Here is a 115,343-nt window from a genome sequence, read left to right as displayed (position 1 = left end):
GGCGTAGCCGTCGACGGTGTCGCCGTTGCCCTGCACAACGGTGGCGGGGCGATGGGGCGTCCAGAGGCCCGCCTCGCGGGCCCAGTTCGTCTTGACGACGTTCGGCACGACCGCGAGCAGCGGATAAGCGCCTGCCGCCTCCGCGGCGAGCAGCGCCTGGGCCGTCTTGCCCAGGCCCGGCTCGTCAGCGAGCAGGAAGGTCCGGTGACCGGCGGCGGCCGCAGCGACCACCTGTGCCTGGTGCGCCATGAGCTTCGGGTACCGCGCTGAGAGCACTGACGGCGCGGGCAACTCCATACACGCGGAATCGCCACTCCCGGCGCGCTCGAACGAGCTGAGCAGCGGGCCGAGCAGCTCCCAGCTGGCCAGGCGGCGCGGGCGGGCGGTGGGGCGCTGCGCGAAGGCGGAGTAGTCCGGGGCCAGGAACGGAGCGGCCAGCTGCCGGGTGGCCACTGACTGTGGCACCACGCGGCGGACGGGGGTGGCCGGGGTCTCGGGCGGCGGCGGCGCTTCCTCGGGGGCGGGCTCGATCCCGGCGGAAATGAGCATTTCGCGTTTGAGTGACCGGACGGCGTCGGCGACCACGGCGTCCTCGCCGAGGAGCGCCATCAACTCGACGTCGCGGACCGCCGTCGTCGCGAGGATCTGCGCGATGCCGTCCAGGCGCTTGAGCTGCTCGGCGCGGTGACTCTCGGAGCCGGCGGCCCCGGAGTCTCCAGCGCGGAGGCGGGCGCGCTCTTCCCTGAGCAGCAGGGCGACGGCATGGAACTTCGTACGGACGGCGGGCGTCACGCGGCCCTGCTGGGCGGCCGCCTCGACTTCACGGGCGGTGCCTGCGAGCAGCGCGATGACGTCGCCGCGATGGCGGCCTCGCTGGTTGCGCGGGGCGGAACGGCGAGCACCCGTTCGGCGCTGGCCTGGTCGAGCCATAAAACTCTCCTTCGAGTGCGGGCACGGCTGTGGGGGCCTCGGTGGGCGTCCTCCGGGCGCCGGCATCCAGCGAGTACGCGAGCCGGCGAGCGTGCCTCGCTGAGGACAACGTCTGCGAGGAGGCAATGTTCCCGTGGGGTTCTTCACAGCGACGCGAGAATACGTCTAGATCGCCGTCAGTCAGGAGTCGGCCGGGCCTTCCGCCCGGCTGCTGGTAACTCTGGCGAATCTACCGGATGCTAGTCCCAAAATCCTATCGGTAAGATAGGATATCGAGTCATGTTCTCCTTGGAGCGGGACGAGCCTCGCGAGAGCACGCGTCGCGCGGTGAGTTCGGGGCTGGTGCTACGCGCCGTCCTCGACGAGGGACCGTTGGCTCGCAGCCACATCGCGCGCAGGACGGGGCTGTCTCCGGCGTCGGTGACCGATCACTGTTATGCGCTGCTCGGCAGCGGCTTGCTGACCGAGGTGCAGCCCCGTCGTAGCCGCAAGGCGATGGGGCGCCCCACCGTCCCACTGGACCTCAACACCGACGTCGGTGTGGTGGGCGGCATTCACTATGCCGCCGAACACGCCACGGTCGCGCTGGTCGATCTGCGGGGGACCGTGCTCGCGGAGCGGTTGGTCCGGCACGACGGCGCGGATGCGGGCACCATCGTGACGCGGAGCGGGGACGTGCTCGTCGAGCTCCTTCACCGCGAGGCGTCCACGCTGCCGACGCCGTTACTGGGCGTCGGTGTCGCCAGCGGCGGATGGGTCGATCCCGATCGCGGCATGATCGTGGAACACGACGTGCTCGGCTGGCAGCGGATTCCGGTCGCGGAGCTGCTGCAGGATCGGCTCGGCGTCCCGGTCTGTGCCGACTCGCACGTCAGAACTCTTCTCCGGGCGGAGCAACTGTTCGGACGCAGCGAGTCGCGGGCCAGCGTCCTGGGTCTGTTTGTCGGCAACATCGTCGACGCGGGGTTCGCGCTGGGGGAGCGGCCCCACCACGGCGCCCGCTCCCGCGCGGGCGCCGTCGCCCACCGCGCCGTACCGGGGAGCACCGTGCCGTGCGATTGCGGCCGGACCGGATGCCTGCAAGCAACCGTCTCGGAGTGGCGTCTGGTAGCCAGGGCCCGCGAGCTCGGCCTCATCGAGCGGCAACCCGAGCCGGGGCCCGCGGCCAGGCCGGCCATCTTCGATCTGCTCGACGTGCTGCGCGCCGGCGACCCCACCGCACGGAGCTTGTTCGTCGAACGGGCTGAGCTGGTCGGACAAGCGGTGGCACCGCTGATCGACATGTTCAGCCCGGACCTCGTACTCGTCATCGAGCCGGGGATCACCTACCTACCCGAGTGCCGCACCGCGTTGCACCGCCAGATCGCAGCGCACAGTTTCACGGTTGCCGATCCGTCCGGGATCGTCGTCGGATCCAGTTTCATGGAGCACGCGCTCGCGACCGCCGGAGCGACGGCGTTCCTCGACGCGCTCTATCGCGACCCGCTCGGCGCGGTGCCGAGCTCGCGTGCGTCGTGACGTAGGTCGCAGGACTAATTTCAGTACCGCCGTAAATAGACACGGCCTCCGCGCCCTGGCGAGAATCAACAGCGTCTGACCGTCTGACGCCGGGCATCTCGGCGGCACTCCCCGACCCCGTCTTCGGATGGCGTTCCGCACCCCTTTACCTACTTATCCGATCGATAAAGGAGGCATCGCCATGACGACCGCACTCACCGCCGACCTGGATGTCCGCAAGGTGACCAGCCGCATCGGGGCGGAGGTCCGGGGTCTCCGCCTCGACGCCGACCTCGACGAGGCGACGGTGGCGGGCATCCGCGCCGCGCTGAACGAGCACAAAGCGCTGGTCTTCAAAGACGTCACCCTCGACGACGAGGCGCAGCAGCGCTTCGTCCGCTACTTCGGTGACCTGACCACCGCCCACCCGACCGTGCCGGCCGAGCCGGGCGCGCCCCACGTGCTTCCGGTGGACAGCGAGCAGGGCCGCGCGAACCACTGGCACACCGACGTGACGTTCGTGCTCAACCCGCCGCAGCTGAGCACCCTGCGCAGCATCGTGCTACCGCCCTACGGCGGCGAGACGCTCATCGCGAACTCGGCGTCGGCCTACCGCGACCTGCCGGAGCCGCTGCGCGCCTTCGCCGACACGCTGTCGGCGGTGCACACCAACGACTACGACTACGCGGTCCCGCCGGAGACGCTCGATGACGAGGCGCGCAGCCGCCGCGAGCAGTTCACGTCGATCAAGTACGAGACCGTGCACCCGGTCGTCCGCGTGCACCCGGTCACCGGCGAGCGGGGACTGTTCATCGGCGGCTTCGCCCAGCGCATCGTGGGTCTCTCGACTTCCGAGTCGCGGCAGATCCTGAACGTGCTGCAGTCGTACGTGACCCGCCCGGAGAACGTGCTGCGGCACCGCTGGTCGCCCAACGAGCTGGTTCTGTTCGACAACCGCATCACCCAGCACTACGCGATCGACAACTACGACGGCCTGCCCCGCCGGCTCAACCGCGTCACCGCCGCCGGGGACGTCCCGGTCGGGGTCGACGGACGGACGAGCTACTCGCTCCACGGCGACGCGTCGCACTACACGCCCGTTGCCGCGGTCGCAGCCTGATCCCCGACCAAAGGAAACGTCCCCCATGCCTGACCTCATTCAGACCGGGTTGTCGCGCCGCCACTTCTTCGGACTGGTCGGCGGTGCCGCCGCCGCGCTGAGCCTGGCTGCGTGCTCCACTGCGGAGGGCGCGACCGCGGGTGCTCTGAAGACCACCGACCCGCTGCCGACGACGATTCCCGACGGCACAACGCTGGCCATCGCCAACGGTGCCCAGAAGCAGGAGCTGACCTTCCGGTACTCCGGCCTACAGGCGAAGCTGCCGTTCGAGGTGTCGTCGTGGCCGAACTTGAGCGCCGGTCCGGACGTCATCAACGCCTTCCGCGCGCACTCGGTCGACGTCGCCGAGAACGCGGGGATCCCGCCGATCCAGGCCCACTTCCAGGGGGTCGGTGCGCGGATCGTCGCGGTCAACCTCACGCGTGAGCCGATCTATGCCTTCGCCACCAAGCCGCACAGCGACATCACCTCGGTCGCCGACTTCAAGGGTAAGAAGCTCGCCTTCTCCCAGGGCCAGGCGCAAGGCGTCGTACTGCTGCGCGCGCTCAAGAAGGCGGGCCTGGACTACGTGAAGAACAAGGACGTCGAGCTCATCCCGTTGACGAGCAACCAGTTCCTGCCGGCACTGCAGTCGGGCCAGGTCGACATCGCGCCGCTGTACTTCGGCCAGATCCCGACCTACCTGGAGCAGTACGAGAAGGACGGGGCGAAGATCATCGACACCGACGTCATCGACCGGTTGGCCATCCTCTGGGCACCCGACGACGTCCTGTCCCAGCCGGACAAGGTCGCCGCGATCAAGGCGTACGTGCCGCTGTGGGCGCAGGGTCTGGTCTGGGTCTACGAGAACCCGGACCAGTGGATCAGCGACTACTGGGTCAAGAGCCAGAAGCTGACCGCGAAGCAGGCTAAGGACGTGGTCGCACTGACCAGCAAGCCGTTGCTCCCGCCGAAGTGGGACGAGGCGGTGAGCTGGGAGCAGCAGACCGTCGATCTGCTCGCCGAGGGCGGCTTCGTGAAGTCGTTCGACGCGTCGGAGCTGTTCGACCGCCGCTTCGAGGGCCTGACCGCCGCGGCCGTTCCCGAGACCTATCGGAGCTGACCATGACCGAAGCATCCACGCTTCCGCTCGCGGCCACGATTGCTCCGGAATCACCGCCGGTCGTGAGGCGGCCGAAACGGCGACGGCTGAGCGTCCGCAAGAACCTTCCCGGCGCCCGGCTCCTGGGGCCGATCGTGATCGTCGGCATCTGGGCCGTCGCGTCGGCGACGGGTCAGCTGGACCCGCGCACGCTGCCCGCACCATGGACGGTCGCCGAGACCGCCTGGGAGCTGTGGACGACCGGCACGCTCGGAGAGGACATCCTGACGTCGCTTCAGCGCGCGGCGAAAGGCTTCCTGCTCGGGCTGAGCATCGGCGTCGGACTCGCGCTGCTGGCCGGCCTGTCCCGCGTCGGTGACGCGCTCATCGACGGCTCGGTGCAGATCAACCGCGCGATCCCCACGCTCGGGCTGATCCCGCTGTTCATCGTCTGGCTGGGCATCGGCGAGACGTTCAAGGTCGCCATCATCGCGATCATCGTCTACATCCCGATCTACCTGAACCTGCACGCCGCGCTGACCGGCATCGACCTGCGTTTCGTCGAACTGGCGGAAGTCAGCCGGTTGAACAAACTGCAGTTCATCAGGCACGTCGTGCTTCCCGGCGCACTGCCCGGCTTCTTCGTCGGGCTCCGGCTGGGCGTCACCTACTCGTGGCTCGGACTGGTCGTCCTCGAGCAGATCAACGCCACCAGCGGGCTGGGCTTCATGATGTTCCAGGCCACGAACTACGGCCAGACCGCTGTCATCGTCGTCGGACTCGCGGTCTACGGAATCTTCGGATTCGTCTCGGACGCACTCGTACGAATTCTGGAGAGGCGGGTGCTGTCATGGCGACGCACGATCAGCAACTGACGGCGCCGACCGTCCACATCGCCGGGCTCACCCGCGCGTTCGGTGAACGTGCCGTCCTCGACGGTGTCGACCTGGACATCCAGCCCGGCCAGTTCGTGGCGCTGCTCGGCAAGAGCGGTTCCGGGAAGAGCACGCTGCTGCGCGCGCTCGCCGGCCTTGATCACGACGTGACCGGCACCGGTGTGATCCGGACCCCCGAGCGGGTCTCGGTCGTGTTCCAGGACTCGCGTCTGCTGCCGTGGAAACGGATCCTGCCGAACGTCGTCCTCGGGGTCGAAGGGAGGGCGGACGCCAAGGCCAAGGCGCGCGAAGCGCTGGCCGAAGTCGGGCTGGCCGGACGCGAACGGGCCTGGCCCACCGAGCTGTCCGGCGGCGAGGCGCAACGCGCGGCGCTGGCCCGCTCCCTCGTCCGCGAGCCCGAACTGCTGCTCGCCGACGAACCCTTCGGCGCGCTCGACGCGCTCACCCGCATCAAGATGCACGCCCTGCTCCGCGAGCTGTGCGAACGCCACCAGCCTGCCGTCCTCCTGGTCACCCACGACGTCGACGAGGCGATCGTGCTGGCCGACCGGATCCTCGTCCTGCAGGACGGACGCATCGGTGTCGACATCACCGTCGACCTACCGCATCCCCGCGCGTACGGCGACCACAAGCTCGCCGGCTATCGGACGCTGCTGCTCGACGCCCTTGGCGTCGACGCCGGAGCCCAGCAGCGCGCGTCCTAGAAAGGATCCCGAGACCCAGTGTCACGCCAACTGCACCTGAACGCCTTCCTGATGAGCTCCGGGCACCACGAGGCCGCCTGGCGGCTGCCCGAGAGCGACCCCTACGCCGACGTCGACGTCGATCACTGGATCCGGCTCGCGCGCATCGCCGAACGGGGCAAGCTCAACTCCCTCTTCCTCGCTGACGGCCCGGTGCTCTGGCAGGGCGTGGAGTTCCGTCCGGCCGGGCAGCTAGAGCCGACGATCCTGCTGACGATCCTGGCCACCGCCACCACCCACATCGGGCTGATCGCCACCGCGTCCACGACCTACAACGAGCCCTACAACCTGGCCCGGCGGTTCGCCTCGCTGGACCACGCCAGCGGCGGCCGCGCCGGCTGGAACATCGTCACCACGGCCGGGGCCGACGCGGCCCGCAACTTCGGTCTCGAGGACCAGCCCGACCACTCCGACCGGTACCAGCGAGCCGAGGAGTTCGTCGAGGTCTCCCGCAAACTCTGGGACAGCTGGGACGACGACGCCCGCCAGGCGGACAAGGCGACCGGCCGCTACATCGACCCCGCCCGGGTCCACAACCCCGAATACGTCGGCAAGTACTACCGGGTGGCCGGGGCCCTGAACGTGCCACGACCGCCCCAGGGGCACCCGCTGCTCGTCCAGGCCGGCTCGTCCGAAGACGGCAAGGACTTCGCCGCCCGCTACGCCGACGCGGTGTTCACCGCACACCAGACTCTCGCCGACGCGCAGGGCTTCTACGCCGACCTCAAGTCCCGCGCCGTCGCGGCCGGACGCGATCCGGCCTCGGTGATCATCCTGCCGGGCATCGTGCCGATCCTCGCCGCGACCGAAGCGCAAGCGCAGGCCAAGGCGCAGCTGCTGGAGGACCTCATCGTTCCCGAGTACGGCCTGCGACAGCTCGCCGCGGTGCTGGAGGTCCCGCAGGAGATCCTGAAACTCGACGAACAGCTGCCCGACAGCATCCCCGACAGCGACACCATCGAGGGCGCGCAGAGCCGATCGAAACTGGTGGTCGCGCTGGCACGCCGGGAGCGTCTCACCGTGCGCGAGCTGATCGGCAGGCTCGGCGGCGGCCGCGGCCACTTCACCTTCGTCGGCACCTACGAGCAGGCCGCCGACGTGATCCAGGAGTGGTTCGAGAACGGCGCGGCCGACGGTTTCAACATCATGGGTGCCGCGCTCCCCTCCGGCCTGGAGGAGTTCGTCGACCATGTCGTTCCGATCCTGCAGGAGCGGGGCCTGTTCCGCCGCGAGTACGCCGGGCGTACCTTGCGCGAGCACTACGGCCTGCCTCGACCGGCCAACCAGTACGAGAGGGTGACGGCCGGGCAGCCCGGCGCGGGCTGAGCGCGTCGGGGGCCTGCGGAGGTGCCGGTCAAGGCCGGATATCCAGCTGCGTGAGCCGCCGAGGCCCTCTAGCGTGGCGGCGGTGTCCACCGATCAGCTGCTGAACGTCGTTGACATCGAGGCCACGTGCTGGTCGGGGCAACCGCCTGCCGGATCGGTCAGCGAGATCGTGGAGATCGGCTTGGCCGTGGTGGATCTGGAGTCCGCGCAACGCGTGGAACGGCACCGCATCCTCGTTCGGCCGACACGATCGCGGGTCAGCGCGTTCTGCACCGAGCTCACCGGCCTGACCCAGGAGGAAGTCGACACCGGTCTCGATTTCGCTGCGGCCTGCCGCCTGCTGGAGTCCGAGCATCACTCCGGGCGGCGGCCGTGGGCGAGCTGGGGCGACTACGACCGCAACCAGTTCCTCCGCCAGTGCCGGGCCCCCGCGACCCCCTATCCGTTCGGCCGGCACCACATCAACGCCAAAGTCGTCTTCACCGAGGCCTACGGGCTGCGCAAGCGTCCCGGGATGGCCAAGGCATTGGAGATCGCGGGCCTACCGCTCGAAGGCCGGCATCACCGGGGTGAGGACGACGCGTGGAACATCGCGGCGTTGATCCTCAACCTGGCGCGGCGCGACCACTGGCCGGCCGTCGGCGCCGGGCAAGCTGTTTCCGCGACGTCCGAACAGCAATCTGCGGCGCGCGCGGAGCCATGAGAAAGGCGGGCGCCCCCTACCCGGGAGAAGTGGACGCGGTCGCCGACCTCGCATGGCGTCCGGGGGTACGATCGCCGGCAGGAGGACGTCTGCTGTGGTCACCGAACATGACCGGTTCGCTGCGGCACTCGGCGCATGGGCGCTGGGCATTTGCGAACCCGACGAGGCGCGAGCCGTCGAGGTCCATCTCGACGGCTGTGCGGAGTGTCGCAGCGAAGTCGATGAGGTCAGCGCCGTGGTGGCCGCGCTGCCCGCGGGGGCGCCGCGCCCTGCGGTGTCGCCGGCCCTCCGCAGCCGCATCTTCGACGTCGCCCGGATGGTCCGCCCACCGGCGCCGCCCGCCCCGGACGCTGCCGGCTGGTACCGGAGCGAGGTAGTGGCCCTCGAGGCCGTGCTGAGCACGCTCGCGCCGGACGGTTGGCAGCTCCCGACGAGGGCCGGGCTGTCCGTCCGGGACCTCGTCGTGCACCTGACGGCCAACGACGCGCGGCTGGGGACCCAGCTGCATCTGGATACGGACGCCGACCGCAACGACCCCGCGCCGCGGCGCTGGCGCGCTCAGGCCGACGCGTTGCTCGCCGCCCACCCGACCCAGCTCGTCCGGCTGACCGATTCTCGGTTCCCGCGCCGCACCTACGCTGACGCGCTGGTCCAGCGGGCGTTCGAGACGTGGGTGCACGCCGCGGACATCAGCGCGGCACTGGGAACACCGGAGCGAAGCGTGCCGGCGCCGCTCGCCAACCGGATCGCGACGCTCGGCGTCGATCTGCTGCCGTGGGCGTTCGCGCTCGTCGGCGTCGACCGGCCGGGCCGCACCGTCGACCTGCGTTTCACCGACGGCGGCGAGCATCGGGTAGCGATCGTGCCGGCCGGCGGGGCCCGGGGCGGATACTCGGACCGGTCCGGTGCGCCGGACGCCGTCGTGACGATCGAGACCGCGGAGTTCTGCGCGCTGATGGGCAACCGCCGCACGCCCGCGACGCTACGCAGGCAGGTCGAGGGCGATCCGGGGCTCGCGGCGGACCTTCTGCGCGTCGTCTCGACGCTCGGCTGCGAGTGAGTCGCGACGTGCCCCTCGCACCGGAGGGAAACGGGATTCTGGCTGCCGAAACCGATCAGTTGCTCTACGAGCGCGTGCAGGCCGCCGACGAGGCGGCCTTCGCCGAGCTCTACGACCGGTACGCCGAACTGGTCCACGTCGTTGCGGTCAGCCTGTTGCGTGATCGGGCGGCTGCGGAGGAAGTGACGCAGGACGTGTTCGTCTCGATGTGGACGAACCCGGGCGCGTACCAGCCGGAGCGGGGATCGGTACGGACCTGGTTGACGATGCTGGCTCGCCGCCGCGCGATCGACGCGGTCCGCGCGGCCGAGAGTCGGCAGCGGCTGACCACCGCCGCGTACAGCGCCGTCCCGCCGGGTCCCACGCCGCCGGACGAGGCGGTGCTGACGTCGGACCTGGTCGCGACCGTGCGGACGGCCGTCGACACATTGCCCGACGCCCAGCGGACAGCGATCCTGCTCGCCTACCACGACGGGCTGACGGCGGGGGAGATCTCGGCCCGCCTGGGCATCCCGGAGGGCACGGCCAAGTGGCGGCTGCGGGCCGGTTTACAACGGCTGGCGCGCCGGGTCACGGACGACGGCCACCCCGACGCAGATCCGGTCCCCGGCTGAGACAGCCAGGCGCGAGTTCGGACGCCGGGCGCGCACCGAAATTGGGTTGGTGAGCAGCGGCATCGCTCGTACTCTCGGTACCTGTCAGCAGCAGCACGAACCACCGCACGGAAGGAGATCCCGCATGACATCGCCGATCCACTTCCGTCGACAGCAGGGATGATCCGCGGGTAGTACCCCGCCGTCCCTCGCCGCCCTGGTACCGGGCGGTTCTCTCGTCCACGAGCACAGCAGTCGCCGCAGCCGCGCGTCTCGCGCGAACGGCGGCTGCGACCAGCGCTGAGCGACCGGGCTCATCACCCGGGAATGCCGCCGGGGCCGTTGCATCCCCGGCGCGGCCGGCTCGCGCTGGTCCCGGCCGGCGGATCCGCTACCTCCGCCGGCCACCGGCCGTGTTCCCGGAACGGGGCCCCGGGAACACGGCCCGGACGAACGCGGCCCTCGACGAACGCAGATGAACGAACAGTGCGGGCTGGTGCAATCGGCAGCACGACCGGCTCTGGACCGGTTGATGGAGGTTCGAGTCCTCCGCCCGCAGCAAGGCTGGGCCGCCGAATGCGCCCGTCACAACGGCACGGTTGAGAGACTGATCCCGTGACGGACCGAGCGATGCGGATCCTGTTCAGCACCTGGCCGGCGCACGGACACCTCCTTCCGCTGCTGCCGCTGCTCCGGGCCGCCCAGCGCGCCGGGCACGACGTCGTCCTCGCGTCGGGCGCGGAGGGCGCTGCCGAGGCGTCGCGGCGGGGGATCGCGGTCTGGGACGTCGGGCCGAGCCGCGCGGAGGCGGACGCGGCGTTCCGCGCCGACCCGCCCGACCTCGGAGCGCTGCCGCCGGACCAGCGAATGCCGACCGTGATCCGGGGGATGTTCGGTGCCGCCGCGCCGCAGCGGGCCGCGGCCCTGGTGCCGCTGGCCGAGCAGTGGCGGCCGGACCTGGTCATCCACCCGATCACCGAGCTGGCCGGCGCGATCGCGGCGGAGCGCACCGGCGCCCGGCACGCGGTGCACGGCCTGGGTCCGCTGCCCGCCGAGGCGTGGGAGTGGTTCGGCGCCCGCTTCGGTGCGCTCTGCGCCGACTGGGACGTCCCGGGGCTGGAGAAGGCCATCGTCGAGCGTCCGTATCTGGACAACAACCCGCCGTTGCTGCAGTCGGACGCGGTCGCTGCGTTCCGCAACCGGTTGCCGCTCCGGCCAGAGGCCGGAGAACCCGCGGGTCCGGACGAGACGCTGCCGTGGACCGCGGAGCAGTTGGACGCTCTGCCCTACGACCGGACGCTGCACCTGACGCTCGGGACGCTGTTCCACGGGGCGACCGGGGTGTTCGAAACCGCGCTGGCCGGGCTGCGGCGCCTGCCGGTGAACGTCCTGGTCACGGTCGGGCCGGGAACCGATCCGGGCCGTCTCGGCCCGCAGCCGCCACAGGTCCTGGTCGCGGACTTCGCGCCGCACGCGTTGCTGCTGCCGCGCTGCGCCGGGCTGGTCACGCAGGGCGGCGCCGGGACGATCGTCGCGGCGCTCTGCCACGGGCTGCCGCACCTGATCCTGCCGCAGGGCGCCGACCAGTTCGTCAACGGCGCGGCGGCGGAGCGCGCGGGTGTCGCGCTGGTGCTCCCGCCCCCGGAGCTGACCGCGGACGCCGTCGAAGAGGCGGCCCGCCGGCTGCTCGACGATCCGGCGCTCACCGCCGCCGCCCACGAGGCCCGCGACGAGATCGCCGCGCTGCCCGCCCCCGACGCGGTCCTGGAGATGCTGACGCGATGACGCACATCGATCTCAACAGCGACCTGGGCGAGAGCTTCGGCACCTGGCGCCTCGGTGACGACGCCGCGATGCTCGACGTCGTCACCAGCGCGAACGTGGCCTGCGGGTTCCACGCGGGGGATCCGAGAACGCTCCTGGAGACCTGCGCGCGGGCGGTCGCGGCCGGTGTCGTGATCGGCGCCCAGGTCGGTTACCGCGACCTGCCGGGCTTCGGTCGCCGGTTCATCGACTACGCCCACGCGGACCTGGTCGCGGACGTGCTCTACCAGCTCGGGGCGCTGGACGGGCTGGCCAGGGTCGCCGGTGGCGCCATCCGTTACGTGAAGCCGCACGGCGCGCTCTACAACACGATCGTCCACCACGAGGAGCAGGCGGCGGCGGTCGTGGAGGCGGTCGGCCGGTACGACCCGGCGCTGCCCGTGCTCGGCCTGCCCGGTTCGGTGTTCCTGCGGCTGGCGGAGAAGGCGGGGCTGCGCACGGTCAGCGAGGCGTTCGTCGACCGCGGTTACACCCCCGCCGGAACGCTGGTGCCGCGCGGCGAGCCCGGCGCGCTGCTGCAAGACCCCGCCGAGGTCGCCGAGCGGATGGTGCGGCTGGTGGAACGCGGTGAGATCGTCGCGGTGGACGGCACGGTGGTGCCGGTCCGCGCGGATTCGCTGTGCGTCCACGGGGACTCGCCGGGCGCGATCGCGATGGCCGAAGCGGTGCGGGGTGCGCTGGTGCGCGCGGGGGTGACGCTCGCGCCGTTCGCCGGAGCGGAGGAGTGAACACCGCGGCGCTCCGGGAGCAGTTCCGCGCCGGGCTGGTCCGCCCCACCGCCGGTCTCGCGCCGGGCGTCACCCAGGTGAACCTGATCGCGCTGCCCCGTGACTGGGCCTGGGACATGCTGCTCTACGCGCAGCGCAACCCGCAGCCGTGCCCGGTGCTCGACGTCTCCGACCCGGGCGTGCCGTCCACCGTGCTCGCTCCGGACGCCGACCTGCGCACCGACCTGCCGCTCTACCGCGTCTGGCGGGACGGCGCCCTGGTCGAGGAGGCACCGGACGCGACCGCGGCCTGGCGGGACGACCTGGTCGCGTTCCTGATCGGGTGCAGCTTCACGTTCGAGTCGGGCCTGCTCGCGGCCGGCATCGAGGTCCGCCACATCGCCGCGGGGTCCAACGTCCCGATGTACCGGACGAACCGGGAGTGCCGCCCGGCCGGGCGGCTCGGGGGGCCACTCGTCGTCTCGATGCGGCCGATCCCGGCCGACCGGGTGTCCGACGCGGTCCGGATCAGCGGACGCTACCCGGCCGTGCACGGCGCGCCGGTGCACGTCGGTGACCCCGACGCGCTGGGCATCCCGGACCTCGCCCGCCCCGACTACGGCGATCCGGTCGACGTGCGTCCCGGCGAAATCCCGGTGTTCTGGGCCTGCGGGGTCACACCGCAGGCCGCCGTGGTGGCGTCGAAGGTCCCGTACGCGGTGACGCACGCCCCGGGGCACATGTTCGTCACCGACACCCCGGACAGCCGCTACCAGGTCTGATGGTTCACTGACGCCATGACGACCGTTTCGGAGCCGGTGCTCGGCTCGGCTGCCCGCGCGGTGGCCGACCTGCGGGAACGGGTCACCGCCGGGCAGCTCGCGCCGGGCACCCGGCTGTCGGAGACCTCCTGGACCGGGCCGCTCGGCGTGTCCCGCAACACGCTGCGCGAAGCGTTCAGCACGCTGATCGAGGAGGGTCTCCTGGTCCGCGTCCCGCACCGCGGCGTGTTCGTCGCGACGCTGTCGCCCGCGCAGATCGCCGACATCTACCGGGTGCGGGTCCTGCTCGAATGCACCGCGCTGCGGCAGGCGCCGACCGACCCGCCCCGGGTGGCGGGCCTTCGTACCGCTGTGGACGACGCTGAGCGCCACGCCGCCGCAGGCGACTGGAGCGCGGTCGGCACCGCGAACATGCGGTTCCACGAGCAGATCATCGCGCTGGCCGACAGCCCGCGGCTGAACGCCTGGATGAAGCAGCTGACCGCCGAGCTCCGCCTGGCGTTCGTCGCGGCCTCCGACACGGCGGCGCTGCACCGGCCGTTCGTCCCGCTCAACGCCGAGATCGTCGCGCTGTACGAGGCGGGGGACGCCGCCGGCGCCGCGGACCGGCTGCGGGACTACTTGCTGGACTCCGAGCGGGTGGTCCTCGGCGCGCTCGTCAGGTAGCCGCCCATCCGCGTGAAGTACTCGAGGGCGGGCAGCTCCTTGCCCTCGGACGTCCGCACCGTCCGCACCAGCAGCGCCCGGTTGCGTCCCCGGCGGGCGTCGGCGCCGGCCACGATCGCCACCCCGTCGCCCTCGCGGTAGAAGATCCGCCCCGGCGTGCCGCCGTACACCGCGGCCGACACGTCGGCGGCGAGGATCTCCAGCCGCTCGGCGCCGTGGTAGCAGAACGCCGCCGGGTACGGTGCGGACTGCGCGCGCACCAGCCGCTCCAGCTCCTCGGCCGACCAGGTCCAGTCGATCCGGATGTCCTCTTCGGAGCGCTTGTGGAAGAAGCTGGCCTTCGTGCGGTCCTGCGCGGGGAAGTCCGTGCGGCCGCTGCCCAGCTCGGTCAGCGCGTCCAGCAGGATGGGCTCGATCAGGTCGAGCGTCGCGTGGAAGAGGTCGGTCGCGGTGTCCTTCGGACCCACCGGGATCGCCCGCTGCGCCACGATCGGGCCGGCGTCCAGCGTCGCGTCCATCAGGTGGGCAGTGACGCCGACCTCGGTCTCACCGTTGATCAACGCCCAGATCAGCGGGGAGAAGCCGGCGTAGGCCGGCAGCAGTGCATCGTGGATGTTGAGCGTGCCGAGGCGGGGGAGTTCGAAGATGCGCGGGGGAATCCAGGTGCGCCAGTTGTTCGCGACGATGACGTCTGGAGCCAGCGAACGCAGCGTTTCGTACAGCTCGTCGTCGTCCGGACGGTCCCGTAACAGGACCGGCACGCCGGCGGATTCGGCCAGGTCAGCGACCGAATCGGACCACACTCGCTCGTAGACACCGCCGCCCGGGTGATGGGTCACGACTCCGACGACGTCGTGGTCGGAGTCCAGCAGGGCCCGGAGGGTCCGATGCCCCCAGGTTTGGTAGCCGAACATAACGACCCTCATGCGTCCTCCTGGTTACAACCTCGAAACCACACCCTCGGTTGGGCTATCTTAAGCAAGGCTCGCCTAACTGACCGAGGGTAGGCCCGCGCGGAAACTTAGGTTAGGCTGACCTAAGTTGCGGGAGTCACCTGTGGTCCCGCCGTGCGAGGGGAACGGACATGACTGAGCTCGGGCTCGATCTCGTCGGAATCGGCTTCGGCCCTTCCAACCTGGCGATGGCGATCGCGGTAGCGGAGCACAACGCTCGCCCTCACGACCCGGAGCGGGGTCCGCTGGGGACGGTCGCGACAAGATTCCTCGAGCGGCAGCCGGAGTTCGGCTGGCACCGCGGCATGCTGTTGGAAGACGCCACGATGCAGGTGTCCTTTCTCAAGGACCTGGTGACGCTGCGGAACCCGACCAGCGAGTTCAGCTTCCTGCGGTACCTGCACGACCAGGACCGCCTGGTCGACTTCATCAACCACAAGACGCTCTTCCCGCTGCGCGTGGAGTTCCACGACTACTTCAGCTGGGCCGCCGAGCAGGTCTCCGACCAGGTCAGCTACGACACCGAGGTGATCTCGGTGCTCCCGGTGACCGATGAGAACGGCGACGTGAGCGAAGTGGACGTCGTCGCGCGCAGCGCCGGTGCGATCGTCACCCACCGGGCCCGCAACCTCGTCATCGGCACCGGCCTGCGCCCGCGGATGCCCGCGGGCGTGCAGCAGTCGGCCCGGGTCTGGCACTCCAGCGACCTGCTGCGCAACGTCGGCTCGATCCGCGGCACCGATCCGCGCAGGCTCGTCGTCGTCGGCGCCGGTCAGAGCGCCGCCGAGGCCGTCGCGTTCCTGCACGAGCAGTTCCCGGCTGCCGAGGTCTGCGCGGTGATCTCGCGCTACGGCTACTCGCCCGCCGACGACAGCTCGTTCGCCAACCGGATCTTCGACCCGGGCGCGGTCGACGAGTACTTCGACGCTCCGGACGACGTCAAGCAGGCGATGATGGCCTACCACGGCAACACGAACTACTCCGTGGTGGACATCGACCTGATCCAGGAGCTCTACCGCCGGACCTACCGCGAGAAGGTGCTCGGCCGGGAGCGGCTGCGCCTGCTCAACCTCACCCGGACGACGTCGGTCGAGGAGCGCCCGGACGGGCTCGCGGTCACGCTGCAGTCGCTGGTCAGCGGCGAACGCACGGCGCTCGACGCGGACGTCGTCGTGTTCGCGACCGGGTACCACGAGGCCGACCCGTACGCGGTGCTCGGCGAACTCGGTGACCTCTGCCTGCGCGACGCGCAGGGCCGCCCGCAGGTCGGGCGCGACTACCGGGCGGTCACCGACCCCCGGCTGCGCTGCGGCGTCTACCTGCAGGGCGGCACCGAGCACACGCACGGGATCTCGTCCGCGCTGCTGTCGAACACGGCGGTCCGAGTGGGCGAGGTGCTCGACTCGGTGCTCCAACACCGCGCCGCCACAGTACTGATGGCCGCCTGAGCAACGTGGCCACACTGGTCGACCAGCCTCCCCGGGCCACCAGCGCAACCGCCGCGGCGAACCTTCGCCGCGGCGGCGTGCTGCTGGGCGCGCTGTTACTCCTGGTAGTCGTGTGCGCGCTGAGCCTCCTGCTGGGCACCCGCAACGTCAGCCCCGGCACGGTCTGGGACGCGTTGTTCCACTACGCCGGCACCGACGACCAGTCGATCGTCCGGGACCTGCGGGTGCCGCGGACGGTGCTGGGTCTCCTCGTCGGGGTGGCCTTCGCGGTCTGCGGCGCGGTGATCCAGGCGGTGACCCGCAACCCGCTCGCCGACACCCAGATCCTCGGCATCAACTCCGGGGCGGCGCTGTTCGTGGTGATCGCGATCGGGTTCCTGGGCTTCACCAGCTACTGGTCGTACGTGTGGTTCGCGTTCATCGGGGTCGCGGTCGCGCTGATCGGGGTCTACGTGCTCGGGTCGGCCGGGCGGGGCGCCCCCACGCCGATCCAGCTGACGCTGGCCGGGGTGGCGCTCGGGGCGGTGCTGGAAGGCGCGTCGCAAGGCGTCCGGCTGATCAAGCCGCGGGCGTTCGACTACCTGCGATTTTGGGACGTCGGGTCGCTGGCCGGGCGATCGCTGGACGTCGCGGCCGCGGCGGCGCCGTTCATCGTCGTCGGGACGCTGCTCGCGGTCGCGGTCGCGCGGTCGCTGAACGCGGTCTCGCTCGGCGACGACATGGCCAAAGCGCTGGGCGTCAACCTCGCCCGGACGCGGTTCGTCGCGCTACTGGCGATCATGCTGCTGGCCGGTGGCGGGACCGCGGCCGTCGGGCCGATCTGGTTCCTCGGCCTGGTCGTCCCGCACCTGGCCCGCTGGGTCGTCGGCACCGACCAGCGCTGGATCCTCGGCTTCACGGTCCTCGTCGGGCCGATCGTGATCCTCGTCGCCGACATCGTCGGCCGGCTGATCGTCCGCCCCGGCGAGCTACGGGTCGGGATCGTCACCGCGTTCATCGGCGCGCCGGTCCTGATCTGGTGGATCCGGACCCGCAAGGTGGTGAGCGGGCCGTGACGCTGCCGTTCGTCGCCATCCGCCCCGGGCGGTCGTTCTCGCTGCGCTATCGGGTGCGGACCCTCCTCGTCGTCGCCACGCTCGCCGTTCTCGCGTTCGCGGTCGCCGTGGTGTCGCTGGGCACCGGGGACGTCGTGCTCTCGCCGGGTGAGGTGCTGGCGGCGCTGGTGGGGCAGGGCTCGACGATTGCCGAGCTGGTGGTGCTCGACCTGCGGTTGCCGCGGGTGCTGCTCGCGCTGGCGATCGGCGCGGCGCTGGGGTTGTCCGGCGCGATCTTCCAGGCGCTGACCCGCAACCCGCTCGGCAGCCCGGACATCATCGGCTTCACCACCGGTGCGTTCACCGGCGTCCTCGTCGTCACGGTCTTCATCGGCAACGCGTACTTCCTGGTAGCGGCCGGCGCTCTCGTCGGTTGTCTGGCCACCACGCTGACCGTGTACCTGCTCGCCTACCGCCGCGGCGTCCAGGGATTCCGGCTGATCATCGTCGGCATCGCGATCAGCGCGATCCTGACGTCGATCAACCAGTGGTTCATCATCAAGGTCGACCTGCAGGCCGCGTACGCGGCCACGATCTGGGGCCAGGGAAGCCTGAACGGGCTGGACTGGACGCAGGTCCCGCCGGTGCTCGGGCTGCTCGCGCTGCTGGTGACGCTGCTCGCGATCGGCGGTCCGCGGCTCCAGCTCCTGGAGATGGGCGACGAGATCGCCACCGGCCTCGGCGTCCAGGTGGAGCGCGCCCGACTCACCTACCTCGCGCTCGGCGTCGCACTGATCGCGGTCGCGACCGCGGCCGCCGGGCCGATCGCGTTCGTCGCGCTGGCTTCACCCCAGCTGGCCCGCCGCCTGACCGGCTCGGCCGGGATCGCGCTCACGCCCGCCGCCGCGATGGGAGCGCTGCTGCTGATCGTCAGTGACTGGGTGGCACAGCACGTGTTCGCCCCGATCCAACTTCCCGTCGGCGTGGTCACGGTGACCGTCGGCGGGGCGTACTTCGCCTGGATGCTCGCGCGCGCCGCACGCACCCAGTGACCACCGTGGCGGAATTTCCTACCGGGAGGAGATGCATCATCATGTCGAGTAACCCCTTCGACGACGAGAACGGCCGGTTCAGCGTGCTGGTCAACGACGAGGACCAGCACTCGCTCTGGCCGACGTTCGCCGCGGTACCCGCCGGATGGCGGGTCGTGTTCGGTGCGGACGGCGGCGCGAGCCGGGCCGACGCCCTGGCCTACGTCGAGGCCAACTGGACCGACCTGCGGCCGCGCAGCTTGCGGGAGAGCATGTCCCGCGCGTAGCGCGGTCTGTTTCACGCCGGGGTGGACGAAGGGGATGTGATGGGTTCGGCTAGCAGTGGGCCCGGCGGGAGCCGGGTCCTGATTCGCGCGGTGACGCGGAACGGGCGCCGGTTGACGGTCGGGTCGTTGCTGATCGGCGCGCACCAGACGTGCGAGACGCTGGTGCCGATCCTGATCGGCGTCATCATCGACCGCGCGGTGGCCACCGGCGACCGAAGCAGCCTGGGTTTCTGGGTGGCCGTGCTCGCCGGTCTGTTCACGGTGCTGACGCTGGTCTACCGCTTCGGCGCGCGGCAGCTGATGTTGGCGATCGCCTGGGAGGCCCACCAGCTGCGGATGGAGTTGTCGGGCAAGATCCTCGACCCGCGTGGCATCCGGACCGATCTTCCCGCGGGTGAGCTGCTCACGGTCTCCACCTCGGACGCCGACAACACGTCCTACCTGCTCGACTACATCCCCCGGATCTTCGGCTCGATCGTCGCGACGGTCGTGGCCGCGGTCGCGCTGTTCGTGATCGACGTCCCGCTCGGGTTGCTGGTGCTGATCGGGACGCCGATCGTCCTGGTCGGCCTGCAGCTCAGCTCACCGCTGATCACCAAGCGGGTCGCCAGCCAGCAGGAACTCGCCGGCAAGGCGACGTCGCTCGCCACCGACCTGGTCAGCGGCGTCCGCCCGCTGCGGGGCATCGGTGCCGAGCGGGCGGCGTCCGACCGGTACCACCGGGTCAGCCAGCTCTCGCTGCGCGCGCAGCTGCGGGCCGCGCGTACCCAGGGTGGTTACCTGACCGCCTCGACGACGCTGTCGACGCTGCTGGCGTGCGGTGTTGCGATCCTCGCCGGATATTTCGCGCTGACCGGCCAGATCACGGTCGGGCAGCTGATCACGGTGATCGGCCTCGCGCAGTTCCTGATCGAACCGTTCACGCTGCTCGCGATCGTCCCGAGCTGGGTGGCCGAGGCCCGCGCGTCCGCGAACCGGGTCGCGATGGTCCTGGACGCCGAGCCGCTGCTGCCCCCGGCCGACCGTCCGCTGGCCGACGGACCGGTCCGGGTCGAGCTGGCCGGGCTGCGGTTCGGTCCGCTCGACGGGCTGGACCTACGGATCGAACCTGGTGAAGTGGTCGGCATCGTCGCCACCCAGCCCGCCGACGGCGAGGCGCTGGTGAAGATCCTCTCCGGGCGGGTCGCGCCCGAGGAGTACGAGGGTTCGATCCGGGTCGGCGGTCACCCGCTGCACGAGATCGAACGCGACGTCGTCCGGGCCGCGTTGCTGGTCCAGCCGCACAAGTCCGACCTGTTCGGCGGTTCGATCGAGCAGAACGTGCTGGCCGGGGCAGGCGACCACGACCGGGAGCTCTTCGAGGACGTGCTGCGCAGCTCCGCCGCGGACGAGGTCATCTCGGCGCACCCGGAGGGCCTGGAGCACGTCATCGTCGAGCGGGGCGCGAACCTGTCCGGTGGACAGCGGCAGCGGGTCGCGCTGGCCCGGGCGCTGCTGGTGCGGTCACAGATCCTCGTCCTGCACGACCCGACGACCGCGATGGACTCGGTGACCGAACACGTCATCGCGCAAGGCGTCCGGACGCTGCGCCACTCCGGCGGCGACAACTACACCACGGTGCTGGTGGCGAGCAGCCCGGCGCTGATGGCGATCACCGACCGCGTGATCGTGCTGGACGGCGGCCGGATCGTCGGCGAGGGAACCCACGCCGACCTGGGCGCGGACGACGAGATCTACCGGAAGACGGTGTTGCGATGACGGACGCTCGCGAAATTCTCCCGGTCGCCAGCGCTCGGAAGACCGGCGCCTGGCTCTGGAGCGAGCTGCGCGAACGGCGGCTGGACGCGCTCGGGACGCTGGTCGTGGGCTTGGTGGCCGCGGCGTCGTCGGTCGTGCCGGTGTACGTCCTGGGGTACCTCGTCGACCGGGTGCGGGAGGGCGCGGAGACCTCGGTCATCGTCCGGGTGACGATCGTCGTCGTGGTGGCCGCGGTGCTCGGCGGTCTCGCGACCGGCCTCTCGACGCTGCTGATCGCGCGCCTGTGCGGACGGATCCTCGCCGACCTGCGGGAGAAAGTCGTCGGACGGGCGCTGACGCTGCCCACCCCGGTGTTGGAGCGGGCGGGCAAGGGCGACCTGCTCTCCCGGGTCGGTGCCGACGTCGCCTCGATCGGGCAGGCGGTCTCCGAGACCGTGCCGAACATGGTGTCGTCGCTGCTGCTCGGCGTGCTGAGCCTGGCGGCGATGGCCGGGATCGACTGGCGGCTCGGGCTGGCCGGGGCGGTCGCGGTGCCGCTCTACGTGTTCGCGCTGCGCTGGTACCTGCCGCGGTCCGCGCCCGGGTACAAGGCCGAGCGGGAAGCGATCGCCGAACGGGGCCAGCTGCTCGTCGACAGCTCGCAGGGGTTGCCGACCGTGCACGCCTACCGGCTGGAGCAGCGTCACCTGGGGGAGATCGAGACCGCGTCGGCGCGGGCCCGTGACGTCTCGATTTCGGTCTTCACGCTGTTCACCCGCTTCGTCGGCCGGGTCAACCGGGCCGAGTTCTTCGGGCTGGCAGCGATCCTCGTGGTCGGCTTCCTGCTGGTGGAGAATGGCGCGGTGACGGTCGGTCAGACCTCGGCTGCCGCGGTGCTGTTCCACCGGCTGTTCAACCCGATCGGCATGCTGCTATTCAGCTTCGACCAGATCCAGGCCGGCGGCGCGAGCCTCGCCCGGCTGGTCGGCGTCGTGACGATGCGTACCGAGCCCGAGCCGTCCTCCGACCGAGCTCCGGTCGACGCCTCGCTGGAGCTGTCCGGCATCAACTTCAGCTACGACGGCGCCCACCAGGTGCTGTTCGACGTCGGGTTCCGGGTCGAGCCGGGCGAGCGGGTGGCGCTGGTCGGCTCCACCGGCGCCGGGAAGTCGACGCTCGCGCTGATCGCGGCCGGGTCACTGCGTCCGGAGCGCGGAACCGCGCTGGTCGGCGGAGTCCCGGTCACCGAGCTGGCGCCGGACCAGCTGCGGCGGCAGGTGGCGATCATCAGTCAGGAGACCCACGTGTTCGCGGGCACGCTGCTGGAGGACCTGCAGCTTGCCCGGCCGGACGCCACCCGCGACGACGCGGTCGCAGCGCTGCGGACGGTCGGCGCACTGCGGTGGGCGGAGGCGCTCGAGGACGGCCTCGACACCGCGGTGGGGGAGGGCGGACACGAGCTGACGCCCGCACAGGCCCAGCAGCTCGCGCTGGCCCGGCTCGTCCTGCTCGACCCGGCGATCGCGATCCTCGACGAGGCCACCGCGGAGGCCGGCAGCGCCGGCGCCCGCGATCTGGAGGAGTCGGCGGCCGCGGCCACTGCGGGCCGCACCACGCTCGTCGTCGCCCACCGGCTCACCCAGGCCGCGGCTGCGGACCGGATCGTCGTCCTCGAACACGGCCGGACCGTCGAACACGGGACGCACGCCGAACTCGTGGCGGCCGGAGGCCGCTATGCGCAGCTCTGGCAGGCCTGGGAAGGCCGCACCCCCGCACCGGTGCAGTAACCGCACAGTTACCCCGCGATAGGCAGGACAGACACCATGCAGCGCGACCTCGTTACCCTGAGTGATTCGGTGCGTGCCGAGAGGTTACAAAAGCTGGAATCGTGGAACAACGACACGCATCCAGCCGCCACCAGCACGGTGCCTGCGGGCTTCGTCGCGCAGCTCGCGGCCACTCCGGACGCGTTGGCGCTCGTCGCGCCGGGCGGTGTCCGGCTGACCTATCGCGAGCTGGGCGAGCGGGCGTTTCAGCTGGCACGCGAGCTGCAGCAGGCCGGTCTGCGGCCGGAGGAGGTCGTCGGGGTCAGCCTGCCCCGCTCGGCCGAGATGGTCGTGTCGGTGCTGGCGATCCTGCTGGCCGGGGGCGCGTTCGTCCCGGTCGACCCGGGCTGGCCGGAGCAGCGGCGCAAGCAGGTGCTGACCGACGCGCGGGTGCGGTTCGTGGTCGGGGCGGCTGCTTCGGAGGACGTCCGGGCCTTTCCGGTCGACCTCGGCGACTGGGCCTACGGGGGGCAGCCGGGGGAGCCGTTCCTCGTTCCGCTGGAGGGCGCCGGGCTCGCGTACGTGATCTTCACGTCCGGATCGACCGGGACGCCGAAGGGCGCGATGATCCGGCACGAGGCGATCGCCGAGCGCCTGCGCTGGCAGGTCGAGGAGATCCTGCATTTCGGACCGGGTGACGCGTCGCTGTTCAAGGCGCCGCTGGCGTTCGACATCTCGGTCAACGAGATCCTGCTGCCGCTGGTGTCCGGCGGGTACGTGGTGGTCGCCGAGGCGGGCGGTGAGCGCGACCCGCAGTACCTACTCGACCTGATCGCGGGCGAGAAGGTCACGTTCGTCTACCTTGTTTCGTCCATGCTGGACGCGCTGCTGGAGATGGCGCGCGGCACCGACGCGCTGGCCGGGCTGCGGCACGTCTGGTGCGGCGGTGAGGTGCTGACGCCCGATCTGTTCGAGCGGTTCCGGGCGCAGCTGACGACGACGCTCTACCACGGGTACGGGCCCGCTGAGGCGACGATCGGCGTCTCGCACGTGATTTACCGCGACACCGCCGAGCGGATCGCCACCTCGATCGGGCGGCCCAACCCGCACACGCAGCTCTACGTCCTGGACGACGCCCTCCAGCCGGTCGCGGTGGGGGAGACCGGTGAGCTGTACGCGGCCGGGTTCCTGCTCGGCCGGGGCTACATCAACGCGCCGGGGCTGACCGCGTCCCGGTTCGTCGCCAACCCGTTCGGCGCGCCGGGATCGCGGCTCTACCGCACCGGTGACCTGGCACGGTGGACCGGCGACGGGTCGCTGGAGTTCGTCGGCCGCGCCGACAACCAGGTCAAGATCCGCGGCATGCGGCTGGAGCTGGAGGAGGTCGAGGCCGCGCTGTCCGGGCATCCGGACGTCCGGCAGGCCGCGGTGATCGTCGCGAAGGTGCCGACGGACCACCTGGTCGGGTTCGCCGCGGGGCCGTCCACGCTGACGCCGGACGCGTTGCGGGCGTGGTGTGCCGAGCGGCTGCCCGAGTACATGGTGCCGAGCGTGTTCGCCGTGCTGCCGGAGCTGCCGACCACGACGAACGGCAAGGTGGACCGGGCGGCGCTGGCTGACTACTCGGTGGGGCCCTCGGCGGGTTCCCGCGCGCCCCGGACACCGACCGAACAGGCGCTCTGTGACGTGTTCGCGTCCGTCCTCGGAGTCACCACCGTAGGGGCGGACGACGACTTCTTCGCGCTCGGCGGCGACAGCATCGTCGCGATCGCGGTCGTCCGGCAGGCGCGCAAGGCCGGTCTGCGGGTGCGTCCGCGAGACCTGTTCGCGCGGCCGACCCCGGCGGCGCTCGCGACCGTGGTCACCGCCGTCGAGGCGTCCGCCGGCGTGGCCGCCGACCGCACCGGCCTCGTGCCGCCGACGCCGATCACCGAGTGGCTGCAGGACGCCGGGCCGGCGATGGACGGGTTCTTCCAGGGGATCGTGCTGCGCACGCCGGCCGGCCTCACGGCCGAGTCCCTGCATGCGACGGTCGACGCGGTCCTCGCGGCCCACGACGCGTTACGCACCCGAGTCGTGCCCGCGCCCGGCGGCCGGTGGGCGCTCGAGGTGCAGCCTGTCGGCACGCCCTCAGCAGCCGACGTCGTCACGATCGTCGACGGTGCACCCGACGACGCGGCCGCCGTCGATGCGGCGGTCGCCGCACTCACCCCCCACCTCGTCCACTTCTCGTGGCTACCGGGCGCCCCCGAAACAGCAACGTGTGGTCACGAGGGGCGGCTCATCGTCGTCGCGCACCACGTGATCGTCGACGGGGTGTCGCTGCGGGTCCTCGCGGAGGACCTGGCCACCGCCGCGAGCGGCGCCCCGCTGCCGGCGCCCTCGACGTCGATCAAGGACTGGGCCGCGGCCCTCCGCGACCGCACCCGCGCGGGCGCGTTCGCCGACTCCGAGCAGTACTGGCGCAACGCGGTCAACACCCCCGACCCGACGCTCGGGCGGCGCCCGCTCGACCCGGCCCGGGACACCGTCGCCACCGAGCAAGGGCTGCTGGTCTCGCTGCCGCCGGACGTCAGCGCCCGGCTGCTCGGCCCGGTCCCGGCCGCGATCCACGGCGGCGTCAACGACGCGCTGATCGCCGCGCTGGTGCTCGCGATCGGACGGTGGCGCGATTCCTCGGCGCCGGTCCTGCTGGAGCTGGAGGGCCACGGCCGCGAGGAGGACGTGCTCCCGGGCGACCCGCTCGACCTCTCCCGCACGGTCGGCTGGTTCACGACGCTCTACCCGGTGGCACTCCGGGCGGAGGGCACCGACCTCGGCGACGTCGTCAAGGGCATCAAGGAGCAGTTGCGTGCGGTGCCGCACCGGGGCTTGAGCTACGGCGCCCTGCGGTACCTGGACGGGCGTTCCGACCTCACGGTCGCCCCGCAGATCCTGTTCAACTACCTCGGCCGGTTTGCCGCCGACACCCCCGAGCCGTGGTCGCTGGTCGCCGGGGACGACACCGTGCTCGAACGCCGCGACCCCCGGATGCCGCTGCCCCGCGCCCTCGAGATCAACGCGATCGCGGTCGAGGGCCCGCTCGGCCCGGTGCTCGAAGCGCGGCTGACCTGGCCCGACGGCGTCCTGGACGAGTCGGACGTGGAGACGCTCGCCGGCTACTGGGCCGACCTGCTGACCGCGATCGCCACCGCCCCGGACGTCACCGGCTTCACCCCGTCGGACTTCCCGCTGGTGACGCTCTCCCAGGACGACGTCGACACGCTCGCGGCCGAGACGCCGGGCCTGCGTGACGTCCTGCCGCTGGCGCCGCTGCAGGAGGGCCTGTACTTCCACGCCACGTTCACCCCCGACGCCGACCCGTACGTCGTCCAACAAATCATTGAGCTCAGCGGGCCGCTGGACGCCGACCGCCTCCGGCGGGCCGCCGAAGCGCTCTTCGACCGGTACCCGAACCTCGGCGCGGCGTTCCGGCCGGTCGGGGACGGTACGGTCCGCGCGGTCATCGCCGACCGCGCCCCGGTGCCGTGGCGAACCCACGACCTGACCGGCAGCGACGCGGTCGCGGACCGGATCGCGGACATCGCCGCGGTCGAACGCTCCGAGCCGTTCGACCTGGCCCGGCCGCCCGGCATGCGGTACGCGCTGGTCCGGGTGGCGGCCGACCGGCACGTGCTCGTGCAGACCGTCCACCACGTCCTGGCCGACGGCTGGTCGGTGCCGCTCGTCCTCGGAGACCTGGTCGCGCTGCACGAGGGCACACCCCTGCCGCCCGTCACGCCCTACCGGGAGTTCCTCCGGACGCTGGCCGCCACCGAAGCCGACGTCGACGCGATCGCCGACGCGCTGACCGGGATCGACGAACCGACCCGGCTGGCCGCCGTGCTCCCGGCCCCGGCCGAGCCGGTCGACGGCTTCGGGCGGGTTGACCTCGAGCTGCCCGGCGACCGGCTGCAGACCTGGGCCCGCGAGCAGGGCCTGACCGTCAGCAACCTGCTCGCCGCGGCCTGGGGCCTGCTGCTCGGCCGGGCCACCGACCGGTCGGACGTCCTGTTCGGATCGACCGTCTCCGGTCGCTCCGGCGACCTGCCGGGCCTCGACACGATGGTCGGGCTGTTGATCAACACGGTTCCGGCCCGCGTCCGCTGGGGCGCCGACGACACGCTTGCGGACGTCGTCCGCCGCTACGCCGACGCCCAGCGCGGCCTCGTGGAGCACGAGCACGCGGCGCTCGCCGCCGTCCAGCGGCGGGTCGGGCTGCCCGAGCTGTTCGACACGCTGCTGGTGATCGAGAACTACCCGTTCCCCGGTTCGCCCGAGGGTGCAGCGCTGCGCGTCGCCGGGCTGGACGTCGTCGAGGCGCCGCACTACCCGGTGACGCTGATGGCGCGCCCGGGCGAGGTCGTTCGCCTCGCGATCACCCACGACCGGCGACTGCTGGACGCCGCCGGTGCGCGTGCGCTGCTCCAGCGGTACGCCGCCGTGCTCGGCGCGCTGGTCGACACCCCGGACCAGCGCGCCGCCCGGCTCCCCTTGCTCGACGCCGACGAGCGCGACCACCTGCTCGGAGCGGGCGTCGGCGCGGACGCGGGCCCGGTGGACACCGTGCTCGCGATGTTCGCCGCCGCGGTGACCGCCCACCCGGACCACACCGCGGTGGTCGCCGGGGACACCCGGCTCAGCTATGCCGAACTGGACCGGCGCAGCGCCTCGGTGGCCGCGACGCTGAGCGCGGCGGGCGTGCACCGCGGCGACGTGGTTGCGGTGGTGGCTCGGCGGACGGTGGAGCTGCCGGTCGCGGTTCTCGGTGTGCTCCGGGCGGGCGGGGCCTACCTGCCGGTCGACCCGGCGTACCCGGCGGCCCGGATTCGGCTGATGCTCGAGGTCGCGCAGCCCACGCTGGTGCTGACCGACGGGTCGGCCGAGGTCGACGCCCCGATGCTGCGCATCGCGAACTGCAACGCCGAGCCGTCGGACGTCGTGCGAGTCGCGCCGCTGGACCCGGCCACCGTGATCTTCACGTCCGGCTCCACCGGGCGCCCGAAGGCTGTCGTCGGCACCCACGCCGGGCTGGCCAACCGGCTGGCCTGGGCCCGCCGGTCCTGGACCCCGCCCGGCGACGACATCCGGGTCGCACGCAGTTCGCTGAGTTTCGTCGACGGCACGACCGAGCTGCTCGGCGGGCTGGTCGCGGGTGCCACGATGGTGCTGGCCGACGCGGTGACCGGCGCCGACGGCGCGGTGCTCACCCGGTTGGTGCACGATTCCGGCGCCACCCAGCTGCTCGCGGTGCCGAGCCTCGCGGCGGCGCTGGCCGAGACCGCGTCCGAGCGCCTGGGGGCCGTTCGCCGCTGGATCGTGTCCGGCGAGCCGCTGCGCGGCGACACCGTGCGGGCGCTCGCCGCGGCGAGCCCCGGTGCGGAGATCGTCAACTCGTACGGATCGTCCGAGGTGGCTGGTGACGTTCTGGCCGGACCGGTGCGCCCGGACGAGCCGGTGACGCTCGGCGCCCCGGTGCCGGGTGCGTCAGTCTACGTGCTGGACGCTGGCCTGGGCCTGGTGCCGCCGGGCACCGGAGGCGAGATTTACGTCGGCGGGGTGCAGTTGGCGCTCGGCTACCTCGGGCAGGGTCCGGAGACCGCGGCCCGGTTCGTCGCCGACCCGTTCGGCGCGCCGGGGGACCGGCTGTACCGCACCGGCGACCGTGGGCGCTGGACTCCGGACGGCCGGATCGAGTTCCTCGGCCGGGTCGACGACCAGGTCAAGGTGAACGGGCATCGGGTGGAGCTGCCGGAGGTGGAGTCTGCCCTCCGCCGGGTCCCCGGCGTCGCCGACGCGGTCGCCGCCGTCCGCGCCGCTACCGGCGGCGCGCGCTCCCTCCACGCCTACGTGGTCCCCACTGAGTTGGCGGCACTGTCGCCGGAGGTGGTGCTGGCGGCGCTGCGGGCGGAGCTGCCCGCGCACCTCGTGCCCGCGACCGTCACGCTGATCGACGCGATCCCGCTGCTGCCGAACGGCAAGCGCGACCGGTCCGCCCTGCCCGACCCCGCGTCCGTGCTCACGGCCGAGGAGCCGGCGAGCCCGCGCGCAGAGCAGATCGCTACGCACATCGCCGCTGTCCTCGGGCGTCCTCGCGTCGGCGCCCGCGACGACTTCTTCGTGCTCGGCGGCGACAGCATCACCGCGATCCGGCTCGTCCATCGCCTCGCCAAGGAAGGTCTCCCGCTGTCCACCCAGGACGTTTTCCGCGCCCGCACCGCCGCCGCACTCGACGCGCACCTCGGGGAGACCGTCACCACGGACCCCGAAGCGCTCGGCACGGTGCCGCTGCTGCCGACGCCGGAGCGCTGGTCGGAGCTGGATGACCTGGGCGACTACCGGGTGACCAGCCTGGTCACGACCCCGGCCGGGCTCTCGCTCCCGGTGCTGGAGCGCGCCCTTCAGGTCGTGCTCGACCACCACGACGGCCTGCGGCTCCGCCCCGAGCGGCAGTCCGGCGTGTTCCTCACGCTGGAGGTCCCGCCGCCGGGGACCCGCTCCGCCGCCGACGTGCTCCGCCGCATCGAGCTGCCAGACCCAGCCGGCGCGTCCGCCCTGGACGCCGGCGCGTCCGCCCCTGCTGGCGCCCCATCCGTCCCGGCCGCTGCGTCGGCCTCGGCTGCCGTCGCGTCCGGCCCGACCGCGCTCGACCGGGCCGTCGGCACCGAGTCGGCCGCGGCCGGGATCGACCCGGTGGCCGTGTCCGCATCGATTGCCGTCACCGAGGACGCACCGCTGGCCGTGGTCTGGTTCGACGCCGGTGCCGACCGCGACGGCAGCCTGCTGTTCGTCGCGCACCCGCTGCTGCTCGACGACGCCTCCTGGCCGATCATTCACGCCGACCTCGCGGCCGCCTACGCCGCGACAGCGGACGGACGCCGCCCCCAGCTGCGACCGGTGCCCACGTCGCTGCGGCGGCACGCGCGGCAGGTCGTCGAGGACGCCGGGCGCCCGGAGCGGATCGCCGAGTTCGACACCTGGAAGTCCGTGCTGCGCCCGGGCGCCGACCTCGTGCCCGGAGCGATCGGCGAGGGCGCCACCACCACCCACCGCGCGAGCATCGGCGGCACGGTCGCCGCGTGGCTCGCCGCAGCGCCGGGGGCCACGGCCGAACGCTACGCGCTCGCGGCGCTGCGCCGCGCGGTCGACCGGCTACGGGCCGAGGACGTGCTGCCTGCCGTCACCGACCTGCTGGTGGACGTCGAGCGCACGGCCCGCGACCGGGTCGGCGTCGACGCCGGAAGTGACCTCTCGCGCACGGTGGGGCAGCTCGCGCTGACCGTCCCGGTCCGGTTCGGACCGGCGCCCGAGCCGCGGGACACCCTGCTCGCCGACACCGCGGACACCCTCGCCGCGCTGCCCGACTCCGGCGTGGGCTTCGGCGGGCTGCGTTACCTGCACCCGCGCGCCGGTCGTGCGCTCGCGGCGGCGTCCGCGCCGCAGGTGCTGCTGCGGCTGGCCGGCTTCGGGCAGGCGTCGGAGTGGGAGCGCTCGGTGTGGGAGCGCCAGGTGCTGCCGCCGTCCGGCGATCCGTTCCTCGGCGACTGGTACCTCGTCGAGTGCGATCTCGCCGCTGGCCGGACCGCCGACGGCCCGGTGGTCGAGCTGACGCTGCGCCACACCGCTGATGCGCCGGACGAGCCCGCCGGCGCGCGGCTCGCCGTCGAATGGCAGGCCGCCCTGGCCGAGTTCGCCGAAGCCGCTCTCCACGCCGAGCAGAGCACCCAGCACCCCGCCCACGGCGGAGCACCCGCCGCGGCCCAAGGCCGGCCCACCGGCGGCCCCCCGCCTGCTGGCGGTGCCTCGGCCGCCGATGGCGCCCCGCGCGCGGCGGCCACGCCCGCCGGCGAGGCAACGCCTGCCGGGCAGTCGGGCGCCGGGCGGCCGGGCGCGGGCCGGTCGGCAGCGCAGGTGCGGCTCACGCCGGAGCGGCTCTCCACGGTGAAGCTCACGCAGGACGAGATCGACGCCGTCGTCGCGGCCGCTCCCGTGCCGGTCGCCGACCTCTGGGGCCTCTCGCCCCTCCAGCGGGGCGTCTACTTCCAGGCGTCCTACGAGGGCACCACCGGCACCTACGTCGCGCAGAACGTCTTCCACCTCGACCGCCGCCTCGACGTCGACGCGCTCACGCTCGCGTTCCGCGCGCTGCTGCGCCGCCACCCGACGCTGCGCGCCGGGTTCACCGCCACCGGTCTGTCCACTCCCGTCCAGTACATCGCGGCCGACCTCGACGCGAGGGTCACCGAGATCGAGGCACCGGACGAGGAAACCCTGAGCGCCGCGATCGCCGAGGACCGCGACCGCCCGTTCGACCTCACCCGGCCACCGCTGGTCCGCCTCACGGTCGTGCACGGCCCGAGCAACCACGACCTGCTGCTGCTCACCCCGCACTTCCTGCTCTGGGACGGCTGGTCCCGCGAATTGGTGCTCCGCGACCTGTTCGCGCTGTACGACTCGCGCGGCAGCCGGGGCGCGGTGCCGGACGAGGGCGCCGGGTTCCCCGACTACCTGCACTGGATCGCCCGTCAGGACGCCGACGCCTCCCGCCGCGCTTGGTCGACCGCACTGTCCGGACTGGAGCCGACGCTGCTGGTCCCGGCCGCGGTCGGACGCGAGCCGATCCTCTCCGACCGCGTCCTCGCCGCGCTGCCCGCCGACGTCACCGCGCGGCTCGGCGACCGGGCCCGCGCAGCAGGCGCGACGCTGAACTCGGTGCTCACCGCCGCGATGGGCCTGCTGCTCGGCGCCGAGACCGGCAGCGCCGACGCTGTGTTCGGCACCACCGTCGCCGGGCGCCCTGCGGACCTGCGCGGCGCCGAGAACGTCGTCGGCCTGTACTTGAACACGGTGCCGGTGCGGGTCACCGCCCGCCCCGACGCGACCGTCGCCGACCTCGCCCGCCGCGTCCAGGACGACCGCGTCGACCTCACCCCGCACGACTACCTGGGCCTCGGCGACATCCAGCGGGTCACCGGTGCGGAGCAGCTCTTCGACACGCTCTACGTCCTGCAGAACTTCCTCGCCGACGAGACGTTCAGCGACCTGGAAGCCGCCCAGGGCATCACGGCCGTCGACTACCACGACACCACGCACTACCCGCTGACCTGGGTCCTCACCCCGGGGGAGCGGCTCGCGGTGAAGCTGGAGTACCGGCCGGACCTGGTGACGGCCGCCGAGGCGCAGTCCCTGATGGACCGCTTCACCCGCCTGCTCACGACGCTGGCCGACAGCCTCGACCGTCCGGCCGCGAGCCTCGACCTGCTGCTCGACGCCGACCGCGCCGCGCTGGCCGCGGACTGGGCGTCAGGCGCGCACGACATCGGCGACGCGACGATCGCGGACCTCCTCGCCGAGCGCGCCGCCCGGATCCCGACCGAGACCGCGCTGGTGGCAAAGGAAGGCACGGTCACCTACGCGGAACTGGACGCCCGGGTCAGCAAGCTCGCCCGTCTACTGCGCGCGAACGGCGCCGGGCCGGAGCGGATCGTCGCGCTCGCGCTTCCGCGTAGCGTCGATATGGTCGTTGCGTTGTTCGCGGTGCTGCGGTCCGGCGCGGCCTACCTGCCGCTGGAGCTCGACCACCCGACCGAGCGACTCACCGACATCATCGACGACGCCCGCCCGGCGCTGCTGCTGACGACGAACGCCCATCTTGCCCTCGCCGACGCTCAGCACACGTTCGGTGGCCAGGTGCTCGTCCTGGGTACTCCGGCGGTGGAGGCTGCCCGCGCCGCCCAACCCGCGGGCCCGCTGCCCGCCGCGGAGGGGTTCACGCTCGACCACCCCGCGTACGTGATCTACACGTCGGGCTCCACCGGTAAGCCGAAGGGCGTCGTCACGCCGTACCGCGGGCTGACGAACATGCAGCTCAACCACCGCGCGGAGATCTTCGACCCGACCGTGGCCAGGGCCGGCGGCCGTCGCCTGCGGATCGCCCACACTGTGAGCTTCTCGTTCGACATGTCGTGGGAGGAGTTGCTCTGGCTGGTCGAGGGCCACGAGGTCCACGTCTGCGACGAGGAGCTGCGCCGGGACGCCGTCGCGCTGGTCGCGTACTGCCAGGCGAACCGGATCGACGTCATCAACGTGACGCCGACCTACGCCCACCACCTGTTCGACGCCGGGTTGCTCGATCCGGCCGGCTACCCCCCGTGCCTGGTGCTGCTCGGTGGCGAGGCGGTCAGCGACACCGTGTGGGAGCAGCTGTCCGCGCCGGACGGCCCCGCCGGTTACAACCTGTACGGCCCGACCGAGTACACGATCAACACGCTCGGCGGTGGCACCGCCGACTCGGCGACGCCGACCGTCGGCACCCCGATCTGGAACACCCGCGGCTACGTGCTGGACGGGTGGCTCCGGCCGGTGCGGCCGGGCGTCGTCGGTGAGCTGTACATCGCCGGGGCCGGTCTGGCGCGCGGTTACCTCAACGCGTCCGGGCTGACCGCGAGCCGCTTCGTCGCCGACCCGCACATCCCGGGCGGGCGTATGTACCGGACCGGTGACCTGGTGCGGCAGCGGCCCGATGGCAACCTCGATTTCCTCGGCCGCAGCGACGACCAGGTGAAGATCCGGGGGTACCGGATCGAGCTGGGCGAGGTCGAGGCCGCGCTGTCCGCGCTGCCGGAGGTGCGCCAGGCCGCGGCCGTGGCCTGGACCGACCCGGCGACGAACACGAAGCTGCTCGCCGCGTATCTGGTGCCGGCGGGTGACGGCGCGGACCTGCCGCTGAAGGTTCGGGCCACCCTCTCCGGGCGGCTGCCCGACTATCTGGTGCCGACCCGGTACGGCGTGGTCGACGAGTTGCCGCTGACCGTCAACGGCAAGCTCGACGTCAAGGCGCTGCCGGTGCCCACGCCGCCCGGTGGTGGCCGCACCAGGGCACCGCGGGACGCCGCCGAGACCGTGCTCTGCGACATCTACGCCGACGTGCTGGGGCTGCCCGAGGTCGGCATCGACGATGACTTCTTCGCGCTTGGTGGGGACAGCATCTCGTCGATCGCGGTGTCCGGTAAGGCGCGCGCGGCCGGGCTGTCGCTCACCCCGCGCGACATCTTCCGCCGCCGGACCGTGCAGGCGCTGGCGGCGGCACTCCCCACCGGGCCGGTGACGGCGGCGCCGGCCACCGTCGACAGTGGCGTCGGGACGGTCGCGCTGACGCCGATGCTGGCCGAGACCGAGCAGGCCGAGACACCGCTGAGCGGCTTCTACCAGTCGCTCGTGGTGCGCACCCCGGTGACTTTGCAGCGCGATCAGCTCGAACAGCTCCTCCAGGCGCTGGTAGACCGCCACGACCTCCTCCGAGCCCGCCTGACCCACCCCGCCGAGCCCGCGCCCGCGCCCGCCGCGGAGGCCGGCCCTGCCGCGCCCGCCGGGCCCGCGCCCGCCACGCCCGTGCCTGCGGGGGCTGAGTCCGCGGCGGCCGCGGCCGGGGGCTCCGGCGCTGACGCGCCCGGCTGGGCGCTGGAGGTGCCGCCGGTCGGCGCGGTGGATGCGGCGTCGCTGCTCGTCGCGAGCGGCACGCTCGACCCGGAGGCGACGGCGGCGCAGCTCGACCCCGCGGCCGGCGTGATGCTCCGCGCCGTGTGGGATCCCGCCACCCGGCGGCTGCTGCTCGTCGTCCACCACCTCGTCATCGACGGCGTCTCGTGGCGGATCCTCACCGCCGACCTCGCCACCGGCTGGAAGCACCTGCAGGCCGGCGACGCCGTGCACCTGGACCCCGTCCCGACGAGCTTCCGCACCTGGGCGGACCTGGTCCGCGGCGCGGACGTCGAGCCCGACCGCGCGTACTGGCGGGACGTGCTCGCCACGCCCGACCCGCTGCTCGGCAGCCGCGCGGCCGACCCGACCGTCGACACCGGCGCGACCGTGGCGTCGGTGAGCTTCGAACTGCCGCCCGACGTCACCGGCGACCTGCTCGGACGCGTCCCGGCAGCGATCCGCGGGCGAGTCAACGACGTCCTGCTCGCCGGGTTCGCGCTCGCGCTCGCCGAGTGGCGGCGCGGCCGTGCGCCCGAGAACAGTTGGGGTCACGAGACGAGCCCGACGCTGCTCAGCCTGGAGGGCCACGGCCGCGAGGGCGAACTCTTTGACACCGCGCCCGACCTCTCCCAGACCGTCGGCTGGTTCACCGCGATCCACCCGGTCCGGCTCGACCCGGGCACGCTGCGCTGGGACGACGTCGTCAGCGGGGGCCCGGCGCTGGTGGCGGCGGTCAAGGCGGTCAAGGAGCAGCTCCGCACGATCCCGTCCAAGGGCCTGAGCTACGGCGTCCTGCGCTACCTGCGGGGCGGCGACGGCTGGGACACCCGACCGCAGATCCTGTTCAACTACCTCGGCCGCTTCGGCGCCGACCCGGACGAGGACTGGGCAGGCGTCGAAGCGCTCCGCGAGGGCGTCGACCCGAGCAACCCCGCGATGACCCTGGAGGTCAACGCACTCGCCCAGGACGGCCCGGACGGCCCGACGTTCACCGCCACGCTGGCCTACCCGACCGGTATCTTGCGCGCGGACGAGGTCAGCGCGCTCGCCGACCGGTGGTCGGACGCGCTGCGCGCGCTGGCGCGCTGCGCCGACCTGGCCGGCGCCACCCCGTCGGACTTCCCGCTGGTTTCGCTCCTCCAGGCCGATGTGGACGCTTTGGAAGCGCACCCGTCCGGGCTGCGAGACGTCCTTCCGCTGCTGCCGTTGCAGGAAGGCATGTACTTCCAGTCGAGCATCGCCGACGCGGGACGGGACAGTTACGTCGTCCAGCAGGTCGCGCGGCTCACCGGCCGGGTCGATCCAGCCGCGCTGCGGCGGGCGGTCGAGGCGACCGTGGCACGGCACGACGCGCTGCGGGCGAGCTACCGCCCGCTGATCGACGGCCGAGTCGTCCAGGTGATCGCCGACCATGTCGACGTTCCCTGGGCCGAGTTCGATCTCTCCAGGCCCGATCCGGCCGGCGCCGATCCGACCGGCGCTCCCGGCGGCGAGACCGGGACCGTCGGCGGCGACCCTGGGACCGCCGGCAGCGACGCCGGGTTGGCGGGCGCCGAGGCCGGGACGGCGGCGCGCTCGGTCGAGCTGGAGCGCATCTGTGCTGAGCAGCTCGCCGCACCGTTCGACCTGGCCGAGCCGCCGCTGCTGCGGTACGCGCTGGTGTCACTCTCGGAGAACGAGCACCGGCTGGTCGAGACCATGCACCACCTGCTCGCCGACGGCTGGTCCTACCCGCTGGTGTTCAGCGACGTCGTCGAGTCGTACGAGCGCGGCCGGTCTGGTGCCGGGTACGCGCTGGCCGAGCCGCCGGTGACGTTCGCCGATCACGTCGCCGCGGTCGTGGGGCGCGACCGCGACGCCGCGCGGGAAACCTGGGTGCGCGCGCTGACCGGCGTCGAGCCGACCACGCTCGTGCCGGTCGACGCGAGCTACGTCCCGGACCGGCACGACAGCGCGTTCCGAACGCTCACCATGGAGCGCGCTGACGCGCTGACCGCCGCTGCCCGCGCGCACGGCGTCACCGTGAGCACGTTCCTGCACGGTGCCTGGGGGCTGGTCCTCGGCGGACTGCTCGACCGCGACCGGGTGGTGTTCGGCTCCACGGTGTCCGGACGCGGCGGCGAGCTGCCGGGCGTCGAGAACATCGTCGGGCTGCTGATCAACACGATCCCGGTGCCGATGCACTGGACGCCCGCCGAGACGCTCGGCACCGTCCTCACCCGCCTGCACGACCAGCAGACCGACGTCCTCGACGTGCAGCAGGTCGGGTTGGCGGAGCTGGCCCGCGCGGTCGGCGTCCGGGAGTTCTTCGACACGATGGTCGTGGTTGAGAACTTCCCGGCGGTCCGGGGCTCCGACCGGCCGGACGAGCTGACCGTCGAGGGGTTCACCGGCACCGACTCGCCGCACTACCCGCTGGCGCTGGTCGCGTTCCCCGGCGAGGGCCTGACGCTCGAGCTCAAGTACGACGTCGGCCTGGTCGGTGCGGGCGACGCCGAGCGTCTGCTGGCCCGGGTCGAGCACGTGCTCGATCAACTCGTCGCGGGCCTCGACACCCCGGTCGCGCGCCTCGACCTGCTGCTCGCCGACGAACCGCGACCCACGCCCGGTGCCAGCGCGACCGATCGCGGCCAGATCGAGACCGGGGCGCGGCCGGACGCCGCAGCGTCCGTGGCCGGTCTCGGGCTGATCGCGACGCTGGTGGACGCGTTTGCGAGCGCGCCGACGGCGGCCGACGCGGTTGCGGTGAGCTACCGGGACACCGCGTTGACGTACGGGGAGCTGGATGCGCGATCGAACCGGCTCGCCCGGCTCCTGATCGCGCGGGGAGTGGGCCCGGAGGACCGGGTCGCGATCGCCCTGCCCCGCTCCGCCGATCTCGTCGTCGCGCTGCTCGCGGTGCTCAAGGCGGGCGCCGCGTACCTGCCCATCGACATCACCGCGCCGGCCGGCCGCCTGCGGTACATCCTGGCCGACGCCGCCCCGGCCGCCCTGATCGGCGAACCGGCCACGCTCGCCGGCCTGCAGTTGCCGGGAGCGCCGGCCACGCTCGCCGGCCTGGAGTCTGCGGTGCCGACCGCGCTCGCCGGCCCGGAGGCCGGGGAGGCGGCCACGCTCGCCTACCCGGAATCCGCGGTGCCGCTGGTCGCGGTCGATGACCCGGCGCTGCGCGAGTACCCCGCCGGGCCGGTCACCGACGTCGACCGGCGCGCGCCGCTGCACGCCGACAACACCGCGTACGTGATCTACACGTCCGGCTCCACCGGCAAGCCGAAGGGCGTCGCGGTCACCCACCGTAACGTCCTGGCGCTGTTCGCCGCGGCCGACGAGCACTTCACGTTCGGGCCGGACGACGTGTGGACGATGTTCCACTCGTACGCGTTCGACTTCTCGGTCTGGGAACTGTGGGGCGCGCTGCGATACGGCGGCAAGCTCGTCGTCGTCGACCCGGACGTCGCGCGGGACCCGGCGCAGTTCCGGATTCTGCTGCGTGACGAGTCCGTCACCGTCCTCAACCAGACGCCGTCGGCGTTCTACCCGCTGATCGAGGCCGACCGCGAGGCGACCGGCGACCTGGCGCTGCGGTACGTGATCTTCGGCGGCGAGGCGCTCGACCTGGGCCGGTTGGCGCCCTGGTACGCGCGCCACGCCGAGGATGCCCCGCGCCTGGTGAACATGTTCGGCATCACCGAAACCACCGTCCACGTGACGTTCCGCGCGCTGTCGGCGGACGACACCGCAGCCGGATCGGTGATCGGCGACGCGCTGCCCAGCCTACGCGTGTACGTGCTCGACCGGGCGCTGCGGCCGGTGCCACCGGGTGTGGTCGGCGAGATCTACGTCGCGGGGGAGCAGCTCGCCCGCGGGTACCTGGACCGGCCGGGGCTGACCGCGAGCCGGTTCGTCGCGAACCCGTTCGGGCCGGGGCGCCTCTACCGTAGTGGCGACACCGCGCGCTGGACCGCCGACGGGGACCTGGTCTACCTCGGACGGTCGGATCACCAGGTGCAGATCCGGGGGTACCGGGTCGAGCTGGGGGAGATCGAGACCGCGCTGCTCGCGCGGGACGAGATCGCGAACGCGGCCGCGGTGGTTCGCCGCGATGACCAGGGACGCGACCGGCTCGTGGCTTACGTGGTGCCGCGTGCTGAGCTCGAGGTGGACGCCGTGCGCGCGGCGTTGGAGGGCACGCTGCCCGGCTACATGGTGCCGTCCGCGATCGTGCCGCTGGAGGCCCTGCCGCTGACCGTGAACGGCAAGCTCGACCGCGCGGCGCTACCGGCCCCGGAGGCCCTGCGCACACGGCGCGGTCGCGCCACCGGTTCCCACGGACCCGCCCCGGAGCCGGCCCGCGCCGGCGGGCCGACGCTGCGCGGGCCGACGGCTGCGGCGGTGGCATCGAGCGGCGATGCCCCTTCCGGTGGCCACCGTCCGGCGGTGGCGCCGCGGCTCGCGTCGATATCGGAAAGGGAAGCGAGCACGGGCCTGCAGGTGCTGCAGGAGGAGTTCGCGGCGGTGCTGGGGCTCGACGTAGTCGAGCCGGACGAGGACTTTTTCGCGCTCGGCGGGGACAGCATCATCGCGATCCAGCTCGCGAACCGCGTCAAGCGGCGCGGGCTGGCGATCAGCCCGCGGGACGTGTTCGTGCACCGGACCCCGGCCGCGCTCGCGGAGACGGTGGCGCCAGCGCCGGTCGTTGCGGCCCCCAGGCGCTCCGACGGTGTCGGTGAGGTGGCGCTGCTGCCGATCGTGAGCCGGCTCGCCGAGCTGGGTGGGCGGATCGACCGGCACAACCAGTCCGAGCTGCTGCTCGCGCCGCCCGGTCTCGACCGGGCCCGGGTGACCGCGCTGGTGGACGCGTTGGTGGCGCACCATGACGCGCTGCGGCTCCAGCTGCATCGGCCGGTGCCGGTGCTGTGGTCGCTGGAGGTGCGTGCGGCCGCCGAGGCGGCGGTGACCGTGGTGGATGCCGTCGGGATGGACTCCGAGCGGCTGCGGGAGCTGATCGGCGACGAGTCGGATGCCGCGGCGGACCGGCTCGACCCGGAGGCCGGCCGGGTGCTGGAGGTGGTGTTCTTCGACCGCGGCCCGGACGCCCAGGGCAGGCTGCTGCTCGTCGCGCACCACCTGGTCGTCGACGGGGTGTCCTGGCGGATCCTCGTCGAGGACCTGGCGCACGGGGTGTCGGAGCCCGCGCACACGTCGCTGCGGTCGTACGCCCGCACGCTCACCGAAAACGCCGGGCAGACCGCGCGGCTGACCGAGTTCGAGCACTGGACGCGTGTGCTCGCGCCCGGTGGTGAGCTGGATCCGGCGGCCTCGACGGCCGGGCTGACCGTGGGCGGCACCCGGGACCACGTCGTGACGCTGCCGCCCTCGGTGACCGCGCCGCTGCTCACCAGGGTTCCGGCCGACGCCGGTGTGGATGTGACCGAGACGCTGGTCGCCGGGTTGCACCGGGCGGTCGCGGCGTGGCGGGGCGACGACCACCCGCTCGTGCTGGACCTGGAGCGGCACGGTCGGGAGCCGATCGACGGAGCGGACCTGTCCCGGACCGTCGGCTGGTTCACCGCGATCGCACCGGTGCGGCTGCCGTCGCCGGAAGCCGGTTCGACCGCGCTGCTGCACCAGGTGCGCGACGCGCTGCGGGCGGCTCCGGACCGCGGTCTCGGGTACGGGCTGCTGCGGTACACGAACCCGCGGACCGGCCCGGCGCTCGCGCGGCTCGGGACGCCGCAGGTGCTGTTCAACTACCTCGGCCGGTTCCCGGTCGGGCGGACCGGGGACTGGGACACGGCGCCGGAGGTGGATGCGCTGCGGGTGGGGTCCGATCCGGACCTCGGTACGCCGTACCTGCTCGAGGTGAACGTGGAGTGCCACGACACCGCCGCCGGGCCGGAGCTTCGGGCGGTGTTCACGTACCCGTCGGACGGTTTGCCGTTGGACGACGTGCGGGTGATCGCCGACGCGTGGACGGCCGCCCTCACCGAGCTGTCCGGGGTGCGGACGCCGCTGGTCGACGTCGATCCGGACCTGATCCCGGCCGACGCCGAGGACGTGTGGCCGCTCTCGCCGCTGCAGGAGGGCCTGTTCTTCCAGGCTCGCTTCGCCGGTGATTCGGACGTCTACGTCGCGCAGAACGCGTTCGACTTCGCCGGGCGGGTGGACGCCGACGCGCTGGCCAGCGCGTACGCCGCGGTGCTGGAGCGGCACCCGGCGATGCGGCTGGGCTTCCTGGCCGACGGGTTGCCGCGGCCGGTCGCGTTCGTCGGGGCTTCGCTCGACCCCGGCGTCACCGTCGTGGAGGGTTCGGACGTGGACGCGGTGACAGCCGCGGACCGATCCGTGCCGTTCGACCTGGCCGCACCACCGCTCTCCCGGCTCACCATCGTCCGGGGGGCGGACGGCACCGACCGGGTGCTGTTCACCTACCACCTGCTGCTCTGGGACGGCTGGTCCCGGGAACTGGTGCTCCGCGACCTGTTCGCCGCCTACGCCGCGTTCCGCGCGGGGTCACCGTGGCAGCCGGATCCGGTCCCGGCCGGTTTCCCCGACTACCTGCGCTGGCTGGCCCGGCAGGACGCTGCGGCGTCCGCGGACGCCTGGCGGACCGCGCTGGCCGACGCCGAGCCGACCGTGCTGTTCCCGGCGGCGGTCGGGACGGCGCCGGTGCTCGCGGAGAGCCTCGCGCTGGAGCTGTCCGCCTCGCGCACCGACGCGGTGGCAGAGGCGGCGCGGAGCTGCGGCGTCACGCTCAACGCGGTGCTGACCACCGCGCTCGGACTGGTGCTGGCCTACGAGGCCGGCGCGCCGGACGCCGTGTTCGGCACCACCGTCGCCGGGCGCCCCACCGAGCTGGACGGCGTCGACGAGGTCGTCGGCGTGTTCCTCAACACGGTGCCGCAGCGGGTCCGGCTGGGCGCGACCGACGCGGTGCGGGACGTGCTGCGCCGGGTCCAGCTCGACCACGTCGACCTGATGCCGCACCAGTACCTGGGGTTGGGCGACATCCAGCGGGCGGTCGGCCGCGGCACGCTGTTCGACAGCCTCTACGTGCTGCAGAACTTCCTCGACGACGACACGTTCACCGACCTGGAGTCCACGCACGGGTTCGAGACCGCGCAGGCGGTCGACGCCACGCACTATCCGCTGACGTGGGTGGCCACGCCGGGGCGCCGGCTGCGGGTGCGGCTGGAGTACCGGCCGGACGTCGTGGAGCGTTCTCGCGCGGAGGCGCTGCTGGCGCGGTTCGGTGCGGTGCTCGACGCGCTGGTCGGCGATCCGTCCGCCGCGCTGGCCGACGTCCCGCTGGGCCTGCCGTCCGAGGACGCGGCGCGGGTCGCGTCGTGGGCGTCGGCGCAGCACGCGTTCGACGAGACGACGATCGCGGAGCTATTCGCCGAGCGGGCCCGGCTCTCGCCGGATGCTCCGGCGCTGACGTTCGAGGGCACGACGCTCACGTACGCCGAGCTGGACGCACGGATCAACCGGCTGGCGCGTTTCCTGCTCTCCCGCGGTGCCGGGCCGGAGACCGTGGTGGGGCTCGCGCTGCCGCGTTCGCTGGACGTCGTCGTCGCGCTGTTCGCGGTGCTCGCCACCGGCGCGGCCTACTTGCCGCTGGAGCTGGACCTGCCGGACGAGCGGCTGCACACGATGATCGCGGACGCGCAGCCGTTGCTGGTGCTGGCGGCGTCCACGCGCCTCGCCGACGCGAGCGTGGAGCTCTTCCCGGACACGTCCGGGTTCTCCGACGCCGCGCTGACCGCGGAGGAACTGGGCGCCTTCGCTCCCGGGACGCCGGGCCGGCTGGACCACCCGGCGTACGTGATCTACACGTCGGGCTCCACCGGTAAGCCGAAGGGCGTCGTCACGCCGTACCGCGGGCTGACGAACATGCAGCTCAACCACCGCGCGGAGATCTTCGCGCCGGTGGTCGCGGCGACCGGCGGACGGCAGTTGACGATCGCCCACACCGTGTCGTTCTCGTTCGACATGTCGTGGGAGGAGCTGCTCTGGCTGGTCGAGGGGCATCACGTCCTCGTCTGCGACGAGCAGCTGCGGCGGGACGCGACGGAGCTGGTGGCGTACTGCCGGGCGAACCGGGTCGACGTGATCAACGTGACGCCGACCTACGCCCAGCACCTGCTCGACCTCGGGTTGCTCGATCCGTCCGGGCACCCGCCGTGCCTGGTGCTGCTCGGCGGTGAGGCGGTGGCCGAGACGCTGTGGGCCGCGCTGCGCGACGCCGATGGCGTTCTCGGGTACAACCTGTACGGCCCGACCGAGTACACGATCAACACGCTGGGCGGTGGCACCACCGATAGCGCGACGGCCACGGTCGGCCGCCCGATCTGGAACACCCGGGGTTACGTGCTCGACGCGTGGCTGCGGCCGGTGCTGCCGGGCGTCCCGGGTGAGCTGTACATCAGCGGCGCCGGGCTGGCCCGCGGATACCTGGGGCGGCCGGGGCTGACCGCGGAGCGGTTCGTCGCCGATCCGTGGGTGCCCGGTGGGCGGATGTACCGCACCGGTGACCTGGTGCGGGAGCGGGCCGACGGGAACATCGACTTCCTCGGGCGGACCGACGACCAGGTGAAGATCCGGGGGTACCGGGTCGAGCCGGGGGAGATCCGGACCGCGATCGAGGAGCAGCCCGGGATCCGGCAAGCCGCGGTCGTGGCGATGGCCGGTACGGGTGGGGCGAAGCGTCTGGTCGCGTACCTGGTGCCGAGCGCCGACGCGGCCTCGGCGGCCGGTGCGGGCTCGGCGGTTGGCGCGGCCTCGGCGGTCGGTGCCGGCGCGCCCGCGGGTTCGGCCGACGCCGCCGGCGGCGGCCTGGTCGAGGCGGTGCGGGCCGCGCTCGCAGCGCGTCTGCCGGCGCACATGGTCCCGTCCGCGTTCGCGGTGGTGGACGCTCTGCCGCTGACCGTCAACGGCAAGCTCGACACCGCTGCGCTGCCGGTTCCGGCGGCGGCCGCATCGAAGTCCCGCCCGCCGCGCGACGAGCGCGAGGAACGCCTCTGCGCGCTGTTCGCCGACGCGCTGGAGGTCGAATCGGTCGGCCCCGAGGACGACTTCTTCGACCAGGGCGGCCATTCGCTGACCGCGATCCGGCTGCTCGGTGCGGTGCGGTCGGAGTTCGGCGGTGACGTCTCGCTGCGGACGCTGTTCGACACCCGGACGCCGGAGCGGCTGGCGGCGGCGCTGACCGACGCGGGACCGGCCGCGGCGCCGCTGAGCCGCCGCCCGGCGGGCGAGGCGCCGGTGCTGTCGGCAGCGCAGCAGCGGCTCTGGCTTCTCGACCAGCTCGACCCCGGCTCCAGCGCCTACAACTACCCGCTGCTGGTGCGGCTGCACGGCCGGCTCGACCTGGACGCGCTGCGCGCGGCGGTGGACGACGTCGTGGCGCGGCACGAGATCCTGCGGACGCTGCTGCCGGTCGTCGACGGCGCGCCGGTCGCCCGCGTGGTGCCCGATCCCCGGGTTCCCGTGGAGGTCGTGCCGGGCGACGAGGCGCTGATCGCCGCCGCCGTGGCCCGCCCGTTCGACCTCGCGCACGAGCTGCCGCTGCGGGTCCTCGCGGTCTCGTCGGAACACGACACCGTGCTCGCGCTGGTCCTGCACCACATCGCGATGGACGAGTGGTCGGACGGGCCGCTGCTGCGCGACCTCGACGTCGCCTACCGGGCCCGGCTCGCCGGCACCGCACCGGAGTTCGACGCGCTGCCGGTGCAGTACGCCGACTACGCGCGCTGGCAGGACGGCGTCCTGGAGGGCCGGGCGGCGGCCGAGCGCGACTACTGGGTGCGCCGGCTCGACGGCCTGCCCGCGGAGATCGCGCTCCCGGCGACCGGCCCCAGGGGATCCGGGCAACCCGCCGGCCTGGTCTCGCTCACGCTGCCGTCGTCGCTGGTGGAGCCGTTGCGAGCGCTGGCGGCGACCGAACAAGCGAGCCTGTTCATGGTGCTGCACGCCGCGCTGGCGACGCTGTTGCACCGGCACGGCGCGGGCGACGACGTCCCGATCGGCAGCCCGACGTCCGGCCGGGGCGACGAGGCGCTCGCCGAGCTGGTCGGGTTCTTCGTCAACACGGTCGTGCTGCGGGCGGACCTGTCCGGCGCGCCGTCGTTCGCCGAGCTGGTGCGCCGGGTCCGGGACGTCGACCTGGCCGCGTTCGACGCCGCGACGCTGCCGTTCCAGCAGGTCGTCGAGGCGGTGAACCCGCCGCGCGAGCCGGGCCGGAACCCGCTGTTCCAGGTCATGATCGGGTATTTCATGCGCCCGGCTGCGGCGGACAGCCTGCTCGGGCTGCCGGTCGGGGAGGCGCCCGAGTTCGCGGCCGATCCGAAGGTCGACCTGAACGTGACGTTCATCGACGGCGGCGACGGGCTCGAGGTGACGCTGGAGTACGACGCGGGCCGGTTCGACGCGGACACCGCCCAGCGGTTGCTCGACCGGCTCGTCGTCCTGCTGACCGATGTGGGCGCACGGCCGGAGACGCCGGTCGGGACCGCGCGGATGCTCACGCTGTCCGACCGCGCCGAGCAGCGCTCCTGGGGCACCGGTGACCCGCTGCCGCCGACCGAGCGGACCTGGGTGGACGCGTTCGCCGCGCAGGTGGGGCTCGCGCCCGAGGCCACGGCCCTGGTCGCGGGGGAGTCCTGGACCTACGCCGAGCTGGACGCCGCCTCCGCCCGGTACGCGGTGCGGCTGGCCGAGCTCGGCGTCGGGCCGGAGAGCCTGGTCGGGATCTCGCTGCCGCGCACGCCCGACCTGCTGGCCGCGGTGATCGGCGTGCTCCGGGCCGGTGCGGCGTACCTGCCGCTCGACCCGGCGTTCCCGGCCGACCGGCTGGCGTTCATGGTGGACGACGCCCGGCCGGCGGTGGTGCTGGTCGACGGGGCGAGCCGGGAGCTGTTCCCGGCGGGCACCCCGGTCTGGGACATCGCGGCGTCGCCGGCCGTCGGCGGGCCGTGGGTCGACCGGCACGTCTCCCCGGAGGCCGCCGCGTACGTGCTCTACACGTCCGGCTCCACCGGGCGGCCGAAGGGCGTCGTCGTGACCCGCGGCGACCTGGACGCGTTCCTCGCCGCGGTGAGCCAGCCGGTGCCGGTCAGCCGGGACGACCGGCTGCTCGCGGTGACCACGCTGTCGTTCGACATCTCGGTGCTCGAGCTGCTGGCGCCGCTGCGGACCGGTGCCACGATCGTGCTGGCCTCCGGTGACCAGGTGCGCGACCCGCTGCTGCTGGCGGACGTCGTCCGCGGCGAAGGGGTCACCGTGCTGCAGGCGACGCCGTCGCTCTGGGCCGCGCTGCTGGACGCGTCCGACGTGGACCTGAGCGGGGTCAGGGCGCTGGTGGGTGGCGAGGCGCTGCCGCCTGCGCTGGCCTCGCGGCTGCACGAGCGGGCCGCGTCGGTGACGAACCTCTACGGCCCGACCGAGGTGACGGTCTGGGCGACCACCGACGACGTGGACGCCCGTTGGGCGGACCGGCCGTCGATCGGGCGTCCGCTGCCCGGCACGCTCGTCCGGATCCTGGACGACGCGCTCAACCCGGTGCCCGCGGGCGTGGTCGGGGAGCTGTACCTCGGCGGGGCGCAGGTCACCCGGGGGTACCTCGGGCGGCCGGGGCTCACCGCGTCCCGGTTCGTCGCCGGACCGTCCGGGCAGCGGATCTACCGCACCGGCGACCTGGCCCGCTGGGCGCCGGACGGCCGGATCGAGTACCTGGGCCGCTCCGACGACCAGGTGAAGGTCCGGGGCTTCCGGATCGAGCTGGGTGAGATCGAGGCGGTGGCAACGTCCCATCCGGACGTCCGGCGCGCGGTCGTGCTCGCGCGGGGGGACCGGTTGGTCGGCTACCTGGTGGGGCCGTCCGAGGTGCCCGCCGGGCTGACGTCCCTGCTGGCGGCGGCGCTGCCCGCCTACATGGTGCCGTCCACCTGGGTCGTGCTCGACGCGCTGCCGCTGACGCCGAACGGCAAGGTGAACCGGGGCGCGCTGCCGTCCGTCGACGAGCGCCCCACGGTGGGGCGCGAACCGGCGTCCCGGCTGGAAGCGACGCTCTGTGCGCTGCTGGCGCGCGCGCTCGGAGTGACCGAGGTCGGGCCGGACGACGACTTCTTCACCCGGGGCGGGCATTCGCTGCTGTTGGTCCGGCTGGCCACGCTGATCCGCGAGGAACTCGGTGTGCAGATGCCGGTGGCCGAGCTGTTCACGCTGCCGACCGCGGCGGCGCTGGCTCGGCGGATCACCGGCGGCACCCCGGCCGGCGACGCGCTGGCCCCGATCCTGACGCTCCGCGAGGGCACGGGCGCGCCGCTGTTCTGCGTCCACCCGGCGAGCGGGCTCGGCTGGCAGTTCGTCGGCCTCACCCGGTACCTGCCGGACGACGTCCCGCTGGTCGCGCTCCAGTCGCCGCGGTTGAGCGGCGGCGCCGCGCCGGAATCGCTGGCAGACGCGGCGACCTCGTACGCCGACCGGATCGAGCAGCGGGCGCCGGACGGGCCGGTGCGGCTACTCGGCTGGTCGTTCGGCGGGGCGCTCGCGCACCGGACCGCGGTCGAGCTGACCGCGCGCGGCCGGGTCGTCACGTTTCTCGGTCTGCTGGACGCGCGCCTCGACGGGCCGGCGTCGGGCGACGTCGCGACGCTGATGACCGAGCTGGGCTACACGGTGCCTGCCGGGGATCTCACCGTGGAGGGGGCGGTGGCGCTGGTGCGAGCCGCGGAGAGCGGCGTCATCGGCGCGCTGGAGGACGCCCAGATCGCGCGGATCGTCGAGACCTACCTGGCCAGCGACCGGATGATCGCGTCGGCGGAGTACCCGGTGTACGACGGCGACGTGCTGTTCGTCGATGCGATGGTGCCGGAGCAGGGCTTCTCCGGCGCGGCGTCGCCGTCGTGGCGTCCGTACGTGGGCGGGGAGCTGCGCGCGGTTCCGCTCCGGTGTGCACACTCCGAGCTGCTGGACCCGTCCACCCTCACCGAACTCGGACCCCTCATCACCGAAGCCCTCACCCGATGAAAAGCGGATCGGTCCAGCTATGTACCTGGACCGATCCGCTTTCATACCGCTCGAACGCGGGTGAAGCCCGGTGCGCGCTCCAGGTACGTCTTGAATCCAGCCGTCCGGTGTAGGCAGCACCGTCCCGTCGGCCGCGACCAAACTCGGGTTCCACAGCACGGGCGGCAGCACCGTGCTGCGGAGGTCCACCTCGCGAAGTTCCGCCTCCGGCACCGCGCGCACTCCGTCGGCTATTTCTTCGATCACCTGACGCAGCCGTGCACTGCCCACCGTCGGCCCCAGCCGATGCTGCTCCTCCAGCGCCGGAACCGTCGTCATGCGCCGCTGCGCCATCTCGGTCAGGAATCCCCGCACGTCGTTGAGCGAGTAGCCCACGCGGGCGGCGTCCGCGCCGGCCCGTGGGACCGAGCAGATCTCCATCGCGGGCCAGGCCGAACCAAGCCACTGTGGATAAGTCTCGAAGCATGAAAAGCGGATCGGTCCTGGTATAGCAGGACCGATCCGCTTCATCGGGCTGGGGAAACTACGCAGCGTTGGAGAGATCCTTCACCGCGGTCTTCGGGTCACCGTCGGCGGCCTTCGCCAGCTCCGGCACCAGGACGTCGAGCGCGTAGAGCAGCGCGTCCGGGCCGCTGTACGAGAGCGCACCGGCCAGCGGCGTGTCGAAGCTCGTGTAGAGCGTCCGGTCCTCGCTGACGACCTTCAGACGGGCGAACACCGGCCGCTTCAGCATGTCGGCCTTGGTCGCGCCGTTGATGAACAGGATGTCCTTCTCGAGGACGTCCAGCCGCTCCTCGCTCAGCTCGTCCTTCTCCTGCTGCACCTTGAAGCCGAGCGCGTCGAACAGCGCCCGCCGCGGGTCGTTCGCGCCGATCAGCCAGTGCGCACCGTTCTCCGGCCCGTAGTCCACGACGAGCGTCTTCCCGGCGAACTCCGGGTGCTCTTCCTTCGCCTTGGCGATCGCGTCCTGGACTTCCTTCACCCGGTCCTGCGCCTCCTGCTCGAGGCCCAGCGCCTTACCGGTGGTCAGCGTCTGCACGTCCCACGGCGTCTGCTCGTCCGGGTACTCCTTGGACTGGATCACGGTCGGCGCGATCGCGGTGAGCTTGTCGTACGTCTCCTGGTTGATCGTCTCCCAGATCGCCAGGATCAGATCCGGCTTCTGCTTGATGATCGCCTCGTAGTTGATCTCGGCGGAGAACGTCGGCACGGCCTTGCCGTCGGTCTTCGCCTTCACCCACGGGTAGTTCGAGTACTCCTCGAACCACTCCCGGGTCGCGACCGGAACGACGCCCAGCGCCAGTACGAAGTCCTGATCGTTCCACCCGACGGTGACGACCCGGGTCGGCTTCTTCTCGATCTTCGTCGAGCCGAACTTGTGCTCGATCGTCACCGGGAAGGCGGACGACGCCGATGCGGACGACGACGTTTCGGCACCGTCGTCATCGGACGAGCACGCAGCCAGGCCGGTGGCCAGCAGCAGACCGGCGGCGATGCCGGCGGCCGCGCGTAACCAGCGAGGTCTGGGAGGGAACGGGCCAGGGCGAGTCATCTGCGCTCCTTGTCGTGACGGGACCCCGACGTGCACCGCAGCCACGAAGGGGGGTGCGCGGCTGGGAAGCGGACTGAGGTTAGCATTACCTAAATCCGCTGGATACCAGCCGGATACCGGGTTCTCTGCTGCCGAACCGTGATGTTCCGTACGCGTGAAGGTTAGGCTAGGCTAACCTCGCTTCGGCCGGTCATCGGTGCTGCGATGGCCGGCCGCGCTGCCCCGATCCCTACCGGGAGGACGATTCATGCTGCGGACGCTCCTCGGAGGCAAGATTCATCGCGCCACCGTGACCCAGGCGAACCTGCACTACGTCGGCTCGATCACCGTCGACAGAACGCTGATGGACGCCGCCGGGCTGGTCGAGGGGGAGCAAGTCCATGTTGTCGACATCAACAACGGCGCACGGCTGATCACCTACGTCATCGAGGGGCCCGCCGACTCCGGCGTGATCGGCATCAACGGAGCGGCCGCCCGCCTGGTGTCGCCGGGAGATCTGGTGATCATCCTCTCGTTCGTCCAGGTCGACGCATCCGAACTGGAGTCGCACGAGGCCCGCATCGTCCACGTCGACGCCGAGAACCGCATCGTGGCACTCGGCAACGACCCGGCCGAGCCGGTGCCGGGCGCCCCCGACCAGATCGCCGGCACCGAGCTCGCCACCGTGTAGTGAGATTCTCCGCGCACTGATCGTCGTGGGCCGGACACCACACGAGGTGCCATGAAACACTTCCGCCGAGTGACGACGGCCGGGGGTGCGGGTGACCGAACTGCGGATCCGGGTGTTCGGTCGCGTCGATCTGCTGGTGGACGGTCAGCCGCTGCAGATCGCGCGGCAGGAAGCCACGGTGCTGGCGACGCTGGTCGCCGCGGCCGGACCGGTCCGGCGCGACCAACTGGTCGACGCGGTCTGGTCGGACGCCGACGCGCCCCGCGGTGACGGCCTCTCGCCGGTGGTGGCACGGCTCCGGAAGCGGCTGGCGGTCGGCAAGGTCGACATCGCGTTCGCGCGGGACCGGCGGACCTACGAGTTGGTCGGTCCGCTCGGCACTGGTGCGGAGTCGCTGGTGGACGCCGTCCGATTCGGACACCACGCCGCCGAGGGCGACCGGCTGGCCGCGCAGGGCCGTGACCTCGACGCGCGGGACGCCTACCTCGCCGCCACCGCCGAATGGACCGACGTCCCGTTCGCGCTGTTCGGCGACGACCTGCCCGAGCCGTGCCTGCGGCTGGCGCTCACGCTGCGGCGCCGGCGTGCCGATCTGGTCACGCACCTCGGCGAGGTCGGCCTGCGGCTCGGCCGCTACGACGTGCCCGGCGACCATCCGATCGTGGCCGGGGCCGATGACGCCGACGCGCTCTGGATGGTGCGTTTCCTCACCGTGCTCCGCGAAGCCGGTGGACCCGCCGCGGAAGGGCTGATCGACGCCCGGCGAGCCGTCCGCGGTTACGACGACGTCGCCACCCGCGCGTTCGACCTGCTCTCGCTGCACGAGTTCGGCTTCGACGTCCACCGCCCGCTGCGGATCGAGCCACGACCGACCGAGCGCGGCACGCCCGCCCGGCTGGTCGGCCGGGACGCGGAGCTGGCCGCGCTGGACGTCGTCCTGAATGCCGTCACGGCGGGTCGTCCCGCCGCGCTGACCGTGTCCGGGGTCGGTGGCGTCGGCAAGACCCGGTTGCTGGAGGAAGCCGGCAGGCTCGCCGACCGGCGCGGCGCCGCGGCGGTCAGCGTGACCTGCTACCCGTCCGGTGAGCTGCAGCCGTGGCGCCTGCTGGCGGGTGCGCTCTGGGCCCGCACCCGCCGCGACCCCTCGACCGGCCCCAGCCCGCTCGACCGCGGCACGCTCGTGGATTTTCTGTCCGCGATGGCGGGCGGCGAACGTCACCCGAGACAGTTGACTTCGGCGCTCAGCGCGCTGCTCCGGTCGGCCGCCCGGCCCCGCGGGCTGATCGTCGCGTTCGACAACGCCGACCTGCTCGCCCCGCGTGCCCTCGAACTGCTCGACGACGTCCGCGACGCGCTGGGCGACGCCGGCGTCGGGTTCATCCTGTCCGGACGCGACGAGGGCGCCTGGCAGGAGTGGCCCGGCGACGACCGGCGGGGAGCGCTGACCACACTGCGGCTCGGCGTGCTCGGCGCGGACGGCGTCCGGGAGTGGCTGGCCGATGCGCTCGGACGCGAGCCCACCGAGGACGAGGCACTGAACGCCTACCGCGCGACCGGCGGCCTGCCGATCCGGCTCGGTGACCTGGCTCCGTCCGCTCCGGACGACACTCCGCGAGTTACCCGTCGGATCGGGCAGCTCTCGGAGTGGCTGGCGGCGGCCGCGATCACCGGTCTGGACGAGGAGATCGACACCGGGCTCGTCGCCGAGATGCTCGGGCTCGACCCGGACGAGGCGGACCGGCACCAGGCCGCCGCGGTGGAGAGCCGGGCGATCGAGGGCCACGGACCGGTGCGGTTCCGGCACGCACTGTGGCGCGAGGAGGTGCTGACCGAGCTCGAGCAGCATCCCGCGCTGGCGCGGCGGTTACACCGCAGGGCGTTCGAGGTCCTGGACGCCCGGATCAAGTCGGCGCGCGTCCTCGACCAGGTCCTCTCGGTCCGGATCGCCCACCACGCCAGGGCCGCCGCGGTCGAGCTCACCGACGAACAGGTGGCGATCGCCTGCCTGGCCGCCGCCCAGGCCGAACAGCGCTCGTTCGCGCCGAAGGCCGCGATGGTCTGGGCCGAGGAGGGCCTGCGCCGGCGCTGCGCGCCGAAAACCCGCTTCGCGCTGCTGGTGACGCTCGGCGACGCGCGAAACGACACCGGCTATATGGACGAAGCGGGCCGCGACTATCTGGCCGCGTACGAGGTCGCCGACGAGTATCCGCGGCTGCGCGCGGTGGCCGCCGTCAAGATGGCGCGGCGCTGGTCGGATCCCGGCCGGGTCGACGTCCAGCTCACCCAGATCCTGCGCACCTGCCTGGTCGAGCTCGCGTCCGAACCGACCGACGACGAGGTCGCCGCGCTCGTCGGGCAGTTACAGGCGCACCTGGCGCACAAGACGGCGATGGCCGTCCCGGACGGCCGCACCGGTGCGGAGCTGGCCCACACCGCGCTCGACACCCTTTCGCCGGGCTGGGATCCGGCGATCCAGTGCGAGATCCTCACCGAGTGCCGGTGGGGGCTCTACGACACGCTGCCGCCGAGCGAGCTGGCGACGCTGGCCGGGCGGCTCTACGAGGCCGGCCTCCGGGCCAAGTCGTCGCACTTCCGCAGCGAAGGTCTGGTCGCGCTGGCGATCGACCGGATGCGGATGGGGCGGATCGGCGACACGCTCGCGGCCGTGGAGGAGTTCCGGCAGCACGTCCAGTTCAACCGCAGCCCGCTCAACGTCTGGCAGCTGGGTGTTCTGGAGACCGTGCTGGATCTGTGGCGGGGCCGGTTCGACGCAGCGGAAGCGCGCATCCTGGGGGAGTCGCTGCGGACCGTCCAGGAGCTGGAGAGCTCGCAGACGCTGCCGGCCAGCACGCTGCGGCAGACGTGGATGGGCCAGATGTACTGGCTGAGACACGAGCAGGGCCGGATGGAGGAGCTGTTCGGGCTGGGGCTCGCCGACCAGATGGACCAGCACGGCTTCTTCCCGATCTGGCAGGCGGGCCTGGTGCTGGCGCACGCCGAGACCGGACGCCACGACCGCGCGGCCGATCTGCTCACGGCGATGGTCCACGAGACCGATGACCTCCGAGCGTTACCACCGCACGGCTGGGCCGCGCCGACGCTCGGCATCCTCGCGGAGGCCTGCGCACTCCTCGCCGACAGCCCGGCGGCAGGCCCGGAGCTGACCGCGGTCGGCGGCACGCTGCACGCCCTGCTCACCCGTCACCTCGACGAGGTGCTCCTCGCCGGCTGGCCGACGGTGCTGATCGGACCCGCGGCACGCTTCGCCGGGGCGCTCGCACTCGTCGCCGGTAGACCGGACGAGGCACTGGACCAGCTCGGCGTCGCCGCCAGGCTGGTGTCGGCAGCCGCGCCCCAGCTCGCGCGCGTCCGCCTCGACCGGGCGCGGGCGTACCTGCTCCGCGACGGTCCGGGCGATCGCGACGACGCCGCGGCCCTGCTGCGCAAGGTCCTGACCGCTGCGGACGCCCTGGGCATGGCGGACGTGTCCGCGCGCGCCCGAGCGTTGCTCGGCCAGGTGTCGTAGTGCTCTCGTGAGGCAGGCTCCCTTCGCCGAATTTCCCGGCGGGGCCGTACCGGGGTCTACGGCGCCCCCTCCTCCGCCGCGAACCCCGGTACGGAGGCTCTCCGCCGGTGCGCACAGTGTGGTCGTTGAACCTTGCACGACCCTTGCACGCGACCTGCGCCCCGCCTTCAGACCCGGAATCCCCGCACGGAGTCGTTGAGAGCGCCCGCCGTCAGCGCGAGTTCCCGGGCGGCACCGGCGGCCTGAGCAGCGCTCGCGCTGGACTCGCCGGCGGTCGTCGAGACGTCGCCGACCGTCAGCGCGATGTGGTCGACGCCGGTCGCCGCCTGCCCGATGCTGCGGTTGATCTCCTGCGTCGTCGCGGTCTGTTCCTCCACTGCGGACGCCACCGTCGTCTGGTGTTCGTTGATCTGCTCGACGATCGAGCTGATCTGCGCCAGCGCCGCCGCGGCCTCGTCGCTGCTGGCCTGCATCGCGGCGATCTTGCTGCTGATCTCCTCGGTGGCCTTCGCGGTTGCCTGCGCGAGGTCCTTCACCTCGGTCGCGACCACCGCGAAGCCCTTGCCTGCCTCACCGGCGCGCGCGGCCTCGATCGTCGCGTTGAGCGCGAGCAGGTTCGTCTGCTCGGCGATGCTGTTGATCACCTTGACGACGTCGCCGACCTCGACGCTCGCGGCGCCGAGCGCGGCCACCGACGCGTTGGTCTGGGACGCGGTGGTGAGCGCCTGCTGCGCGACGTCGACGGCGCTCGCGGCGCTCCGGGAGATCTCCGCGATCGCCGCGCTCATCTGCTCGCTGGCCGCAGCCACCGTGCTGACGCTGGTCGCGACCTGATTGGCGGCCGCCGACGCGGTCTGCGAGCCGGACGCGGTCGTGGTCGCGCCTGCCTCGATCCGGGCCGCGACGTCGGAGAGTTCGTGCGACGCGGCGGTGACCCGCCCGGCCTGCTGGAGCACCTCGGCGACGCTGGCGCGCATCGACCGCAGCGTGCGCCGCAGTCCCTTGGCCATCATCCCGACCTCGTCGCGGGTGCCCGGGTCGGGGACCTCGGTGGTCAGGTCACCGGCGGCCATCCGGTCCAGCGCGGACCCGACCTCGCGGAGCGGACGGCTGATGCCGCGCGCGACCCAGAGCGCCAGCGCGAGCCCGATCACGATCGCGATGATCATTCCGGCCACCGAGATCGCCACCGCGCTGGCGTACCGGTCGTCGAGCTCGTCCGCCCGGGCCGACGCCTGGGCGCCCTCCGCTTCGCTGATCTTGGCCAGGGCGTCGGACGCCGTCGAGTACGGCTCGGCCGCCGCCCCGGTCTTGACGCTGTTGAACAAAGTCAGGTTGCCGGCCTTGGCCGCCGGAGTCATCTGCGCGTCGGCGACGTCGACGTACGACTGGAACGCGGTGGTGAAGTCGTCGACCAGCGAGGTAGAGGCGGCGTTCGGCCGGTACTCCGCGGCCAGGGACTGGATCTTGGCGACGTCCTCATCGAGTTCTTGGGCCTTCTCGGTGTTCTCGGCGCTGCCGGCCGGGAGCACCGCCATCGAGTTCTGGTCGGCGCGGTACTCGCGGAAGGCCTCGCGGATGTCGCCGACGACCTGCAACGGTAGGACGTTGTTCGTGTAGATGCTCTTGCCGACCGACCGGACCTCTCCGGCCTGCACGAGCGTGACCGCGGTCGCGATCGAGGCGACGGCCAGCGCGACCAGTACCGCGATCGTGATCTTCGCCCCGACCTTCAGGTCACCCCAGATGCGGCGACCACCCGCGGAATCCTCGACGGTTCCCGGCTGTCCCACGTCGTCCCCCAACGCTGGATAGGGATTGCACCTCTTCTCCCGTCGGCGCGGGTATCTGCGGTCTGAGTCGAAAATCGAGAGCGTTCGTCCGATCTAGGGGGCTACACCGGGTCCGGGCCGTTGCCGGTGCGGATCGCCAGCCGATCGAGGTAGCCGACCTGAGCGGTCACGACCACGGCGACCAGGACGAGGAGCACCGGTAGCGGCAGGATCAAGTCGAATCCCGCCACCGACTCCACCTTCTGACCCAGCGCCGCGGTCGTGGCCGCGAGCGTCGGCGCCGTCAGCTGCGTCGCCAGGGCGTCGCCGACCATCGCGGGCCAGAGCAAGTCCTGAGCGCCCAGTACCCAGTGGACCCCGACGGCGATCCCGACCAGCGGCAGCGCCGACCGCACCGGGGACGTTCGGGCACTCCGCCCGGAGAAGAACAGCGTGAACACCACCAGCGCCGGGATCGACAGCCAGACCGGCGGGACCAGGCCGAACCACGTGCCGACCTGGTCGGCGCCCTCGGCCCGGTCCCGGTGCGCGAACACCAGCGGCCCCACGCCGACGAACAGCCACGGCGCGAACAGCAGCAGCAGCCGGGGGCTCCGCTCGCCGATCGGGCGCAGAACGCCGAGCGCGAACCCCCCGACCGCCGCCACCAGCACACTCACCACGGCGGAGAGCAGCGGCGGCAACCAGGTGTTCACGAGGATCTCGGCGGCGGACAAGTTCCCGATGCCCCCGTCCTCGCCCAGCGTTCGCACCCAGGGCAGACCGGTCGCCACGACCACCGCCATCAACACCGGCAGAGTCAACGGCAGCGCGAGCCATCCGTCGGGGCGCGCCGGACCGGGCCGCGACCGCGGGGCGAACTCGATCCGGGTGCGAAATCTGAGCAACAGCCGGGTCGCGAGCACTCCCAGCGTCGTGACCGGGAGCAGTACGAGCAGCGAGACCTTCGGTTGGTTGTGCGGCTCGGCATCGACCGCGCCGCTCAGCAGGCTTGCCGGGCCGATCAACAGGTTTTCCGGGTCAGGTGGCGGGACGGGGGTGACGGCCCAGACCAGGAACGGAGCGTTGAAGCTCTGGATCGCTGCGGCCACCACGGCGAGCGCCAGCACTCCGCCGACGACGTACGCCGGACGGTGCCACCGACGCCGGTGGGCAACGTCCTCCTCGGTCTCCCGGAACGCCGCGAGGTAGAACGTGACCGCGACGGCGAGGACCACCCCCGCCGAGCTCGCTGCGGCCGTGAGGTAGAGCGACGGTTCTCGATCGGTGGCCACGAATGCCCACGCGAGCAGATGCGCGACCGGGGCGTAACCGGCCAGCGGCACCGAGATCAGCACCCGCGTGAGCAGCCGGCCACCCCGCCCGGCTGCCTGCGCCGCGAACGCTAGCAGCGGCGCGACCAGCAAGGCGAGAAAGAGTGGCGTTGCGGCGAGCAGCAGCGCGCGTCCGAGGTTCTCCGAGTAGGACAGGTGGAGGGTGTAGTCGAGGTTGTCCAGTTTCAGCCGATCCGTGGGTGGATCGGGTTCGGTGTAGGGAAAGTCGTCCACGCGCATCGTGAGGTTGCCGATCGTCGTTCCGGTCGGGATGACGTACGTCCAGACCAGCGCGACGAGTGCCGGGGCCAGCAGCAACCAGCCGAGACGCTTGCGGCTCACCGTCCACACGCTAGTACCGGCGCTGGGCGCCGCCGTACCGTGGTGCCGTGACCCTCATCTCCGTGATGCTGGCAGTACCCGACGCCGCCGAGGCATCCGCGTGGTACCAGGAGGCCCTCGGCGCGACCGAGTTGTGGAGTCTCGGCTCGGTCATCGGCCTGGAGATCCACGGCGCCCCATTCTTTCTCGCTCAACCGGAGAACAACCGCTGGGACACCCCGGCCGACCTGCACGGAACGACAACGCGGGTCGAGGTGTTCCTCGACGACCCGGACGCACTGTTGAACGCGGCAGCCGCTGCGGGAGCCGACTACCACGATCCGGTGAGAAACCATCAAACGCTCTGGGGCACACACCGGCAGGGCGGCTTCTTCGATCCGTTCGGCCACCACTGGCTGGTCGGCGACAAGTCCCCACTGCAACGGCACCCCTGAGCCGAACGCTAGACACGTCCGGCGTGAATGCCGTCGAGAAGTACCCGTAGGTATCGATCGAGGCGATCGGTCGGATTCTCACTGATTCTCAGGGCGAACGCGGTGCCGCAGACCAGGCGGTGCAGGTCGTCCTCGGTGAGGTCGGGGCGCAGGGAACCCGCCTGTTGCGCGCGCTCGAGCACCGTGCGAGTCGATGCCCTGAACTGCTCACGATGAGCGGTCGTGCCCGCGGCAGCGTCCTGATCCGGGCTGGTCGAGATCACCTCGGTGAACGCGGGGTCGGTCAATTGGGCCAGGAGTAGAGCGCGCAGCAGAACCTCGACTCCGGTCCAGGCAACGTCGTGCCGGCTCGCGCTGTGAGCCTCTTCGACCAGCGTGGTGAACGAGCTGTCGGCAAGCGCCTCGACGAGGGCCCGGCGGGTGGGGAAATGTCGGTAGACCGTCCCGACGCCCACCCCTGCCCGACGGGCGATGTCGTTGAGCTGCAGAGCCAGGTCGCCCTCGGCCATCGCGCTGCGGGCTGTCGCCAGCACGTGGTCACGGTTGCGGGCGGCGTCGGCGCGAAGGGGCGGGCTCACCGCGCCATCCTACCTAACCGGATTGACAATCCGTTTCGGTTACCATTCAATCGGATAGGTAATCCGTTTAGCCCGGGAGAACTCATGGAACACGCCGCGGACTGGTCCCTCGCCGACCTCACCGACCAGGCCGGCCGCACCTTCGTCGTCACCGGCGCCAGCAGCGGCCTCGGCGCGGCGATCACCCGCCACCTCGCCGCACACGGTGCTCGAGTAATCATGGCGGTCCGGAACACCGCGAAGGCCGGGCAGGTCCGCGACCAACTGATCGCCGATCATCCGGCCGCCGACCTGCAGATCCGTCACCTGGACCTGCTCGACCTCGACACCGTGCACGCGTTCGCCGCCGGCCTGCGCACCGACGCCGTTCCCGTCGACGCGCTGATCAACAACGGCGGCATCGGTAACGTGCCGCGACGGCTCAGCCCGCAAGGCGTCGAAAGCCAGCTGGCGACCAACCACCTCGGCCACTTCACCCTCACCGCCCTGCTGCTGGACCGGCTGAGCGCGGGACGCAACCCCGTCGTGGTGACAGTCGGCTCCGGTCTCTACCGCATCGGCCACCTCGACCTCGACGACCTCGCCGCCGACCGCGGCTACTCACCCGGCCGCGCCTACGCCAGGTCCAAACTCGCCAACGTGCTGTTCGCCCTCGAGCTCGACCGGCGGCTACGCGACGCCGGATCGCCAGTACGCAGCCTGCTGGCCCATCCCGGTATGACCAGGACCCAACTCGACCGCGACGCGCCGCCACTGGACCGCGCCGTCGGCGCGGTACTGGGCATCTTCCTGCGCCGGCCCATCGACGAAGCCGTGGCCCCGATCCTCTACGCCGCCACCGAGACCGCTGCCCCCACCGGTCGCCACATCGGCCCGGGTCGGCCTTTCGGCCCCGCCCGGCCCACCTTCGAGAAACTCTCCGGTTCAGCGACCGACTTGGCTCTCGCGCGAGAGCTGTGGGCACGATCCGCGGCGATCACCGGAATCGACTTCGCGCCCACGATGACAGGAAGGCCGCCGGGCTCATGAGCCGAGCCCGCTCGTCGACGTCACCAGGGCAGGTCCGGATCGGCATGCCCGTCGCGGCGTGTGCGACGTAGGAGCGCCTCGTCCAGCCCGTCGACGATCACTCGGAGTTCTCGGGAAGCTGCCGGCGGCAGAGATCGGAGCGTCACCTCGAGTACGTCCCTCGCCCATTCCGCTCCGCAGCAGGTGCAGGCGAACTCGGCCTCCGACCGTCGCCAGCGCGTCTGGACGCCGTGCACGTGCGCTGTCCAGACGCGTAGGGCGGCGCAGACCTTGCCTGGCAGCCATCGCCGGGCTTCCAGCTGCCGGATCGCCGCGTTGGTCGAGCCGCGTAGACCGTCGATGTCGCGATAGCGAATCCACGGGCTGTCGGAAGGCCGTGGGCTTCGACGTAGCGCACCGGGTCGTTTACGGGGCACAGTCCCTTCGAAGGTTCGTCATGGACCGATTCTGGCAGCCGCGACCTCGCCCGGCCCCAGGGCCCTCCGCGATGCATCCATGCGCGGCGCTCGACGCACCGCGGCAGCAGGCTGACGCAGACGTTTCGTGGTGGGTCGGCGGCGCTTGCGCAGGTCAGCGCGGATGCGCCGGGAGAGTAGCCGGACGAACCAGTCCGGCATCCGTTTCACCCGGGTCTCGGAGACCGGCAGCGTCTGGCCGCGGAGGTAGTCGGCGAGGTCCCGGTGCTCGAAATCCTCCAGCGCAGCGACTGCGTGCTGCAGCCCTTGGTGGACGTACCGGTCGGTGTCGCGGAAGCGGGGCATCTCGGCGGAGAACACCGGAGCGTCTTCCAGCACGAGCCCGGCCGTGTGCTGCGGGACGTTCGCCGCGCACCAGAGGGCGAGGAGTCCGCCGGAGGAGTTGCCCGAGACGATTGAGGGCTCGCCGACCACCTCACGCAGAAACACGGCGACGTCGGCACCGACCGAAGTCCAGCAGTAGTCGCCGGGCGTCCAGGTCGACTTGCCGTGGCCACGAACGTCGACCGCGTAGACCTGATGCCGACGGGCGAGCGTCGGCAGGACCCGGTCGTAACTCTGCCAGGTGCCGGTCTGGGCCGGAAGCAAGACCACAGGCGGCCCGTTGTCCGGCCCCACGACGTAGTTCAGCCGTACGGCCGGCCCCGGTGTCGAAGCGGAGCTCCCGGTAGCCGGCCTTCCGGACTGCCCGCGACTCGATCTCACCCGGCAGGTCCTCATAAGGGTTGCGGTAGGGATACATACGCTGCTCCTCACGACCGCTGCTGCAATGATCGAATCATGGCTGCGCCGGAGGAGTTCTTCAGCGGTTCGCCCGATGGCTTGGCTCTCTACCGGGCGGTCGCCGACATCGTGGACTCGCTGGGGCCTGCGACCGTGGAGGTCGGTAAGTCGCAGATCGCCTTCCGTAGGCATAAGGGGTTCGCCTATGTGTGGCGTCCTGGGCAGTACGTGAAATCCGACGTGCCGGCGGTCCTGTCCTTCGGCCTGCCACACAAGCTCGAGTCGCCTCGGTTCAAGGAAGTCGCGCACCCAGCTCCAAGGGTATGGATGCACCATCTGGAGTTGCGCGACGGCAGCGAACTCGACGCAGAGGTTCGAAGTTGGCTCGCGGCCGCCTACGAGAACGCCGGCAACTAGCGCTCCAGCCATTGACCGGCCAATCGAGGGCTGCCCGCATCCCGTTGGCGTCAGATCGCTGAGAGGCTTCCCTGACACCAGCGAGATCCAGCGGGGCGCACGACTCACCGAGACCGGCCGCCCCACCCGTTACGTCTTCCGACGCGCCGGGAGGGGTCAATCCGGAGCTCGACGACTCCTCGGATGACGGCGCGTTAGGGGCGAACCAGGCCGCGGCCGGTCACAAGTGGCAGATCCAGCGCGGTGAGCAGGCCCGGGGGAGCGGCGATCACTGCCGGTACGGCGTTGACCAGGCGCATGGCGGTGGCTTTGAGCCCGGCGGTGTTGTGGTCGCCGTCGGAGGCGAGCATGGTCATGTCGAGGGTGTAGTTCGGTTCGCCGGTGACGACCACTCGGTAGCCGCCCTGGCCGGGAGGCTGCGGCCAGTCGGGCCCCAGGTCCGGGCGCAGCCGGGTGACGTGCTCCAACACGCAGACCGGCCGGCCACCGCGCATGCCGCGGACTTCGAACCGGAGTGCGGCGGCGGTGCCTTTGCCGATCGGGCCGGACGGGATGTCGAAGTCCTCCGGTGCCGGTAACCGAACGAACGATTCCTCGACGGCGTCCAGCTCGACCCCGAGCCCCGCCGCCAGCTGCCGCACCACCGATCCCCAGGCGATGCTCAGGACGCCTGGCTGCAACAGCATCGGCACGTCGTCCAACGGCTTGCCGAAGCCCATGACGTCGAACAGGATCAGCGGATTGTTGTAGGTGGCGTAATCGAGGATCTCCAGGCAGCGGACCTCGTCGATGCGCTCGCTGAGGCTGGTCAGCGTCAGTGCCATCCAGTCGTTCGCGAAGCCGGGGTCGATGCCGTTGACCCAGAGCGACGCGCCACCCTCGGCCGCCGCGGCCCGGATCGGATCGGACACGTCCGGCGGCACCACGCCGTCCGGGAACTGCAGGAACACCGGTCCGGAGGAGACGACGTCGATGCCTGCCCGGAGGAACCGGGTGAGGTCGGCGATCGCGGCAGGCAGCCGGTCGTCGGCCATCGCGGTGTGGACGATGCAGTCCGGCTTCAGGGCCAGCAGCGCGTCGGCGTCGCTGGTGGCGGTGACGCCGAGCGAGCGGTCGAGACCGGCCAGCTCCCCGGCGTCGCGTCCGACCTTCTCCGGGTTCGACACCCAGACGCCGACCAACTCTAGGTCGGGGCGGGCGTCGATGCCGGCGATCGTGTGCCTGCCGACGTTCCCGGTGCTCCATTGCACTACCCGGTACGGCATGCGGTCTCCTCAGTAGTCGGGCAGTCCGAGGTCGAGGTTGGGGGCGCGGAGGCCGCCGTCGACCTCCAGGATCGCGCCGGTGACGTAGCTCCCGGCCGGGGACGCGAGGTAGACGACCGCGGCGGCGACGTCCTCCGGATCGCCGATCCGGCGCAGCGGCGTGTTGTTCTCCATCGTCGTGCGCAACTCGTCGTTGTCGAGAACGAGTTCTAGCGCAGACGTCGCGACCGAGCCGACCGCGATCGCGTTCACCCGGATGCGCGGCGCCAGGTCGGCGGCGGCGAGCTTCGTGTAGTGCGCCAGCGCGGCCTTGGCAGTGCCGTAGGCGGCGTAACCGCGGGCGGGCAGCCTGCCCATCACCGACGAGATGTTGACGATCGCCCCGCCGCCGTCCAGCAGCGCGGGCACTGCGGCGGTGGTGAGCGCGTGCGCGGTCGAGACGTTGAACCGGAACGCCGACTCCAGCCGCTTGACGCTGGTCTTCAGCAGCGGCCGGGGCATCTCTCCACCGACGTTGTTAACGACGAGGTCGAGCCGTCCGAACGCGTCGACGGCCTGTTCGGCGAGCGCGCCGGCGGCGGTGGGGTCGCCGAAGTCGGCGACCACGACGTGTGCCTTGCGGCCGGTGGCGGCGATGCGGTCGGCCACCGTGCGCAGGTCGTCCTCGGTGCGGGCGGAGATCAGCACGTCGGCGCCCGCTTCGGCCAGCGCGACCGCCGTCGCCGCGCCGATGCCGCGCCCGGCACCGGTCACCACCGCCACCCGGTCATCGAGCCGGAACCGGTCCAGAATCATGCGCGGAACTGTAACACGTTCTACATTCGCAGAACTGCTGCTTGGCCCGGCGGTTGCGCTGCGGCGCGAACAGGATGGTTGAGTGGAGGGACTACCGCACTGAGGGAGAGAACGATGAGCGAGGACGCACCGGCCTGGTTCACCGAGGCGCTCGCGGCCCCCGTCGAACTCGGCGTCGTCGACGTCGACGGCGCGCCGATCCACTACCGCGCCTGGGGCAAGGCCGGGAACGACGGTGGGATCGTCCTGGTGCACGGCGGCGCCGCGCACAGCCGCTGGTGGGACCACATCGCGCCGTTCCTGGCCCGGGACCGGCGGGTCGTCGCGCTCGACCTCTCCGGCCACGGTGACAGCGGCCGCCGCGACGAATACCGGATGGACTGCTGGGCAGACGAGGTGCTCGCCGCGGCCGCGCACGGCGGCGCGGGCCCGGATCCGCTGGTCATCGGCCACAGCATGGGCGGCATGGTGGCGATCACCGCGGCCCGGCTGCGGGGCACCGAGATGGCCGGTGCGGTCGCGATCGACACCCCGTTCTGGGAGGAACAGCCCGAGGAGCAGGCCGCCGGTGCCCAGCAGGCGTTCGGGCCGCTGCGCCGGTACCCGTCCCGGGAGGACGCGCTGCGCCGCTTCAAGCTGATCCCGCCGCAGGACGGGAACGTCCCGGCGGTGTACGCGCACATCGCGGAGACCTCGCTATACGCCCACGACGACACCTGGACGTGGAAGTTCGACCCGAACGTGTTCCGCGGGCGCGCGCGGCCGGTCCCGCTGGAGCTTCCGCAGTGCCGGGTCGCGGTGTTCCGCGCCGAGCACGGCCTGGTCCCGGTCGACATGGGGGAGCGGATCGCCGAGCGGCTGGGGCGTGTGGTGCCGGTGATCGAGATCCCGCTCGCGGCCCACCACGTCATGATCGACCAGCCGCTCTCGCTGATCACCGGCCTGCGCACGCTGCTGGAAGACTGGACGCACTCCGAGCCCCATAAACCTCGCCCGTAGGTGCCCCGGAGAGCTACGGTCGGGTATGGGTACGGACGGCGTCGATCTGGTAGCGGCCCTCGCGCGGGTCGTCGGTGCCGACTGGACCTACACCGACGCGCACGAGCTGCGTACCTACGAGTCCGACGGCCTGCTGCAGTACCGGGCGTTGCCTCGGGTTGCGGTGTTGCCCGGCTCTGCCGACGAGGTCCGGGACGTCGTCCGGCTGTGCGCCGAAGCCGAGGTGCCCTGGGTGGCTCGCGGCGCCGGCTCCGGGCTCTCCGGTGGCGCACTTCCGGTTGCTGACGGCGTCCTCATCGTGTTGACCAGGCTCAACCGCATTCTGGAGATCGACCTCGACAACGCACGGGTCTGCGTGGAACCCGGCGTGACCAACGCCGCGGTCACCGCGGCGGTCGGGCCCGCGTTCTTCTACCCGCCGGACCCCTCCAGCCAGGTCGTGTGCTCGATCGGCGGCAACGTGGCCGAGAACTCCGGCGGCGCGCACTGCTTCAAGTACGGCTTCACGACGAACTACGTCACAGGGCTGGAGGTCGTGCTGACCGACGGTTCGGTGGTGCAGCTGGGTGGTGTCGAGCTGGACGCTCCCGGTTACGACCTGCTCGGTGCGTTCGTCGGGTCGGAGGGGACGCTCGGCGTCGCGACGAAGATCTGGCTGCGGGTGATCCCGGCGCCGGAGGCGGTGCGGACGCTGGTCGCGTTCTTCGACTCTACGCACGCCGCGGGTGAGGCGGTGTCGGAGATCGTCCGGGCCGGGGTGGTGCCCGGCGCGATCGAGATGATGGACGCGGTGACGATCGGCGCCGCCGAGCAGATGGCGCACGCCGGTTACCCGGTCGGGCGGGGCGCGGCGTTGCTGGTCGAGCTGGACGGCGCCGCCGAGGAGTGCGAAGCGCTGTTCGACGAGGTCGTCGCGGTCTGCGAGCGGTGCGGCTCGGACGACGTCCGAGTGAGCAGGGACGAGGCAGAGCGCGCGCTGTTCTGGAAGACGCGGAAGGCCGCGTTCCCGGCCATGGGCCGGGTCTCGCCGAACTACTTCGTGCAGGACGGGGTCATCCCGCGGACCCGGCTGCCCGAGGTACTGACCCGGATCGACGCGTTGGCCGACGAGTACGGGCTGACCGTCGCGAACGTGTTCCACGCCGGTGACGGCAACCTGCACCCGCTGGTCTGTTACGACGGGCGCGTCGAGGGGGAGGCGTCGCGCGCCGAGGAGCTGGCCGGTGCGATCCTCGACGTCTGCCTGGACGCCGGTGGGTCGATCACCGGCGAGCACGGCGTCGGCGTCGACAAGCGCAAGCACATGACGAAGATGTTCGCCGACGCGGATCTGGATGCGTTCCAGCGGTTGCGCTGCGCGTTCGACCCGGCGGGCCTGGCGAACCCGGGCAAGGTCATGCCGACGCCGCGGCTCTGCGGCGAGGTGCCCGGCCCGTATCGGCAGCATCCGATGGAGGCCGCGGGGCTCGCGGAGCGGTTCTGATGCCGCTCGCTCCGGAATCCGTTGCGGACGCCGCCGAGATCCTGCGGGATTTGGGTGAGGCCGGTACCACCGTGCGGCCGGTCGGTAGCGGGAGCCGCGCGGGCTGGGGAGGGCCGGATGACGCCGCCCGTATCCTCACCACCGCAGGGCTGCGCCGGATCATCGAACACAACCCCGGCGACTTCACCGCCGTGCTGGAGGCCGGCGTCCCGCTCGCGGACGCGCAGGCCGAGTTCGCGAGCGCCGGCCAGTGGCTCGCGCTGGACCCGGGTTCCACCGGAACCATCGGCGGCCTGGTCGCCACCGCCGACTCCGGACCGGCCCGGCACCGCTACGGCGGCGTCCGCGACCTGATCATCGGCGTGACGCTGGTGCTCTCCGACGGCACCGTCGCCCGCTCCGGCGGGCGGGTGATCAAGAACGTCGCGGGTTACGACCTCGGCAAGCTGTTCACCGGCTCCTACGGCACGCTCGGGCTGGTCGCGGAGGTCGCGGTCCGGCTGCACCCACTGCCGTCCGGGACCGCGACCGCGGTCGCGTCGTTCACCGACCCGTCCGCGCTGGCCGAGGCCGCGGCCGGGCTGTCCCGCCGTCCACTCGAAGCACTCTGTTTGGACGCCAGATGGCGCGCCGGCGCCGGTCAGCTGCTGACGCGTTTCGGCGGCGTCACCGCATCCGCGCAGGCGGCGGCGCTGGGTGGCCTCCCGGGGGCCGCCGCTGCCGAGGTTGTCGAGGACGACGCGGAGCTCTGGGAGGCCCAGCGCGCCGGGCAGCGCTCGGCGGACGGCGTCGTCCTCAAGGTGTCGGCGCGGCCGACCGACCTCGCGCGCGTGCTGCGGTTGGCCGATGACGTCGGGGCGGCGGTGGTGGCGCGGGCCGCGCTCGGGCTCGCCTGGCTGGTGCTGCCCGCCGAGCGGGCGGGGGAGGTCGGGGCGGTGCGTGCGGCGCTGGCTCCCCGTGCGGTGGTGACGCTTGACGGCGGTGATCGGGTGGAGTCGCCCTGGCCGGAGATCGACCCGGGCGCCGCCGCGGTGATGCAGCGGATCAAGGCGCGCTTCGATCCGGCGCGGATCTTCCGTCCCGGCGCGTTCGTGGGAGGTCTCTAGATGAGCGTGCTTCCGTCCGGCGGTGATCAGCCCGCGCTACGGGGTGCGCCCGGCGCCTGGGACCCCCAGCGGCCACCGGATCCCGACCTGATCAAGGACTGCGTCCACTGCGGGTTCTGCCTGACCACGTGCCCCAGCTACACGGTGTTCGGCAACGAGGCCGACTCGCCGCGCGGCCGGATCGTGCTGATGCGGGTCGGGCACGAGGAGTCCGAGACGCTCAGCCCGACCATGCAGACCCACTTCGACCGGTGCCTGGGATGCATGGCATGTGTAACCGCGTGCCCGTCCGGCGTGCAGTACGACCGGCTGATCGAGCAGGTCCGGCCGCAGCTGGAGCGGAACGTCCCGCGCTCGCGTGGCGACCGCGCGTACCGGGCGCTGATCTACGGGGTGTTCACGCACCCCGGGCGGGTGCGGGCGCTGGTGCCGATGCTCGCCGCGTCGCGCGGCGTGGGCGCGCGGCTGGCGCGCCTCGTCCCCCGGACGCGGATCGGCGCGCTGCTGTCGCTGGCGCCGCCGGTGCGGATCGACGCCGCCGTGCGGCAGCTGCCCCGGGTGACGCCGGCCGCCCCGGACGTCGCGTTCCGCGGCCGGATCGGGTTTCTCCAGGGCTGCATCCAGCGGGCGCTGTTCGGCGACGTCAACGCCTCGACGGTCCGGGTGCTGGCCGCCGAGGGATTCGAGGTGCACGCGCCACGGGTGCCGCGTTGCTGCGGTGCGCTGCAACTGCACGGCGGGGCCGAGGACTCGGCGCTGGTGCAGGCCCGCAAAGTGATCGCCGCCTACGCGGGATTCGACACGATCGCGGTCAACGTCGCCGGCTGCGGGTCGGCGATGAAGGACTACGGGCACCTGCTGGCCGACGACCCGGAGTGGGCAGCCCGGGCGGCCGAGTTCTCCGCGAAGGTGCGGGACGTCCACGAGGTGCTCGCGGCGGTCGAGCCGCAGGCGGTGCGCCACCCGATCCCGCTGCGGATCGCGTACCACGACGCCTGCCACCTCGCGCACGCCCAGGGCGTTCGGCAGGCCCCCCGTGACTTGCTGCGGACGATCCCGGGGCTGGAGCTGGTCGAGCCGGCGGAGTGGGAGCTGTGCTGCGGCTCCGCGGGCATCTACAACCTGACCCAGCCGGCCGCGGCGGCGGAGCTGGGACGCCGCAAGGCGGCGAACCTCGCGGCCACCGGCGCGGACGCGATCGCCGCGGCGAACCCGGGGTGCGCGCTCCAGGTCACCGCCCACCTGGAGAGCCCCATCCCGATCCACCACCCCATGACCCTCCTGGACGACGCGATCCACGCGGCCACCCTGGCGTGAAGACTCATCGGGGCTATACCGCGGGTAGGCCGCACGCCGTTCGGTTCGCGCACCTGAATTCGCCGATCCCATCCACCACCCGATGACGCCGCTCGACGCGTCTCTCCGCGGCGTGCCGCCCGGCCAGTAGCCACCGTCTACCGTGGGCGGACCCCGCAAAACCGTCGAACTGGAGTCGTGCGTGATCGTCATCGCTCTCGGACCCGAGCGCCCCATCGATCCCGAGGTCGACGACCTCGGACGCCGCCGCGTCGGATACAGCCCGTCGATGAGCGAGGCGGCGGTCTACGAGGCCAACCACGGAACCTGGAAACTCGGTCCGCGCGCAGTGGACGAACAGTACGCACTGCTCACGTTCGAGGGCACGGTCGTGCAGGCAATTGAAATCGACCGCGTCGAGCGCGTCGCCGAAACGGTTCCCGGCCGAGAGGGCTCAAGCCGTTCCGTGATCCACGGCAAGGTGCTCCAGCCGGGTGGCCGGGTTTACGACGCTTACGTCGATCAGCCGTCGCCGGTACCGCCGGGACGCAACCCGGTTCGCTACTACGATGAACCATGAGCTGAAGCGTCGCGACAGCACGTCGGCGAAACGCAGCCCGGGGTACACCCACGGACCGGCGGGCAAATCGTTCTAACAATCACGAGCCGCTGCCCGGCCGGTTTCGCAGTTCCTGGACGATGTCGTTCACGATGTCGGCCCAGCTCGCGTCCGCGCGCCGGTATTTCGGATTTCCGAGCAAGTCGAGTCGCACGTTCTCGACCTGAATCGCGAAGACCCGCAGTTGCCAGGAGGCGTGGCGCTCGGCGATGAGCCGTGCCTCCTCGCGGCAGTCCTCGGCGTCCGCATAGGCCCGCGTCAGCAGGGTAATTGCCACGTCGGCCCGGTCGAGGTCGCTGATCGTTCGGGCCCGCTGCCGGAGGGCACCCCTGTCGACGACGTTGAGCACCTCGGTGAAGCGGCTCCGTAGTACGAGCGCCAGCGCCGCGGCGACGTCATGGTCGTCGTCCGCGTAGCTGAGGAACACCGGCATCGGCAGCTGAGCAGCGGCTTCGAAGTAGCCGCGTGCCTTGCTGGTCGTGTCCATCAGCCGGGGTTCGGCGAAGATCCGTTCCGCGCGGTCCAGGACCCGGGCGTGCAACGTCTCCACGTCGTCCCAGTAGACGACGTCTTTGGCGTAGTGCCTAGCCTGGCCGCCGAAGAGCAGCGTGTCTACGGACGCGTCCGGTTCCGGTGTCTCCGGCTCCGGCCCATGGCGGAGCCGGAGCGTGGGAACCGCCTGCCCGCGGAGATATGCCGCGACGACCGGAGCAGCCGGGTGATCCATGCTCAACACGACGGAGTCGCACTCCCGGAGCCGAGCGAGGAATCGGTCGTCCATCGCCGGCGGTATCGGCACCAGAACGGTGTCTCTTCCCCTCGTCTCGATGCTCTCGACGACGATTGCCCCCAGCTCGGCATCGTGTGCGTTCTCCGTCGGGACGAGAATGCCGACGCTTGCGCCGTCGTCGACCGAGATTCGGCGGGGTGCGCCCTCGAAGCGTAAGAGGAAGTCGGCGAACGGCCGCTGTATCGCGCGTTCCACGAGCTGGTCGTTGTCGCTCAGCGCTTCCTGAGCCGAATATTTGACCGCCTGCACGCCGCGCGGTGGGTTCAGCACGCTTTGGTACCGCTGATCGATGAAGGCGATCGCCGGCTTCCGGGCTCTAGCGGCCATCTCCAATTCGAGTTGGAAGTAGGTGGCCGATCGAACCAGGTCGTCGCGTGACATCGTCTCCAGGTCGCCACGGAGCGGGTAGAAGCCGACAAAATAGTCGGTGTTCCGGATCAGGCGCTCCAGCCGGGTCGTGCTGAGCCTCAGCCCCTTGCGGTCGACTTCGAACCGAAGATCGGTCAGCTCGGCGACCTTGTCGAAGAAGCGCAGGTTGATCTCGGGTGACCGGTAGCTGTGGCTCAGGAACACCTTTGCGGTGGGCCGCCGCTGCCGGGTGCCCCGGGCGGCGGGCCTCGTCGTGGTGCGCTCGCGGAGGAGCCGCTCGATCAACGTGCCGAAGTGGCTCCGGAGCTTCTTCGCGAAGTCGTTGTAGCGGAACTGGACGACGGTCAGCTGCCGCTCGTCGGATTCCAGGTCGCGGAGGAGGCGGACGAGCCGCTGGCCGTTCTCGTCCAGCACCGCGAGATCAGAGACCTTCGACGAGAGCGTCCGGTAATCCTGGTAGGTCTTCGCGAAGCAGAAGACGAGGAACGGGCGGCCGCTCTCCAGCGCCGCGTGCAGTTCCTTCTCCCAGGTGACGACCCCGTAACGATCAATGAGGACAAAGACGCAGACGTCCGCCTCCTGAACGGAGGTGATCGAGTTGCGTTCCCAGCTCGCGTTCGCGTCATTCAGATACTGAATCCGGCCCGAAAGGTAGTGCCAGGCCTCACCACCGAAGCCCTCGACGACTTCGGCGAAATCGTCCTGAACATTCTCCGTGTCGGACGCCCCGCAGAGCATCACGCTCAGCGCCACTGGATCACCCCCGGCCCGTTGGGCCGCCAGTATCGCAGCAGCGCAATCGGCCGGTGGCTCGGATGGCGACGCCCTAGGGTCCGCCGTCGAGCGCCGGCCCGGACGCCGCAAGCGCCTGCCGGCCACCGCGACCGGCAGGCGCTCACCCGGTCAGCCGATCAGCGTGCACCAGACGACGCCAGCCGTGAACAGCGCTGGATTCGGTGCCTTGCGGAGTTCCGCAGCGCTTGGCAGCTTGCGCTTCCAGAGCACCTTCGCCAGGCGGCCGGGGCCGGTGAAGTGGCTCTTCACGCCTTGAACGACGCACTTGCCCACCGGCTTACCCATGGAGACCGCGGCTCCGATGTCCCCGGACGACGTTCGGTTGGACACGGTTCCCCCTTCAGCGGTGTCGCCGTTGTCGTCCATCAGCACGAATGTCGTCGGGACGACCGCTGCACAAGAGAATTGTTCTGAGTCGGGCAGTGCGGCGACGAGCTGGTCGCCGGTTGCAGGCCCGACGATGCCGTCCGCGAGAAGGTTGCGGGCGACCTGGAACCGACGAACCGCCGCGTAGGTTTCATCGCCGAACTTCCCGTCCGCGGTGATGCCGAGGGCCCGCTGGACGCACGCGACGCCGCCCGGCGGATTCGCGTATCGGGAGGACGGTCCGATGTAGCGGACGCCCGGGTTCGCGGTCGCAGTGCCTGCCGGCAGGAGAGCGAAGGTGACGGCTGCTCCGACCACGGCGACGAGCGCGCAGAGACGACGTAGCGCGGTCATGGTGAAAGGCATTCGATTCCCGGAGTCGAAGGAGTGGGCGCCACCGTCCGTCGTGCGGAGCAGGACCAGGTGGACCGCCCGTGGTCGCTCGCCAGATTCGGTGACTTGCACCGTTATCGGGCATCGGTCGACCGGGCCGACGCTGTGGTTGGTCGGCGGCATGGGGCGATCCGATCGAGGCGACCACCACGACGATGCGCCGATTCAGCGCGGTGAACCCTGAATCAGCGTTGGGCGTCCTGACCCCTGGGGGAACAGGCTCAGCTACGGGGGTAGCCGGACCGGTCCTCGGGCGGACCCACTCGCGGGTGCCCGGTGGCTCGTCGGACTACCGCGGGGCACTCTCCCCGACGGGGGCAGCACCGTGAGCTGCGAGAGCCTTGGCCTTCAGCGTCTCGAACTCAGCCGCGTTGATCGCGCCGGAGTCCAGCAGTTCCTTCGCCGAGGCGATCTCGCCGGCCGGGCCCGACGTGCCGCTGTTCGACCCCGCGACCGACCTGATGTAGGCGTCCTGCCGCTTCTGGGACGCAGCTTGGGCATCGAGCGCGCGTTCGGTCATGCCGTGGCCGCGGGCGATCAGGTACACCAGCATGCCGATGACCGGCAGGATGATGAGGAACAGGGCCCACAGCGTCTTGGCGACTCCGCCTAGGTCCCTGCTCCGGAAGAGATCCCCGAAGATCCAGAACAGCGACATGAACCATGCGAAGAAGATGAAGAACTCGAAAAGCGCCAGTAGGAACGACCCGTTGTCATCGAACACCGCGGTACCCCTTCCGGGATCGCCGCCGAACGCGTCGGCGGGGCCTGGGAGTCATCTCCCATCTCCCAGTGCAACTGACCCGGATCGTCTCCGCCTCATCCGCCGCGAATAGTTCCGTGCCCGCAGAGCGGGTTACACGACGTGCGGGGAGCGGACGTGTTCGTAGATCACGCTCGTGTTGACGTCGGCGACCTCGCGCCGCTCGGTGAGCCGGTCGATGACGAACGCGTACAGCCCGTCGTTGTCCGGCACCGCGACGTGGATCAGGAAGTCCCAGCCGCCCGCGGTGACGAAGAGCCCGATCGTCTCGGGGAGCGCCGCTACCCACTCCCGGAACGCGCTGATCACCGGCCGGGACGGCGGGCGGATGCGCACCGAGATCAGCGCCTGCACCGGCCGTCCGACCGCGGCCAGGTCGATCTCCGCGCGGTAGCCCGCGATCACGCCGCGCTCACGGAGCGCCCGGATCCGCAGCAGCGACGTGGACGGCACCACCCCGACCGCGGCCGCCAGTTCGCGGTTCGTCGCCCGCGCATCGTTTTCCAGCTCCCGCAGAAGAGCCCGGTCGATCGCATCAAGCACTGGTGTTTCCCCGATTCATCGAACGTCGTTCATCGCTTGCGCCATAGTCCGCAACGGAAGCTTAGTGTTCCGGCGGAACGCAGCACATCGAAGGAGTGATCGATGACTCTGGTGTCGGAATCGCAGGACGAACTGCTCGCGCTGACCACCCGTCAGCAGCGGACGAAGTGGGTCGTGGTGGTCGACCGGGACCTGCCGATCGGGCTGATCGCGAACGCAGCCGCCTGCCTCTCGGCGACGATCGGCCAGCAGCGGCCGGACCTGCTGGGGCCGGTCACCACCGACGGCTCCGGGCTGGCGCACCAGCCGCTGCCGTTCATCGGCTGCGCGATCCTCGGCGCGGACACCGCGACCGTGCACCGCGTCCGGACGAAGGCCGCCGCCCGGCCCAGCTTGCTCGTCGTCGACATGCCGCAGGCCGCGCAGCGCGCCACCGCCTACACCGAGTACCAGGCCGCGATGGCCGCGACGCCGCACGAGGAGATGGCGTACTACGCGGTCGGCCTCGTCGGCCCGCGCAACCAGATCGACAAGGTCGTCGGCGGCCTCACCCTGCTGCGCTGAGCGTTAGCGGGGCGCCGCGGCGAGTTTGAGGCCGAAGCCGATCAGGGCGGTGCCGGTGACGCGGTCGATCGCACGGTGGACGACCGGGCGCCGGAGCCATCCGCGGACGGCGTGGGCACCGAGGATCAGCGCGGTGAACCAGAGCATCCCCTCGGCGTTGTGCACCAGCGCCAGTGCCAGCCCCATCAGCAGGTGCGGGGCGTGCTCGGGGAGGAACTGCGGGATCACCGCGAGGTAGAACGCGCCGACCTTGGGGTTGAGCAGGTTGGTCAGGACGCCGCGTCGCCACGCCCGCCAGGCGCCGTCGCTGTCCGTGGGCTCCGGTGCCGCCGCGGTCGCCCCGCGCCGGCCGAGCGTCTCCCGGATCAGCTGGACGCCGAGCCAGACCAGGTAGGCGGCGCCGGTGATCCGGAGCGCGGTGTAAGCCAGCGTCGATGCGGTGAGCAGCGCGGACACGCCGACCGCGGCCGCCGCACCCCAGGCCAGCGACCCGGTACCGATCCCCGCTGCGGCGGCGAAGGCCGGGCGGCGTCCACCGACGATCGCGGTGCGTAACACGTAGGCGGTGTCCAGCCCCGGGACGATCGTGAGTAGCGCCGCCACCACCGCGAACGAAACCAGTGCCGACGTGACTGACACCGAGCCTCCTGTGACCTGCGTCACGCGCCTTCACGTCCCGAGGGTCGCGCCCCGTCTAGGTGCTCGTCAGTCCCACGACGAGGAAGGACGGAAACGATGCGCGAGATCGTGGTACTCGGAGCAGGGTACGCGGGCATGGCGGCGGCGACGAGCCTGGCCGGGCGCACCAAGAAGCGGGACGACGTCCGGATCACGGTCGTCAACGCGAGCGAGCGGTTCACCGAGCGGCTGCGGCTGCACCAGGTGGCCTCCGGCCAGCAGCTGGCCGACCTGCGCCTGACCGACCTGCTGAAGCCCATCGGCGTGCGGCTGGTGACCGGCTGGATCACCGGCATGGACGCCGCCGCGCGGACGGTCCGGATCGACGACGAGCGAGACCTTCCGTACGACACGCTGGTGTACGCGCTGGGTGCGGTCGCGGACACGACTGCGGTGCCGGGCGCCGAGGCGAACGCCGCCACGCTCGACAGCGCGGCCGACGCCGAGCTGTTCGCCCGCCGCCTGTCCACCCTCGCCACCGACCCGGCGGCCGCCACCGACCCGGCGGCCGCCACCGACCCGGCCGCCGTCGCCGCGCCGGGCGCCGCTGCCGGGCCGTACGCGGCCGGGCCGCGTGTGACCGGGCCGCGTGTGACTGGGCCGCTTGTGACCGCGCCGCGCCCGGTCGGGCCGGGCCGCGCGACGGTCGCGGTGTGTGGCAGTGGGCTCACCGGCGTCGAGGCCGCCGCCGAGATCGCCGAGCAGTACCCGTCTCTCCGCGTCGTGCTGATCGGCCGGAGCGAACCGGGAGCCACGTTCGCACCGAAGGCCAAGTCCTATCTGGATGGCGCCCTGCGCCGGCTGGGTGTCGAGGTGCGGCCCGGCGTCGAGATCGCCGCGATCGAACCGGACGCGGTGCGGCTCGCCGACGGCGAAACGATCAGTGCCGACGCGGTGCTCTGGACCAGCGGTGTCCGGGTGTCACCGCTGCCCGCCAAGGCCGGGCTCGACGTCGACGACCGGGGCCGGATCGTCACCGACAGCACGCTGCGGTCGATCTCCCACCCGGAGATCTACGCGGTCGGAGACGCGGCCGCGATCCGGCAGGGATACGGGGTGATGCACGGAACCTGCCAGAGCGGCATGCCGACCGGTGCGCACACCGCGGCGTCGATCGCCCGGGAACTGGACGGCAAGGCACCCGAGCCCTTCCGGTTCGGCTACTACCACGCGCCGATCAGCCTCGGCCGGAACGACGGAATCGTCCAGTTCACCCACCCCAACGACACCCCGCGCTCCCTCTGCCTGACCGGCCGACGGGCCCGCTGGTACAAGGAGACCGTGACTTCCTCGCCCTGGTCGACGTTCGGCCGGATGACCACCAGCCCGGGTATGACCGCGATCTGGCCCCGTGGCGGCCGGTACACCCGATGACCGAGAGTGTTTTCGCCGACCACCGCTCCCTGCTGTTCTCGGTCGCCTACCGCATCCTCGGCAGCGCCGCCGACGCCGAGGACGCCGTGCAGGACGCCTGGGTGCGGTGGTCGGCGGCCGACCGCTCGCGGGTCGCCGACCCCAAGGCGTACCTGGTGCGGATCGTGTCGAACGTGGCCATGGACCGGCTGCGTTCGGCCAGCGTCCGCCGCGAGACCTACATCGGGCCCTGGCTCCCCGAACCGATCCTCACCACCAGCGACGCCGCGGACGACGTCGCGGTCGCTGACAGCGTCTCGACGGCGCTGCTGGTGGTGCTCGAGAGCCTCAGCCCGCTGGAGCGGGTGGTGTTCGTCCTCCGCGAGGCGTTCGGCTTCACCTACCGCGAGATCGGCCACGCCGTCGAGCGGTCCGAGGACACCGTGCGCCAGGCCGCGGCCCGGGCCCGGGCGCACGTCCAGGCGCGGCGACCGCGGTTCCCGGCGACGCGCGCCCGGCACCGCGCGGTGACCGAGCGTTTTGTCGCCGCGGCGAGCGGGGGAGACCTCAACACGCTGATGGAGCTGCTCGCCCCCGACGTGGCGCTCTGGACCGACGGCGGCGGCAAGGTCCGGCAGGCGATGCGTCCGGTGATCGGTGCCGAGCGGGTGGCCGCCTGGTTCGCCGGGGTCGCCTCCCGTCCCTACGAGGGCGTCGATCCCGCCGACATGGTCATCGAGGTGGTGGAGCTCAACGGTGCGACCGGGGTCGTGTTCTCCGGCGCGGGCCGGGTGTTCGCGACGCTCACCGTCGACCTGGACGATGAGGGACGGGTCGCCACGATCCACAACGTCGCCAACCCGGACAAACTCCACGACGTCGCCGCCGGCACCGTCCACCCACTGCCCTCCTAGAGTCACCTGACCGATGCGGTTGCCCGTGTTCGCGGCAGGATAGGGTCGGTTGGCTGGTGAACGGAGGGGTAAAGCACGATGGTCAAGCCGGTGGAGTCACAACCGGTACTCACCCCGCTCACCGAGGCGGCGATCTTCCTCGTCGTGGTGATCCGCGAGAACGGTGAAGATCCTGTCCGCGACCTGATCCCGGACGTGGCGGGGATCGCCCGCTCGGTCGGGTTCCGCGCTCCGGAGGGCGACCTCAGCGTCGTCGTCGGATTCGGCTCGGACGCCTGGGATCGGCTGTTCGGCGGTCCGCGCCCGGCGGAGCTGCACCCATTCCGCGAACTGACCGGCCCCCGGCACAAGGCCCCTTCGACCCCCGGTGACCTGCTGTTCCACATCCGCGCCCGGCGGATGGACCTCTGCTTCGAGCTGGCCACCCACCTGCGGCGACGCCTCGGGGACGCCGCCGAGGTCGTCGACGAGACCGTCGGGTTCCGGTACTTCGACCAGCGTGACCTGATGGGCTTCGTCGACGGCACCGAGAACCCGACCGGCGCGTCCGCGATCGAGGTGGCGACGATCGGCGACGAGGACCCGGACTTCGTCGGCGGCAGCTACGTGATCGTGCAGAAGTACCTGCACGACATCGAGGCCTGGAACCGGCTGCCGGTGGAGACCCAGGAGCGGGTGATCGGCCGCACGAAGCTCGACGACATGGAGCTTCCCGACGACGTCAAGCCGGCCGACTCGCACGTGGCGCTGAACACGATCGTGGACGAGGACGGAACCGAGCGGCAGATCGTCCGCGACAACATGCCGTTCGGGTCGGTGGCCGCCGGCGAGTTCGGCACGTACTTCATCGGGTACGCGGCGACCCCGTCGGTGACCGAGCAGATGCTCGTCAACATGTTCATCGGGCGTCCGCCGGGCGTCACCGACCGGATCCTCGACTTCTCCACGGCGGTCACCGGCAGCCTGTTCTTCGTGCCCAGCGCGGACCTGCTGGACGATCCGCCCGGTCCCCCCGAGAAGCTTCAGGCCACACCCGAAACCCCCGACGACGGGTCGCTGCGCATCGGCAGCCTCAAGAGGAGCACCGCACCGTGAACAATCTCTACCGCGAGCTCGCGCCGATCTCGGACGCCGCCTGGGCCGACATCGAGACCGAGGCCCGCCGGACGTTCACCCGGCACGTCGCCGCGCGTCGTGTCATCGACGTGATCGGCCCCTCCGGCGAGGAGCTCTCCGCCGTCGGCACCGGGCACCTGAGCGACCTGGCTCCGCCCGCCGAGGGTGTCCGGGTGCGCAGCCGCATCGTGCAGCCGATCGTGGAGTTCCGGATCCCGTTCGTCGTCGACCGCCAGGCCGTGGACGACGTCGAGCGCGGCGCGAAGAACTCGGACTGGCAGCCGGTCAAGGACGCGGCCAAGGCACTGGCGTTCGCCGAGGACCGCGCGATCCTCGACGGGTACGCCGCAGCAGGCATCGTCGGCCTGCGGCCGGGCAGCACCAACACGAAGATCGCGCTGCCGGACGACGTCCGGGAGTACCCGAACGCGGTGGCGCAGGCGATCACGTCGCTCCGGCTGGCCGGCGTCGACGGCCCCTACAGCCTGCTGCTGTCCGCCGAGGCCTACACCGCGGTCGCCGAGACCAGCGATCACGGCTACCCGATCCACGAGCACATTGCCCGGGTGCTGCGGGACGGCGAGATCATCTGGGCACCGGCGATCGACGGTGCGGTGGTGCTGTCCACCCGCGGTGGCGACTACGAGCTGTACCTGGGCCAGGACGTCTCGATCGGTTATCTGTCGCACGACGCGACGTCGATCGAGCTGTACTTCCAGGAGTCGCTGACGTTCGTCGTCCAGACCGGCGAAGCCTCGGTGAACCTGACCGCCTGACCTCCGAGAAACCTGTCCAGTTATCGACGTATCACCCGCGGGTGATACGTCGACAACTGGACGATTTTCTAGCGAGCCGTGGCGTACTGCTCGCGCAGTTTGCCCTTCACCAGCTTGCCGGTCGGCGTCCGGGGCAGTGCGTCGGTGAATTCGAACTGGCGGGGCACCTTGAACCCGGCCAGCCGCGCCCGCGCGAACTCGGTCAGCGAGGTCCGCGTCTCGTCGGTCGGCGAAGCCGATGCCACGAGCTGCACGACCGCGAGCACCGCCTCGCCGAACTCCTGGTCGGGCACCCCGATCACCGCGACGTCCAACACCGAGGGGTGCTGCAGCAGCACGTCCTCGATCTCCTGCGGGTAGATGTTCACGCCGCCCGAGATGATCGTGAACGCCTTCCGGTCGCTCAGGTACAGGTACCCCTCGTCGTCCAGCCGCCCCACGTCGCCGACCGTCGTCCAGGTCGGATGGTCGCGGTGTTGAGCGCTCCGGGTCTTCTCCGGGTCGTTGTGGTAGCTGAACGGAAGGTCGTCGCGTTCGAAGTAGATCAGGCCGGTCTCGCCGGTCGGCAGGACGTTGCCCTGGTCGTCGCAGATCCGCGGGATGCCGATCATCGGTTTGCCGACCGAGCCGGGGTGCTTCAGCCAGTCCTCGGAGCCGATGAACGTGCCGCCCGCGCCCTCGGTGGAGGCGTAGTACTCCTCGAGGATCGGACCCCACCACTCGATCATCTGCCGCTTCACCTCGACGGGGCAGGGCGCGGCGGCGTGGATCGCGACCTTGTGCGAGCTCAGGTCGTAGCCACCGCGCACCGAGACCGGCAGCCGCAGCATCCGGACGAAGTGCGTCGGCACCCACTGGCTGTGCGTCACCCGGTAGCGCGCGATCGCCCGCACGGCCCGCTCGGCGTCGAAGCTCGGCATCACCACGACCGTGCCGCCGAGGCTGGTCACGACCATGCTGAAGCGCAACGGTGCCGCGTGGTAGAGCGGCGCGGGGGAGAGGTAGACCGTGTTCGCGTCGATCCCGTAGATCGGGCCGAACACCGCCACGTACGGGTCACCCGGCTCGTGAACCTGCCGCTCCGGCAGGACCGGCTTGATGCCCTTCGGGCGCCCGGTCGTGCCCGACGAGTACAGCATGTCGCCGCCGCGCGGCTGGTCGGCCGCGGGCTCCGGGGACGCGCCGGCGAGGAACTCTTCGTAGTCGGTGTAGCCGGAGTGCGGTTCGCCGCCGATCAGGACCCGGGTGCGCAGGGCCGGGAAGTCACCCTCGACGAGCGGCCGCAGCCCCGCGGAGACGACCAGCGCGGACGCACCGCAGTCCCGCAGGATGTACTCGACCTCGGGCTTGGCGAGGTGCCAGTTCACCGCGGTGAGATAGAGCCCGGCCCGCAGGCACGCCCAGTACACCTCGTGGACGCGCGGGCTGTTCTCGGTGAGCAGCGCGACGACGTCGCCCGGGCGCAACCCGGCCGCGGTGAACGCGTTCGCGAGCCGCGTGGACCGCTCTTCCAGCTGGGCGTAGGTGAGAACCTCGCTGTCGTCTTCCATGATGACGGCGGGCTTGTCGGGGGTGGAGGCGACGTAGGCTCCTGGGTACACGGGCAACACCTCACGCGCTCGGAGGAGTCCGAGGCTTGCGCCGTGGGCGCGACACCGGCCTCGGGAACCTGGCCCAGGCATCGTGACTCCGACCCCACCCCCGTGTCGAGAGTCGCGGTTAACTTAATCCGGTCTTCCGGGCACGAAAACGGTAACTCCCGCCCGCGCTGGAAACGGTCGGATCGGTGAATCCGGCTCGACGCAGCCGATCGGGGAGGGCGTCGGGGTCCACGACGACCATCGTGTCCCCGAGGTGCAGGAGCCGGAACCGGTGGCTGTACCGGCTGTCCGAGCCCGCGAACGTGCCGCCCGGACGCAGCACCCGGCAGGCCTCGGCGAACAGCCGGTCCTGAGCGGCGGGCGACGGTACGTGGTGCAGCATCGTGAAGCACACGACCGCGTCGAAGGACTCGTCCGGGAACTGCAGGTCGGTCGCGTCACCGGTCACGATCGTCGCCCGGTCACCGAGTTCCCGGTCGAGCAGCGCGGCGGACGCCGGGTCGACCTCCACCGCGGTGAGGCGCGGAACGGTGCCGGCCAGCACCTTCGTCGTCGCCCCGAAACCGGGTCCGATCTCCAGCACCTCCTCGCCGAGGGTCACGCCGGCCAGGGCCCACGGCAGGAGCTTCTCCTCGACCACGCCCGCCCACCGATCGGAGCTGCACAGCCTGCGATGTATCCAGTTCATCGGCACGGGAGCGACGCTAAGCCGAGGGTGAGCCCGGCCGCGACGCGCTAGCTTGCCAAGGTATGTCGCGTAACGGCCACGACGGCGTGCCCGGTGCGGTCTTCATCGGTGACTTCGCGCTGAGCGGCGGCGAGTGGTTCCCGTCGCACCGCCATTCGGTGCACCAGCTGGTCTGGTCGCGGCGCGGGGTGGGCAGCGTCCGGATCGGCGACGCGACCTGGTTCCTGCCCCGCACGCTGGCGCTCTGGGTGCCGGCCGGCGTGGTGCACGCGACCGGAGCCGTCGACCCGTCCTGGAACCGCAGCCCGTACTTCCGCCCGGAACGGTGCCCGGCTGGGATCCGGGAGTGGGCGGAACCGACCGTGGTCGCGGTGTCGCCGCTGCTGGCCGCGTTGATCGACCACCTCGCGGACGAGCACCTGACCACCGACGAGCGGATCCGGGCCGAAGCCGTGGTCTTCGACCAGTTGCGGCCGCTCTCCACGGTGGCGATCCCGCTACCGATGCCGCGGGATCGTCGCGCGGCCCGGATCGCGGCGGCCCTGGTCGAGGACCCGGCCGACGACCACACGCTCGCGCAGTGGGCGTCGGAGGTCGGCGCGAGCGCCCGCACGTTACGCCGGGTGTTCCTCGCCGAGACCGGGCTGTCGTTCGGCCGGTGGCGGACCCACGTCCGGCTGCGGGCGGCGATGCCCGTCCTGGCCGCCGGTCAGCCGGTCGCGGCGGCCGCCCGCCGAGCCGGGTACGGGACGCCGAGCGCGTTCGTCGCGGCGTTCCACCGCACGGTCGGCGTCCCGCCGGGGGTGTACTTCGCGCGTGGCTGACCGTTGGGGCAGTCTGGTCCGGTGGAACCGAAGATCACGCTCGGCAGGCTGGAACTGATCGACGAACTCGAGGACCTCTGGCTCGCGCTCCACGCGCATCACCAGGAGGGCTTGCCCGGCTTCGCCTACCATCCGCCCGCCACGTCCTGGCGGAACCGCCGGGCCCAGTACCACCACTGGCTGGCGCACCCGCAGGCGTTCGTCCTGGTCGCCTACGACGGCCCGACGCCGGTCGGGTACGCGCTGGTCGAGGTCATCGAGGGGCCGGAGGACACCTGGGTGACCGGCGACCGGATCGCCGAGCTGCAGACGCTCTCGGTCGCCCCGGGGTGGCGGGGGCGCGGGCTCGGCACGCTGCTGCTCGACCGGGTCGACGCCGAGCTGGCCGCGCGGGGCATCCACGACCTGCTGATCGCGGTACTGGAGGGCAACGACGGTGCCGAGCGGTTCTACCAGCGGCGCGGTCTGAAGAAGGTGATGAGCACGTACGCCCGCTTCTCTGGCGGTGAAACTCCGCAAAAAGGATGATTATCCTGCAACTGTTCGGGTAAGGCGGTTTCGACCCAAGGGGGGCGGGGCCGGTGTTTACGCTGAACGAGGCCTTCCTGAACAGTGAAGATCGACTGCGTGCAGTCAACAGTGCCCGCCGTACGCTCCCGGCACGCCCCGTGCCGCTCGACGGCATCGCCCGTGCGGCGGCGCGTCTGCTGGAGGCCCGCACCGGGTTGGTGACGCTGGTCGACGCGGAGACCGAGAGCTTCGCCGGTGCGTTCGGCGCACCGGCGAAACTGGTCTCCGGGGGTCGCGCGCCGCTCTCCTACTCCGTCTGCAAGTACGTGGTCAGCGCTGACCACCCGGTCGAGTGCGGCGACATGAGCGCCGACCCCGCGCTGCGGCACCACCCGCTGTTCGCCGAGTACGGCCTGCGGTCGTTCCTCGGGGTCCCGGTCCGCGACTCCGACGACCGGACACTCGGCTCGGTGACCGTGCTGGACACCGTGCCGCGGACCTGGGACGGCGGTCACCTGGCCACGCTGCTCACCGTCGCCGACCTGATCGGCCCGGTACCGACCGACGAGCGGCGAACCGCCGTCGCGGCGGTGGCCGGGCTGGACACCGGGACCGTCCTGGACGGCCTGTTGGAAGCGTTCGTCGCGGTCAGCGGCGACGGACGGATCATCGGGTGGAACGCCGCCGCCGAGGAGGTGTTCGGCTGGAGCGCCGCCGAGATCGTCGGCGAGCCGGTGGACCGGCTCGCGATCTGCGGTCCCGCGATCGCCGCCCCGTTCGGTGAGATGTTCGCGGGAGGGCCGGTTCAGTCCCGCCTCCTCCGCTGCGTGCATCGGGACGGCCGACCCCTGCTGCTCCGCTGCCGGACGTCGATGGCCCGTGGCCCGGCCGGCGCGGTGATCTGTGCGTTTCTCACCGACGAGACCGCGCGCACCGAGGCGGAGGCCGACGCCGCGCGGGCGCGCCTATTCAGCGACACGCTCCTGGACAGCCTCCACAACGGCGTGATCGCGTGCGACGCCACCGGGCGGATCGTCCTGGTCAACCGCGCGTTCCGGGCACTGCACGACCTCCCGCCGGACTGGCCGTCCACCGACCTGCACCAGGCCACGATGGAGCTGCTGCCCCGGCTGCACCACGCGTCCGGCACCCCGTTCCGGCCGGTCGAGACCCCGCTGCGCCGGGCGTTGACCGGGCAGTCGGTACACGAGACCGACATCCGGCTCGCGGTGCCCGAGCGGCCGATCCGCCACCTCACGGTCGACGCGCGGCCGCTGCGGGCGGCCGACGGCTCCGAGCTCGGCGCGGTCGCCACGATGCTGGACGTCACCGCGACCCGCCGGTCCACGCGGATCAGCGACTGCGAGCTGCGCGTCGCCCGGCTTCTGGCGCGCGCCGAAACGCTGGACGACGTCGCGCCGGACCTCGTCGCGACGGTGGCCGGCTCGCTCGGCTGGACCCACGTCGGGTTGTGGCTGGTGGACACCGCCGCCGACGTGCTGCGTCCGGTCGCCGCCTGGCCGAACCCGCTGCTCGCCGACGGCAGGCCGCTGCCGGCCGCCGTTCGGCCCGGGGTGGGCAGCACCGGAACGGTCTGGGTCACCGGCGAACCGCTGTGGATCCCGGATCTGCGCCGCCTCTCCGCCGAGCACGCGGCGCTCCTCGGGAAGCATCCCGAGTACGCGGCCGCCACCGACCTGCGGGCGCTGCTGGTCATCCCCATCCCCGGCGACGGGGTGCCGATCGGCGTGCTGACCTGCGCGAGCGACCATCCGCAGCACGACGACTCGCTGGTCGAGGCCCTGCTGACCGGGGTGGCCGCGCAGGTCGGCCACTTCCTGGTGCGGAGGCGGGAACGGGAACTCGCCGACGAGCTGCATCGCACCAAGCAGGACTACATCGCGCTGGTCGGCCACGAACTGCGGACGCCGGTCACGTCGATCGCCACGTACAGCGAGCTGCTCGGGATGAGCGCGGCCGGCTGGCCCGAGACCGACCGGCACCTGCTGGACGTGGTCGTGCGCAACACCGCACGCCTGCGCGAGCTGATCGAGGAGCTGCTCGACCTGAGCGCGGTGGAGAGCGGCGCGCTCAGCCTGACCATCGAGGAGGTCGATCTCGCCGGGATCGTCGAGGCCGCCGCCGACGCCCTGGAGCGGCCGGCCTCGATCACGCTCCGCGTCGAGGCCGGGACGGCATTTCTCGTGCCGGGGGACGCCGGGAGGTTGCGCCAGGTCGTCGACCAGGTCCTGTCCAACGCGGTGAAGTTCAGCCCGGACGGCGGTGAGGTGAAGATCTGCCTGCGCGCGGAGCCGGACACCGCGGTCCTCACGGTCGCTGACCACGGCCTCGGCATCCCGGACGACGAGCGCGACCGGGTGTTCGAGAACTTCTTCCGATGCGAGGCGGCGCAGACCGGGGGCATCCCCGGCGCGGGTCTGGGGCTGAGCATCGCCAAGGCGCTGATCACCGCCCACGGGGGCACGGTCGCGCTGAGCGACGGAGAGGGCGGCACGGGGACCGTTGTGACGGTGTGCCTGCCCCGCCGCGTCGTCGGCCACCTCGACGACGGGCACCACTGACACTCCGGGCGATCCTGGAATTCTTCAAGTTTTCGGGGCGTCCCGGGGTTTCGACCGCGCCGCCGGTGGCATCCGACCGCGTCCGCTTCGCCCGACGTCGCCCCGGAGAGTGTTTATGGCAGCCGACAGCAACGTCACACAGAACCCCGACCAGGCGGCGCCTGCGCCGGTAAGTCCGACCGGTCGGACCGAGCGGGAACACCTGTTCGGCGGTGACCCCCGCGCCCAGGCGGGGGAGCACCTCACCACGTCGCAGGGCCTCCGGCTCTCCGACACCGACCACTCGCTCAAAGCAGGACCGCGCGGGCCCTCGCTGCTCGAGGACCACCACCTGCGGGAGAAGATCACCCACTTCGATCACGAGCGCATCCCCGAGCGCGTGGTGCACGCCCGTGGGGCCGCCGCGCACGGCACGTTCGTCGCCTACGGCAACGCCGCTTCGGCCACCAAGGCGAAGTTCCTCGCCGAGAAAGGCCACAAGACCGACGTCTTCGTGCGGTTCTCGACCGTGCTGGGCTCCCGCGGCTCCGCGGACACGGTGCGGGACACGCGCGGGTTCGCGACCAAGTTCTATACCGACGAGGGGACGTTCGACCTCGTCGGCAACAACATCCCGGTGTTCTTCATCCAGGACGGGATCAAGTTCCCGGACATCATCCACGCGGGAAAGCCGCACCCGGACCGCGAGATCCCGCAGGCCCAGTCGGCGCACGACACGTTCTGGGACTTCGTGTCGCTGCACACCGAGGCCACCCACCACGTGTTCTGGAACATGTCCGACCGCGGCATCCCCCGCTCCTACCGGACGATGGAGGGCTTCGGCGTCCACACGTTCCGGCTGGAGAACGCGGACGGTGAGACCTGCCTCGCGAAGTTCCACTGGAAGCCGATCGCCGGTGTGCACTCGCTGGTCTGGGAGGAAGCGCAGATCGCGGCGGGCGTCGACCCGGACTTCCACCGGCGGGACATGGCCGACGCGATCGAGGCCGGCGCGTACTTCGAGTACGAGCTCGGGCTGCAGCTGCTGCCGGACTCCCCGGACGAGACGTTCCAGGGCATCGACCTGCTCGACCCGACCAAGTTCGTCCCGGAGGAGCTCGCGCCGGTGCAGCGGGTCGGCAAGCTGACGCTCGATCGCAACCCGACGAACTACTTCGCCGAGACCGAGCAGGTCGCGTTCCACCTCGGCAACCTGGTGCCGGGCATTCAGGTGACCAACGACCCGCTGCTGCAGGCCCGGCTGTTCTCCTACCTGGACACCCAGCTCACCCGGCTGGGCGGCCCGAACTTCCCGCAGCTGCCGATCAACCGGCCGCACACCGAGGTCAACGACAACCTGCGGGACGGCATGCACCAGACCGCCGTCCACCGTGGGCAGGCGCCGTACCTGCCGAACTCGATCGACGGCGGCGGTCCGTTCACCACCGACGGGTACGTGGAGGTGCCGCGCGAGGTCGCCGGCCCCAAGGTGCGCGAGAACCCGGCCTCGTTCGACGACCACTTCAGCCAGGCGGCGCTGTTCTACCACTCGCTGAGCCCGGTCGAGCAGGTCCACGTCACCGAGGCGTTCACGTTCGAGCTGGGCAAGTGCTACGAGCAGGCGATCAAGGAGCGTGAGCTGCAGGTGCTCGCGAAGATCGACGCCACGCTGTGCCAGACCGTGGCCGCGGGGCTGGGTCTGCCGGCCCCGAAGGACGAGCCGGTGACGCACGGACCGGTGTCGCCCGCGCTGTCCCAGATCCCGCCGGGTCCGGGGCCGATCACCGGCCGGATCATCGGCGTCGTCGCGGGGCCGGGTGCGGACCTGTCCGGCATCGAGAAGCTGCGCGAGCCACTGGAGGCCGCGGGTGCGGTGGTGCGGATCATCGCACCGCAGGGCGGGATGCTGGGTTCCGGGAAGTCGCAGCAGGTCGTGGAGCGGACGTTCCTCACCGCCCGCTCGATCGAGTTCGACGCGATCGTCGTGGCCTCCGGCGTGGCTGAGACGCCGGACGCCGGGGACATCAAGGCCCGCATCCTGCTGCTGGAGGCGTTCCGGCACAACAAGGTGATCGCGGCCTGGGGCGACGGCGTGAAGGTCCTCGCCGGCGCGGGTATCGCCGGTGGCCCGGGTGTTCTGCTGGCGGACAACCCCGACAAGGACTTCGCGACGTCGTTCGTGCAGGCCGTGGGCCTCCACCGCGTCTGGGAGCGCGCCGACGCCGTGATGGCTTCCGAGGTCCCGCCGGCTTAGGCCTTGTGGAGTGCGGTGGCAACCTCGAGGGCGATCTGGTGCTCCTCCTTCACTTGGACGACGAGCACCGGCACATCGGCGTCCGGCGCCGAGATCAGCCCGTCGTCCTCGCGGTTGCCACCGCTGACCGGCTGCACCCCCAGCACGGCCAGCTCCGAACAGACCGCCGCTCGCACCTCGGGCTGGTCCCAGCCGATCTCCCCGGTGAACACCAGCGCATCCAAGTGCGGCAGCGACGCGGCCATCGCGCCGATGGCTCGCCGGACGGCATGGGCGTAGGCGTCCAGTGCCGCGGCGGCCGCCGGCTCGGACGACCCGACCAGCTCCCGGGTGTCGTCGGAGAGCCCTCCGGACATGCCGAGCAGCCCGGACTTCTTCTGGAGACCCTCGGCGAGCTCGTCGCGGGTCAGCCGCCCGTCGAGCAGCCAGAGCAGCAGCCCCGGGTCGACCGCCCCGGAACGCTTGGTCATCGGGATCCCGTCCAGCGGCGTCATGCCCATCGTCGTATCGACGCTGCGCCCGCCGGCGACCGCGCACACCGAACCACCGCCGCCGAGGTGGGCGATCACCAGGTTCGGCGACGGCCGTCCCAGCAGCACCGCCGCGCGGCGGGATGCCCACGCGTACGACAGGCCGTGAAATCCGTACCGGTGCAGCCCCCAGCGCTCTCGCCATTCGGCGGGCAGCGGCAGCATCGCCGCGGCCGGCGGTAGCCCGGCGTGGAACGCGGTGTCCGGGCACACGAAGTGCGGTACGTCCGGAAGCTGCGACCGGGCTGCGGCCAGCAACGCCAGCGCCGGTGGGACGTGCTGCGGTGCGAGGTCGGCGACCTCGCCCAGCGCGTCCGCCAGCGCGTCGTCCACGACCGTGGGGACCGCGACGACGCGTGCGCCGTGCACCAGGCGGTGACCGACCGCGTCCGGTTCGTCCGGGAGCGTGCCGAGGAGGTCGCGCAGCGCGTCGGTGGCCTCGTCCGAACCGGGCTCGACGTCCAGCGTCTCGGCGGCGAGCTCGTCCATCGCGTCCGGATCGTCGGCGGTGCGGATCAGCGCGACCCCGACGCTGTGCGACCCGGCGGTGACCGCGAGAACCCGTGTCATGCCTACCGGAATACACACTGCATCCGGCGTTGAAACCGACCCGCGGAGGTCGTCACCGAGGGCAAATCGGCGTGAACTGTTGTGAGCCGGTCCTAGGATGGAGATCTGGCTAACTGGGGAGGGCCCGAGTGGACCTGGATACTTTCTTTTCCACCGGATCGTCGGCGATCTCGTCCGCTCAGAACACTTTCACGAACAGAACGTCGGAGATCGAAGCATTTGGTCGGTCACTGCAGAGCGTTGACGATCGCCTCGGGGGAGCGCGCGGGCTGGTCGAGGACGTTATCTCGCCCCGCACCAACGTTCTGGTGTTCTACGGATTGGGGGGAATCGGCAAATCGCGTCTCTCTCGCGAACTCGAGTCCCGGCTGCACCGGGAGCGTCCGGAGTCGGTGGAGCGGCTCAGTTTCCGGCACGACTTCGATTCGGGTCAGGCCAGCGACATCGAGAGCATTCTGCTGGGCCTGCGTGCGGTGCTCGGAAACTACCGGCCGGTCTGGCCCGCGTTCGACCTCGCTTTTGCGGCGTATTGGGAACGGGCCCACCCGGGAATTCCGATGCAGACCGTGCTGAACAATTCGTCGATGCTCCGCCGGCTGAGCGGCAGTTCGCAGGTGGGCACGCAGATCCAGGATGCCGTGCAGGATCTGCTCGCGAGCCCCGGCGGTGTGCTGGGAATCTTCGTCGCGGGTGCGAAGGCCCTCGGCGGTAGCGTCCGGGATCGGATCGCCGAGCGGCAACTCCTGCGCGAGTGCCCGTTCTTCGAGCCGGTCGTGTCCGAGTCCGATCCGATCGTCATGCGTTCGTACCTGGCATCGCTGCTCGCTTGGGACCTGGCACGGGTTCAGGAGCGACGGGCTGCGGACGGGGTGACGCTCAGCCTCACGGTGTTCTTCGATACCTGGGAGCGAGTCCAGGAGTCGGAGCCCCGGCGGAACGACCTCGAAGACCTCCTCGCGCGGATCGCCTATTTGACTCCGAACGCCCTGTTCGTCCTCACCGGCCGGAACCAGGTCCGCTGGGCGGACGAGGCGAGTCGTGCGTGCATGCAATGGGCAGGGCCGGAGAGGTGGCCGTTTCTCGCCGACGAGCTCGGCGAGGTCGAACCTCGGCAGCACCTCGTCGGATCCCTGTCGAATACCGACGCGGAACGGTTCTTGACGCTCCGGCTGCAGGATTCGGGAGAACCGGCGATACCCGTGACCATTCGTCAGCGGATCATCGCCGGGGCGAGCGGCGTGCCGCTGTACCTGGATCTCTCCGCGGTTCAATACGCGCAGGGCCTCGCCCGGGGGGCCGAGGTCAGCGAGAACGACTTCGGGCAGCCTTTTCCCGAGGTGGTGCTCAGGATCCTTCGTGATCTGAAGGCCAATCAGCGGACGCTGCTGCGAATGGCCTCGATGGTGAGCAGGTTCGACGCGGACCTCCTTCTGGCCGGTGCGTCGGATCTGCCGGACTCGGCGTTAGAACAGTTTCTTCGGCGATCCCTGGTGCAGCGGTATCCCAATGACTTCCTGCCCTACGGGATTCACGAGTCGCTGCGTGATGCCGTCCAGGATGCGGACGTTGCGGAGGATCGGTGGTCGGAGCGAGAGTGGTCGGCGGCGGCGGCGCGGCTCCTCGCGGAAATCCATCGCCGCATTCGCCCGGAACTCGACGCTACCGGTGCAATCGAGAGCTCGACGCTGGCCGGTTACTTCGTGGAGGCATTCCGGCTGACCAGCTGCACCAAAAAGATCCCGTCGTGGGTGTGGCAATTGGCCGGCCGTCTCCACTCGATCGGTAATTTGGCTGCGTTGGCCGGCGTGATGTCGGTGGTTCCGGAAGGAAACGTCGCTATTCACAACTCGGCCTACGGGCTGTGGGCGATAGCGCATCGTCGGACGTTGGGTCCGGAACGCACGGCGGAGATCCTCGACGGGATTCTCCGGCGCTCCGACCTGGATCCGGTGGGCCGCCAGTACCTCGGCTACTGGTCGGCGTGGATGCTCGATGAGAGTGGGCGCTGGGACGCGGCACGGGCGCTCCGGCTGTCGCTCAGTTCGTCGGACGGGTACTTCCGCCCGTTCGTGGCGCACGCGCTGTCGCGGAGCGACTGGGTCTGCGGCCGGCTGCGCGATGCCGTCGCGGCGATCTTCGACGACGCCGACCCGCTGCAGCGCTTCTGGCAACAGGGCATCGCCGGCCGTGTCGCCTGGATCTGCGGCCGGTTCGAGGAAGCGGACTCGCTGTTCGAGGAGCGGATCGAGACCGCGCGGAGCATCAACGCGCTCGACCTGTACGCGCATGCGCTGCGGACACGCGCTGAACTCCGCTGCTTCACCCGGCCGGGGTCGCAGGCGGAGGCAGCGGAGGCGATCGACATCTATCGCCGGATCGGCGTGCCGGTCAGTGAGGCGGAGTGCCGTGTCGCCGTGGCGATCGCGAACACCACACCGACCTCGCGCGACGAGGTGCGGGAGGCTCTCGCACCGCTTCGGCAGCCCACGGCCGGCGTGCCGGTGTACGCGCTGGTGGCAGAGATCTTCGCGGATTGTGTGGCCGGGCGCCTGGAGCCCGCCGTCGAGGCGTTCCGTCAGCTCCAAGCCGCCCGGGAAGGCGACTCGTACGTCTACTGGGAAGAGATCGCGTCGTGGTGGATCGCTGAGCTGGACGCGACCGTGAGCCTGAACGCGTCCACGGGAACCGACTGGGTTTACGGAAAGGACGAAGCGCGCCAGAGCTGGACGCAGGTGCTGCGGGCGCGTCGCGAGCCGGACGCTAGCGAGCGAGAAGTCTCAGCGAACTGAGGAACAGTTCGAAAACGGCAGGCATATCGACGGCGTCCGGGTCCAGGAGCCACTGGATCTGGAGCCCGTCCATGAGCGCGATCAGCGCGGTGGCGGCGGCGTCGGCATCGATCTCGGCCGGAATGTCCCCGGTGGACTGCGCTTCGGACACGGCGTCGCGCAGCATCGCCCGTAGCGCGCGGTACCGCTCGGTGAACGGCTCGCGCGCGGGGTGGCCCTCGGCGACCGCCTCGCCGGCCAGCGTCGTGTAGAGCTGGACGAGCCCCGGCACACTCGTGTTGTGCCGGACCTGCTCGGCCAGGCGTTCCAGTGCGGCATGCCCGGTCACCGGCTGGTCCGCCGGGAAGAGACGGGCCGCGTCCTCGGCGTCGCGCACCGCGATGACCTCGGCGAGCAGGTGCTCCTTGGATGCGAAGTGGTGGAGCAGCCCGGCCTGGCTCAGCCCGACCCGGTCGGCGATCTCCTTGAGCGAACCACCGCGGTAGCCGGACTCGGCGAAGACCCGGACCGCCTCGTGCAGGATCTCGGCGCGTTTCGCCCTGCCCTTGGAGTAGCTGCCCCGCGGCCGACGCCGTCCGGCCGGCTGCGTGGCCCCTGGATCGACGTCTACCGGTTGATTCGTCACACCGCCACGCTAGGCGACGCCACGATCCTCGTCCTAGGATAGAAACCTATCGGCCAGTCGGTTTTTACCGCGCTGCCGATCCACCGCAGAGGAGCGGTCCATGGCCTTCGACCCGACAGCGCTGTCGACGCGCACGGCGCCGCCCGGCACGCCGCTGGGGCGCTTCGGCGCGACGATGCCGCTCGCGGCGTTCGGCCTCAACCTGGCGTTGCTGACGCCGGTCGTCGTCACGCTCGCGCTGAAGGTGGAGGCGGTCGCGCCGGACACGAAGGAGCGCGACTTAGGCATCGTGCTCGGCATCGGGGCGTTCCTCGCGCTGGTCAGCAACCCGCTCGCGGGCCGGCTGTCCGACCGCACCGCGTCCCGGTACGGGATGCGCAAGCCGTGGCTGCTCGGCGGCACGCTCCTCGGCGCGCTCGGCCTCGTGGTGGTCGCGACCGCGGACGACGTCCTGATGATCGGCATCGGCTGGTGCGTGACGCAGGTGGCCTACAACGGGGCGCTCGCCGCGCTGTCGGCGACGCTGCCCGACCAGGTCCCCTCCGCGCGCCGGGGCGCGATCAGCGGGCTGGTCGGCATCACGACGCTGCTCAGCATCGTCGTCGGGTCGCTGTTGACGGCGGTGCTCGACGGTGACCTGGCCCGCTTCCTGGTGCCCGCGCTGATCGCACTGGCACTCGTCGGCCTCTTCGTGTTCGTGCTCAGCGATCGGGTCGCCGCCGGGCGTCCGGCTGGCCGGCTGGACCTCAAGGCGTTTCTCGGGTCGTTCGTCTTCGACCCCCGCCGCTACCCCGACTTCGGCTGGGCCTGGCTGACCCGGTTCACGTTCGTGTTCGCGGCGGCGACCGGCCTCACGTACCTGCCGTTCTTCCTCAGCGACGAGCTCGGCATCCCGACCGACGAGGTGCCTGGCCGGGTCGCGATCGCCACCGTCGCGGCCGCCGCGGTGACCATACTGACCAGCGTTCTCGGCGGATTCTTCTCCGATCGGCTCGGACGGCGGAAGCCGTTCGTCGTGGTCGCCGCGCTGGTCGCTATGGTCGGACTGATCGTCGTCGCGCTCTCCGGCTCGTTCACCCAGTTGCTGATCGGGGAGATCATCCTCGGCTTGGGGACCGGCTGCTTCTACGCGGTCGACCTCGCGTTGATCACCGAGGTGCTCCCCAGCGCGGACGACGTCGCGAAGGACCTCGGCGTGATCAACATGGCCAACGCGCTTCCCCAGTCACTGGCGCCGGCGATCGCGCCGGTGTTCCTGGCGATCGGCGGCTACCCGCTGCTGTTCGTCGCCGGAGCCGTCGTCGGGATCGTCGGCGCGCTTCTCGTCACCAGAATCAGGAGTGTGGCATGAGTGAGGACCTCCTCGGCAAGCTGTCGTTGGAGCAGAAGGTTCGTCTGCTGACCGGCGAGGACTTCTGGTCGCTGTACCCGGAGCCCGCGGTCGGCCTGCGCAAGGTCGTGCTCTCCGACGGTCCGGCAGGCGTCCGTGGCACCAACTGGGACGAGCGGGACCGCTCGGCCAACATCCCGTCCCCGACCGCGCTCGCCGCGTCCTGGGACGTCGGCCTGGTGCAGCGGCTCGGCCGCCTGCTGGCCGCCGAAGCCCGCCGGAAGAACGTCGACGTGCTGCTCGCGCCGACCGTGAACCTGCACAGGTCGCCGCTCGGAGGGCGGCACTTCGAGGCGTACTCGGAGGACCCGCTGCTCTCCGGCGAGATCGGCGCGGCGTACGTCCGCGGGGTCCAGTCCGGCGGGGTCGCCGCGACCGTGAAGCACTTCGTCGCCAACGACAGCGAGACCGAGCGGATGTCCTACGACGTCACGGTCGACGACCGGGCGCTGCGGGAGGTCTACCTCGCGCCGTTCGAGCGGATCGTCGCCGAGGGCGTCTGGGCGGTGATGGCCGCCTACAACGCGGTGGCCGGTGCCACGATGACCGAGAGCCCGCTGCTGCGTGACGTGCTGCAGGACGAGTGGGGCTTCGACGGCGTCGTGATGTCGGACTGGTTCGCGACCCGCAGCACGGTCGCGGCGGGCAACGCGGGCCTGGACCTCGCTATGCCGGGCCCGATCAGCCCGTGGGGTGACGCACTGGTCGCCGCGGTCCGCGACGGGTCGGTACCCGAATCGCGGATCGACGACAAGGTCCGTCGCCTGCTCCGGCTGGCCGAACGGGTCGGTGCGCTGGACGGGATCGCTCCGGCGGTGCCGTTGATCGGTCCGGCGCCGGACGCGGAGGTCGCCGCGCTCAGCCGCGAGGCCGCGGCGCGCGGGATGGTTCTCGTGAAGAACGCCGGTGTCCTGCCGCTGTCGGCTCCCGCGCTGCGGAAGGTGGCCGTCATCGGCCCGAACGCCGTGCAGGCCCGGACGATGGGCGGCGGGTCGGCGAGCGTCAGCCCCACGTACACGGTGACGCCGCTCGCGGGGTTGAGCGCGGCGCTCGGAGAGGGCGTCGAGGTCGTCGCCGCCTCCGGCTGTTTCCCCAGCGAGAAGCTCGACCCGGTGCCGTTGGAGCAGGTCACCGACCCGGTCGACGGCACTCCGGGGCTGCGCGTCCGGTTCGTCGACGAGACCGGCGCCCCGCTCGCCGAGGAGCACCGGGAGAGCGGTCAGCTGACCTACCTGGGCAGCTTCGCCGGTGCCGAGGCCTCCCGGGTGAGCGCGATCGAGATCGCCACCCGGTACACCGCCCTGGTGGACGGCGACCACCTGCTGGGCGCCGCCGGTGTCGGCCAGTTCCGGCTGACCGTCGACGGCCACGACGTCCTCGACCAGGTCATCGACCCGCCCGGCCCGGACCTGGTGGAAGCGATGATGAACCCCGACCAGGCCTACGCGCCGGTCCGGCTCGCCGCGGGCGGCTCGGTCGACGTCGTGCTGCGGTACGAGCTGCCCGCGGGCAACACGTTCGCGGCCGCGATGCTCCGCCTGGTCGCGCAGCCGCCCCGTCGCACCGAGGACGACGAGCTGGAGCACGCGGTCGCGCTGGCCGCCTCCGCGGACGCCGTGGTTCTGGCCGTCGGCACCAACGAGGAGGTCGAGAGCGAGGGGTACGACCGCGCCGGTCTCGCGCTGCCCGGGCGGCAGGACGAGCTGGTCCGGCGGGTCCTCGCGGCGAACCCGCGCACGGTCGTCGTGGTGAACTCGGGGGCGCCGGTCGTCCTGCCGTGGCTCGACGAGGCCCCGGCGGTGCTGCTCTCGTGGTTCGCCGGGATGGAGACCGGCAACGCGCTGGCCGACGTCCTGCTCGGCGCCGAGGAGCCGGGCGGGCGGCTGCCCACCACCTGGCCCGCGGCCGAGGACGACGTCCCGGTGTACTCGACCCGGCCGGTCGACGGCGGGCTGACCTACACCGAGTCGATCCATGTCGGGCACCGCGGCTGGCTGCGCTCCGGTGCGCAGCCGGCGTTCTGGTTCGGGCACGGCCTCGGGTACACGACCTGGGCCTACTCCGCGGCCGCGGTCGGGGGCAACGCGGTCGAGGTGACCGTGCAGAACACCGGCTCGCGTTCCGGGCGTGAGGTCGTCCAGGTCTATGCGTCGCGGCCGGAGAGCGCGGTCGACCGGCCGGCGCGGTGGCTCGTCGGGTTCGCCGTCGTGTCCGCGGCGGCCGGCTCGGCGGCGACGGTGCGGATTCCGCTGCCCGCCCGCGCGTTCGAGCACTGGTCCGGCGACGGGTGGGAGCGCGAGCCCGGGCCGTTCACCCTGCACGTGGGCCGCTCGGTCGTCGATACCCCACTGACCCTGGAGGCCTGAGCGCCACCCGCGCGCCCCGTCCTCCGTGTCAAAGTTGAGCGTCGTACGCTCAACTTCGGGGAATGAAACGTCCCGCCCCGGTGTCTTCCGGGTTGGACGTAGCGACGCGAGCGACGAGGAGCGGAAAGGTGGCCACCACCACGAGCGACTACTACGAGGTGCTGGGCGTCGACCGGTCGGCGAGCCAGGAGGACATCCAGCGCGCCTACCGGAAGCTGGCCCGGACGTATCACCCGGACGTCAACTCCGATCCGGACGCCGAGGACCGGTTCAAGCGGATCAACGAGGCCAACGAGGTGCTGTCCGATCCCGCGACGCGGGCCCGGTACGACCGGTTCTCGCCGCGGTTCGGCGACGACTGGCGGAAGGTGCCCGAGGACTTCGACCCGGCCGCGGCGTTCGGCTCTGGGCCGTCCGGTGGTTCTGGGCCGTTCGGTGGTTCTGGGCCGTCCAGTGGTTCTGGGCCGTCCGGAGGCTCCGGGCCGTTCGGTGACGGGGCGTCGTTCGGCGGGCGCCGGGTGTACTTCTCGGCCGGCGGTTCCGACGGTGGCCCGGACTTCGAGGACCTGCTCGGTGGGCTGTTCGGCGGCGGGGGCGCCGGGTTCTTCGGCGGTGGCGCGGGTGGCGCTGGTGGCCCGGTGGCCGGGCCCGACGTCGAGGCCGAGCTGGAGCTGTCGGTCGAGGACGCGTACGCCGGTGGGCGGCGCAGCCTGACGATGCGGACCGCGGCCGGCGTCCGGACGATCGACGTCAACATCCCGGCCGGCGTGGTCGACGGGCAGCGCATCCGGCTGGCCGGCCAGGGCGGCGAGGGCTTCGGCGAGGACGCGCCGCGCGGCGACCTGTACCTGCTGGTGCGGCTGGCGCCGCACGCCCGGTACCGGGTCGACGGCCGGGACGTCACCGTGGAGCTACCGGTGACGCCGTGGGACGCCGCGCTCGGGGCGACGGCCGCGGTGGAGACGCCCGGCGGCCGTGTGGACGTGAAGGTGCCCGCCGGCTCGTCGTCCGGCCGCCGGCTACGGTTGCGCGGACGCGGCCTGCCCAACCCCCGCGGCAGCGCCGGTGACCTCTACGCCGAGGTGCGCATCGTCGTGCCACAGCGGCTCACGTCCGACCAGCGCGCCGCCTGGGAAGCCCTTGCCGGGGCCCACGCCGCCGCCGACCCCCGCGAAGCGGCGTGACGTCGTATCGACGTGACCGTGCGGCGGCACGAAAGTCTCAACGGTGATGGTGCCCGTCCGGGAGACGGGCACCATCACCCAATATCGCAGTCGTCATTTTGGCGCCTTGCCGAAATCTGTCCCAGAAGAGGCTGGAACGTGGGGATGAGGGCGGCCCTGGTGTTCGGGCTTTCGGGTGGTCTGGTGAGGCCATTGGGTTGAGCCGAGCATTATGGCACCTCGCGAGGTTGCCGCTTATTTACGCTGGTTGGATGGGCCAGCTGCTCCAGTCCGCATGGTTGCGCGCAAGTCGCGTCATTCAGCAGGTATCGACAAAGCCGACCTCCTCGTCCTACGTCTGGGGTGGGCGGATTTCACCGCTACCCTTCGTGGCATTCCATGCGGTCTACTTGGCGCGCCTACTTTCGCCGCTGCAATGGGTGAAGTTCACGGTTCGCAGAATTATCGCGGCCCGTCCGACGACGAACATGCGTCCGGACTTCCCTTCGGCGTACACGGAATGGTATTTCCTCGCCGAATTTGCGGCAGTTCTCTTGGTATTTGTTTCTCAGGACCAGCTGGACACCGCGCCCACTAGCATCAAATATGCCGGAATTGTCCTCGCGGGTGTAATGATCTTCGAGATCAATGTATGGATTCTGTACTATCTCCTGCTCCGAGGGTTCCTTGAACTGCATTACACGATCTTCCATCCTGCTGAGTACTTGCTGACCTTCCCGCTCGTGCTGACGACCCAGGCCCTCCTCGCCTCGCTGGTGCTGGACCGGGATCTGTCGAAGCTTTTGGTGGATGCGGTCGGAAATCCGCAGGTCGGTGATAGCGTGGGTGTCGGAGTGGCTATCGCAACGCTTTTCTACCTCGGAGTCGCGATTACTGTGGTCCTCAGCTCGCACCCCGGAATCCGAACCCGGGCGCCGCAGAACTTCGTGATAGTGGGCGCAGGTGACGTCACGGCGAAGCGGATAATTCCGGCGCTGAAGTCCTTGGGCTACGACCGAGACGACATCGTGGTCGTCACGGTTCCGGAGGCCGACGAGGACTGGCGGTACCACATCGATCGAGAAGCCGCGCGCCTGGAAATAGCCGCGCCGGACCGGGTCATGGACACGTCGCTGCGCGAGCGATCGCCGACCATCATCGCTTCCCCCACCTATGTGCATTTCTCCCAGCTGGTTCGACTCGCGAACGCCGGTATTCCGTTCGCGGTGGAAAAGCCGATCTCTTCGGTCAGATCAGAGCGTGACATCCTGAGGTCGGCTCCCGAGCTGATGGAGCGTGGGTTCGCGCTCAGCTACTACACGCTCGAAAAGGCCCTTCCGCTGACCTATTTCATCGATCCGTTGCCGATCTACGCCCGACATCTCTCTGAAGACCGGCCAGGTCTAATCTCGGGCGCTGAGCTGGGCTCGATCAAGGCCGAACTCGGCCGGATCGAGTCGATCACGATCGACCTGCTGGAGGGGACAGGCCGCTCGCCGCACGGCACCAGCCGGCTCTGGACCGAGTTGCCCGGTGTCCTGCGCTCGTTCGTGGAGACGGCTGTTCATCCGCTCCTCATCCTGCGTCACGTGACCGGCTCCACGGCAGTCGCCTGGGACGAGTGCATTGTCGGGCGGTACGACCCGCGCGCCCGGCAGATCCGTGAGCTGGTCGAAAAAGAAATCGCACCGACGTGGTTCGCGGCGCGGGGCAGGTGCGGTGCGATTGACGTGACGATGAGGGTGGGCAAGTACGTACCGGATTCGATGGCCTCCCGAATGGCTCGGATCGAGTACGAGAACGGCAGGGTCGACTGTGATTTCGACGCGCGAAACATATCGCTGACCGTTGCCGACGTGAATCGAGGGGTTATTGCCGTCGATTCGACAAAGTACTCAGCCAATTACAGCGTGCTCATGTCGCTGTTCACCAGCTTCTCGTTGAACGGCTGGGATGCCCTACGGTTCGACGACTTCCAGCGACAGCTGGACGCCCTCGATTGGTGGGACGACCTGTGTGATCGTGTCGAGGTCTGCCGCGTTCCGGTGACCTCGTACGAGGCGGTTCCACCTGTGGATTCATGGGTCTCGCTGTCCGACGAAGCGCCGGCGGCGGTTGCTCCGCTCGAGCGTTGAGCGCTACGGCGCCGTAAGCGGCGCTGTCCACCGGTCGGTGGACAACCGGGTTCAGTCTCGCGGTCGTCCCTGGGCGGTGAGTTCGACGGGACGCTCGATGCATGGCTGTCATCGAGGTTTCCCAACTCCGCAAGAGCTACGGCGGGAACTCCGCCGTCGACGGTATCGACCTGCGGGTCGAGCGCGGCGAGGTGTTCGGGCTGCTCGGCCCGAACGGCGCCGGAAAGACCACCACGGTGGAGATCCTGGAGGGGCACCGCCGCCGCGACGGCGGCGAGGTCCGCGTCCTGGGCGACGACCCCGACAACGCCGGCCGGCGGTGGCGGGCCCGGCTCGGCATCGTGCTGCAGGGCACCGCCGACGCTCCCGAGCTGACCGTGCGCGAGATCATCCGGCACGTCGCCGGTTACTACCCGGCGCCGCGTGACCCGGACGCGGTGATCGAGCAGTGCGGGCTGGCCGAGAAGGCCAAGTCCAAGCTCCGTACGCTCTCCGGCGGCCAGCGCCGCCGCGTCGACGTCGCGCTGGGCATCGTCGGCAACCCCGAACTGCTGTTCCTCGACGAGCCGACGACCGGCTTCGACCCGGAGGCGCGGCGGCACTTCTGGACGCTGATCCGCGGGCTCGCCGCCGACGGCACGACGATTGTTCTGACCAGCCACTACCTCGACGAGGTGGAAGCGCTGGCGGGTCGCCTCGCGATTCTGGCGGGCGGGCGCATCGTCGCCGAGGGAACACCGCAGGACCTCGGCGGACGCACCGCCGAATCCACGGTCACCTGGCAGGACGCCGACGGCGCGCACCGCGTCGCCACCACCGACCCGACCGCGCTGGTGGCCGCGCTCAGCCGCCGTGAAGACCCCAGCCTCACCGAGCTGCGCGTCGAGCGCCGCAGCCTCGAAGACGTCTACCTCGAGCTGATCGGAGAGGTCCGATGACCACCGCCACGCACACGGCACCGCTGCCCACCACCCTGCGGATCGGCGTCGCCCGCGGCGTCCTCGAGGTCAAACAGTTCTTCCGCGAGCGCGACGCGGTGATCTTCACGTTCACGCTGCCCGCGTTCATCCTGCTGATGCTCGGGTTCATCTTCAACGAGCCGCTGGACGGCTACCCCGGCGTCACCGTGTCGCAGATCTTCGCCGCGAGCATGATCGCGTACGGCATCCTCTCGACCGCGTTCCTCAACATCGGTGTCGGCATCGCGACCGACCGTGAGGACGGCACGCTCAAGCGGTTACACGGCACCCCGGCCACCGCCGGTACGTACCTGATCGGGAAGATAATCCTGGTCCTGGTCACCACCGCGGCCGAGGTCGTGTTGCTGCTCGGCGTCGGCGTGGCGTTCTTCGACCTGAAGCTGCCGCAGGACGCGGGCCGCTGGGTGACGTTCGGCTGGCTGTTCGTTCTGTCGGTGGTCGCGTGCACACTCCTGGGTGTCGCGGCCAGTTCGGTGGCCCGGTCGGCGAAGAGCGCGGCCGCGGTTCTCAACCTGCCGGTGATCGGGCTGCAGTTCGTCTCCGGCATCTTCGTGGACATCGCCTCCCTGCCGGATGCGATGGTGAAGGTCGCCTCGATCTTCCCGGTGAAGTGGATGGGGCAGGGTTTCCGGTCGGTGTTCCTGCCGGACGAGTTGGCGGCGCAGGAGGTGGCGGGGCAGTGGGAGCACGGCCGGATCGCGCTGGTGCTCGGCGCGTGGTGCGTCGTCGGGCTGGTGCTGGCGCTGGCGACGTTCCGCTGGACCGACCGGCGGACCCGGTGACCACGATGATCGAGCGTCCGGACGCGTCGGAGGCACCGGCGCGTCCGGGCACCGTCGACCTCGCGACCGCTTCCCGGCGCTGGCTCTGGACCTGGGACGCGTACCTGAGCGTGTGCCTGATCGGGCTGGCGATGCTGGTCTACGCCGACGACGTGACCAGCCTGGCCCGGCGGACGGTGTCGGTGACGTGCCTCGGGTTGATCGTGCTGAGCTGGGCGCTCGTCGGCCGGCGGCTCGCCCGCGACGACGATCTCGACCGCGACCCGGACACCCCGGCCGCGATCGGTTACGTCGCCGCGGTCGCGGTGCTGTTCATCGCCGCGGTCACCGCGAACGGCCTGGCGTCGTTCGCGCTGTTCGCGGTCTGCCCGATCGGGTTCCTCTGCCTGCGGCTGTGGACGTCGCTGGTCGCGGCCACCGTCTTCAACTTCACCCCGGTCCCGGTGCACGCGCTGCAGCAGCGTTCGCTCGACCAGCTCGGGCCGGACCTGGGGCTCGCGGTGCTCGGGCTGGCCTTCACGGCAGTGATCGGGGTGTCGATCGTCAGCATCGGCAAGCAGAACGCCGAGCGGGCCCAGCTCATCGCCGAGTTGGAGGCGAGCCGCGCCGAGGTCACCGATCTCTCGCACCGGGCCGGTGCCGCGGCCGAGCGGAACCGGCTGGCCGCCGAGATCCACGACACGCTCGCCCAGGGGTTCACCAGTATCGTGACGCTCGTGCAGGCCGCCGAGACCGAGTTGGACGCCGACCGGCCGGCAGCCGACCGGCACCTGGCCATGGCCGTGCGGACCGCCAGGGAGAACCTGGCCGAGGCACGGGCGATGGTGACCGTGCTCGCTCCGGCCGACCTGCGCGCCGGGACGCTGGCCGAGGTGGTGCGCAAGCAGGTCGCACGGCTGGCCGAGGAGACCGGCGTGGACGCCGTCAGCTCGGTGGACGACGTCCCGGCCGACCTGCCGACGCGGGCTCAGGTCGTGCTGGTGCGGGCGGTGCAGGAGTCGCTGGCCAACATCCGCAAACATGCCCGCGCGTCGAGCGTCACCGTGGATTTGTTCGTGCACGCGGACGCGGTGACGCTGACCGTCGACGACGACGGCGTCGGGTTCGACGTGGCGGCGCAGCCGCCCGGGTTCGGTTTACCGGGCATGCGGAGCCGCGTGGAGCAGCTCGGCGGCGGCCTGACCATCCGCTCGGCGCCCGGGGCGGGCACCACCGTGACCTGCGAGTTGCCGCGATGATCACGGTGCTGCTCGTCGATGATCACCCGGTGGTCCGGGACGGTCTGCGGGGCATGCTCGACGCCGAACCCGACCTCGAGGTCGTGGGGGAGGCCGGGTCGGGCCCGGAGGCGGTGGCGATGACCAGGGCGCTGCGGCCGGACGTCGTCCTGATGGACCTGCGGATGCCCGGCGGGGACGGGGCGACCGCGACCGGCCGGATCCGCGACGAGGTGCGGACGACGCACGTCGTCGTGCTCACCACCTACGACACCGACGCCGACATCCTGCGCGCGGTCGACGCCGGAGCCGCCGGGTACCTGCTCAAGGACGCCTCCCGGGCGGAGCTGACCGCGGCCGTGCGCGCCGCGAGCCGGGGCGAGACCGTGCTGGCGCCGTCGGTCGCGGGGCGGCTGGTGAAGCAGGTCCGCAACCCCGGTCAGCAGCAGCTGTCCGCGCGGGAGGTGCAGGTGCTGGGCCTGGTCGCGCAGGGCTACACGAACGCGGAGATCGGGCGGCGTCTGCACATCAGCGAGGCCACCGTGAAGACCCACCTGCTCCGCACGTTCACGAAGCTCGACGTCTCCGACCGGACCGCGGCCGTCACCACCGCGATGGCCCGCGGCCTGCTGTGACGGCTGCGGTCACGTGCAGCACGAGTCCTTGCTCTTGTAGGCGGCGGCCTCGTCGAGGAGGTTCTGGAGCGACACCCAGGTGCGCCGCACCGAGTTGCGCTGCGCGTGGTTCAGGAAGGCCTCGGCCGGCGCCTTGATGTTGGCCAGCGGGTGGTGCCAGGACTCCATGAAGAGCTGGCGCGGAATGAGCTTGTTGCGGTAGTAGACGCCGGCGCAGTCGTAGATCGCCAGCGCCTGGTTGATCTTGTCCCAGGCGGGATCGGCGGGCGCGGGAAACGTGTCGTCGGCCGCCGCGAGGAAGAGCAACCGGCGGCCCTCGCCCATGGCGGGGGAGACGAGCGTCTCGTGGAGCCGCGTGTAGCTGTCGATCCGCGCCTGGCGACGGGCCAGGAGGATCGTCACCAGGCTGACCCCGACCGCGGTCAGCGAGAGAACGATCGCCAGTACGTCTTTGTTGTCGCCGATCCAGTTCATCGCCGATCCCTCAGAAGTTGGCCATGGCCAGCAGCGTGACGAAGATGATGGGCGCCAGCACGGACGCGAGGTGGTAGCCCGGGGTCCAGTTCCCGATCAGCGCATAGGAGGCGAGCGCGCCGAGGTTGACCAGCACCTGGTGGTAGACGGCCGGGAGCGGCCAGGTGAACGGCAGCTGGCCGGGCTCGGCTGTCCCCGACAGGCGTTTGTCCTTCCGCGTGATCCACCGCAGCACTACGCGCCACTCGTCGACGAGGAAGACCGTGCGCAGGGCAGGGATGACCCGGTCCCGGACGATCGAGTTGGTCTTGGAGCGCGTCGTCAGGTCGTCGATGGCGATCATCGCGTACGCGAACGTGTGGAGCGCCCCGCCGATCCACAGCGCGAGGCCGCGGTACGCCACGTCGATCTGCGGGAACAGCCGCGCGGCGAGCTCGGCCGCTCCGGCGAACGCCGCCGCGCCGAAGGCACCACCGATGACGAGCGGGAGCGCCCTGGCCCAGAGGTACGCCTTGACGTCTCGCGGCGTGCGCAGCGAATTGTCGCTGTAGAACGTCGTCTCGATGACCGCCCGCTGCAGCCGCGCGCGTGCGGTGGCGGACGGCGCGGTCACGCCGAGCTCGAAGAACTGCGTGACGACCTCCGCGCGCTTCACGGCGTACCGCGGGTAGGGCCCGGTCATGCTCTCGTAGTGGTGCAGCTCGTAGCCGAAGGATCTCCGGCGCAGCGGTGAGTGCTGGGCCAACACCTCGCACACCAGCGATTCGAGCACCATGTCGTCGAGGCGGGCGGCAAGCCCGGGGGAGAGGCCGCCGGACAGATCGGCGGCCGCCAGCTCGGCGGAGAGCGCGTTCAGGCGGTCGAGGGCCCGCAGGACGTAGGCGTCGGCGTTCGAGGGTTCGGCCGAGCTGCGAGTCTCCGCCATCGGGAACTGCAGGACGTCACCGGGCTCGTACCAGGGAGGTTCGGGACGTTCGGCGCTGGGGTCGGGCTCGGTGGCGAGTCCGCGCACGATGGCGTGCGCGGAGTGGCGAAGTTCCGCCGTGCTCTCGGTGAAATACAGGAGTTGCCGGTCGGGGAAGTCCCGCCGCCAGTCGAGCAGGATCGAGCCGAGCAGGTCGTGGAGCAGCTCGTATTCCTCGCGAGTACCGCGCACGACTCGCTGGAACAGCGGCGAGCGGCTGGCTGTGAGGCTGCCGAAGACCGAGCGGATCAGCCGCTGCCGCTCCGCGGTCGGCAGCGACGCGATCCAGCGGCCGGGCTGGGGGTGCGACAGCGGGATCGTGGAGTGCCCGGGCAGTTCGACCGTGAGGAAGTCGGTCTCGCGGAGCAGTTCCAGGAGGTCGTCGATCGTCAGCGCGGTCTTCGCGCCGGTGGGCAGCACCAGATACCGGGAGATGGCCCAGAACATGTGCGCCTGGAAGGGTTCCAGGTTCGCCAGGATCCCCTCGGTGAAGTCCGCGAGGATCTTGCCCGCGCCACCGAGGTTGTTGTAGTCGGCGACCGTGATCCGGCCGGCACCGCGTGCGGTCGCGGCGTCCCAGAGCGCCGACCAGACGATCTGGAAGTACCCCGGTTCGAACCGCTGCTCGCCGGGGATGTGCGCGCCCGCCTCCTGCCCCTGGAGCTCGTCGAGCGTGAGTTCGACCAGTTCCTCGTCGGCGGCGAGCGCACCCGCCGCGCGCAGCGGCCCGTAGATCGCTTCCCGCAGCGAGTCACGGGACAGCGGTGGCACCCGGTAGCTGCCGTTGAGCAGGCTCGGGACGCGGCGCATCAGCGGCTCGAGCGCGCCGAGGTAGTCCTCGCGGATGCTGATCAAAATGCAGGCGGAGTCCGAACTCTGATGGACGAGCTTCGCGATCGCGGCGTAGAGGTCGTCGTGCCGGGTGCCGGCGTTCAGCCGCTCCTCGAACTGGTCGATGACGACGAGCGTGCGCTCGTCGTTGTCGAGCCAGTACTGGTGGAGCATGTCGGCCAGCTCCATGTCCGGCGGCGGACTCCAGCCGCGGTGCTCGTAGGCCGCGCGCACCTCGGTCAGGGCGTCGCGGTTGGTGGCGTTGACGATGATCGTGTCCGGCGCGGTCGTCGTGAGCGCGGCCTGCAGCCCGGCGTTGATCAGCGAGGACTTGCCGGTTCCGCTCGGTGCGTAGACCACCAGGATCGGCAGCGTGAGGACGAGGTTCGCGAGGACCTGCGTTTCGCGTTTCCGGCCGAAGAAGACGTCGCTCTCGCTGACGTCGAACGGGCGGAGGCCGACAAAGGGGATCGTCACGGCTCACCTCCGAGCGACGAGCGCATTTTGTCGCAGAAGTCCTTGAGATCTCCGTTGTAGACCGACACGTTCCGGTGATCCCAGAGTGCGGCTTCGATCGGGTCCGGATCGAGCATGACCGCAAAATGACGCCGGGCGGCGCGGCGCGAGAGCGCGTTACGGACGGCGAGCACCCGGAGAAACACGCGGAAGTTCCAGTCGTAGAGCGAGTAACCGAGGAACAGGAATCGGCGCTGCTTGTACTGGGCGGTCAGCGAGGACGGCGGGAAATAGGGCGAAACGAGCCCACAGGCGTTGACCAAAAAGTCGACGTAGTCGTCCTCCGTAATGATGATGTTGTCGTTGGGTGGAGACGCCTCGTCCGCTGATCCGTGCATCTTGAAGAGAAATGCCGTGCCGGTGGGGAACCGGTCCTCGTCGTGCCATTGGAACTCGAGGCTGTCGTCGTCGGTGACCCGGCCGTTGGGCAGCGTGAGCGTGATCGTGCGGGGGCCGCGCTGGGGGTCGCGGACGCTCTGGGTGATGACGCACAGCGGGCGGCCGGCGGCGTGGAAGGCGCGTTCGAGCTGCGTGTCGTAGTTGGTCGTCATCAGGAACAGCGGACGGCCACCCGTGTCGACGTCGGCGAGGAAGGTGGCCACCGGGCCCGGCTCGACGTCGCGTTGATCGGTATGGAAGCGACCGTGCAAGTAGTCGTAGAGCGTCGGCCGGTCGAAGACCGTGGTCTCGTAGTACTGGGACACTTCGGCGAGGCTGCGATCGGCGTCGGCCGGAAAGCCACCCGCCATCTCGGCGATGAGTTCGCGAGCCAGACCGCGGCCGTCGGGTAATGGGGATTTCCCGCCGGGATCCGCGAGCCGGGACGCACCCGATCCGACGAACGGGACGACGTTTCCTAGTTTCAGCGAGCCGGCCACCTGCTCGTACGGAAACTGTGCTAATTGACGGGTGTCGTGAACGATTTCGGGCCCCCCTTCCCTCGGCACACCGGTGCCGCACGTTCACACGGGCATCGCGGGTACCGATTGCACGATGATCCGGTCGCACTGAACGCGGGCCGGATCCTATCAATGCGAATCGATGGCCGGGGGCCGCAATAGCCTCGTGACGGTATTTCGGCCGTGGGTGCGTTTTGTCGGTGGGAGGGCCTACCGTCGAGGCATGTGCCGAAACATCACCGAGCTGCGGGGCCTCCAGCCGCCCGCCACCGACGACGAGGTCACCGCGGCGGCGGCCCAGTTCGTCCGCAAGATCACCGGAATCGGGAAGCCGAACCCGGCGGTCGCGCCCGCGATCGACGAGGCGGTGCAGGAGATCGCCGCGATCACCCGGGACCTGCTCGCCGGGCTGCCCGCGCGGCGCGGCGAGCCGACCACGGTGCCGCCGCTACGGCGTCCGGCGGTGCGTCAGCGTCTCGGGCTGGGTCCGTTCGAGGGCTAGATCCGTTCGAGGGCTGGTCCCGTTCGAGGGCTGGGTCTCAGGCCGAGAGGCCGCGGCTGATCACCAGCCGCTGGATCTGGTTCGTCCCCTCGAAGATCTGCATGATCTTGGCTTCGCGCATGTACCGCTCGACCGGGTAATCCCGGGTGTAGCCGTATCCGCCGAAGACCTGGACGGCGTCGGTCGTCACCTTCATCGCCGCGTCGGTGGCGACGAGTTTCGCGACGCTCGCCTGGCGTCCGTACGGGCGGCCGGCGTCGCGGCGGCGGGCGGCGTCCAGGTACGTGGCCCTGGCCGAGTCGACGGCAGCGGCCATGTCCGCGAGCAGGAAGCCCAGCCCCTGGTGGTCGGCGATCTTCCGGCCGAACGCGGTTCGCTCGTTGGCGTACTCGACGGCGGCGTCCAACGCGGCCTGGGCCAGGCCGGTCGCGCAGGCGGCGATGCCGAGCCGCCCGGAGTCCAGTGCGCTGAACGCGATCTGCAGCCCCTGGCCCTCGGCGCCGATCAGCCGGTCTGCCTCGAGGAACGCGCCATCCCAGTACGCGGCGGTGGTCGGGATCGCGTGCAGGCCCATCTTCTGTTCCGGGGTGCCGAACGTGAGGCCGTCCGCCGCGCCCGGTGCGTACAGGCAGGAGATGCCTTTCGCGCCCGGCCCGGTGCGGACGAACAACGCGTAGGCGTCGGCCTTGCCGCCGTGGGTGATCCACGCCTTGGTGCCGGTGACCCGGTACCCGCCCTCGCCCCGCTCGGCCCGGCAGGTCAGCGCGGCCGCGTCCGAGCCGGCCTGGGGCTCGGAGAGGCTGTACCCGCCGATCACGTCACCGCCGAGCATCGCCGGGAGCCACCGCTCGCGCTGCTCGGGCGTCCCGAACGTGGCGAGCGGGTAGCAGGACAGCCCGTGCACGCTGGTGGCCACCGCGACCGCGGCCCAGCGGGCGGCGAGTTCCTCCAGAACCTGCAGGTACACCTCGTACGGCTGCCCACCGCCGCCGAATTCCTCCGGGTACGGCAGCCCGAGCAGACCCGCGTCGCCGAGCGTCCGGAACAGGCCCTCGGGGTAGGTCTCGGCGCGTTCGTGCGCGTCGACCCGGGGCGCGAGTTCCTTGTCGGCGATCGCCCGGGTGAGGTCGAGCAGGTCGGCGGCCTCCGCGCTGGGAAGCAGGCGGTCGACGGGCATCGTCGTCTCCCTCGTTCGGTACGTCTAACGGTACTACAGAACCGTTAGAAATAGCTGATAGGCCGGATGGCAGAATGCCGTCCCATGACCCGAGCTCCCGTACGCCGCGGCGCCGCCCGGCGTACGGAGTTGCTGGACGCGCTGGTCGAGCTGCTCCTCGCCGAAGGCTTCGCCGCGTTCACGCTCGACGACCTGTCCGCGCGTCTGCACTGCTCGAAGCGGACCCTCTACGCGATCGCGGGCAGCAAGGAGCAACTGGTCCGCGCCGCGGTCGTGCACTTCTTCCGGAACGCGACGGTCGAGGTCGAGGACGCGATCGCCGACGAGCCTGACCCGGCCGCGCGGATCGCCCGCTACCTGTCGGCGGTCGCGGCGGCCCTGCGCCCGGCGTCCGCGGCGTTCATCGACGACGTGGCGGCGTTCCCCCCGGCGGCGGAGATCTACGAGCGCAATACCCAGGCCGCAGCTGAGCGAATCCGGACGTTCGTGGATGAGGGTGTCGCCGCCGGTGCATTCCGGGACGTGCACACCGGGTTCGTCGCCGACGTCGTCGCGTCGACGATGGTGCGGATCCAGCAGCGCCAGGTCGCGGCGACCACCGGCCTGTCCGACGCGGACGCCTACACCGAGCTGGCCGCACTCGTCACCACCGGCTTGGTCCCGGCGCCGTCGCAGTGAGCCGGCGTTCCCGGCTGGGAGCGGTCCGCGCGCCTCGACCGCCGAGGGGCGGTCGAGGCGCGGTTGCGGCGTGCCCGAGACGCGGCCGAGGCGCGGTGGCGGCGCAGGCGGGGCGCGGCCGAGGCGCGGCGGCGGGCCGTCGCAGGCCTGGAGCAGGCCGGTCAGCGGGTGAGCAGGGAGCGGATCGCCTTCACCACCTCGGCCGGGGCCTCCTCGGCCATGAAGTGACCGCACGAGACCGTCCGGTGGTCCAGGTCCGGTGCCCAGGCGCGCCAGACCGCGGTGGCGTCGTAGCCGAGCGCCGCGCCCCAGTCCTGCTGCAGCACGGTGACCGGCATCCGGAGCGTGTTCCCCGCCTCCCGGTCAGCGGTGTCGTGCGCGACGTCGATCGTGGCGGTCGCCCGGTAGTCGGCGACGATCGAGGTCACGGCCTCGCGGGACGCACGCAGGTACTCGGCCCGGAAGTCCGCCGGGATCGTCGCCGGGTCTTGTGCCCACGCGTCCAGGAACGAGCCGAAGAACGCGTCCGGCACCGCACCGATCATCTGCTCCGGCAGACCGGCCGGCTGGGCCATCAGGAACAGGTGGTACCCGACCGCCGCACGCACGCCGCGCATCACGTCCCACATGTCGAGGGTCGGGAGCACGTCGAGCGAGGCCAGATGGGTGACCGCCGCCGGGTGGTCGAGGCCGGCGCGGAACGCCACCAGCGCGCCCCGGTCGTGCCCGGCGAGCGCGAAGCGCTCGTGCCCGAATGTCCTGGCCACCGTGACGATGTCCGCCGCCATCGTGCGCTTCGAGTACGTGTCGGGCCCGGCCTCGGCCGGCTTGTCGCTGTCGCCGTAACCGCGCAGGTCGGGGACGATCACGGTGTGGTCGGCCACGAGATCGGCGGCCACGTGCCGCCACATCAGGTGGGTCTGCGGGAAGCCGTGCAGCAGGACGATCGGGCTGCCGGAACCGGCCACGGCGACGTTCAGCGCGACGCCGTCGGCGACGGTCACCCGCTGGTAGTCGAATCCGGGAATTCGCATTGTGGTGCCTCTCTTCGGGAACATGCTTACCGTCCACCGGTGCGGTCAGCAGCCGATCAGCGTTGACTCAGTAGGGTCGGGTGGTGCGTTTCGGGGTCCTGGGTCCGCTGGTGGCCGAGGACGCGCGTGGCCCGGTGGACCTCAAGGGCCCACGGCACCGGTCGGTGCTGGCCCGCTTGCTGGTGGCGCGCGGGCGCGTGGTCCCCACCGAGCTGCTGGTGGACGATCTGTGGGGCGGCGCGGCTCCGGAGGGCGCCACCGGTGCGGTGCAGACGTTCGTCTCGGCGCTCCGCCGGGCACTCGAGCCGGACCGGCCGCCCCGCGCCCCGGCGCGGTTGCTGGTGACCGCGGGGCCCGGGTACGCGCTGCGGGCCGATCCGGACGCGGTGGACGCCTGGCGTTTCGAGCAGGCAGTGAACACCGCACGGGAGTTGCTAGGTTCGGGGCGCCCGGCCGATGCGCTGGCCGGGATCGACGCCGCGCTCGCCGACTGGCGCGGCCCCGCGTACGCCGAATTCGCGTCGCTGACCTGGGCGCGGGGAGAAGCGACGCGGCTGGACGAGTTGCGGCTCCTGGCTGCGGAGCGGCGGGCGGAGGCGCTGATCGCGCTCGGCCGGGACGCGGAGGCGATCCCCGACCTGGAGGCGCACGCGCGGGCTCAACCCGGGCGCGAGGACGCCTGGCGGCTCTACGCGCTGGCGCTCTACCGCGCCGGGCGGCAGGGCGATGCGCTGGCGGCGCTGCGGCGGGCACGGCGGGTATTGGCGGAGGACGCCGGGCTCGATCCGGGGCCCGAGCTGCGGCGGCTGGAAGCCGACATCCTCGCTCAGTCCCCGTCCCTGACCGAGCCACGCCCCGCCGCGCTGCGAGCCGTCGCCCCGGGCGCCGTGGGTTCGGACGCCGTGGGTTCGGGCGCCGTGGGTTCGGGCGCCGTGGGTTCGGCCGCCGCGAGGGCGGCATTCGGGCCGGCCGCCGTGAGGGCGGCGTTCGGGCCGGCCGCCGCGGGGGCGGCGTTCGGGCCGGCCGCCGCGGGGGCGGCTGTGGTCGGGCCGGCCGCGGCGGGTGGTGGGGCCGTTGGCGGCGCGGCTGTGGCCGGCGGCGGTGGGGAGCTTGTTGGGAGGCAGGTGGAGTATGCGCAGCTGCGGGCGGCGGCGGACGGGGTTCTGGCACGGGGAGCGCTGCGGCCGGCGCTGATCTCGGGCGAGGCCGGCGCGGGCAAGACCGCGCTGGCCGATGCGCTCGTCGCCCGGCTCGGCGCGGACGGCTGGGCCACGGCGAGTGGCACCAACCCCGACGATCGGGGCCTTCCGGCGGGCTGGCCGTGGCACCGGATCCTCGACACGCTCAGCGCGGTCGTTCCCGACCCGCCGTACGCACCCTCCCCGGGCGGCGACCCGGCGGCCGCGCGGTTCCGGTGGCACCGCGCGGTCGGCGAGTACCTGACCGCGGTCGCCCGCCACGCCCCGCTGCTGCTGGTCGTCGACGACCTGCACTGGGCGGGCGCGGAGACGCTGGGGTTGCTCGCGGCGCTCGTCACCGAGCCGGTCGCGGCACCGGTGCTGCTGGTGGCGACCTACCGCAGCACCGACCTCCCCGCGCCGCTCGCCGAGGTCCTCGGCCGGGTCGCCCGCGCCGAGCCCACCCGGGTGTACCTCGGCGGCCTCCCGCTCGCGGCGATTCCCGACCTGGTCCGCGCGACGATCGACCGCGACGTCGACACACCGACCGCGGCCACGATCCACCGCCGCACCGGCGGCAACCCGTTCTTCGTCCGGGAGCTGGCCCGCCTCTACGACGCCGAGGGCGCGGACGGGCTCGCCGCGGTGCCGCCCGGCGTCCGGGACGTCGTCCGGTACCGGGTGGCCGCGCTGCCAGAGCCGGTGCCGGCCGTCCTGCACCGCGCCGCCGTACTCGGCCTCGACCTCCCGATCCTGACCGCGCTGAACGAGGCCCCATCGCTCCGCCCCGCGGCCGCGCAACCCGGCGCGGACCGCGCCACTCGGAATCCCACCGCCCTCGACCCCGGCGCGAAGCACGGCGCTCCACCCGCTGCCGACGTGGCCGACGTGGCCGGCGTCGCGAACGCTGGCGGCGTGGCGGGCGTGGCGGGCGTGGCGGGCGCTGGGGGCGTCGGGGACGCCCTGTTGGGGGCCGTGGAGGTTGCTGTTGCGGCCGGTCTGCTTGTCGAGCAGGGCACCGGCCGGTTCGCGTTCGCCCACGCGCTGGTCCGCGACGCGCTCTCCTCCGACGTCTCCCGTTCGCGGCGGGCGGCCTGGCACGCGGCCGCCGCCGACGCCGTCGAACGGCTGCGCCCGGACGACGTCGAGGCGCTGGCCCACCACTACCTGCACGCCGACGGCCCGGACGCCGCGGCCCGCGCCGCCCGGTACGCGCGCGCCGCCGCCGAACGCGCCGAGCGGCGTCACGCCCCCTCGGAAGCGGCCCGCCTCTGGGACGCCGCACTCGAAGCGTTCGACCGAGCCGGCGAGAACGACATCCGCGCCCGGCTCGACCTGATCATGGGCGGCGTTCGGGCGTTCGCGGTGACCGGGGCGCTCGCCACCGCGCGCCACCGCAGGGCGGAGGCGATCGCGCTGGCCGAGGAGATCGGCGACCCGGTGTTGACCGCGCGGGTGATCGGCGCGTTCGACGTACCGGCGATCTGGACCGAGCACGACGATCCGGCGCTCGGCAGGCACATCGCCGAGGTCGCCGCGCGGACCCTGTCCGCGCTCCCCGCCGACCACGTCGCCGACCGGAGCCGGTTGCTCGCCACGCTGGCGCTGGAGCTCCGCGGCGAGGGCGGAGAACGCGCCGCCGCGGCCGCCCGAGACGCGGAACGCCTCGCCAGGGACCTCGGCGACCCGGCCGTGCTGGCGTTCGCGCTCAACGCGTCGTTCATGCAGTCGTTCGGACGCGCGGGCCGTGCGCCCGAGCGGGCCCGTCTCGGGACCGAGCTGGTCGAACTATCGCACCGCCACGAGCTGCCGACGTTCGAGATCCTCGGCCATTTGATCCTGCTCCAGGCGCGGTCGGCGCTCGCGGAGTTCGTGGCAGCCGACGAGCACGCGCGGGTGGCGGACGCGCTCGGCGAGCGGTACCAATCCCCGCTGGTAGCCGTGTTCACCGACTGGTACCGGGCGCTGCGCGCGTCGGCGTCCGGGTCGGGTGCCGACGCCGAAGCCCGCTACCGGGCCGCGGCCGCGCGCCTGGCCGGGACCGGCATGTCCGGCCTGGAGCGCGGCATCCTGCCGTTCGCGCTGCTCTGCCATCGTCTCCAGCGCGGCGAACCGCCCGCGCTGCCGCCGGACACCGACTTCGGCGCCTACGCTCCGTGGGCCCGCCCGGTGCTGTCCGGCGGCGGTGCCGCCGCGATCCCCGATTCGCCGAGGGACCTGCTGTACGAGGCCCGCACCTGCCTGCACGCGCGGGTCGCGATCGCGGACGGCGACCGCCCGGCGATGGAACGCCTGTACGCGGCGCTGCTGCCCGCGGCGGGGGAACTCGCCGGGGCGGGCAGTGGGCTACTCACGCTCGGGCCGGTGGCTCGATACCTGGACGACCTCGCCACCGCACTGGGCCACCCAAAACTGGGCCACCCAAAACTGGGCCGCCAACGCGACGCAGGCGCCTGAACTACTCAGCGGTAGCGGAAACCGTCGAAGAACCGGCGGAACACACCACCGGGCCGGGGGAGCGGCGCAGCCTGCGGTGGCGCGGTGGCCATCCGGCGCGCGATCGGCTGGTCGTAGTCGGTTCGCACGATCGCGTCGATGATCTGTTCCTCGTCGAAGTTCTCGGAGCCCTCGATCACCGGCACGAACCCGACCAGGACGCCGTTGCGCATGACCTGCGCCTCGATGCCGGCCGTGCCGTCGGAGTCCCAGATCGCCTGGCGCCCCTGGGACAGCGTCACTCCGACCCCGAACTGGTACACCCCGACCTTCGCGGGGAACGCGTCGACGCCCCGATCCCGGAGGGCATCGACGACTCGCCGTGCTCTGTTCTCGTCCAACTGGCCGTTCTGCTCCTTCTACCGCGGTGGCTCCTACGATGATGCACCGGAAACGCTAAGGCGCACCTGAGCCGGTTCCGCTGGGATCACGTTGGGTGACCCCCGACGGGTTTCACCGGACGGGGGTTGCCAGCTCCACCCGGTCGCGACCGTTGCGCTTCGCGGCGTACAGCGCGTGATCGGCCGCCTCGAGCATGGCGTCCGTATTCAATCGGCCCCAGCCGGACGCGACGCCCGCGCTGAAGCTGACCGTCACCGTCCGGCCGGCCAGCTCGATCGGGGTCGCGGCCACCTGTTTGCGGAGTTGTTCGAGCCGGTCCGCCGCGTCGTCCACCGTGCAGCCGGGCATCAACAGGACAAATTCCTCACCACCGTAGCGGGCCAGCACGTCGGTCGGCCTGACCCCGGCGGCCAGCAACCGCGCGACCGCGACCAGGACCCGGTCGCCTGCCGCGTGCCCGTACCGGTCGTTGACCTGCTTGAAATGGTCGACGTCGATGAGCGCGACGCTGATCGGCCCGGTGTGGTCGCGCTCCGCCGCGGCGAGGACGTTCATCAGGTGCCTACGGTTGTGCAGCCCGGTCAGCGCGTCCCGGATGGCCTGCTCGGCGAGGTCGGCGCGGAGCCGGTCGATCGTCGTGATCTGTTCCCGCAGCTGCTGGTTCGCAGCCTCCAGCGCCCGCCGCTGCTCGCGGAACTCGGTGACGTCCCGGGCGATCAGCACCCAGCCGGCCAGCGCTCCGTGCCGGTCGCGGATGACCCGGGTACGGATCTCCAGGTCGAGGCCGAGCCGGGCGGAGACGAAGATGAAGTCCGCGTCGCTCTCGGCCAGCGCCGGGAACGTCGGGTCGATCGAGTCCAGTTCGACGCCGATCGGGTCGGTGATCCAGGGAGCCGTCTCCAGGACCATCTGCCTGCCGACCGCGTTCAGGTCGGCGACGTTGCCGTTCCGGTCGACCACGACGACGCCGTCCGCGAGCGTGTCGACGAGCTGCGCCCTGGCCACCGGAAGCAGTTCGAGCGATCGCCAGGTCAGCGCGCCGTACGCGAGCACCGTGCTGATCGTGGTGCCGATCAGCGTGACGTCGATGTTGTCCAGCATCGTCATCGCGACGACGTTCGCGACGACCGGCGGCGCGACGATCGCGATCAGCCACCGCCCGGCCCGGCGGCTGAACGTCGAGCGGCGCCGCGCCAACCGCAGCCCGCGATAGGCGCCGAACAGCACGATCGCGTAGCTGTAGACGATGTGCAGCGTGTACCCGACGCCGATCCCGGCCTGCCAGGTGCCGACCGGCGTCCGGGTGATGCCGTCGAAGAACAGGTGGTGCCACGGCTCGGTGATCAGCGCGGTCACCACTAGCGCCGGTTCGATGCCGAGCAGCACCAGCGCGCGCCGGCCGGGGCGCCACGGACGCCCGCTGACGACCTCGGCGAGCCCGAGGTAGCCCAGCACGATCAGGCACTGTCCGAACACGCCGATCGACGCGAGGGTCGTGATGAGGTCCGGATCGGTGCGGTCCGCGGTCACCGCAGCGGTCACCGACCAGCACGTGATCCCGATCGCGGCGAGGAACAGCGGCGTACCGGCGGGGACCACCGTGCGTGCGCGATAGGCGACCACGGCGGTGAGGAGCGCGACGGCTGCGGCGGTGGAGAAGACAACCGTGAGGACGACACCCCACATTGCTTCGGCCTCCCCTTGCGTCCGCCGCGCACGAAGGCACAACCGTAGCTAACTCTGCGAACGAACGTACGTACTCTATGCGAGTTCTCCCGTGACCGTTCGAGCCGGTGTGACGCGCATCGCAGGACTTTTGCTCTGTAACCGGTGCGACACAGATTCGTCACGCCCCGTGGTTCAGTCGGGCCACCACAACGGACACGACAGTGAGGACACGAGCATGAGTGGCATAGTCGGAACCGGTCGCCGCATCGCGGCCCTGTTGGGCGCGGTAGCGCTCCTGGCAGTTGCCGGGTGTACCGGATCCGGTGGTGGCTCGGCCGCCCCCGGTGCTCCGACCGCCACTCGGTCCACCTCCGGCGCGGCGCCCGCGAACGCCGTCGGCACGGCGTCGCCCAGTACGGAGTTCGACGCCGAGGTCGAGGCCGCCTTCCGGCTGGTCGCCGCCTACTGGGACGAGAAGTTCACGGCCGCCGGGCACGACTTCAAGCCGGTCGGGACCATCCGGCCGTACACGAAGGACGGCGAGCTGAGCTGCGCCGGTCAGCCCCAGCCCGCGATGAACGCGTTCTACTGCCCGCCGGACGACAGCATCTCCTACGACGTGAACTGGGTGCGGCAGAGTTACCAGCAGCTCGGCGACACGTTCGTCTACTTCCTCTTCGCGCACGAGTACGCACACGCGATCCAGGAGCGGGTGAAGGCCAACCAGCTGGTCAGCATCACTATCGAGTTACAGGCCGACTGCCTGTCCGGTGCGTTCATCGGTGACTCGGTGCGGTCCGGCACGCTCGAGCTCGAAGACGGTGACATCGAGGAGCTGACGCGCGGCGTTCGTGCGCTCGGCGACCCGGCGCAGGGCGGGGACAAGTTCGCCACCTGGTTCGCGCCGGGCACCCACGGCACGATGGACCAGCGCCTCGACGCGTTCGCGCGCGGCTACCGCGGCTCGCTGGACCAGTGCCACCTGGACAGCGCGAACGGCACCCAGCTCTGACGAAGATCCACCCCCGAACCTATTGTCTCCATACGAGGAAATGTAGTAGACCTACTATCGATGGAGGTACACGCCTGACATCGGGGGTTGGTCATGTTCCTAGTCGGAGAGGCGGAACCATCGGCCGGAATCCCGGGCGATGACGACGACCGCACGATCGACGTCCGGGATCTCCGGATGCGCTACGGCACCACAGACGTCCTGGCCGGCGTCACGTTCGACGGCCGGCCGGGCGAGGTGATCGTGCTGCTCGGCCCGAACGGCGCCGGTAAGACGACCACGATCGAGATCCTCGAAGGATTCCGGATGCGGTCCGCCGGTGAGGTGACCGTCCTCGGTGCCGATCCCGCGCGTGGTGGCGAACGCTGGCGCGCGCGGGTCGGCATCGTTCTCCAGTCGTGGCGCGACCACAGCAAATGGAGGGTGCGCGAGTTACTCGAGCACCTCGGCCTGTACTACCGGGCGTTCGCCACCGATCCCGGCAGGCAGCCGTGGGACGTCGACGACCTGCTCGCCGCCGTCGGGCTGACCGGCCAGGCGAACGCGAAGATCAGCAGCCTGTCGGGCGGCCAGCGCCGCCGGTTCGACGTGGCGATCGGCATCGTCGGCCACCCGGAACTGCTGTTCCTCGACGAGCCGACCGCGGGTTTCGACCCCGAGGCCCGCCGCGAGTTCCACGACCTCGTGCACGAGATCGCCGACGACGAGACCACGATCCTGATGACGACCCACGACCTCGACGAGGCCGAGAAGCTGGCGGACCGGATCCTGATCCTGGCCGGCGGCACGATCATCGCCGACGGCTCGCCGGACGAACTGTCGCGGCGCGTCTCGGGTCAGGCGGAGGTGCGCTGGTGCCTCGACGGCACGCGCTACGTGCACTCCACCGGCGACGCGACCGCGTTCGTGCGCGACCTGTTCCGCCAGCACGACGACGGGATCAGCGACCTCGAGGTACGCCGGGCCAGCCTCGAGGACACGTACATGACGATGGTCCAGCAGTTCGAGGCCGGGCGCCGAAGCGCAGCGGTCCGCGAGTTCGAGGTGGTGACCTCCCGATGAGTCCCTCGTTGCCCGCGCTCCGGGCCGGGCTGATCCGCGGCCGGATCGAGCTCCGGCAGATGCTGACGACGCCGCAGGACCTCTGGAACACCGTGCTCCCGAGCCTGATCTTCGTGGTCGTCCTGTTCTTCACCCGCGGCTCGGCACTGCCGGGCGCGGACATCGCGCTCGGGTCCCGCACGCTGCCCAGCCTCGTCGGGATGACCGTGGTCTCCACCGGCGTGATGACGATGGCGATGAGCCTCACGATCGAGCGCGAGGACGGGACGCTGCTGCGGGCGAAGGCCGTGCCCAGCGGCATGGTCGGTTACCTCGTCGGCA

At 71.5% G+C, this 115,343-nt stretch carries 79 protein-coding genes and 1 tRNA gene (2 of these 80 only partly in view); 55 read left to right on the top strand and 25 right to left on the bottom strand.

What is annotated here, in order from left to right; translation table 11 throughout:
- On the bottom strand, positions 1-930 hold the start of the coding sequence (locus tag BUB75_RS34270) for a DEAD/DEAH box helicase (RefSeq protein ID WP_073263157.1). It extends 1,170 nt beyond the left edge of the window; only the first 930 of its 2,100 coding nucleotides appear in the window; it begins with the start codon at positions 928-930; its stop codon lies beyond the left edge, outside the window.
- A gap of 279 nt (positions 931-1,209) precedes the next feature.
- Here BUB75_RS34270 and BUB75_RS34265 point away from each other — a divergent pair, with 279 nt between their 5' ends.
- The 14 genes from BUB75_RS34265 (at position 1,210) to BUB75_RS34200 (ending at position 13,928) form a co-directional block, all read left to right on the top strand.
- Entirely contained in the window at positions 1,210-2,448 is a 1,239-nt protein-coding gene (locus BUB75_RS34265) for an ROK family protein (protein ID WP_073263155.1), read from the top strand.
- A gap of 181 nt (positions 2,449-2,629) precedes the next feature.
- Positions 2,630-3,547, top strand: a complete 918-nt coding sequence (locus BUB75_RS34260; protein ID WP_073263153.1) for a TauD/TfdA dioxygenase family protein — start codon at positions 2,630-2,632, stop codon at positions 3,545-3,547.
- Positions 3,548-3,572: 25 nt separating this feature from the next.
- On the top strand, positions 3,573-4,649 hold the full coding sequence (locus BUB75_RS34255) for an ABC transporter substrate-binding protein (protein ID WP_073263151.1): 1,077 nt from the start codon (positions 3,573-3,575) through the stop codon (positions 4,647-4,649).
- Positions 4,650-4,651: 2 nt separating this feature from the next.
- Positions 4,652-5,503 carry an ABC transporter permease gene (locus BUB75_RS34250; RefSeq protein ID WP_084742061.1) on the top strand — a complete coding sequence of 284 codons (852 nt, stop codon included), beginning with the start codon at positions 4,652-4,654 and terminating at the stop codon, positions 5,501-5,503.
- Positions 5,479-6,228: an ABC transporter ATP-binding protein gene (locus BUB75_RS34245; protein WP_073263149.1), complete on the top strand. Its 750-nt coding sequence runs from the start codon at positions 5,479-5,481 to the stop codon at positions 6,226-6,228. The genes BUB75_RS34250 and BUB75_RS34245 overlap by 25 nt, the downstream gene beginning before the upstream one ends.
- Before the next feature lie 18 nt (positions 6,229-6,246).
- Entirely contained in the window at positions 6,247-7,593 is a 1,347-nt protein-coding gene (locus tag BUB75_RS34240) for an LLM class flavin-dependent oxidoreductase (RefSeq protein ID WP_218617940.1), read from the top strand.
- Between the two features lie 73 nt (positions 7,594-7,666).
- A complete protein-coding gene (locus BUB75_RS34235) occupies positions 7,667-8,296 on the top strand; it encodes a 3'-5' exonuclease (protein ID WP_425430912.1) in 630 nt (209 codons plus the stop codon).
- 94 nt (positions 8,297-8,390) lie between these two features.
- The gene (locus BUB75_RS34230; RefSeq protein ID WP_073263147.1) at positions 8,391-9,356 is read left to right on the top strand and encodes a maleylpyruvate isomerase family mycothiol-dependent enzyme; all 966 of its coding nucleotides are present in this window, start codon (positions 8,391-8,393) and stop codon (positions 9,354-9,356) included.
- Positions 9,357-9,364: 8 nt separating this feature from the next.
- Positions 9,365-9,970 (top strand): RNA polymerase sigma factor, encoded by a 606-nt coding sequence (locus BUB75_RS44550; protein ID WP_178380054.1) that lies wholly within the window; start codon positions 9,365-9,367, stop codon positions 9,968-9,970.
- 466 nt (positions 9,971-10,436) lie between these two features.
- Positions 10,437-10,508, top strand: a tRNA-Gln gene (locus BUB75_RS34220).
- Between the two features lie 56 nt (positions 10,509-10,564).
- Positions 10,565-11,734 (top strand): glycosyltransferase, encoded by a 1,170-nt coding sequence (locus BUB75_RS34215; protein ID WP_143175597.1) that lies wholly within the window; start codon positions 10,565-10,567, stop codon positions 11,732-11,734.
- Positions 11,731-12,501, top strand: a complete 771-nt coding sequence (locus BUB75_RS34210; protein ID WP_073263143.1) for a LamB/YcsF family protein — start codon at positions 11,731-11,733, stop codon at positions 12,499-12,501. Before BUB75_RS34215 ends, BUB75_RS34210 begins: the two co-directional genes overlap by 4 nt.
- Complete coding sequence (locus BUB75_RS34205; RefSeq protein WP_073263141.1) at positions 12,498-13,262, top strand: putative hydro-lyase; 765 nt, start codon at positions 12,498-12,500, stop codon at positions 13,260-13,262. Before BUB75_RS34210 ends, BUB75_RS34205 begins: the two co-directional genes overlap by 4 nt.
- 15 nt (positions 13,263-13,277) lie before the next feature.
- Positions 13,278-13,928, top strand: a complete 651-nt coding sequence (locus BUB75_RS34200; protein ID WP_073263139.1) for a GntR family transcriptional regulator — start codon at positions 13,278-13,280, stop codon at positions 13,926-13,928.
- Here BUB75_RS34200 and BUB75_RS34195 read toward each other — a convergent pair.
- Positions 13,880-14,854 carry a methionyl-tRNA formyltransferase gene (locus BUB75_RS34195; protein ID WP_073263137.1) on the bottom strand — a complete coding sequence of 325 codons (975 nt, stop codon included), beginning with the start codon at positions 14,852-14,854 and terminating at the stop codon, positions 13,880-13,882. The genes BUB75_RS34200 and BUB75_RS34195 overlap by 49 nt on opposite strands.
- 158 nt (positions 14,855-15,012) lie before the next feature.
- Between BUB75_RS34195 and BUB75_RS34190 the strand changes: the two genes are divergently transcribed.
- The 7 genes from BUB75_RS34190 to BUB75_RS46670 all read left to right on the top strand — a co-directional run bounded on the left by BUB75_RS34190 (position 15,013) and on the right by BUB75_RS46670 (position 46,733).
- Positions 15,013-16,329, top strand: coding sequence for a lysine N(6)-hydroxylase/L-ornithine N(5)-oxygenase family protein (locus BUB75_RS34190; protein ID WP_073263135.1), 1,317 nt, complete (start codon positions 15,013-15,015; stop codon positions 16,327-16,329).
- A gap of 5 nt (positions 16,330-16,334) precedes the next feature.
- Positions 16,335-17,384: a FecCD family ABC transporter permease gene (locus BUB75_RS34185; protein WP_073263133.1), complete on the top strand. Its 1,050-nt coding sequence runs from the start codon at positions 16,335-16,337 to the stop codon at positions 17,382-17,384.
- Entirely contained in the window at positions 17,381-18,415 is a 1,035-nt protein-coding gene (locus BUB75_RS34180) for a FecCD family ABC transporter permease (RefSeq protein ID WP_073263204.1), read from the top strand. Before BUB75_RS34185 ends, BUB75_RS34180 begins: the two co-directional genes overlap by 4 nt.
- 41 nt (positions 18,416-18,456) lie before the next feature.
- Positions 18,457-18,681 (top strand): MbtH family protein, encoded by a 225-nt coding sequence (locus BUB75_RS34175; RefSeq protein ID WP_073263131.1) that lies wholly within the window; start codon positions 18,457-18,459, stop codon positions 18,679-18,681.
- A gap of 39 nt (positions 18,682-18,720) precedes the next feature.
- On the top strand, positions 18,721-20,439 hold the full coding sequence (locus BUB75_RS34170; RefSeq protein ID WP_073263129.1) for an ABC transporter ATP-binding protein: 1,719 nt from the start codon (positions 18,721-18,723) through the stop codon (positions 20,437-20,439).
- Entirely contained in the window at positions 20,436-22,205 is a 1,770-nt protein-coding gene (locus tag BUB75_RS34165) for an ABC transporter ATP-binding protein (RefSeq protein WP_073263127.1), read from the top strand. Before BUB75_RS34170 ends, BUB75_RS34165 begins: the two co-directional genes overlap by 4 nt.
- 69 nt (positions 22,206-22,274) lie before the next feature.
- Positions 22,275-46,733: a non-ribosomal peptide synthase/polyketide synthase gene (locus BUB75_RS46670; RefSeq protein WP_178380053.1), complete on the top strand. Its 24,459-nt coding sequence runs from the start codon at positions 22,275-22,277 to the stop codon at positions 46,731-46,733.
- A 523-nt stretch (positions 46,734-47,256) separates the two neighbouring features.
- Here BUB75_RS46670 and BUB75_RS34155 read toward each other — a convergent pair.
- Complete coding sequence (locus BUB75_RS34155) at positions 47,257-48,285, bottom strand: ABC transporter substrate-binding protein (RefSeq protein WP_073263123.1); 1,029 nt, start codon at positions 48,283-48,285, stop codon at positions 47,257-47,259.
- Positions 48,286-48,532: 247 nt separating this feature from the next.
- Between BUB75_RS34155 and panD the strand changes: the two genes are divergently transcribed.
- Positions 48,533-48,955: an aspartate 1-decarboxylase gene (panD, locus tag BUB75_RS34150; protein WP_073263121.1), complete on the top strand. Its 423-nt coding sequence runs from the start codon at positions 48,533-48,535 to the stop codon at positions 48,953-48,955.
- 91 nt (positions 48,956-49,046) lie between these two features.
- Entirely contained in the window at positions 49,047-52,481 is a 3,435-nt protein-coding gene (locus BUB75_RS34145; RefSeq protein ID WP_178380052.1) for an AAA family ATPase, read from the top strand.
- A 167-nt stretch (positions 52,482-52,648) separates the two neighbouring features.
- On the opposite strand, the gene BUB75_RS34140 is transcribed toward BUB75_RS34145, so the two are convergent.
- A complete protein-coding gene (locus BUB75_RS34140; protein WP_143175595.1) occupies positions 52,649-54,274 on the bottom strand; it encodes a methyl-accepting chemotaxis protein in 1,626 nt (541 codons plus the stop codon).
- Positions 54,275-54,375: 101 nt separating this feature from the next.
- Positions 54,376-55,929: a hypothetical protein gene (locus BUB75_RS34135; protein WP_143175594.1), complete on the bottom strand. Its 1,554-nt coding sequence runs from the start codon at positions 55,927-55,929 to the stop codon at positions 54,376-54,378.
- Positions 55,930-55,976: 47 nt separating this feature from the next.
- On the opposite strand from BUB75_RS34135, the gene BUB75_RS34130 reads away from it, so the two are divergent.
- On the top strand, positions 55,977-56,363 hold the full coding sequence (locus tag BUB75_RS34130; protein ID WP_073263115.1) for a VOC family protein: 387 nt from the start codon (positions 55,977-55,979) through the stop codon (positions 56,361-56,363).
- Positions 56,364-56,371: 8 nt separating this feature from the next.
- On the opposite strand, the gene BUB75_RS34125 is transcribed toward BUB75_RS34130, so the two are convergent.
- Positions 56,372-56,941, bottom strand: coding sequence for a TetR/AcrR family transcriptional regulator (locus tag BUB75_RS34125; RefSeq protein ID WP_073263113.1), 570 nt, complete (start codon positions 56,939-56,941; stop codon positions 56,372-56,374).
- Between BUB75_RS34125 and BUB75_RS34120 the strand changes: the two genes are divergently transcribed.
- Positions 56,897-57,970: an SDR family NAD(P)-dependent oxidoreductase gene (locus BUB75_RS34120; protein WP_218617939.1), complete on the top strand. Its 1,074-nt coding sequence runs from the start codon at positions 56,897-56,899 to the stop codon at positions 57,968-57,970. The genes BUB75_RS34125 and BUB75_RS34120 overlap by 45 nt on opposite strands.
- 434 nt (positions 57,971-58,404) lie before the next feature.
- Here BUB75_RS34120 and BUB75_RS34115 read toward each other — a convergent pair whose 3' ends face one another.
- Complete coding sequence (locus BUB75_RS34115; RefSeq protein ID WP_218617938.1) at positions 58,405-59,040, bottom strand: alpha/beta fold hydrolase; 636 nt, start codon at positions 59,038-59,040, stop codon at positions 58,405-58,407.
- A gap of 186 nt (positions 59,041-59,226) precedes the next feature.
- Here BUB75_RS34115 and BUB75_RS34110 point away from each other — a divergent pair, with 186 nt between their 5' ends.
- Positions 59,227-59,586, top strand: coding sequence for a DUF5655 domain-containing protein (locus BUB75_RS34110; protein ID WP_073263107.1), 360 nt, complete (start codon positions 59,227-59,229; stop codon positions 59,584-59,586).
- Positions 59,587-59,780: 194 nt separating this feature from the next.
- Here the strand turns inward: BUB75_RS34110 and BUB75_RS34105 are convergent, their stop codons facing one another.
- A complete protein-coding gene (locus BUB75_RS34105; protein ID WP_073263105.1) occupies positions 59,781-60,851 on the bottom strand; it encodes an NAD(P)H-dependent amine dehydrogenase family protein in 1,071 nt (356 codons plus the stop codon).
- A gap of 9 nt (positions 60,852-60,860) precedes the next feature.
- Complete coding sequence (locus tag BUB75_RS34100; RefSeq protein WP_073263103.1) at positions 60,861-61,646, bottom strand: SDR family oxidoreductase; 786 nt, start codon at positions 61,644-61,646, stop codon at positions 60,861-60,863.
- Between the two features lie 114 nt (positions 61,647-61,760).
- On the opposite strand from BUB75_RS34100, the gene BUB75_RS34095 reads away from it, so the two are divergent.
- The 5 genes from BUB75_RS34095 to BUB75_RS34075 all read left to right on the top strand — a co-directional run bounded on the left by BUB75_RS34095 (position 61,761) and on the right by BUB75_RS34075 (position 67,110).
- Positions 61,761-62,645 (top strand): alpha/beta fold hydrolase, encoded by an 885-nt coding sequence (locus BUB75_RS34095; protein WP_073263101.1) that lies wholly within the window; start codon positions 61,761-61,763, stop codon positions 62,643-62,645.
- Positions 62,646-62,670: 25 nt separating this feature from the next.
- Positions 62,671-64,128: an FAD-linked oxidase C-terminal domain-containing protein gene (locus BUB75_RS34090; RefSeq protein WP_073263099.1), complete on the top strand. Its 1,458-nt coding sequence runs from the start codon at positions 62,671-62,673 to the stop codon at positions 64,126-64,128.
- On the top strand, positions 64,128-65,234 hold the full coding sequence (locus BUB75_RS34085) for an FAD-binding oxidoreductase (RefSeq protein ID WP_073263098.1): 1,107 nt from the start codon (positions 64,128-64,130) through the stop codon (positions 65,232-65,234). Before BUB75_RS34090 ends, BUB75_RS34085 begins: the two co-directional genes overlap by 1 nt.
- Positions 65,235-66,551, top strand: coding sequence for a (Fe-S)-binding protein (locus tag BUB75_RS34080; protein WP_073263096.1), 1,317 nt, complete (start codon positions 65,235-65,237; stop codon positions 66,549-66,551).
- A 268-nt stretch (positions 66,552-66,819) separates the two neighbouring features.
- Positions 66,820-67,110 carry a hypothetical protein gene (locus tag BUB75_RS34075; protein ID WP_143175592.1) on the top strand — a complete coding sequence of 97 codons (291 nt, stop codon included), beginning with the start codon at positions 66,820-66,822 and terminating at the stop codon, positions 67,108-67,110.
- Between the two features lie 79 nt (positions 67,111-67,189).
- On the opposite strand, the gene BUB75_RS34070 is transcribed toward BUB75_RS34075, so the two are convergent.
- From BUB75_RS34070 to BUB75_RS34055, 4 genes are all read right to left on the bottom strand, one after another.
- On the bottom strand, positions 67,190-69,061 hold the full coding sequence (locus BUB75_RS34070) for a TIR domain-containing protein (protein WP_073263092.1): 1,872 nt from the start codon (positions 69,059-69,061) through the stop codon (positions 67,190-67,192).
- Between the two features lie 150 nt (positions 69,062-69,211).
- On the bottom strand, positions 69,212-69,835 hold the full coding sequence (locus BUB75_RS34065) for a peptidoglycan-binding domain-containing protein (RefSeq protein WP_084742064.1): 624 nt from the start codon (positions 69,833-69,835) through the stop codon (positions 69,212-69,214).
- A 316-nt stretch (positions 69,836-70,151) separates the two neighbouring features.
- Positions 70,152-70,586 (bottom strand): PLD nuclease N-terminal domain-containing protein, encoded by a 435-nt coding sequence (locus BUB75_RS34060; protein ID WP_073263087.1) that lies wholly within the window; start codon positions 70,584-70,586, stop codon positions 70,152-70,154.
- A 132-nt stretch (positions 70,587-70,718) separates the two neighbouring features.
- Positions 70,719-71,168: an Lrp/AsnC family transcriptional regulator gene (locus BUB75_RS34055; protein WP_073263085.1), complete on the bottom strand. Its 450-nt coding sequence runs from the start codon at positions 71,166-71,168 to the stop codon at positions 70,719-70,721.
- Between the two features lie 102 nt (positions 71,169-71,270).
- On the opposite strand from BUB75_RS34055, the gene BUB75_RS34050 reads away from it, so the two are divergent.
- Entirely contained in the window at positions 71,271-71,732 is a 462-nt protein-coding gene (locus BUB75_RS34050) for a DUF2000 domain-containing protein (protein WP_073263083.1), read from the top strand.
- 3 nt (positions 71,733-71,735) lie between these two features.
- On the opposite strand, the gene BUB75_RS34045 is transcribed toward BUB75_RS34050, so the two are convergent.
- Positions 71,736-72,371 (bottom strand): LysE family translocator, encoded by a 636-nt coding sequence (locus BUB75_RS34045; protein WP_073263081.1) that lies wholly within the window; start codon positions 72,369-72,371, stop codon positions 71,736-71,738.
- Positions 72,372-72,467: 96 nt separating this feature from the next.
- On the opposite strand from BUB75_RS34045, the gene BUB75_RS34040 reads away from it, so the two are divergent.
- The 4 genes from BUB75_RS34040 to BUB75_RS34025 all read left to right on the top strand — a co-directional run bounded on the left by BUB75_RS34040 (position 72,468) and on the right by BUB75_RS34025 (position 76,569).
- The gene (locus BUB75_RS34040; protein WP_073263079.1) at positions 72,468-73,784 is read left to right on the top strand and encodes an NAD(P)/FAD-dependent oxidoreductase; all 1,317 of its coding nucleotides are present in this window, start codon (positions 72,468-72,470) and stop codon (positions 73,782-73,784) included.
- A complete protein-coding gene (locus tag BUB75_RS34035; protein ID WP_073263077.1) occupies positions 73,781-74,677 on the top strand; it encodes an RNA polymerase sigma-70 factor in 897 nt (298 codons plus the stop codon). Before BUB75_RS34040 ends, BUB75_RS34035 begins: the two co-directional genes overlap by 4 nt.
- 78 nt (positions 74,678-74,755) lie before the next feature.
- Positions 74,756-75,772, top strand: coding sequence for a Dyp-type peroxidase (locus BUB75_RS34030; RefSeq protein WP_073263075.1), 1,017 nt, complete (start codon positions 74,756-74,758; stop codon positions 75,770-75,772).
- Positions 75,769-76,569, top strand: coding sequence for a family 1 encapsulin nanocompartment shell protein (locus tag BUB75_RS34025; protein WP_073263073.1), 801 nt, complete (start codon positions 75,769-75,771; stop codon positions 76,567-76,569). Before BUB75_RS34030 ends, BUB75_RS34025 begins: the two co-directional genes overlap by 4 nt.
- Positions 76,570-76,637: 68 nt before the next feature.
- Here the strand turns inward: BUB75_RS34025 and BUB75_RS34020 are convergent, their stop codons facing one another.
- Together BUB75_RS34020 and BUB75_RS34015 are read right to left on the bottom strand one after the other, a co-directional pair.
- Positions 76,638-78,170, bottom strand: a complete 1,533-nt coding sequence (locus BUB75_RS34020; protein ID WP_073263071.1) for an acyl-CoA synthetase — start codon at positions 78,168-78,170, stop codon at positions 76,638-76,640.
- A 118-nt stretch (positions 78,171-78,288) separates the two neighbouring features.
- Positions 78,289-78,858, bottom strand: coding sequence for a class I SAM-dependent methyltransferase (locus tag BUB75_RS34015; protein ID WP_218617936.1), 570 nt, complete (start codon positions 78,856-78,858; stop codon positions 78,289-78,291).
- A 62-nt stretch (positions 78,859-78,920) separates the two neighbouring features.
- Here BUB75_RS34015 and BUB75_RS34010 point away from each other — a divergent pair, with 62 nt between their 5' ends.
- The 4 genes from BUB75_RS34010 to BUB75_RS33995 all read left to right on the top strand — a co-directional run bounded on the left by BUB75_RS34010 (position 78,921) and on the right by BUB75_RS33995 (position 85,007).
- The gene (locus BUB75_RS34010; RefSeq protein ID WP_073263067.1) at positions 78,921-79,682 is read left to right on the top strand and encodes an AraC family transcriptional regulator; all 762 of its coding nucleotides are present in this window, start codon (positions 78,921-78,923) and stop codon (positions 79,680-79,682) included.
- Between the two features lie 21 nt (positions 79,683-79,703).
- Positions 79,704-80,210 carry a GNAT family N-acetyltransferase gene (locus BUB75_RS34005; protein ID WP_073263065.1) on the top strand — a complete coding sequence of 169 codons (507 nt, stop codon included), beginning with the start codon at positions 79,704-79,706 and terminating at the stop codon, positions 80,208-80,210.
- A gap of 140 nt (positions 80,211-80,350) precedes the next feature.
- Positions 80,351-82,774: a sensor histidine kinase gene (locus BUB75_RS34000; protein WP_073263063.1), complete on the top strand. Its 2,424-nt coding sequence runs from the start codon at positions 80,351-80,353 to the stop codon at positions 82,772-82,774.
- A gap of 115 nt (positions 82,775-82,889) precedes the next feature.
- A complete protein-coding gene (locus tag BUB75_RS33995) occupies positions 82,890-85,007 on the top strand; it encodes a catalase (protein ID WP_073263061.1) in 2,118 nt (705 codons plus the stop codon).
- Here the strand turns inward: BUB75_RS33995 and BUB75_RS33990 are convergent.
- Positions 85,004-86,107, bottom strand: coding sequence for an acetate/propionate family kinase (locus BUB75_RS33990; protein ID WP_073263059.1), 1,104 nt, complete (start codon positions 86,105-86,107; stop codon positions 85,004-85,006). The two genes, BUB75_RS33995 and BUB75_RS33990, sit on opposite strands and share 4 nt — an antisense overlap.
- A 308-nt stretch (positions 86,108-86,415) precedes the next feature.
- Here BUB75_RS33990 and BUB75_RS33985 point away from each other — a divergent pair, with 308 nt between their 5' ends.
- Entirely contained in the window at positions 86,416-88,896 is a 2,481-nt protein-coding gene (locus BUB75_RS33985) for a hypothetical protein (RefSeq protein ID WP_143175591.1), read from the top strand.
- On the opposite strand, the gene BUB75_RS33980 is transcribed toward BUB75_RS33985, so the two are convergent.
- A complete protein-coding gene (locus BUB75_RS33980; protein ID WP_073263055.1) occupies positions 88,868-89,521 on the bottom strand; it encodes a TetR/AcrR family transcriptional regulator in 654 nt (217 codons plus the stop codon). The genes BUB75_RS33985 and BUB75_RS33980 overlap by 29 nt on opposite strands.
- Positions 89,522-89,621: 100 nt before the next feature.
- Here BUB75_RS33980 and BUB75_RS33975 point away from each other — a divergent pair, with 100 nt between their 5' ends.
- The 8 genes from BUB75_RS33975 (at position 89,622) to BUB75_RS33940 (ending at position 100,189) form a co-directional block, all read left to right on the top strand.
- Positions 89,622-90,872: an MFS transporter gene (locus tag BUB75_RS33975; RefSeq protein ID WP_084742053.1), complete on the top strand. Its 1,251-nt coding sequence runs from the start codon at positions 89,622-89,624 to the stop codon at positions 90,870-90,872.
- The gene (locus tag BUB75_RS33970; RefSeq protein WP_073263053.1) at positions 90,869-93,277 is read left to right on the top strand and encodes a beta-glucosidase family protein; all 2,409 of its coding nucleotides are present in this window, start codon (positions 90,869-90,871) and stop codon (positions 93,275-93,277) included. The genes BUB75_RS33975 and BUB75_RS33970 overlap by 4 nt, the downstream gene beginning before the upstream one ends.
- A gap of 128 nt (positions 93,278-93,405) precedes the next feature.
- Complete coding sequence (locus BUB75_RS33965; RefSeq protein ID WP_073263051.1) at positions 93,406-94,461, top strand: DnaJ C-terminal domain-containing protein; 1,056 nt, start codon at positions 93,406-93,408, stop codon at positions 94,459-94,461.
- Positions 94,462-94,712: 251 nt separating this feature from the next.
- On the top strand, positions 94,713-96,575 hold the full coding sequence (locus BUB75_RS33960) for a Gfo/Idh/MocA family oxidoreductase (RefSeq protein WP_143175590.1): 1,863 nt from the start codon (positions 94,713-94,715) through the stop codon (positions 96,573-96,575).
- A 101-nt stretch (positions 96,576-96,676) separates the two neighbouring features.
- Positions 96,677-97,513 carry an ABC transporter ATP-binding protein gene (locus BUB75_RS33955; RefSeq protein WP_143175589.1) on the top strand — a complete coding sequence of 279 codons (837 nt, stop codon included), beginning with the start codon at positions 96,677-96,679 and terminating at the stop codon, positions 97,511-97,513.
- Positions 97,510-98,337 carry an ABC transporter permease gene (locus tag BUB75_RS33950; protein ID WP_073263047.1) on the top strand — a complete coding sequence of 276 codons (828 nt, stop codon included), beginning with the start codon at positions 97,510-97,512 and terminating at the stop codon, positions 98,335-98,337. Before BUB75_RS33955 ends, BUB75_RS33950 begins: the two co-directional genes overlap by 4 nt.
- A gap of 5 nt (positions 98,338-98,342) precedes the next feature.
- Positions 98,343-99,575: a sensor histidine kinase gene (locus BUB75_RS33945; RefSeq protein WP_245806357.1), complete on the top strand. Its 1,233-nt coding sequence runs from the start codon at positions 98,343-98,345 to the stop codon at positions 99,573-99,575.
- A complete protein-coding gene (locus BUB75_RS33940; protein ID WP_073263045.1) occupies positions 99,572-100,189 on the top strand; it encodes a response regulator in 618 nt (205 codons plus the stop codon). The genes BUB75_RS33945 and BUB75_RS33940 overlap by 4 nt, the downstream gene beginning before the upstream one ends.
- A gap of 9 nt (positions 100,190-100,198) precedes the next feature.
- Here BUB75_RS33940 and BUB75_RS33935 read toward each other — a convergent pair whose 3' ends face one another.
- The 3 genes from BUB75_RS33935 to BUB75_RS33925 are packed head-to-tail and all read right to left on the bottom strand — an operon-like array spanning position 100,199 to position 103,852.
- Positions 100,199-100,663 (bottom strand): hypothetical protein, encoded by a 465-nt coding sequence (locus BUB75_RS33935; RefSeq protein ID WP_073263043.1) that lies wholly within the window; start codon positions 100,661-100,663, stop codon positions 100,199-100,201.
- 10 nt (positions 100,664-100,673) lie between these two features.
- The gene (locus tag BUB75_RS33930) at positions 100,674-102,935 is read right to left on the bottom strand and encodes an nSTAND1 domain-containing NTPase (protein WP_073263041.1); all 2,262 of its coding nucleotides are present in this window, start codon (positions 102,933-102,935) and stop codon (positions 100,674-100,676) included.
- Entirely contained in the window at positions 102,932-103,852 is a 921-nt protein-coding gene (locus tag BUB75_RS33925) for an SIR2 family NAD-dependent protein deacylase (RefSeq protein WP_073263039.1), read from the bottom strand. Before BUB75_RS33925 ends, BUB75_RS33930 begins: the two co-directional genes overlap by 4 nt.
- A gap of 244 nt (positions 103,853-104,096) precedes the next feature.
- Here BUB75_RS33925 and BUB75_RS33920 point away from each other — a divergent pair, with 244 nt between their 5' ends.
- Positions 104,097-104,375, top strand: coding sequence for a DUF2277 domain-containing protein (locus BUB75_RS33920; RefSeq protein ID WP_073263037.1), 279 nt, complete (start codon positions 104,097-104,099; stop codon positions 104,373-104,375).
- Positions 104,376-104,412: 37 nt separating this feature from the next.
- On the opposite strand, the gene BUB75_RS33915 is transcribed toward BUB75_RS33920, so the two are convergent.
- Complete coding sequence (locus BUB75_RS33915) at positions 104,413-105,552, bottom strand: acyl-CoA dehydrogenase family protein (protein ID WP_073263035.1); 1,140 nt, start codon at positions 105,550-105,552, stop codon at positions 104,413-104,415.
- An 84-nt stretch (positions 105,553-105,636) separates the two neighbouring features.
- Between BUB75_RS33915 and BUB75_RS33910 the strand changes: the two genes are divergently transcribed.
- Positions 105,637-106,230, top strand: a complete 594-nt coding sequence (locus BUB75_RS33910; protein ID WP_073263033.1) for a TetR/AcrR family transcriptional regulator — start codon at positions 105,637-105,639, stop codon at positions 106,228-106,230.
- Between the two features lie 161 nt (positions 106,231-106,391).
- Here BUB75_RS33910 and BUB75_RS33905 read toward each other — a convergent pair whose 3' ends face one another.
- On the bottom strand, positions 106,392-107,264 hold the full coding sequence (locus BUB75_RS33905; protein WP_073263031.1) for an alpha/beta fold hydrolase: 873 nt from the start codon (positions 107,262-107,264) through the stop codon (positions 106,392-106,394).
- A gap of 83 nt (positions 107,265-107,347) precedes the next feature.
- Between BUB75_RS33905 and BUB75_RS33900 the strand changes: the two genes are divergently transcribed.
- Positions 107,348-110,899 (top strand): ATP-binding protein, encoded by a 3,552-nt coding sequence (locus tag BUB75_RS33900; RefSeq protein WP_143175586.1) that lies wholly within the window; start codon positions 107,348-107,350, stop codon positions 110,897-110,899.
- A 5-nt stretch (positions 110,900-110,904) separates the two neighbouring features.
- On the opposite strand, the gene BUB75_RS33895 is transcribed toward BUB75_RS33900, so the two are convergent.
- Entirely contained in the window at positions 110,905-111,279 is a 375-nt protein-coding gene (locus tag BUB75_RS33895; protein WP_073263027.1) for a hypothetical protein, read from the bottom strand.
- A 112-nt stretch (positions 111,280-111,391) separates the two neighbouring features.
- On the bottom strand, positions 111,392-112,966 hold the full coding sequence (locus BUB75_RS33890) for a histidine kinase N-terminal 7TM domain-containing diguanylate cyclase (protein WP_073263025.1): 1,575 nt from the start codon (positions 112,964-112,966) through the stop codon (positions 111,392-111,394).
- A gap of 217 nt (positions 112,967-113,183) precedes the next feature.
- Between BUB75_RS33890 and BUB75_RS33885 the strand changes: the two genes are divergently transcribed.
- The 3 genes from BUB75_RS33885 to BUB75_RS33875 all read left to right on the top strand — a co-directional run.
- On the top strand, positions 113,184-113,960 hold the full coding sequence (locus BUB75_RS33885) for a neutral zinc metallopeptidase (protein WP_073263023.1): 777 nt from the start codon (positions 113,184-113,186) through the stop codon (positions 113,958-113,960).
- A 93-nt stretch (positions 113,961-114,053) separates the two neighbouring features.
- On the top strand, positions 114,054-115,022 hold the full coding sequence (locus BUB75_RS33880) for an ABC transporter ATP-binding protein (protein ID WP_073263021.1): 969 nt from the start codon (positions 114,054-114,056) through the stop codon (positions 115,020-115,022).
- Positions 115,019-115,343, top strand: the beginning of a protein-coding gene (locus BUB75_RS33875; RefSeq protein ID WP_073263019.1) for an ABC transporter permease. 530 nt of this gene lie beyond the right edge of the window; the window shows 325 of its 855 coding nt (coding positions 1-325); its start codon is at positions 115,019-115,021; its stop codon lies off the right edge, out of view. The genes BUB75_RS33880 and BUB75_RS33875 overlap by 4 nt, the downstream gene beginning before the upstream one ends.

Source organism: Cryptosporangium aurantiacum, from assembly GCF_900143005.1.
Taxonomy (GTDB): Bacteria; Actinomycetota; Actinomycetes; order Mycobacteriales; family Cryptosporangiaceae; genus Cryptosporangium; species Cryptosporangium aurantiacum.
The sequence above is the reverse complement of the archived record's forward strand: the minus strand, read 5'-3'. Positions and strand labels throughout refer to the sequence as shown.

What these genes read in the sequence shown, in the direction of transcription:
- BUB75_RS33880 (WP_073263021.1), top strand. Translation starts at nt 114,054, where the DNA reads ATGTTCCTAGTCGGAGAGGCGGAACCATCGGCCGGAATCCCGGGCGAT.
- BUB75_RS33890 (WP_073263025.1), bottom strand. Translation starts at nt 112,966, where the DNA reads ATGTGGGGTGTCGTCCTCACGGTTGTCTTCTCCACCGCCGCAGCCGTC.
- BUB75_RS34190 (WP_073263135.1), top strand. Translation starts at nt 15,013, where the DNA reads ATGACTGAGCTCGGGCTCGATCTCGTCGGAATCGGCTTCGGCCCTTCC.
- BUB75_RS34085 (WP_073263098.1), top strand. Translation starts at nt 64,128, where the DNA reads ATGCCGCTCGCTCCGGAATCCGTTGCGGACGCCGCCGAGATCCTGCGG.
- BUB75_RS34010 (WP_073263067.1), top strand. Translation starts at nt 78,921, where the DNA reads ATGTCGCGTAACGGCCACGACGGCGTGCCCGGTGCGGTCTTCATCGGT.
- BUB75_RS33955 (WP_143175589.1), top strand. Translation starts at nt 96,677, where the DNA reads ATGGCTGTCATCGAGGTTTCCCAACTCCGCAAGAGCTACGGCGGGAAC.
- BUB75_RS33920 (WP_073263037.1), top strand. Translation starts at nt 104,097, where the DNA reads ATGTGCCGAAACATCACCGAGCTGCGGGGCCTCCAGCCGCCCGCCACC.
- BUB75_RS34200 (WP_073263139.1), top strand. Translation starts at nt 13,278, where the DNA reads ATGACGACCGTTTCGGAGCCGGTGCTCGGCTCGGCTGCCCGCGCGGTG.
- BUB75_RS34075 (WP_143175592.1), top strand. Translation starts at nt 66,820, where the DNA reads ATGAGCGAGGCGGCGGTCTACGAGGCCAACCACGGAACCTGGAAACTC.
- BUB75_RS34080 (WP_073263096.1), top strand. Translation starts at nt 65,235, where the DNA reads ATGAGCGTGCTTCCGTCCGGCGGTGATCAGCCCGCGCTACGGGGTGCG.
- BUB75_RS34170 (WP_073263129.1), top strand. Translation starts at nt 18,721, where the DNA reads ATGGGTTCGGCTAGCAGTGGGCCCGGCGGGAGCCGGGTCCTGATTCGC.
- BUB75_RS34155 (WP_073263123.1), bottom strand. Translation starts at nt 48,285, where the DNA reads ATGACTCGCCCTGGCCCGTTCCCTCCCAGACCTCGCTGGTTACGCGCG.
- BUB75_RS34030 (WP_073263075.1), top strand. Translation starts at nt 74,756, where the DNA reads ATGGTCAAGCCGGTGGAGTCACAACCGGTACTCACCCCGCTCACCGAG.
- BUB75_RS34110 (WP_073263107.1), top strand. Translation starts at nt 59,227, where the DNA reads ATGGCTGCGCCGGAGGAGTTCTTCAGCGGTTCGCCCGATGGCTTGGCT.
- BUB75_RS33935 (WP_073263043.1), bottom strand. Translation starts at nt 100,663, where the DNA reads ATGAACTGGATCGGCGACAACAAAGACGTACTGGCGATCGTTCTCTCG.
- BUB75_RS33945 (WP_245806357.1), top strand. Translation starts at nt 98,343, where the DNA reads ATGATCGAGCGTCCGGACGCGTCGGAGGCACCGGCGCGTCCGGGCACC.
- BUB75_RS34105 (WP_073263105.1), bottom strand. Translation starts at nt 60,851, where the DNA reads ATGCCGTACCGGGTAGTGCAATGGAGCACCGGGAACGTCGGCAGGCAC.
- BUB75_RS34175 (WP_073263131.1), top strand. Translation starts at nt 18,457, where the DNA reads ATGTCGAGTAACCCCTTCGACGACGAGAACGGCCGGTTCAGCGTGCTG.
- BUB75_RS34210 (WP_073263143.1), top strand. Translation starts at nt 11,731, where the DNA reads ATGACGCACATCGATCTCAACAGCGACCTGGGCGAGAGCTTCGGCACC.
- BUB75_RS34035 (WP_073263077.1), top strand. Translation starts at nt 73,781, where the DNA reads ATGACCGAGAGTGTTTTCGCCGACCACCGCTCCCTGCTGTTCTCGGTC.
- BUB75_RS34100 (WP_073263103.1), bottom strand. Translation starts at nt 61,646, where the DNA reads ATGATTCTGGACCGGTTCCGGCTCGATGACCGGGTGGCGGTGGTGACC.
- BUB75_RS34195 (WP_073263137.1), bottom strand. Translation starts at nt 14,854, where the DNA reads ATGAGGGTCGTTATGTTCGGCTACCAAACCTGGGGGCATCGGACCCTC.
- BUB75_RS33975 (WP_084742053.1), top strand. Translation starts at nt 89,622, where the DNA reads ATGGCCTTCGACCCGACAGCGCTGTCGACGCGCACGGCGCCGCCCGGC.
- BUB75_RS33915 (WP_073263035.1), bottom strand. Translation starts at nt 105,552, where the DNA reads ATGCCCGTCGACCGCCTGCTTCCCAGCGCGGAGGCCGCCGACCTGCTC.
- BUB75_RS33940 (WP_073263045.1), top strand. Translation starts at nt 99,572, where the DNA reads ATGATCACGGTGCTGCTCGTCGATGATCACCCGGTGGTCCGGGACGGT.
- BUB75_RS34265 (WP_073263155.1), top strand. Translation starts at nt 1,210, where the DNA reads ATGTTCTCCTTGGAGCGGGACGAGCCTCGCGAGAGCACGCGTCGCGCG.
- BUB75_RS33995 (WP_073263061.1), top strand. Translation starts at nt 82,890, where the DNA reads ATGGCAGCCGACAGCAACGTCACACAGAACCCCGACCAGGCGGCGCCT.
- BUB75_RS33960 (WP_143175590.1), top strand. Translation starts at nt 94,713, where the DNA reads ATGGGCCAGCTGCTCCAGTCCGCATGGTTGCGCGCAAGTCGCGTCATT.
- BUB75_RS34015 (WP_218617936.1), bottom strand. Translation starts at nt 78,858, where the DNA reads ATGAACTGGATACATCGCAGGCTGTGCAGCTCCGATCGGTGGGCGGGC.
- BUB75_RS33910 (WP_073263033.1), top strand. Translation starts at nt 105,637, where the DNA reads ATGACCCGAGCTCCCGTACGCCGCGGCGCCGCCCGGCGTACGGAGTTG.
- BUB75_RS34245 (WP_073263149.1), top strand. Translation starts at nt 5,479, where the DNA reads ATGGCGACGCACGATCAGCAACTGACGGCGCCGACCGTCCACATCGCC.
- BUB75_RS34260 (WP_073263153.1), top strand. Translation starts at nt 2,630, where the DNA reads ATGACGACCGCACTCACCGCCGACCTGGATGTCCGCAAGGTGACCAGC.
- BUB75_RS34050 (WP_073263083.1), top strand. Translation starts at nt 71,271, where the DNA reads ATGACTCTGGTGTCGGAATCGCAGGACGAACTGCTCGCGCTGACCACC.
- BUB75_RS33885 (WP_073263023.1), top strand. Translation starts at nt 113,184, where the DNA reads ATGAGTGGCATAGTCGGAACCGGTCGCCGCATCGCGGCCCTGTTGGGC.
- BUB75_RS34065 (WP_084742064.1), bottom strand. Translation starts at nt 69,835, where the DNA reads ATGCCTTTCACCATGACCGCGCTACGTCGTCTCTGCGCGCTCGTCGCC.
- BUB75_RS34165 (WP_073263127.1), top strand. Translation starts at nt 20,436, where the DNA reads ATGACGGACGCTCGCGAAATTCTCCCGGTCGCCAGCGCTCGGAAGACC.
- BUB75_RS34250 (WP_084742061.1), top strand. Translation starts at nt 4,652, where the DNA reads ATGACCGAAGCATCCACGCTTCCGCTCGCGGCCACGATTGCTCCGGAA.
- BUB75_RS33970 (WP_073263053.1), top strand. Translation starts at nt 90,869, where the DNA reads ATGAGTGAGGACCTCCTCGGCAAGCTGTCGTTGGAGCAGAAGGTTCGT.
- BUB75_RS34255 (WP_073263151.1), top strand. Translation starts at nt 3,573, where the DNA reads ATGCCTGACCTCATTCAGACCGGGTTGTCGCGCCGCCACTTCTTCGGA.
- BUB75_RS33990 (WP_073263059.1), bottom strand. Translation starts at nt 86,107, where the DNA reads ATGACACGGGTTCTCGCGGTCACCGCCGGGTCGCACAGCGTCGGGGTC.
- panD (WP_073263121.1), top strand. Translation starts at nt 48,533, where the DNA reads ATGCTGCGGACGCTCCTCGGAGGCAAGATTCATCGCGCCACCGTGACC.
- BUB75_RS34090 (WP_073263099.1), top strand. Translation starts at nt 62,671, where the DNA reads ATGGGTACGGACGGCGTCGATCTGGTAGCGGCCCTCGCGCGGGTCGTC.
- BUB75_RS33950 (WP_073263047.1), top strand. Translation starts at nt 97,510, where the DNA reads ATGACCACCGCCACGCACACGGCACCGCTGCCCACCACCCTGCGGATC.
- BUB75_RS33905 (WP_073263031.1), bottom strand. Translation starts at nt 107,264, where the DNA reads ATGCGAATTCCCGGATTCGACTACCAGCGGGTGACCGTCGCCGACGGC.
- BUB75_RS34095 (WP_073263101.1), top strand. Translation starts at nt 61,761, where the DNA reads ATGAGCGAGGACGCACCGGCCTGGTTCACCGAGGCGCTCGCGGCCCCC.
- BUB75_RS34040 (WP_073263079.1), top strand. Translation starts at nt 72,468, where the DNA reads ATGCGCGAGATCGTGGTACTCGGAGCAGGGTACGCGGGCATGGCGGCG.